101 protein-coding genes and 16 pseudogenes (1 of these 117 only partly in view) are annotated in these 113,312 nt (G+C 68.5%); 57 read left to right on the forward strand and 60 right to left on the reverse strand.

All coding sequences use genetic code 11. The features are described 5' to 3' along the window. Positions 1-12 precede the first annotated feature (12 nt). The 5 genes from ACFYPA_RS28730 to ACFYPA_RS28750 form a co-directional block, all read right to left on the reverse strand. Positions 13-1,458 carry a hypothetical protein gene (locus tag ACFYPA_RS28730; RefSeq protein ID WP_389135036.1) on the reverse strand — a complete coding sequence of 482 codons (1,446 nt, stop codon included), beginning with the start codon at positions 1,456-1,458 and terminating at the stop codon, positions 13-15. 62 nt (positions 1,459-1,520) lie between these two features. Beyond that, complete coding sequence (locus tag ACFYPA_RS28735; protein WP_389135038.1) at positions 1,521-2,522, reverse strand: aldo/keto reductase; 1,002 nt, start codon at positions 2,520-2,522, stop codon at positions 1,521-1,523. Between the two features lie 5 nt (positions 2,523-2,527). Further along, positions 2,528-3,550 carry a hydroxyacid dehydrogenase gene (locus ACFYPA_RS28740; protein ID WP_359318122.1) on the reverse strand — a complete coding sequence of 341 codons (1,023 nt, stop codon included), beginning with the start codon at positions 3,548-3,550 and terminating at the stop codon, positions 2,528-2,530. After that, positions 3,547-4,749 carry a mandelate racemase/muconate lactonizing enzyme family protein gene (locus ACFYPA_RS28745; RefSeq protein ID WP_359318125.1) on the reverse strand — a complete coding sequence of 401 codons (1,203 nt, stop codon included), beginning with the start codon at positions 4,747-4,749 and terminating at the stop codon, positions 3,547-3,549. Before ACFYPA_RS28745 ends, ACFYPA_RS28740 begins: the two co-directional genes overlap by 4 nt. A gap of 465 nt (positions 4,750-5,214) precedes the next feature. After that, complete coding sequence (locus ACFYPA_RS28750; protein ID WP_359083061.1) at positions 5,215-6,372, reverse strand: GntR family transcriptional regulator; 1,158 nt, start codon at positions 6,370-6,372, stop codon at positions 5,215-5,217. Between the two features lie 590 nt (positions 6,373-6,962). Here ACFYPA_RS28750 and ACFYPA_RS28755 point away from each other — a divergent pair. Together ACFYPA_RS28755 and ACFYPA_RS28760 are read left to right on the forward strand one after the other, a co-directional pair. Next, positions 6,963-8,843 (forward strand): right-handed parallel beta-helix repeat-containing protein, encoded by a 1,881-nt coding sequence (locus ACFYPA_RS28755; protein ID WP_359083062.1) that lies wholly within the window; start codon positions 6,963-6,965, stop codon positions 8,841-8,843. A 194-nt stretch (positions 8,844-9,037) separates the two neighbouring features. Next, positions 9,038-11,470, forward strand: a complete 2,433-nt coding sequence (locus ACFYPA_RS28760; RefSeq protein ID WP_389135041.1) for a glycoside hydrolase N-terminal domain-containing protein — start codon at positions 9,038-9,040, stop codon at positions 11,468-11,470. Between the two features lie 49 nt (positions 11,471-11,519). On the opposite strand, the gene ACFYPA_RS28765 is transcribed toward ACFYPA_RS28760, so the two are convergent. Together ACFYPA_RS28765 and ACFYPA_RS28770 are read right to left on the reverse strand one after the other, a co-directional pair. After that, on the reverse strand, positions 11,520-11,780 hold the full coding sequence (locus ACFYPA_RS28765; protein WP_389135297.1) for a sugar-binding domain-containing protein: 261 nt from the start codon (positions 11,778-11,780) through the stop codon (positions 11,520-11,522). Positions 11,781-11,786: 6 nt separating this feature from the next. After that, entirely contained in the window at positions 11,787-11,921 is a 135-nt protein-coding gene (locus ACFYPA_RS28770; RefSeq protein WP_389135043.1) for a hypothetical protein, read from the reverse strand. 292 nt (positions 11,922-12,213) lie between these two features. On the opposite strand from ACFYPA_RS28770, the gene ACFYPA_RS28775 reads away from it, so the two are divergent. The 3 genes and pseudogenes from ACFYPA_RS28775 to ACFYPA_RS28785 all read left to right on the forward strand — a co-directional run. Further along, positions 12,214-13,257, forward strand: coding sequence for an ornithine cyclodeaminase family protein (locus ACFYPA_RS28775; RefSeq protein ID WP_389135045.1), 1,044 nt, complete (start codon positions 12,214-12,216; stop codon positions 13,255-13,257). A 69-nt stretch (positions 13,258-13,326) separates the two neighbouring features. Then, positions 13,327-13,564, forward strand: a pseudogene (locus tag ACFYPA_RS28780) (RacP protein); the annotation flags it as partial. Positions 13,565-13,634: 70 nt separating this feature from the next. Next, positions 13,635-13,769 (forward strand): annotated as a pseudogene (locus ACFYPA_RS28785) (IS5/IS1182 family transposase); the annotation flags it as partial. Between the two features lie 137 nt (positions 13,770-13,906). Here ACFYPA_RS28785 and ACFYPA_RS28790 read toward each other — a convergent pair. Beyond that, the gene (locus tag ACFYPA_RS28790; RefSeq protein ID WP_389135047.1) at positions 13,907-14,383 is read right to left on the reverse strand and encodes an ATP-binding protein; all 477 of its coding nucleotides are present in this window, start codon (positions 14,381-14,383) and stop codon (positions 13,907-13,909) included. A gap of 163 nt (positions 14,384-14,546) precedes the next feature. After that, entirely contained in the window at positions 14,547-14,795 is a 249-nt protein-coding gene (locus ACFYPA_RS28795; protein WP_389135049.1) for a hypothetical protein, read from the reverse strand. A gap of 112 nt (positions 14,796-14,907) precedes the next feature. Here ACFYPA_RS28795 and ACFYPA_RS28800 point away from each other — a divergent pair. Then, positions 14,908-15,456 (forward strand): annotated as a pseudogene (locus ACFYPA_RS28800) (Scr1 family TA system antitoxin-like transcriptional regulator); the annotation flags it as partial. Between the two features lie 224 nt (positions 15,457-15,680). Beyond that, positions 15,681-15,956: pseudogene (locus ACFYPA_RS28805) on the forward strand (restriction endonuclease); the annotation flags it as partial. A gap of 840 nt (positions 15,957-16,796) precedes the next feature. On the opposite strand, the pseudogene ACFYPA_RS28810 reads toward ACFYPA_RS28805, so the two are convergent. Continuing rightward, a pseudogene (locus ACFYPA_RS28810) lies at positions 16,797-17,468 on the reverse strand (APC family permease); the annotation flags it as partial. Between the two features lie 241 nt (positions 17,469-17,709). Between ACFYPA_RS28810 and ACFYPA_RS28815 the strand changes: the two are divergent. Together ACFYPA_RS28815 and ACFYPA_RS28820 are read left to right on the forward strand one after the other, a co-directional pair. Then, positions 17,710-18,207, forward strand: a complete 498-nt coding sequence (locus ACFYPA_RS28815) for a hypothetical protein (RefSeq protein ID WP_359318143.1) — start codon at positions 17,710-17,712, stop codon at positions 18,205-18,207. A 16-nt stretch (positions 18,208-18,223) separates the two neighbouring features. After that, positions 18,224-18,832 (forward strand): DUF6529 family protein, encoded by a 609-nt coding sequence (locus ACFYPA_RS28820; protein ID WP_389135052.1) that lies wholly within the window; start codon positions 18,224-18,226, stop codon positions 18,830-18,832. A 417-nt stretch (positions 18,833-19,249) separates the two neighbouring features. On the opposite strand, the gene ACFYPA_RS28825 is transcribed toward ACFYPA_RS28820, so the two are convergent. Continuing rightward, positions 19,250-20,551, reverse strand: coding sequence for an alpha/beta hydrolase (locus ACFYPA_RS28825; protein ID WP_389135055.1), 1,302 nt, complete (start codon positions 20,549-20,551; stop codon positions 19,250-19,252). 102 nt (positions 20,552-20,653) lie between these two features. Between ACFYPA_RS28825 and ACFYPA_RS28830 the strand changes: the two genes are divergently transcribed. Then, positions 20,654-21,271 (forward strand): TetR/AcrR family transcriptional regulator, encoded by a 618-nt coding sequence (locus ACFYPA_RS28830; protein WP_389135057.1) that lies wholly within the window; start codon positions 20,654-20,656, stop codon positions 21,269-21,271. 289 nt (positions 21,272-21,560) lie between these two features. On the opposite strand, the gene ACFYPA_RS28835 is transcribed toward ACFYPA_RS28830, so the two are convergent. Beyond that, complete coding sequence (locus ACFYPA_RS28835; protein ID WP_389135299.1) at positions 21,561-23,000, reverse strand: MFS transporter; 1,440 nt, start codon at positions 22,998-23,000, stop codon at positions 21,561-21,563. Between the two features lie 224 nt (positions 23,001-23,224). Between ACFYPA_RS28835 and ACFYPA_RS28840 the strand changes: the two genes are divergently transcribed. Then, entirely contained in the window at positions 23,225-23,791 is a 567-nt protein-coding gene (locus tag ACFYPA_RS28840) for a TetR/AcrR family transcriptional regulator (protein WP_359318152.1), read from the forward strand. Between the two features lie 358 nt (positions 23,792-24,149). On the opposite strand, the gene ACFYPA_RS28845 is transcribed toward ACFYPA_RS28840, so the two are convergent. Continuing rightward, positions 24,150-24,353, reverse strand: coding sequence for a VOC family protein (locus tag ACFYPA_RS28845; protein WP_359083074.1), 204 nt, complete (start codon positions 24,351-24,353; stop codon positions 24,150-24,152). 628 nt (positions 24,354-24,981) lie between these two features. Here ACFYPA_RS28845 and ACFYPA_RS28850 point away from each other — a divergent pair. The 4 genes from ACFYPA_RS28850 to ACFYPA_RS28865 all read left to right on the forward strand — a co-directional run bounded on the left by ACFYPA_RS28850 (position 24,982) and on the right by ACFYPA_RS28865 (position 27,941). Next, on the forward strand, positions 24,982-25,779 hold the full coding sequence (locus ACFYPA_RS28850; protein ID WP_359083075.1) for a hypothetical protein: 798 nt from the start codon (positions 24,982-24,984) through the stop codon (positions 25,777-25,779). Between the two features lie 2 nt (positions 25,780-25,781). Further along, a complete protein-coding gene (locus ACFYPA_RS28855; RefSeq protein ID WP_359318161.1) occupies positions 25,782-26,933 on the forward strand; it encodes a S8 family serine peptidase in 1,152 nt (383 codons plus the stop codon). A 233-nt stretch (positions 26,934-27,166) separates the two neighbouring features. Further along, positions 27,167-27,517 (forward strand): hypothetical protein, encoded by a 351-nt coding sequence (locus tag ACFYPA_RS28860; RefSeq protein ID WP_359083077.1) that lies wholly within the window; start codon positions 27,167-27,169, stop codon positions 27,515-27,517. 136 nt (positions 27,518-27,653) lie between these two features. Continuing rightward, positions 27,654-27,941, forward strand: a complete 288-nt coding sequence (locus ACFYPA_RS28865) for a hypothetical protein (protein WP_359318163.1) — start codon at positions 27,654-27,656, stop codon at positions 27,939-27,941. Between the two features lie 261 nt (positions 27,942-28,202). Here ACFYPA_RS28865 and ACFYPA_RS28870 read toward each other — a convergent pair whose 3' ends face one another. Together ACFYPA_RS28870 and ACFYPA_RS28875 are read right to left on the reverse strand one after the other, a co-directional pair. Beyond that, the gene (locus ACFYPA_RS28870; RefSeq protein ID WP_359318165.1) at positions 28,203-28,598 is read right to left on the reverse strand and encodes a hypothetical protein; all 396 of its coding nucleotides are present in this window, start codon (positions 28,596-28,598) and stop codon (positions 28,203-28,205) included. A 37-nt stretch (positions 28,599-28,635) separates the two neighbouring features. Then, positions 28,636-28,938, reverse strand: a pseudogene (locus tag ACFYPA_RS28875) (hypothetical protein). A 100-nt stretch (positions 28,939-29,038) separates the two neighbouring features. On the opposite strand from ACFYPA_RS28875, the gene ACFYPA_RS28880 reads away from it, so the two are divergent. Continuing rightward, on the forward strand, positions 29,039-29,416 hold the full coding sequence (locus tag ACFYPA_RS28880; protein ID WP_359318168.1) for a hypothetical protein: 378 nt from the start codon (positions 29,039-29,041) through the stop codon (positions 29,414-29,416). Between the two features lie 31 nt (positions 29,417-29,447). On the opposite strand, the gene ACFYPA_RS28885 is transcribed toward ACFYPA_RS28880, so the two are convergent. After that, positions 29,448-30,026, reverse strand: a complete 579-nt coding sequence (locus ACFYPA_RS28885; RefSeq protein WP_359318171.1) for a helix-turn-helix domain-containing protein — start codon at positions 30,024-30,026, stop codon at positions 29,448-29,450. A gap of 84 nt (positions 30,027-30,110) precedes the next feature. On the opposite strand from ACFYPA_RS28885, the gene ACFYPA_RS28890 reads away from it, so the two are divergent. From ACFYPA_RS28890 to ACFYPA_RS28905, 4 genes and pseudogenes are all read left to right on the forward strand, one after another. Continuing rightward, entirely contained in the window at positions 30,111-31,070 is a 960-nt protein-coding gene (locus ACFYPA_RS28890) for an alpha/beta fold hydrolase (RefSeq protein WP_359318174.1), read from the forward strand. A gap of 234 nt (positions 31,071-31,304) precedes the next feature. Further along, positions 31,305-34,244, forward strand: a pseudogene (locus ACFYPA_RS28895) (RHS repeat-associated core domain-containing protein). A 1,946-nt stretch (positions 34,245-36,190) separates the two neighbouring features. Further along, positions 36,191-36,289 (forward strand): hypothetical protein, encoded by a 99-nt coding sequence (locus ACFYPA_RS28900; RefSeq protein ID WP_389135302.1) that lies wholly within the window; start codon positions 36,191-36,193, stop codon positions 36,287-36,289. A 17-nt stretch (positions 36,290-36,306) separates the two neighbouring features. Continuing rightward, a pseudogene (locus ACFYPA_RS28905) lies at positions 36,307-36,507 on the forward strand (response regulator transcription factor); the annotation flags it as partial. A gap of 43 nt (positions 36,508-36,550) precedes the next feature. On the opposite strand, the gene ACFYPA_RS28910 reads toward ACFYPA_RS28905, so the two are convergent. From ACFYPA_RS28910 to ACFYPA_RS28940, 7 genes and pseudogenes are all read right to left on the reverse strand, one after another. Then, a complete protein-coding gene (locus ACFYPA_RS28910; RefSeq protein ID WP_389135063.1) occupies positions 36,551-37,684 on the reverse strand; it encodes an epoxide hydrolase family protein in 1,134 nt (377 codons plus the stop codon). Between the two features lie 87 nt (positions 37,685-37,771). Beyond that, the gene (locus ACFYPA_RS28915) at positions 37,772-38,431 is read right to left on the reverse strand and encodes an NADPH-dependent F420 reductase (protein WP_389135304.1); all 660 of its coding nucleotides are present in this window, start codon (positions 38,429-38,431) and stop codon (positions 37,772-37,774) included. A 98-nt stretch (positions 38,432-38,529) separates the two neighbouring features. Next, a complete protein-coding gene (locus tag ACFYPA_RS28920; RefSeq protein ID WP_389135066.1) occupies positions 38,530-39,471 on the reverse strand; it encodes an SDR family oxidoreductase in 942 nt (313 codons plus the stop codon). A gap of 65 nt (positions 39,472-39,536) precedes the next feature. Next, a complete protein-coding gene (locus tag ACFYPA_RS28925; protein WP_389135068.1) occupies positions 39,537-40,160 on the reverse strand; it encodes an NADPH-dependent F420 reductase in 624 nt (207 codons plus the stop codon). Between the two features lie 92 nt (positions 40,161-40,252). Further along, complete coding sequence (locus ACFYPA_RS28930) at positions 40,253-41,155, reverse strand: TIGR03619 family F420-dependent LLM class oxidoreductase (protein WP_389135070.1); 903 nt, start codon at positions 41,153-41,155, stop codon at positions 40,253-40,255. Positions 41,156-41,290: 135 nt separating this feature from the next. Then, entirely contained in the window at positions 41,291-41,914 is a 624-nt protein-coding gene (locus ACFYPA_RS28935) for an NADPH-dependent F420 reductase (RefSeq protein ID WP_389135071.1), read from the reverse strand. A gap of 92 nt (positions 41,915-42,006) precedes the next feature. After that, positions 42,007-42,725: pseudogene (locus ACFYPA_RS28940) on the reverse strand (SDR family NAD(P)-dependent oxidoreductase). 159 nt (positions 42,726-42,884) lie between these two features. Between ACFYPA_RS28940 and ACFYPA_RS28945 the strand changes: the two are divergent. Both ACFYPA_RS28945 and ACFYPA_RS28950 read left to right on the forward strand, forming a co-directional pair. Then, on the forward strand, positions 42,885-43,796 hold the full coding sequence (locus ACFYPA_RS28945) for a LysR substrate-binding domain-containing protein (protein ID WP_389135073.1): 912 nt from the start codon (positions 42,885-42,887) through the stop codon (positions 43,794-43,796). 399 nt (positions 43,797-44,195) lie between these two features. Next, entirely contained in the window at positions 44,196-44,525 is a 330-nt protein-coding gene (locus ACFYPA_RS28950) for a hypothetical protein (RefSeq protein ID WP_389135076.1), read from the forward strand. A 17-nt stretch (positions 44,526-44,542) separates the two neighbouring features. Here the strand turns inward: ACFYPA_RS28950 and ACFYPA_RS28955 are convergent, their stop codons facing one another. The 4 genes and pseudogenes from ACFYPA_RS28955 to ACFYPA_RS28970 all read right to left on the reverse strand — a co-directional run bounded on the left by ACFYPA_RS28955 (position 44,543) and on the right by ACFYPA_RS28970 (position 46,785). Beyond that, positions 44,543-45,115 carry a transposase gene (locus tag ACFYPA_RS28955; protein WP_389135079.1) on the reverse strand — a complete coding sequence of 191 codons (573 nt, stop codon included), beginning with the start codon at positions 45,113-45,115 and terminating at the stop codon, positions 44,543-44,545. Positions 45,116-45,281: 166 nt separating this feature from the next. Next, a pseudogene (locus ACFYPA_RS28960) lies at positions 45,282-45,350 on the reverse strand (hypothetical protein); the annotation flags it as partial. A gap of 42 nt (positions 45,351-45,392) precedes the next feature. After that, complete coding sequence (locus tag ACFYPA_RS28965; RefSeq protein WP_389135082.1) at positions 45,393-46,016, reverse strand: LysE family translocator; 624 nt, start codon at positions 46,014-46,016, stop codon at positions 45,393-45,395. A 28-nt stretch (positions 46,017-46,044) separates the two neighbouring features. Further along, positions 46,045-46,785: a metallophosphoesterase gene (locus tag ACFYPA_RS28970; protein ID WP_389135084.1), complete on the reverse strand. Its 741-nt coding sequence runs from the start codon at positions 46,783-46,785 to the stop codon at positions 46,045-46,047. Positions 46,786-46,959: 174 nt separating this feature from the next. On the opposite strand from ACFYPA_RS28970, the gene ACFYPA_RS28975 reads away from it, so the two are divergent. The 4 genes from ACFYPA_RS28975 to ACFYPA_RS28990 all read left to right on the forward strand — a co-directional run bounded on the left by ACFYPA_RS28975 (position 46,960) and on the right by ACFYPA_RS28990 (position 50,164). Continuing rightward, positions 46,960-47,577: an ABATE domain-containing protein gene (locus tag ACFYPA_RS28975; RefSeq protein ID WP_389135087.1), complete on the forward strand. Its 618-nt coding sequence runs from the start codon at positions 46,960-46,962 to the stop codon at positions 47,575-47,577. A 468-nt stretch (positions 47,578-48,045) separates the two neighbouring features. After that, entirely contained in the window at positions 48,046-48,297 is a 252-nt protein-coding gene (locus tag ACFYPA_RS28980) for a DUF6896 domain-containing protein (protein WP_389135090.1), read from the forward strand. 128 nt (positions 48,298-48,425) lie between these two features. Next, positions 48,426-48,899: a hypothetical protein gene (locus ACFYPA_RS28985; protein ID WP_389135092.1), complete on the forward strand. Its 474-nt coding sequence runs from the start codon at positions 48,426-48,428 to the stop codon at positions 48,897-48,899. A 200-nt stretch (positions 48,900-49,099) separates the two neighbouring features. Further along, positions 49,100-50,164, forward strand: coding sequence for a DUF3592 domain-containing protein (locus tag ACFYPA_RS28990; RefSeq protein ID WP_389135095.1), 1,065 nt, complete (start codon positions 49,100-49,102; stop codon positions 50,162-50,164). Between the two features lie 58 nt (positions 50,165-50,222). Here the strand turns inward: ACFYPA_RS28990 and ACFYPA_RS28995 are convergent. Together ACFYPA_RS28995 and ACFYPA_RS29000 are read right to left on the reverse strand one after the other, a co-directional pair. After that, positions 50,223-51,001 (reverse strand): annotated as a pseudogene (locus tag ACFYPA_RS28995) (IS5 family transposase); the annotation flags it as partial. A gap of 416 nt (positions 51,002-51,417) precedes the next feature. Beyond that, complete coding sequence (locus ACFYPA_RS29000; protein WP_389135098.1) at positions 51,418-52,053, reverse strand: PxKF domain-containing protein; 636 nt, start codon at positions 52,051-52,053, stop codon at positions 51,418-51,420. 1,072 nt (positions 52,054-53,125) lie between these two features. Between ACFYPA_RS29000 and ACFYPA_RS29005 the strand changes: the two genes are divergently transcribed. The 3 genes from ACFYPA_RS29005 (at position 53,126) to ACFYPA_RS29015 (ending at position 55,593) form a co-directional block, all read left to right on the forward strand. Continuing rightward, positions 53,126-54,064 carry an SDR family oxidoreductase gene (locus ACFYPA_RS29005; RefSeq protein WP_389135101.1) on the forward strand — a complete coding sequence of 313 codons (939 nt, stop codon included), beginning with the start codon at positions 53,126-53,128 and terminating at the stop codon, positions 54,062-54,064. Between the two features lie 37 nt (positions 54,065-54,101). Further along, complete coding sequence (locus tag ACFYPA_RS29010) at positions 54,102-54,944, forward strand: helix-turn-helix transcriptional regulator (protein WP_389135103.1); 843 nt, start codon at positions 54,102-54,104, stop codon at positions 54,942-54,944. A gap of 154 nt (positions 54,945-55,098) precedes the next feature. Further along, positions 55,099-55,593, forward strand: coding sequence for a DinB family protein (locus ACFYPA_RS29015; protein WP_389135105.1), 495 nt, complete (start codon positions 55,099-55,101; stop codon positions 55,591-55,593). 172 nt (positions 55,594-55,765) lie between these two features. Here the strand turns inward: ACFYPA_RS29015 and ACFYPA_RS29020 are convergent. The 3 genes and pseudogenes from ACFYPA_RS29020 to ACFYPA_RS29030 all read right to left on the reverse strand — a co-directional run. Further along, a pseudogene (locus ACFYPA_RS29020) lies at positions 55,766-55,894 on the reverse strand (transposase); the annotation flags it as partial. A 62-nt stretch (positions 55,895-55,956) separates the two neighbouring features. Next, a complete protein-coding gene (locus ACFYPA_RS29025; RefSeq protein ID WP_389135107.1) occupies positions 55,957-56,403 on the reverse strand; it encodes a transposase family protein in 447 nt (148 codons plus the stop codon). 476 nt (positions 56,404-56,879) lie between these two features. Further along, positions 56,880-57,710 carry a hypothetical protein gene (locus ACFYPA_RS29030; RefSeq protein ID WP_389135109.1) on the reverse strand — a complete coding sequence of 277 codons (831 nt, stop codon included), beginning with the start codon at positions 57,708-57,710 and terminating at the stop codon, positions 56,880-56,882. 589 nt (positions 57,711-58,299) lie between these two features. Here ACFYPA_RS29030 and ACFYPA_RS29035 point away from each other — a divergent pair. The 4 genes and pseudogenes from ACFYPA_RS29035 (at position 58,300) to ACFYPA_RS29050 (ending at position 62,490) form a co-directional block, all read left to right on the forward strand. Then, positions 58,300-59,694: a PP2C family protein-serine/threonine phosphatase gene (locus ACFYPA_RS29035; protein WP_389135111.1), complete on the forward strand. Its 1,395-nt coding sequence runs from the start codon at positions 58,300-58,302 to the stop codon at positions 59,692-59,694. Then, positions 59,691-60,059 (forward strand): STAS domain-containing protein, encoded by a 369-nt coding sequence (locus ACFYPA_RS29040; RefSeq protein ID WP_389135113.1) that lies wholly within the window; start codon positions 59,691-59,693, stop codon positions 60,057-60,059. The genes ACFYPA_RS29035 and ACFYPA_RS29040 overlap by 4 nt, the downstream gene beginning before the upstream one ends. Positions 60,060-60,096: 37 nt before the next feature. Beyond that, a pseudogene (locus ACFYPA_RS29045) lies at positions 60,097-60,715 on the forward strand (IS5 family transposase); the annotation flags it as partial. 923 nt (positions 60,716-61,638) lie between these two features. Next, on the forward strand, positions 61,639-62,490 hold the full coding sequence (locus ACFYPA_RS29050) for a hypothetical protein (RefSeq protein ID WP_389135116.1): 852 nt from the start codon (positions 61,639-61,641) through the stop codon (positions 62,488-62,490). 147 nt (positions 62,491-62,637) lie between these two features. Here the strand turns inward: ACFYPA_RS29050 and ACFYPA_RS29055 are convergent, their stop codons facing one another. Then, positions 62,638-62,949, reverse strand: a complete 312-nt coding sequence (locus tag ACFYPA_RS29055) for a hypothetical protein (protein ID WP_389135118.1) — start codon at positions 62,947-62,949, stop codon at positions 62,638-62,640. 218 nt (positions 62,950-63,167) lie between these two features. Here ACFYPA_RS29055 and ACFYPA_RS29060 point away from each other — a divergent pair, with 218 nt between their 5' ends. Genes ACFYPA_RS29060 through ACFYPA_RS29070 form a run of 3 tightly spaced genes read left to right on the forward strand, consistent with a single transcriptional unit; the run spans position 63,168 to position 64,383 of the window. After that, on the forward strand, positions 63,168-63,986 hold the full coding sequence (locus tag ACFYPA_RS29060; protein WP_389135120.1) for an IS5 family transposase: 819 nt from the start codon (positions 63,168-63,170) through the stop codon (positions 63,984-63,986). Beyond that, positions 63,983-64,177: a hypothetical protein gene (locus ACFYPA_RS29065; protein WP_359083100.1), complete on the forward strand. Its 195-nt coding sequence runs from the start codon at positions 63,983-63,985 to the stop codon at positions 64,175-64,177. Before ACFYPA_RS29060 ends, ACFYPA_RS29065 begins: the two co-directional genes overlap by 4 nt. Further along, positions 64,177-64,383 (forward strand): hypothetical protein, encoded by a 207-nt coding sequence (locus ACFYPA_RS29070; protein WP_389135123.1) that lies wholly within the window; start codon positions 64,177-64,179, stop codon positions 64,381-64,383. The genes ACFYPA_RS29065 and ACFYPA_RS29070 overlap by 1 nt, the downstream gene beginning before the upstream one ends. Here the strand turns inward: ACFYPA_RS29070 and ACFYPA_RS29075 are convergent. The 3 genes from ACFYPA_RS29075 to ACFYPA_RS29085 form a co-directional block, all read right to left on the reverse strand. Next, complete coding sequence (locus tag ACFYPA_RS29075; RefSeq protein WP_389135125.1) at positions 64,364-65,098, reverse strand: DUF6193 family natural product biosynthesis protein; 735 nt, start codon at positions 65,096-65,098, stop codon at positions 64,364-64,366. The genes ACFYPA_RS29070 and ACFYPA_RS29075 overlap by 20 nt on opposite strands. A 254-nt stretch (positions 65,099-65,352) precedes the next feature. Continuing rightward, positions 65,353-66,159, reverse strand: coding sequence for a GPP34 family phosphoprotein (locus ACFYPA_RS29080; protein ID WP_389135127.1), 807 nt, complete (start codon positions 66,157-66,159; stop codon positions 65,353-65,355). A 149-nt stretch (positions 66,160-66,308) separates the two neighbouring features. Beyond that, positions 66,309-66,575, reverse strand: coding sequence for a hypothetical protein (locus tag ACFYPA_RS29085; RefSeq protein WP_389135130.1), 267 nt, complete (start codon positions 66,573-66,575; stop codon positions 66,309-66,311). A gap of 409 nt (positions 66,576-66,984) precedes the next feature. On the opposite strand from ACFYPA_RS29085, the gene ACFYPA_RS29090 reads away from it, so the two are divergent. After that, positions 66,985-68,103 carry an NADAR family protein gene (locus ACFYPA_RS29090; protein WP_389135133.1) on the forward strand — a complete coding sequence of 373 codons (1,119 nt, stop codon included), beginning with the start codon at positions 66,985-66,987 and terminating at the stop codon, positions 68,101-68,103. Positions 68,104-68,284: 181 nt separating this feature from the next. Further along, positions 68,285-68,659, forward strand: coding sequence for a transposase (locus ACFYPA_RS29095; RefSeq protein ID WP_389135136.1), 375 nt, complete (start codon positions 68,285-68,287; stop codon positions 68,657-68,659). A gap of 57 nt (positions 68,660-68,716) precedes the next feature. Here ACFYPA_RS29095 and ACFYPA_RS29100 read toward each other — a convergent pair whose 3' ends face one another. The 4 genes from ACFYPA_RS29100 to ACFYPA_RS29115 form a co-directional block, all read right to left on the reverse strand. Further along, entirely contained in the window at positions 68,717-69,223 is a 507-nt protein-coding gene (locus ACFYPA_RS29100) for a hypothetical protein (protein ID WP_389135139.1), read from the reverse strand. Positions 69,224-69,815: 592 nt separating this feature from the next. After that, positions 69,816-71,519 carry an FG-GAP repeat domain-containing protein gene (locus ACFYPA_RS29105; protein ID WP_389135142.1) on the reverse strand — a complete coding sequence of 568 codons (1,704 nt, stop codon included), beginning with the start codon at positions 71,517-71,519 and terminating at the stop codon, positions 69,816-69,818. Between the two features lie 101 nt (positions 71,520-71,620). Continuing rightward, complete coding sequence (locus tag ACFYPA_RS29110) at positions 71,621-73,174, reverse strand: hypothetical protein (RefSeq protein WP_389135144.1); 1,554 nt, start codon at positions 73,172-73,174, stop codon at positions 71,621-71,623. Between the two features lie 409 nt (positions 73,175-73,583). After that, a complete protein-coding gene (locus ACFYPA_RS29115; RefSeq protein ID WP_389135306.1) occupies positions 73,584-74,504 on the reverse strand; it encodes an SGNH/GDSL hydrolase family protein in 921 nt (306 codons plus the stop codon). A 316-nt stretch (positions 74,505-74,820) separates the two neighbouring features. Between ACFYPA_RS29115 and ACFYPA_RS29120 the strand changes: the two genes are divergently transcribed. Both ACFYPA_RS29120 and ACFYPA_RS29125 read left to right on the forward strand, forming a co-directional pair. Further along, the gene (locus ACFYPA_RS29120) at positions 74,821-75,006 is read left to right on the forward strand and encodes a hypothetical protein (RefSeq protein ID WP_389135147.1); all 186 of its coding nucleotides are present in this window, start codon (positions 74,821-74,823) and stop codon (positions 75,004-75,006) included. A gap of 222 nt (positions 75,007-75,228) precedes the next feature. Next, positions 75,229-75,465: a hypothetical protein gene (locus ACFYPA_RS29125; RefSeq protein ID WP_389135150.1), complete on the forward strand. Its 237-nt coding sequence runs from the start codon at positions 75,229-75,231 to the stop codon at positions 75,463-75,465. A gap of 284 nt (positions 75,466-75,749) precedes the next feature. On the opposite strand, the gene ACFYPA_RS29130 is transcribed toward ACFYPA_RS29125, so the two are convergent. The 5 genes from ACFYPA_RS29130 to ACFYPA_RS29150 all read right to left on the reverse strand — a co-directional run bounded on the left by ACFYPA_RS29130 (position 75,750) and on the right by ACFYPA_RS29150 (position 79,563). Continuing rightward, positions 75,750-76,328, reverse strand: a complete 579-nt coding sequence (locus tag ACFYPA_RS29130) for a dienelactone hydrolase family protein (RefSeq protein ID WP_389135153.1) — start codon at positions 76,326-76,328, stop codon at positions 75,750-75,752. 170 nt (positions 76,329-76,498) lie between these two features. Beyond that, on the reverse strand, positions 76,499-77,110 hold the full coding sequence (locus ACFYPA_RS29135; RefSeq protein WP_389135156.1) for a sugar O-acetyltransferase: 612 nt from the start codon (positions 77,108-77,110) through the stop codon (positions 76,499-76,501). Between the two features lie 276 nt (positions 77,111-77,386). After that, complete coding sequence (locus tag ACFYPA_RS29140) at positions 77,387-78,616, reverse strand: RNA polymerase sigma factor (RefSeq protein ID WP_389135158.1); 1,230 nt, start codon at positions 78,614-78,616, stop codon at positions 77,387-77,389. Continuing rightward, entirely contained in the window at positions 78,613-79,314 is a 702-nt protein-coding gene (locus ACFYPA_RS29145; RefSeq protein WP_389135161.1) for a YciI family protein, read from the reverse strand. Before ACFYPA_RS29145 ends, ACFYPA_RS29140 begins: the two co-directional genes overlap by 4 nt. Before the next feature lie 105 nt (positions 79,315-79,419). Next, the gene (locus tag ACFYPA_RS29150) at positions 79,420-79,563 is read right to left on the reverse strand and encodes a hypothetical protein (RefSeq protein WP_389135164.1); all 144 of its coding nucleotides are present in this window, start codon (positions 79,561-79,563) and stop codon (positions 79,420-79,422) included. Between the two features lie 125 nt (positions 79,564-79,688). Here ACFYPA_RS29150 and ACFYPA_RS29155 point away from each other — a divergent pair, with 125 nt between their 5' ends. Further along, on the forward strand, positions 79,689-80,147 hold the full coding sequence (locus ACFYPA_RS29155; protein ID WP_389135167.1) for an SMI1/KNR4 family protein: 459 nt from the start codon (positions 79,689-79,691) through the stop codon (positions 80,145-80,147). A gap of 763 nt (positions 80,148-80,910) precedes the next feature. Here ACFYPA_RS29155 and ACFYPA_RS29160 read toward each other — a convergent pair. The 6 genes from ACFYPA_RS29160 to ACFYPA_RS29185 all read right to left on the reverse strand — a co-directional run bounded on the left by ACFYPA_RS29160 (position 80,911) and on the right by ACFYPA_RS29185 (position 90,640). Then, entirely contained in the window at positions 80,911-81,309 is a 399-nt protein-coding gene (locus ACFYPA_RS29160; protein WP_389135171.1) for a hypothetical protein, read from the reverse strand. 414 nt (positions 81,310-81,723) lie between these two features. Further along, entirely contained in the window at positions 81,724-82,407 is a 684-nt protein-coding gene (locus ACFYPA_RS29165) for a hypothetical protein (RefSeq protein ID WP_389135174.1), read from the reverse strand. Positions 82,408-83,770: 1,363 nt separating this feature from the next. Then, the gene (locus ACFYPA_RS29170; protein WP_389135177.1) at positions 83,771-86,860 is read right to left on the reverse strand and encodes an alpha-mannosidase; all 3,090 of its coding nucleotides are present in this window, start codon (positions 86,858-86,860) and stop codon (positions 83,771-83,773) included. Positions 86,861-86,932: 72 nt separating this feature from the next. Then, entirely contained in the window at positions 86,933-87,949 is a 1,017-nt protein-coding gene (locus ACFYPA_RS29175; RefSeq protein ID WP_389135179.1) for a LacI family DNA-binding transcriptional regulator, read from the reverse strand. A gap of 55 nt (positions 87,950-88,004) precedes the next feature. Continuing rightward, on the reverse strand, positions 88,005-88,931 hold the full coding sequence (locus tag ACFYPA_RS29180; protein WP_389135181.1) for an ROK family protein: 927 nt from the start codon (positions 88,929-88,931) through the stop codon (positions 88,005-88,007). Beyond that, positions 88,928-90,640, reverse strand: a complete 1,713-nt coding sequence (locus tag ACFYPA_RS29185) for a class I mannose-6-phosphate isomerase (protein ID WP_389135183.1) — start codon at positions 90,638-90,640, stop codon at positions 88,928-88,930. Before ACFYPA_RS29185 ends, ACFYPA_RS29180 begins: the two co-directional genes overlap by 4 nt. A gap of 270 nt (positions 90,641-90,910) precedes the next feature. On the opposite strand from ACFYPA_RS29185, the gene ACFYPA_RS29190 reads away from it, so the two are divergent. From ACFYPA_RS29190 to ACFYPA_RS29220, 7 genes are all read left to right on the forward strand, one after another. Then, positions 90,911-92,227: an ABC transporter substrate-binding protein gene (locus ACFYPA_RS29190; RefSeq protein WP_389135186.1), complete on the forward strand. Its 1,317-nt coding sequence runs from the start codon at positions 90,911-90,913 to the stop codon at positions 92,225-92,227. Next, positions 92,224-93,165 carry a sugar ABC transporter permease gene (locus tag ACFYPA_RS29195; protein WP_359083162.1) on the forward strand — a complete coding sequence of 314 codons (942 nt, stop codon included), beginning with the start codon at positions 92,224-92,226 and terminating at the stop codon, positions 93,163-93,165. Before ACFYPA_RS29190 ends, ACFYPA_RS29195 begins: the two co-directional genes overlap by 4 nt. Positions 93,166-93,167: 2 nt before the next feature. Continuing rightward, positions 93,168-93,998, forward strand: a complete 831-nt coding sequence (locus tag ACFYPA_RS29200) for a carbohydrate ABC transporter permease (protein WP_359083164.1) — start codon at positions 93,168-93,170, stop codon at positions 93,996-93,998. 77 nt (positions 93,999-94,075) lie between these two features. Continuing rightward, positions 94,076-95,251: a glycoside hydrolase family 76 protein gene (locus tag ACFYPA_RS29205; protein ID WP_389135190.1), complete on the forward strand. Its 1,176-nt coding sequence runs from the start codon at positions 94,076-94,078 to the stop codon at positions 95,249-95,251. 88 nt (positions 95,252-95,339) lie between these two features. Next, positions 95,340-98,429 (forward strand): alpha-mannosidase, encoded by a 3,090-nt coding sequence (locus tag ACFYPA_RS29210; RefSeq protein WP_389135193.1) that lies wholly within the window; start codon positions 95,340-95,342, stop codon positions 98,427-98,429. A gap of 703 nt (positions 98,430-99,132) precedes the next feature. Next, positions 99,133-99,468: a MerR family transcriptional regulator gene (locus ACFYPA_RS29215; RefSeq protein WP_389135195.1), complete on the forward strand. Its 336-nt coding sequence runs from the start codon at positions 99,133-99,135 to the stop codon at positions 99,466-99,468. Positions 99,469-99,794: 326 nt separating this feature from the next. Further along, entirely contained in the window at positions 99,795-100,226 is a 432-nt protein-coding gene (locus ACFYPA_RS29220; protein ID WP_389135197.1) for a hypothetical protein, read from the forward strand. A gap of 1,542 nt (positions 100,227-101,768) precedes the next feature. Here ACFYPA_RS29220 and ACFYPA_RS29225 read toward each other — a convergent pair. Both ACFYPA_RS29225 and ACFYPA_RS29230 read right to left on the reverse strand, forming a co-directional pair. Beyond that, positions 101,769-102,179 carry a DUF6233 domain-containing protein gene (locus ACFYPA_RS29225; RefSeq protein ID WP_389135199.1) on the reverse strand — a complete coding sequence of 137 codons (411 nt, stop codon included), beginning with the start codon at positions 102,177-102,179 and terminating at the stop codon, positions 101,769-101,771. Next, entirely contained in the window at positions 102,109-102,456 is a 348-nt protein-coding gene (locus ACFYPA_RS29230; protein ID WP_389135202.1) for a hypothetical protein, read from the reverse strand. The genes ACFYPA_RS29225 and ACFYPA_RS29230 overlap by 71 nt, the downstream gene beginning before the upstream one ends. Positions 102,457-102,679: 223 nt before the next feature. Here ACFYPA_RS29230 and ACFYPA_RS29235 point away from each other — a divergent pair, with 223 nt between their 5' ends. Further along, entirely contained in the window at positions 102,680-103,255 is a 576-nt protein-coding gene (locus ACFYPA_RS29235) for a hypothetical protein (protein WP_389135205.1), read from the forward strand. Here the strand turns inward: ACFYPA_RS29235 and ACFYPA_RS29240 are convergent. Next, positions 103,203-104,093 carry a hypothetical protein gene (locus tag ACFYPA_RS29240; protein WP_389135207.1) on the reverse strand — a complete coding sequence of 297 codons (891 nt, stop codon included), beginning with the start codon at positions 104,091-104,093 and terminating at the stop codon, positions 103,203-103,205. The two genes, ACFYPA_RS29235 and ACFYPA_RS29240, sit on opposite strands and share 53 nt — an antisense overlap. Before the next feature lie 182 nt (positions 104,094-104,275). Beyond that, entirely contained in the window at positions 104,276-104,428 is a 153-nt protein-coding gene (locus ACFYPA_RS29245) for a hypothetical protein (RefSeq protein ID WP_389135210.1), read from the reverse strand. A 113-nt stretch (positions 104,429-104,541) separates the two neighbouring features. Between ACFYPA_RS29245 and ACFYPA_RS29250 the strand changes: the two genes are divergently transcribed. The 6 genes and pseudogenes from ACFYPA_RS29250 to ACFYPA_RS29275 all read left to right on the forward strand — a co-directional run bounded on the left by ACFYPA_RS29250 (position 104,542) and on the right by ACFYPA_RS29275 (position 108,221). Continuing rightward, entirely contained in the window at positions 104,542-104,769 is a 228-nt protein-coding gene (locus ACFYPA_RS29250) for a hypothetical protein (RefSeq protein ID WP_389135212.1), read from the forward strand. A gap of 60 nt (positions 104,770-104,829) precedes the next feature. Further along, positions 104,830-106,002: a hypothetical protein gene (locus ACFYPA_RS29255; RefSeq protein WP_389135213.1), complete on the forward strand. Its 1,173-nt coding sequence runs from the start codon at positions 104,830-104,832 to the stop codon at positions 106,000-106,002. Then, positions 105,891-106,151 (forward strand): annotated as a pseudogene (locus ACFYPA_RS29260) (hypothetical protein); the annotation flags it as partial. The gene ACFYPA_RS29255 and the pseudogene ACFYPA_RS29260, both read left to right, overlap by 112 nt. A gap of 227 nt (positions 106,152-106,378) precedes the next feature. Next, entirely contained in the window at positions 106,379-106,765 is a 387-nt protein-coding gene (locus tag ACFYPA_RS29265; RefSeq protein ID WP_389135216.1) for a restriction endonuclease, read from the forward strand. Between the two features lie 275 nt (positions 106,766-107,040). Further along, entirely contained in the window at positions 107,041-107,700 is a 660-nt protein-coding gene (locus ACFYPA_RS29270) for an adenylate/guanylate cyclase domain-containing protein (RefSeq protein ID WP_389135217.1), read from the forward strand. After that, entirely contained in the window at positions 107,697-108,221 is a 525-nt protein-coding gene (locus ACFYPA_RS29275; RefSeq protein ID WP_389135219.1) for a Pycsar system effector family protein, read from the forward strand. The genes ACFYPA_RS29270 and ACFYPA_RS29275 overlap by 4 nt, the downstream gene beginning before the upstream one ends. A gap of 301 nt (positions 108,222-108,522) precedes the next feature. Here the strand turns inward: ACFYPA_RS29275 and ACFYPA_RS29280 are convergent, their stop codons facing one another. The 4 genes from ACFYPA_RS29280 to ACFYPA_RS29295 all read right to left on the reverse strand — a co-directional run bounded on the left by ACFYPA_RS29280 (position 108,523) and on the right by ACFYPA_RS29295 (position 111,491). After that, complete coding sequence (locus tag ACFYPA_RS29280; protein WP_389135221.1) at positions 108,523-109,236, reverse strand: adenylate/guanylate cyclase domain-containing protein; 714 nt, start codon at positions 109,234-109,236, stop codon at positions 108,523-108,525. 419 nt (positions 109,237-109,655) lie between these two features. Continuing rightward, the gene (locus tag ACFYPA_RS29285) at positions 109,656-110,054 is read right to left on the reverse strand and encodes a hypothetical protein (protein WP_389135223.1); all 399 of its coding nucleotides are present in this window, start codon (positions 110,052-110,054) and stop codon (positions 109,656-109,658) included. After that, positions 110,054-110,305 (reverse strand): hypothetical protein, encoded by a 252-nt coding sequence (locus tag ACFYPA_RS29290; protein ID WP_389135225.1) that lies wholly within the window; start codon positions 110,303-110,305, stop codon positions 110,054-110,056. Before ACFYPA_RS29290 ends, ACFYPA_RS29285 begins: the two co-directional genes overlap by 1 nt. Before the next feature lie 10 nt (positions 110,306-110,315). Further along, entirely contained in the window at positions 110,316-111,491 is a 1,176-nt protein-coding gene (locus tag ACFYPA_RS29295) for a DUF6236 family protein (protein WP_389135227.1), read from the reverse strand. A 282-nt stretch (positions 111,492-111,773) separates the two neighbouring features. Between ACFYPA_RS29295 and ACFYPA_RS29300 the strand changes: the two are divergent. Together ACFYPA_RS29300 and ACFYPA_RS29305 are read left to right on the forward strand one after the other, a co-directional pair. Further along, a pseudogene (locus ACFYPA_RS29300) lies at positions 111,774-112,166 on the forward strand (transposase); the annotation flags it as partial. A gap of 103 nt (positions 112,167-112,269) precedes the next feature. Further along, positions 112,270-113,080, forward strand: a pseudogene (locus tag ACFYPA_RS29305) (IS5 family transposase). Between the two features lie 110 nt (positions 113,081-113,190). Here ACFYPA_RS29305 and ACFYPA_RS29310 read toward each other — a convergent pair. After that, on the reverse strand, positions 113,191-113,312 hold the 3' portion of the coding sequence (locus ACFYPA_RS29310) for a DUF1963 domain-containing protein (RefSeq protein ID WP_389135228.1). It continues 718 nt past the right edge of the window; only the last 122 of its 840 coding nucleotides appear in the window; the start codon falls outside the window, past its right edge — the gene reads right to left on this strand; the stop codon is at positions 113,191-113,193.

Consider the following 113,312-nt stretch of genomic DNA (forward strand, 5'->3'; position numbering starts at 1 on the left):
GGGGCTCCGGTGTCACAGCCGCCCCCGGTAGGGCAGGGCGCCGACGGCCGTGATGTCGGTGGGTGCCGCGTCGCCGTCGACGCGGTAGATGCCGTCGTTGGCGACGAAGAACTCGAGCGGGTCCGGATACCGCAGGTCCTCGGGCAGCGGCTCGCGGTCGGTCCAGGCGAAGAACTCCCGGGTGAAGGTGTCCTTGTCCTTGCGGCCGTAGATGTGCAGGTCCCCCGCGGTCAGCGGCGAGCGCACGCACCAGTGCACGCCGGACTCGGCCCAGAAGGCGCGGTCGCTGATCAGTACCGACTGCCGGTCCCTGGGGGCAAGCACCTTGTCCCAGAAGCCGTCGCCCGGTCCCAGCCGCGCCATCAGGAACATCAGGTCGTGGGCGTGCCAGGCCGTGCTGGGCGCGATGTCGGCCTCGTTGTGCCAGCCGCTGGCGGAGGCGAAGTAGCCACCGGGCGTCTGGTAGCCCGCATAGGTGGCCAGGCACGCCTCGGTGAAGGCTTCCAGCTCGGCGTCGGGCCCCTCGGCCAGCACCTCGTGGATGCCGTAGAGCGTCAGGCCCATGCCCGCGATCAGCATGGGCGTGTCCGTCTTCAGGGCGCGGTCGCCCTGGACGTACCAGTAGCGGTGGTAGCGGACGGCGCCGGTCTCGTCGGTCCACGCCGAGCGGGCAACGTGCCGGCACAGCCGCCTCGCTTCGGCCAGCAGCTCCGGATCGCCCTGGGCGCGGTAGCCGAGCACCAGGGGGACGATCATGAGGCCGTAGTACTCGGCCGGTTCCAGGATGCCGCCCTCGGCACGGTCCCGCACGGTGCGGAACGTGCCGGAGCTGTCCGCGTCGGGTACGCCGCGGTGGTGGAACAGGCGTACCAGGGTGGCGAGGTCCTCGGGTATCTGCTCCGCGTAGGTCTTGTCGTCGGCCAGCTCCGTGTAGAGCTGCTTGACCCACACCCGGGCGTACTCCTGGTTGCAGGTACCGTCCTCACCGGCCCGGCCGCCCCCGTACATCTCGCACGCGTCGAGATTGCGGCGTACGGCCTCGAGCGCGGCGTCCACCTCGTCGGCGGGCAGCAGATGACGTGCGTGCTGCAGCGCGAGCAGCACACCGAGGCTGCCGACCGCGTTGTGGATGAGACCGATGGTCGCCGACTCACCGACCTGGAAGCCGATGTGCCGGTACTGGCCGTCGTCCTGGAACTCCGTGGCCTGGTAGCGCACCAGCCGCCGCAGCAGCTCGACGCCCCGCTCGTCGGGCTGTTCGGCCAGGGCCTGAGCGAGGGCGCCGACGGCCGGGCCGGCGAACGTGGTGTGCCCGCTGGTGAAGTCGAGGAAGGTGAAGGGGTTGGTACCCCACACGCTGTGGTTGTGGAAGCCGTTGACCGCGCCCTCCTCCGTGATCCAGCTGTGCAGCCAGCCGGCGAGTGCGGCCGTGTCCGGCTCGGTCGTGCGGGGTTCCATGGCGTTCCTTCCGTAGTGGTTACACGGCCGTGCGGCATCCGGCCGCGCGGAGTCGGTGACGTTCAGGTACGTCCCCCGGCGGACCGCGTCGCACGGCTCGCGGGAAGCAGGGACAGTGCGGTCAGTTCGTCCCACAGCGCGTCGGGGACAAAGGCCGCCAGCCGGTCGGCGTTGGTACGGGACTGGTGGGCGTTCCGTGCGCCGAGGACCACCGAGGTGACCGCCGGGTGCCGCAGCGGGTGGGCGATGGCGGCCTCCGGAAGTCCGCTGCCGTGCCGCTCGCAGACATCGGCGATCGCGGCGGCCCGGCCGAGCAGTTCACGGGAGGCCGGCCGGTAGTCGTAGGTGGCGTGCACCGGTGGGCGGGGGGCCGCGAGCAGCCCGGAGTTGTACACCGCGGCGGCGACGACGCCCACGCCCCTCTCCAGGGCGAGCGGGAGCAGCTCGTCCTCGGCGGAGTGGTCGAGCAGGGTGTGGCGGCCGGCCACCATGACGATGTCCACGTCGCAGCGGCGGACGAACTCGGTGAGCATCCCGGTCCGGTTCATTCCGGCGCCCACCGCCTTCACCACCCCCTGATCGCGCAGTTCGACGAGGGTGTCGATGCCCGTCGTGGACGCCTCCTGCCAGTGGTCGTCGGGGTCGTGGAGATAGACGATGTCGACGTGGTCCAGGCCGAGGCGTTCCAGACTGCCCTCCAGGGATCGCAGGATCCCGTCCCGGCTGAAGTCCCAGCTGCGGTGGGACGCCGCGGGCACCTCGAATCCGCCGTCGTCCCCGAGGTGGGCCGTTTGTGGACTCGGCACCAGCAGCCGGCCCACTTTGGTGGAGACGGTGTACTGGGACCGGGGACGCCCCGAGAGGGCCGCGCCGAGCCGGCGTTCGGACAGCCCGAGCCCGTAGTGCGGGGCCGTGTCGTAGTAGCGGACGCCGCTCCGCCAGGCCGCGTCGACGGCGCCCGAGGCGTCCTCGTCGCTCGTGACCCGCCCGAGGTTGCCCAACTGGGCCGCGCCGAAGCCGAGTTCTGTCAGGGCAGGGGTGCGGGGGCCGGTTCGGGTACGCATGCGCCTCACCGGACCCTGGCGCGCGCGGAGGCCGCGAGGTCCTCCGGGTGGGCGAACGGACGGCCCGACGCGAACCGCTCCACCTCGTTGACGACGGCGTCTCCGATGCGGCGGAGCTCACCGCCCATGGAGCCGGCCAGGTGCGGGGTGAGCACGACGTTGTCCAGCGACCACAGGCCGCTGTCCGCCGGAAGGGGTTCCGGGTCGGTGACGTCGAGCACGGCGTCGATCCGGCCGCTGCGGAGCTCCGCGGTCAGGGCGGCCTGGTCGACGACGGCGCCGCGGGCGGTGTTCACGAGCGTTGCCCCGTCACGCATGAGGGCGAGCAGGCCCGCGTCGATCTGCCCCCGTGTTCGCGGGGTCAGCGGCTGGTGCAGGGACACCACGTGACTGCTTCTCATGAGTTCGGCGAGCGGCACCGGCCGCGCACCGAGGGCGATGGCTTCCTCCGGGGCGAGGGTGGGGTCGTACACGAGCACGTCGACGTCGAAGGAGCGGAGCAGGGCGAGGACCGCCCGGCCCACGGTGGAGGCACCGACGATGCCCACGGTCTTTCGGTAGTTGCCGGGTACGGAGTGCGTGGCCGGATGGTCCGGAACGCTCCTGGAGCGCCGGAACGCCCGCGCGGCGGGCAGCGCCCGCTTGCCGGCCAGAAGGATCATGGCGAGCGTGTACTCGGCCACCGGGACGGAGTTGGCGGCCCGGGCGTTGGCGGCGACCACCCCGCGGGCGGCGAAGGACTCGGGGTCCTCCAGACAGGTCGCGGCGACACCGCCCGCGTAGACGACGGCCCGCAGCCTCGAGACGTACGGGAGGTGGGCGGCGCGGACGACGGGCGCGTTCCAGCCCGCGACGAGGATGTCCGCCCCGGCAAGGATCTCCCGTGAGCGGGCGGATTCCAGTTCGGTGAGAACGAGGCCGGTGTCGATGTCGGTGGCCCGGCGAAGGCGGGCGAACGCGTCCTCGTCGAAGAGGGAGCCGGGCAGACCGGGAGGGTTCATCGCGAGGACGGCACGTGGTCGTGTCACGGGGCGATCCCCTTGCGGGCGCGCCCGGCGGCAACGTTGTCGGTGGGCCGGCCGTCGTGCCCGGACTCGGCCACGAGGCGCAGGCCGGCATCGGGCGGCCGGACGTGGGGTCCGGCCGGCTGGGCCCAGCCGGCCGTCTCCTCCAGCCGCGCGATCGCCGCCTCGTCGACGGTGATGCCGAGACCCACGGAGTCGCCGAGGACGATGCCGCCGTCGGCGATCTCCTGGTCCACGGTGAGTCCCACCGGGGCCGAGGTGTCCTGTACTTCGGTGACCAGGTGGTTGGGGGTCGCGGCGGCGGCGTGGGCGAGGGGGTTGGTCTCGTATCCGACCGGGCTGACGGGCAGGTCCTGGCCGTGGGCGAGGGTGGCGACCCGGAGGAAGTGGGTGATGCCCCAGACGCTGCCGGTCTGCACCACCTGCACGGCGTCCCCGGCCAGGAGAGGACGGAACTGCTCCAGTCCGGTCAGGTTCTCGCCGGTGGCGACGGCAGCGCGTGCGGTTCGCCCCACGGCCCGGTTTCCTGACACGTCCCACCGGCGGACCGGTTCCTCGATCCAGGTGAGGTCGACGTGGCTCTCGATGCGGGCCAGCAGCCGCACCGCCTGGTGTCTGCCCCAGGTCTCGTTGACGTCGAGCATCAGGGCGGGGGAGCGGGTGGTGGCTCGTAGCACGTCCGCCACCGCGTTGAGCCGCCTGATGTCGCGGTCGGTGTCGAGTCCGCCCTTGATCTTGGCTCCGGTGAAGCCGCGTTCGGCCCAGCCGGTGTACAGCGCGACGAGTTGCTCGTCGTCCAGGGCGATGTCCAGGCCGGAGGCGTAACCGGGAACGAAGCGGTCGGCTGCGCCGAGTGTGCGCCACAGTGGCTCGCCGGCCATCTTGGCCTTGAGGTCCCACAGCGCCATGTCGAAGGCGCCGATGGTGCCGAACACGGCGCCGCCGTGGCCGGTCTTGAACGTGTGGGCCAGCATCCGGTCGTAGAGGGCGGTGACGGCCCGCGGGTCCTGCCCCTCGATGGCGGGGAAGATCCGATGGGCCTCGGTGTGGGCCCCCAGGCCCACACCGGTGAGACCGTCGTCGGTTTCGACCAGGACGACCGGGACTTCGGTGACCCCGCTTGCGACGACGCCGTTCGCGTCCCCGACGGGTCGGCCCCAGTTGTGCGCGGTCCGCAGGGACCGGTATCCGGTGATCTTCATCTGCTCCCCCTCTGAGTGCTCGTTAGCAGCCCCTGGACGGAGGCGCGGGAGGCCTCCGGGGTGGCTGGTGCGTTCCTGGACCGATGACCTGTGGTCCGGGGAGGCCGGGCGCGGGCCGCGGGGGATGGTGCCGGGGCACGCGGTTCGCGCTCGACGACCGCGCCGTTCGCTGATGGTTCGGGGGCGTTTTCTCTTGGCGCGGGTCATGGCGTCGCGCCGTCGAGGGGGAGGCCCCGTGCCACCCCTTCAACGGTCGTAACGTATCATACAAGTGACGACCTGAAGGCTCTGCGGTAACGCCGAACTCGCCCGTGCTGCACGGTTCGTGGACGCAAAACGCCATGTCGGAGCACGTGCCGTACCCGATGAGCCCGGATCCGGCCCCGGCGGGTCCGTAGCCCGCAGCGGGGGCGGCCCTGAACGCGCGGGCCGTCGAGCCGGAGCGTTCCCGAGGCCGCCCGGCTGTCAGTCCGAGGTGCCCGGGCCCGTCGGACCGGCGAGGTAACCGTCCACCTCGCCCGCGGCGTGGGCGGCGAACATCGGCCCGGCGATCTCGGGATCGCCGGAGCGCAGGACCTCCAGGAGTTCCGCGTGGTGTTCGGCCAGCGCGCCCCAGCCACCGGCGTAGCGGGGGTCGCCCAGTACGTGGAGATCCCAGAGGCTGGACTCGATCACGCGCCACAGCCGCGTCAGCGCGCCGTTGCCGGCGGCCGCGCATACATGCCGGTGAAACGACATGTCGGCGCTGCGGAAGGCCGCGATGTCGCCCCTGTCCACGGCGAGGCGCAGCCGTGCCACATCGTCCGTCAGCAGCCGTGTGTGCTCGGCGTCCAGGCGGCCGGCCGTGCGACGGGCCACGTACTCCTCGAACATGATCCGGATGTCCCTCACGTCCTGGGCCTGTTGCTCGGGGATCCGGGACACACGCGTGCCGCGGTGCGGCTGGGAGGTGACCAGGCCCTCGTGTGCCAGACGCTTGATCGCCTCGCGCGGCGGTGCGTGACCCGTGCCCACCCGGCGGGCGATGTCCGCCTCCACGAGGCTTTGACCCGGCGCGAGTTCACCGCTGACGATCCAGTCACGCAGCAGCGCGTAGACGTGGTCCGATGGCGGCCGGTGCGGGGGGCGTGCCGGGGCCGGAGCCGCGCCCGCCGCGCTTCGTCCGTCCCCTCGCCGGCGCCCGCCCTTCGGCGGTCGCGCATCCTCGGGCAACTCGGCGGCCTGCTCGCGCCGGATGCGCGCCACGGTGGACTGCGACAGGCCCAGGGCGTCCGACAGGGTGCGGGTGGACGGCACCGGAGCGCCTTCGCCGGCCTGCGCGAGCGCCTCCGCGATACGTGCTTCCGCCTCCCGTCTGGTGACGCTGCGCGGTCGGCCCGAGCGCGGAGCGTCCCTCAGCCCGGCCACGCCCCGCCGCACGTAGCGGTCCCGCCACTTGGCCACGGTGGCGGGACTGACCTGGAACCGCTGAGCCACCTCGGCGTTGGTCAGCCCTTCGGCCAGGGCCAGGACGATGCTGCTGCGCAGACGCACGGCCCCGGGCAGTTGACGCGAGTAGTCGGACAGAGCAGCCCGGTCCTCCTCGCTGAGCTGGGGAAACGCCTGCGGATCGGAAGATGTCATGGCTTTGCCACTCCACGGTTGGGTGAATTTATGACTCGGAGGGCCACGAGAATGACGTCCCGCACACATCAACTTATTGTTCGCTCCGGCGTATTGACGGCGACCGGGCGCGAACATCTTACTTATCGTGCTCAGCCAGTGACCCACGAGATCGTGCTCCGCGAAGCACCCCGAGGAGGAAACGCTGCGTGAACGAAGGACCGAAGAGGCGGGGGCCGGAAGAACCGGCGCCGTGTCTCCCGTCCGCACCTGATCACCGTCCCCGGCCCGGCCCGGGACACCAGGACCCCACGCGGGGGCAACCGCCCCCGATCATGACGGCCCGCGCGACGGTACCCCGTGCCCGCGCCTACCCGCGCCGAATCCCTCCTGCGCCCTTTTACGCGCAGGTACCGCCCGGGCGGAGCGTTCCTGCTCCCCGGTGACCGGCGGGCGATGACAGACCGAACGTGAAGCCGCGATGACGTGCTCGGGCGTCGTCATCGCGTGCAGGAGCACGCCCCGGTGCGGCACGACCCGTGCCGCACCCGGCGGCCGCACGTCCACGGCCGAACGACAGAGCCACACAACGCACGTGGCAAGGAGACCTCATGCCCCTCACCACCCTCGTACGAAACAGGTCAAGACTTCCCCTGCTGCTGGCAGCCGGCGCCCTGCTGGTCAGCGGAGCGACACTGAACGTCCCCGACGCGCAGGCGCAGGCGAGCGGCTGCAAGGCCACCGATCTCTTCGTCGCGCCCGACGGGAGCGACCGGGCCAAGGGCACCGAGGCCAGCCCCTTCAAGACCATCGAAGGCGCCCGCGACCACATCCGCGACAAGGGCCTCAACCGCCCCGGACGCATGCGGTGCGACATCAACGTCAATCTGCGCGCGGGCGACTACCCGGTCTCCACCACGATCGACTTCGACGACCGGGACTCGGGTGCCGACGGGCACCGGGTCGTCTACCGCTCCTACGACGGCGCGGGCAAGGCCCGTGTGATGGGCGCGGCCCCGGTCACCGGCTGGGAGGAGTACAAGGACGGCATCTACCGTGCGGACGTCGGCACGGACAAGCCCTTCTACACCCTCTTCGAGGACGGCAAGCGCGCCACCACGGCCCGCTACCCCAACCGCAAGTCCGACGACGAGTGGGCCCCCTACATGACCTCGGTGCTCTCCGAGCCGGAGAAGGAGGCCGTCCGTCAGTGGCTGTACTCCAGCCCCGGCGACTGGGACGCGAGCTGGAATCTCGACCAGGCCTCGGCCGTCGTCTGGTCGGGCGGGAGCTGGAGCTGGTTCACCGACACCGTCCCGATCCGGGACTGGAACCCGGCGAAGAACCAGATGACCCTGAAGTACTGGACCCGCTACGCCCTGATGAACTCGCGCGGGGGATCCCGCTACTTCCTGCAGAACTCGCTGGACTTCCTGGACCAGGCGGGCGAGTACTACATGGACTTCAAGAAGGGCCAGGTGTACTACAAGCCGCGCGGCGACATCAACGACGTCACCGTCCTGCGGCCCACCGTGAAGACCCTGTTCAACCTGGCCGGGCCCAGCCCGGACCGGCGCGTGCAGAACATCTCCCTCGACGGGCTCTCGCTCCAGTACACCGACTTCGTCGACTGGTACCGCAACGGCTGGATCAGTGACGGCGACTCCGGCGAACCGCACAAGTACCCCGAGTACGACCGGCAGATCGAGATGCCCCGCAACCGCTTCGGCGCCGTCACCGTGACCAACAGCAAGGACATCACCCTGTCCCGGCTGCACATCTCCGACACCGGTTTCCACGCGGTGTACGCCCTCTTCGCCAACGACGGACTGACGGTCAGGGACAGCCTGCTGGAGAACATCGGCGGCGACGGCATCAAGGTGGAGGGCCCGTACCCCGGCGAGGGCAACACCTCCAACGGTCACCTGCTGACCAACAACTACATCACCCACTACGGCGAACTGGTGCCCGGCGACGCCTCCGGCATCGAACTCATGAACACCGGTCACAACACGATCAGCCACAGCCACATCAAGCACAGCGCGCGCTACGGCATCAGCCTCGAAGCGCGGCCCGAGGTCGCGCCTGCGGACGACTACGCCCGCGACAACACCTTCGAGTACCTGCGCATCGACCAGGCGGGCCTGGACAGCGGTGACATGGGCGCCTTCTACACCTACGGCGTCAGCAACGTCGAACCGCACACGATCGACAACCACGTCCGCCAGATGGTCATCGGCGATGTGATCCCCGACGGTTCCATGCCGGACAGCGGAACCCGCGGCATCCACATGGACGCCGGCGGCTGCGGGTTCAGCTTCGAGAACATCGAGGTCGGCAAGACCACCGACCAGAGCTACCAGAGCTACCAGTGCAACGACGTGAAGAACGCCAACTGGGAAGACGGCTACGACGCCTCGAAGATGGAGTACGACAAGATCGGCGTCTCCGCCGACTTCCCGTACCCCCTGCCCGAGGGCGACACCCAGTGACCGGTCACTGACCGGACACTCCGAGAGGTACGGGCCCGTCCGCGGGACCGGGGGCGACCCCCCACCCGGACGGGCCCGTACCTCCGCCTCTCCCGGGGTGGGGGCGCGGCCACGGCTCCCTGGGCCCGGCACCCCCCACCCCCGCGACCGGCACGTCACCTGTCCGCACCGCACCACACATCTGGAGGCACCCCATGTCCGAGTTGTCCCGGCGGAACGTCCTGGCCGCTGCCGGAGCATCCGCGGCGTCGTTGGCCCTGAGCGCCGGAAACGCACAGGCGGCCGGAGCGGCCGGTGCCGCCGCCCCGGCGGCCGGCGGTTCTGCGCACGGCCCCAACCCCATGCGCCTGTGGTACCGGTCCCCAGCCGCGGAATGGCTGGAGGCACTGCCTGTCGGCAACGGGCGGATCGGCGCCATGGTCTTCGGCGGTACCGACACCGAACGGCTCCAGCTCAACGAGGACAGCCTGTGGGCCGGGGGTCCGCACGACTACGTCCGTCCCGGTGCCGGAACACACCTGGACGAGATCCGCCGCCTGGTGGTGGAGGAGAAGTGGAACCAGGCGCAGCGGCTCATCGACACCGACTTCATCGGCAGTCCCTCCGAGCAGGTCGCCTACCAGGTGCTCGGTGACCTCGAACTCGTCTTCGACAGCGTGGGCGAGGTGACCGACTACGAACGCGAACTGGACCTGGAGACGGCGGTCGTGCGCACCGGCTACACGCGCGCCGGAGTCCGCCATGTGCGGGAGGTCTTCGCCAGCACCCCCGACCAGGTCATCGTCGTACGGATGACCGCCGACACACCGGGCGCCATCGGTTTCACCGCCCGCTTCACCACTCCCCAGCGGGCGACCGGCTCCGCCGTGGACGCGCACACCGTCGCGCTCGACGGCGTCAGCGGCGACTGGTACGGCCTGCCCGGGTCCGTGCACTTCCGCGCGCTCGCCCACGCGCGGACCGAGGGCGGCCGCGTGTCCACCGCTGACGGCCTGCTGACCGTCGAGGACGCCGACAGCGTGACCCTGCTGATCTCCATGGCGACGAGTTACCGCAACTACCTGGATGCCGGGGCCGATCCCAAGGAACGAGCCCGCCGACACCTCGCCCCGGCGGCCGGACGGCCGTACCAGCACCTGCGCACCCGGCACGTGGCCGACTACCGGCGGCTGTTCTCCCGGGTCGCAATCGACCTGGGCCCCTCGGAGCGGACCGCTCTGCCCACCGATCAGCGCATCCCGCTCTTCTCGGACGGCAAGGACCCGCAGTTCGCCGCCCTGTACTTCCAGTACGGGCGCTACCTGCTGGCCTCCTGCTCCCGGACACCGGGCCAGCCCGCCAACCTCCAAGGCCTGTGGAACGACAGCCTCAACCCGGCCTGGGAGTCCAAGTACACCGTCAACATCAACTTCGAGATGAACTACTGGCCGGCCGGGCCCGCCAACCTGGCAGAGTGCTGGGATCCGGCCGTGCAGATGGTCCACGAACTGGCCGAGTCCGGAACCCGGACCGCCAAGGCGATGTACGACGCACCCGGCTGGGTGCTGCACCACAACACGGACGGCTGGCGGGGGACCGCGCCCGTGGACGCCGCACAGTACGGCATGTGGCCGACCGGCGGCGCATGGCTCTGCCTCATGCTCTGGGACCACTACCGCTTCACGGGTGACAGGGGCGAGCTGAGCCGCAACTACCCGGTGATGAAGGGCGCGGTCGAGTTCTTCGTCAACACGCTCGTCGTGGATTCGAAGACCGGCTGGCTCGTCACCAACCCCTCGCAGTCCCCCGAGGTCACCCATCACCAGGACGAGGGCGAGAGCGTCAGCATCTGTGCCGGTCCCACCATCGACATGCAGCTCCTGCGGGACCTGTTCGACGCCTACCGGAAGGCCGCCGGGGAACTCGGCCGGGATGCCGGACTCGTCGAGCGGGTCAGTGAGATCCGCGACCGTCTCGCGCCCACGCGGGTCGGGTACCTCGGCCAGATCCAGGAATGGCTGGAGGACTGGGAGGAGGCCGCGCTGGTCCGCAGCCGTCATGTGTCCCACCTGTACGGCGTATTCCCGAGTGCGCAGATCAATCCTCGCACGACTCCCGAACTCGCTGCCGCCGCGGTGAAGAGCCTGGAACTGCGCGGAACGGCCGGTCAGGGATGGTCCCTCGCCTGGAAGATCAACATGTGGGCCAGGCTCCTGGACCCGGCACGGGCCTACAAGCACCTGGCGGACCTGCTCACCCCGGCGCGCACCGCCCCCAATCTCTTCGACCTGCACCCGCCGTTCCAGATCGACGGCAATTTCGGTGGGATCTCCGGCATTGCGGAGATGCTGCTGCAGAGCCACGCCGACGAGATCGCCCTGTTGCCGGCGCTTCCCGAGTCCTGGCCCGCCGGCTCCCTCCGCGGGCTGCGGGCCAGGGGCGGATTCGAGGTCGACCTCGCATGGACGGCGGACGGGATCACGCACGCGGAGGTGCGCTCGCTGCTCGGCAACCCGGTGCGTGTCCGGACCCCGCACCCGGTGGACGTCGAGGGTGCAGGTGCCGACCGGCCCGAGGAGTGCGTGGTGGCCTTCGATACCCGCCGCGGCGGACGGTACCTGCTGACCGCCCGGCCCACGGGGCACTGACGCGGGGGAGTGGCCCACCGGGCCACTCCAGGAGTTCCTCGCCATTTCGTCATCCGTGATCAGGATGTCGGCACACCTGCCGAGCACTGCGGATCGCGGCAGCCTTGTCCGTGCCTCCGGCAACCGCGATCCGCCGTTCCACCGCCCGCAGCCGGTAGGGCTCGATCCCGATGAGGCGGTCGTTGAAGCGAGCGTCGACGGCACGCCCCTCGGCGTCGAAGTACCGGGCCCACACGTCACCGACCGCCCCCAGTTCTCCGAGGTGCTGCTGGTCCTCATGGGTGATCGCGTTACCGGAGCGGCGCAGCAGAGGAGGCTACGGGCCGGGGCTGCCGACCCCGAGCAGGGCCGGCGTGATCCGGGACCACGCCTGCATGGTCTCGGCCATCGCGCTCGGCTGGTACGAGCACGACGAGGAGAAGATGCGCGCCGAACCGGTTGCCCGGTTCATCGACCACGCTGCGGTGCGCTTAACGAGTCGGGCGCACCGGTGAATCTGTGGCACCGGACGGCAGATCGTGGCCGTCGACGCCACCACCTCCATTCCTTTCTGCCCTCACCCGGATCCGTTTCGTCGTGGTACTGACCGACGACTGTCGGCGTACACGCTGATGTGCTCAGGCGCGTACGGATGAACATGCGCACGAAGGACGGCGTGTCACAGTCGGGCACTGGGGGCCGCGATTGACGCTAGCGCTGTGCGGCTGCTGGCCGGATGAGCGGTGTCAGGAGGTCGAGGCGTCGTGCTTGTTCTGGGGCGCTTGCAAGTCGAGGCCCTGCTCGATACTGACGCGCTGATTGATGCCCTGGCCCCGGCCATGGCAGACCTCAGCGCGGGCCGTGCCTCGGTACCCGACCGCGTCGCCGCACTGGTGCCCGAACGTGAGGGATTCCTGGCGGCCATGCCGGGCTTCCTGCCGTCGGCCAGGGTGCTCATGACCAAGCTGGTGGCACTCTTCCCGCACAACGACGAGGCACGGCTGCCTACACATCAGGCGCTGATTGTGGCGTTCGATCCGGACACCGGCGAGCCCACTGCGCTGCTGGACGGTACGGCCATCACCGCAGCGCGGACCGGCGCCTGCTCCGCGCTGTCGGCGCGACTGCTGGCCCGCGAGGACGCGACAGTGCTGGCAGTGCTGGGCACCGGCGTGCAGGCCCGGTCCCACGCCCGCGCGATCTGCCGTGTCCGCCCGATCCGGCAGATCCGCATCGCCGGCCGGGATCCGGCGAAAGCCGCTGCCCTGGCCGAGGAACTCTCAGCCGTACTGGAGGGCGAAGTCCAGGCCGTGTCCAGCTACGCCGAGGCGCTCGACGGCGCGGACATCGCCGCCGCGGCGACACACACCGTCGAACCCGTGATCCGCCGCTCCTGGCTGGCACCCGGGGTGCACATCATGTCCGTGGGGTACAACCCGGCCGGCCGCGAGATCGACGACGCCACGGTCACCGAGGCGCTGGTGTGCGTCGAATCACGCCAGGCCGTGCTGGCCCCGCTCCCTGCAGGCAGCAATGACCTGCTCATGCCGATCCGCGACGGTCTCATCACGGCCGATCACGTACACGCCGAACTGGGCGAACTCATCGCCGGCAGCAGACCGGGGCGCACCACACCGAACCACCCTCTACAAGTCGGTCGGCGTGGCACCGCAGGATGCCGCCGCCACGGCCCTGGTCCTCGCCGCCGCCCGCGAACAGGCAATCGGCGAGGAGATGACGCTGCGGTGATGCCGCTACCAGCGCGCGATCACGGCGGCTGGATCGGCAATGCACGATCCACCCGTTGAGCACATACGCCTGGACGCGGTTAAGCACATTCGCGTGTACGCCGACACTCTGCGGGGCTAGGCGGCATCCAAGGCCGGCCGCCACTGATCTGGCTCCGCGCGGACGGTTACCGGCTCGGCGCCGAGCGGGCGGCGCTGGAGGCATACGAACGGGCGGTGGTCAGTGAGAAGCTGATCGTGTTCCGCCGGTTCATCACCGCACCGTCGCCCCGCATGCCGCAGCCCCCCCGAACGACAGGTGGGACAGGCACATCGTCGCCCAGGGCACTCCATCGAATCAACCCTCGGCCCCGTCGCCGGCGCCTGACCGATTTCTCGCCGGGGCCGACCGGTTTCGCCGGTCGGCCCCGGGCACAGGTTACGGACGGGAGGAACGGATGCGTCGGCCCCGCTGTCCCTCGGACACCTCCAACGCCGAATGGGCCTTGATCGAGCCGCTGCTGCCGGTCCCGGCCTGCGAGACCCCGCGCGGGGGGCGGACCGGAGAGCACCCGCGCCGGGAGGTCGTGGATGAGATGGTGAACGCCCGCCGTCACGCGAGGGACTACGAACGGCTCGGCCGGCACTCCGAAACTCTCATCACCTGGGCAGCCATCACCCTCATGACCCGCCGCATCCGCTGAGTGAACTGTCCAGGGCCGCCGGAGGGTCACATCACCTGGCGGCCTGCCACGTCTCCGCCCGGGTCATCGGCCAGTACCACGGCGGCCCTGATGCGCTTGCCGACCGGCTCCCGGTGCACTTCGAAGCTGCGGCACGTCGCCATCACGATCTCCAGCCCGTGCTGGCCGACCCTGGTGGGGTCCGGCGGCAGAATGAGCGGAAGCGTCGTACTGCTGTCCCACACCGTCACCTCCACCGCGCCGTCCTTGACATCCAGCGACACGAGGCAGGGGCCGGGCGCGTATTTGCGGGCGTTTGTCACCAGCTCGCTCACTACCAGCTGGATCATTCCCATCGCGCGCTTCGACACCGGCAGCCCATGTACCGCCTGCAACGACGTCAGGAATTCCCGGGCCATGGCCCGGGCAGAAGCGATCTCCTCACTGCCCTCGAACACCGCGGAAACCGACAACCCACGGCCCACCAGCAGCTGCGGACCCCCGTCCTGCCCTTCCACGACCATCCCCCACCCCTTACGCCAGATGCGCTAACCAACGCCCCACCCGCCTACCCCTGAAACATCGCTGCATGCCTGCCCAGGCGCAGAAATCTGCCGGTCGTCGACGCAGCGGTGCCACCGCGGCATTCGGATCGAAAACAACTTCTCGGCTTGTCGTTCAACCCTGTCAGGGGGTGACGTAGTCACCCCAGCCGAAGGTGGCGGCGTAGGCCCTTCGAATCGCTTCTCCGCCGCGGCCACCCCTGATACAGATGATGGTCAGCGCGAGGATGAACCAGGCGGTGAAGCACCCCGCGACCACCAGAGTCCAGCGAGGGCCGGAGAAACTGGCAATGACGACCAGCGCCATGACCGTGACGACCAATCCGATATGGCCCCCGCCGATGTCCGTGCTGGACCTGCTGCCACCTGTCATCGGGGCCTCCCGCCAAAGATCATGCCGTTCTGTGTCAGAGCAGACTACGGAGCGCTGCCAGCGGTGTCAGTGCCGCTTCCACGACGGGGTCTGGTGCCGACCTTGTGGTGAGCGGGGCGGCATGCGCAAGGTCCAGCAGGGCTGGGAGGACCTCCACGACCAGCCCCGCGTCTGCCGCGTCTACCTCTCCAACGTCCCGCCCGGATTTCCTCCAGACCCCGGCGTTCGCGACCGCTCTCATGACCCAGATCACCGCGTTCCAGGGCACCCCCGACGATGTCGCCGAAGCAGTCGCCGCCCGCTTCCGGTTCCTCTACCAGGGCGGCCACCGCTAGGTCGTCCTCATGGAGGAGTCGGTCCTGTACTTCCGTACCGCCGATCCCGACGCGATGCGCGGAAAGCTGCGCCACCTCCTGGCCGTGATGCCGCTCGCCTCCGTCTCGCTGGGGATCATCCCGTTCACGGCGCAGCGCACGGTGTGGCCGCTGGAGGCGTTCTACGTCCACGACGACACCATGGCCGTGGTGGAGACGCTGACGGCGGAGATCAAGGTGAGCCAGCCGCGCGAGCTCGCCGACTACGCGAAGGCGTTCGCCGCCTCGCGGAGATGGCCGTCTACGGCGACGCCGCCCGCGCGCTCATCCGGGCCGCGATCGACGCCTGGAGTGAACCTCCCGCAATTATCCGCAATCCGATTGAGGACCAATCCACTTCCTCCGTAGCGTCGAACGACACCGACACCCCAGCAACGGAGGCGGTGCCCCATGAGCGCACCCCACCCGCCGACCCTCAACCGGAAGGCCGCGGCCTCCAGCCGCCCGGCTTCGGCCGGCCTTCCCCGACGCTGCTGGAACGAGCCGACCGCGGCTACGCCCGGCTTCCCGCGACCCGGCCCTTGCCCCCAGCGACTACGAGCAAATTGCCCTCCAACTCACCGGGCACGCCCGCGCGGTGGCCGCCGACGTCGCCCGCCACGCCGCCGCCCTGCCGCAGAGCGACGGCCGCGGCGCCCTCGCCGAAGTCGTACTCCGCGAAGCCGACGGCCGCCTCTCCGCCCCGCTCGAAGGAACGGCCCGCTGCGCCCGGAACCATGCCCGCCTCGTACGGGCCCTCTACACGCGGCTGGACCACCTCACCGAGGCCGTCCCAGCCGCCACGTAGCCCGCAGGCGGCCCACCCACCCAGGGCCTATACGCACTCCAGTGCGATGCCACGGCCTCCAGGGCCACGGCATCAAACCGGCGTGCGTGTACGTCCTGGAGTGCGATGCCGCTGACCCGGGGGCGAAGCCGACGCTGGCGGGTGACACCTGGGCCCTGCCGTTCGTTGATCCCACATGCCTGTACTGCCATCCCCTGAAGAGATCGAAGGAGCCAAGACGTCCAAGGGGGCGTGGACGCATAGCCAGCTGGCCGAGTGGGGCGTGCCGTGGCCTTCGGAGAAGGGCTGGAAGGATGAGCCGATCGAGCGCTGGGAGGCCGCACGCCAAGACCGCGCACCGCCGCCGTCTCTGCCCAGCCCGGCCCCAACCGACTTCGCACTCGGCTGACCACACAACAGGGGGGCCGGACAGGATCACCCTGCCCGGCCCCGCCGCACGTTCCCCGCCGCTCACCGGCTGAGGCGGATACGCGGCCCCCGCATGAGCTCGAGGTTGTCCAGGAATTTGGCGACTGCCGACGGCGAGTCCCTGACTCGGACGCAGTTCGGCCGCATCACGTAGGTCTCTAGCTAACGGTTTGCTCTGTTTTGTCATGTAAGTGACGAAGCGGGAGGAAATCCTGTTGCGAAGCACGTTGGTGCTGGACGAGCTGCGGATCTAGAAGATCAGACGAGCCGACGGCAGCTGGGCGTTTACGATCCTCTGGCCCGACTCCTCGGTGGACGAAGAGGCGGTGAAGCGGGCGTTGGCCGTCGGCCGGTCGTCGGTGGCTCCCGGCGGGCCGGGGGCTCGGTGGGCGATGCTGCCGAGCCGCGGATCAGGGAGCTGGGCCGCACGAACTCGCTGAACGCGCGGAGTACCAGCATGACCAGTGCGATTCCGGCCAGGTCCACGTCGTTCTTCTGTGGGGTGATTCCGTATGCGGAACTCTCCGCGACGGGGGCATCGCCCAGGAGGTAGCGCAGCAGACCGGTGCCGATCATGATCAGAACACCGCCCACGAAGAGGTAGGTGGGAGCGGCGAACAGCCGGCCGGACTCGCGCATGCCGCGGAGGTTCAGCGCGGTCAGCAGGCCGACGAATCCCAGCGCCATCAGCACGCGGTAGTCGGCCAGAGAGGGCAGCGCCGAGACGATGTTGTCCACCCCGGAGGCCACCGACACCGCCACGGTCATGACGTAGTCGACCAGCAGCGACGCCCCGACCACCAGTCCGGCGGAAGGGCCCAGATTCGTAGAGACAACCGCGTACGAACCGCCGCCGCTCGGATACGCGCGGACGACCTGCCGGTAGGAGAGCACCACCACCGTCATCAGGGCGACGACAGCACCCGCGATCCACGGGGTGAAGTGGAGATAGGCGAGCCCGCCCAGGGTGAGGACCAGCAGGATCTCCTGCGTGGCGTACGCCACGGAGGAAAGCGGGTCGGACGCGAAGATCGGCAGCGCGATGCGCTTCGGCAGCAGCGTCTCACCCAGCTCCTCACTCCGCCGGGCACGCCCGATGACCATACGCTTGAGAACCCCGATCGCCCTCGGCACGGCGCGATCGTAAACCGGCGGCCCGCAACGACCCGGCCCGGCACGCGACCGACACGGGTGAACCCCCAAATCAGAGTCCCGTTCGTCAACGGTGCGCAGAGCAAGCCGCCAATGAGCCGGGGGAGTGGTCTTGACGACGGCTCCGTCAACGGGAGGTCACGGGCGGGGAGAGACATGGAACCCCAACGCAACCTCACCCACGGAGCCCCCGATGACGCGCACCGCCACGGTCGCCATGTGTGCCGCCCCCCTGCTGGCCGTCGTTCTGACCGGGTGCTCCGACAGCAGCAATGACACCTCGGGCGATGGATACGGCTCCACGTCCTCCAGCGCCTCCCCTTCTAAACCGGCCACCCTCGACACGAAGTCCGCGGGCAAACTCGGCACGATCGTCGTTGACGAAAAGGGCCGCACCCTCTACCTCTTCCTCGCCGACAAGAAGAACAAGTCGAACTGCGCGGGCGACTGCGCCAAAGCCTGGCCTCCGCTGCTCAGCAAGGGGAACGCCAAGGCCGGAAAGGGCGTGGACAAGAAGCTGCTCGATCTCACCAAGCGATCCGACGGTGAAGAGCAGGTCACCTACAACGGTCACCCCCTCTACTACTACGCCGGCGACACCAAGCCCGGCCAGACCAACGGGCAGGGCCTCGACCAGTTCGGCGCCGAGTGGTACGCCCTGAACGCCAAGGGCAAGCAAGCCGGAAACTGAGACAGGGGACGACGGCATGAGTGCGCGGCGCGACGGCACAGGCGGCGAAACCCGCACCACCGGTGCGGTACTCGCGCCCATCGCCATCCTGGTCCCTGTCGCGGTCGGCGTCGGGATCTACCTCTTCGGAACCCACCACACACCGAACTACGGGTACGGGCTCTTCGGCAGGCACGGCAACGCCGCCGTCGACCTCAAAGCCCAACTCGGCACCGCACTGCTCGGCCTGGCCCTCATCCAGCTCGGCCTCGCCCTGTGGATGTACGGCCTCATCCCCGGCACCCGCTCCGCCCCCCAACGGGCGCGCTTGGGACACCGCGCACTGGGATTCCTCACCCTCCTCTTCTCGCTCCCGATCGCCTACCACTGCCTTGAGAAGTACGGGATCGAGACGACATCACCACGCACCACGATCCACTCCATCGCAGGGTGCGCCCTCTACGGCGCCTTCGCAGCCAAGGTGATGGTGGTGCGCAGCAGACGCCTGCCCGGCTGGCTGCTCCCCGCCATGGGTGCCCTGCTCGTGCTCGGAATTGCCCTCCTCTGGTACACCGCCGCTCTGTGGACGTTGAACGCCGACTCGGCACCGGGCTTCTCCGTGAGCAGTGAGCCTCTGCCACCTTGAAAATCCCGGGTCAGCAGGGCTGGTGTGACCGTGTTCCGGGGTGCTCGTGCTGGTCCTGGGCGACAGTCTGCGCCGTGGATCGTCCGTCAGGACCCGCCTTGCACCACAGGAAGTCTCGAATCGGTTCCCCCCTCCGCCTCCGTGCGATGGGAGCCCCATCGCCATCGGCGATACGGCATGGGCTTGTGGCGAAGACGGGCGAGGCCGGTCAGCAGTTGATCGACGAGGACCAGCCGGTGTCTCATGCCGACGCCCACGACTCGCATCCGCGGTCGGACTGAAGATCTTCTCGCTGAAGATCTTGTCCCTTGGCATGCCGTGCTTGCTGAGCGCGTCGAGGCGGGGGCGGCCACGCCGCAGCGCGCGCGGCCCGGCGAGTCGGCTTGTGCGTGTCACTTCGGGCAGGCCCCTGCCTCCCTACTTGTGATTGCGGAGGAAGGCCGGGATGTCATCTCGGGTCGGGTAGTCGGGCAGCGGGGCGGGCTTGTCTTGGAGGAATGCGGCGATGACGTCGGCTGCTCGTTGGTCATTGTCACCCAGGCCATTCCACATGTGGTGGCCTACACCGGGCATGTACTGGGTGCGTTGGATGGCGGGGTTGTCCGCAAGGATGGTTGTCGCCCACTGGCGGACCTGGGAGGAGCACTCGGCGATCATCAGCATCGCGGGTGTCCGAGAGCGCCTCAGCTGAGGAGCGACGGAAGCGGAGTCTTTGATCGTTTGCTGGATACGAAGGCTGGCGGCGGGGCTGAAGGAGAAGTTGCTCGCGGTGTCCTCGACCGGGATGCGCTGCGCGTCCCGGGCGCAGTAGGCGGACGCGGTGTCGCTGCCGAGATCGGCGGCGGTGAAGGCGTTGTCGCCCTCCGCCTGTCCTACCAGCCCGTTGTCCGGGCTGAGCAGTCCGAGCCGCATGAGGCCGAACGCGACCGCGTACCGCGGCACACGTGTGGAGCGCGGTCCGGTCATGGCCGGTGCGATGCCGCGGGCCGACGGGTGGCCCTTCTGCCCCGCTATCCGGGCGGTGGGGCCGTCCATCGGGCCCGGCTCGGCGATGACCGCCCGGCGCAGGTGGCCGGCGATGGCCGGGTCGGCCAGCGCGCGGGTGAGCACGACCGCGCCCGAGGAGAAACCCAGCACGTCGGCGCGGCCCTTGCCGAGCTTGTCGACGAAGGCGCCGAGGTCATGGACGGACCGGGTGATCGAGTAGTGGTCCATGGGCAGCAGGTCGCTGCGTCCACCGCCGGCCTGCTCGTAGGCGTACACGTCGTAGCCCTGTCCCGCGAGCCGCTGCAGGAAGTGGTGGTCGAGCACTGAGATGCCGCGCACCGGCCCGCCGTTGAGGTAGACGAGCGGGGCGCGTTGCCGGGGGCTGTTGCCGGTGGGCGGGTAGTGGTAGACCGCGACCTGGCTGCCGGTGGACAGCCGCCAGTGCTCGGTCGTCACGAACGAGAGGGCGGCCGGGTAGCGGCGCGTCGTGGGGACGGTGGGGACGCATACCGACAGCGTCAGGGCCGCCGCGACGAGCACCGGCAGGAATGGCACCAGCCGTCCCCGCCAGGGGCGTCGGCGGCCCCGCCACATCGCCGCGACAACCGCGACCCCGACAGCCACGAACCACGCGGCTAACCCCGATCCCGCGCCGTCGGTGGCGACGATCAGCGCCAGGAACAAGGCGACCAGCCCCACCGCTGCGGCGGTGGCTGCCAGAAGGCGTGCCATGAAGCGCAAGGGACGTATGACGGACGGTGGCATGGTGATCTCTCCCAAGTTTTTGAAACACTGTTTTGAAACGATGTTATCAGCATGGGTAAACTGCTTCCCATGGGAAGGCCGAGAACGAACGACGACGCCGTCAGAGAACGGCTCGTGGCATGCGCGACGGAGATGTTCGCCACCCGCCCCCAGGAGTCGGTCACAGTCCGCGCGCTGGCCGCCGCCGCCGGAACGTCGACGGCGGCGGTGTACACCTTGTTCCAGGGCAAGGACGGCTTGATCCGCGAGGTGCGCGACCAGGCGGTCGCCGGCCTGTTCCAGGACTTGACGGCCGTTCCCGGCTCAGAGGCCGCCCTGGAGGATCTGTACGCGTTGGCCGTGGCGTATCGCCATTGGGGACTCGAACACCGCCACCTGTACACAGTGCTGTTCGGTGGTGCGCAGTCCTTTGTCCCGTCGCACCGGATCGGCGACCGAGACCCGGTGCGACCGCTCGTCGCGGCGATCGACCGCGCCGTGGTGGGCCACATCCTCGCGGGCGACACCACACTGATCGCCGTCTCGTTGTGGGTCGCCCTGCACGGGCTCGTGACCCTCGAACTCGCCGGGAGCCTGGACGGCACCGCAGCAGAGACCGCGTTCCGGTCCACGATTGATGCAGTACTGCGCGGCTGGGCAACCCCCTCCGTCTTCCCTGGCCTTCGACGCACAGACCCGGCGCTGTGAAGCCCTTAATCTGCAGCCACGCGGAGACGGCTGGCGGAGGGCCGAGTCGAAGCGCGCTCCCCAGCCCGCAGAGATCGGTTCGTGGCTATCGGTATCGGCCCTGACCAACCACCACCACCGACGCACCAAGTGAAATGACGTCTATAAGGCGGATTTTCGGCCCGGTGCCGAAGCGCCGGGTGAAGGAGTAACGGCCGAGGGTCTATCTGGCCGTACGGGAGCCGGGCGGCCGGGCTGGGGAGACGTCAGGCCGAGCCGGGCTGCCACGCGTCGGCTGGGCTGTGGGCACTCACGGCGCGGTACGGCGGCCATCCGAGGTGGCTGTTGTTGTCAACGGTTTCTCGGCTGCCTCATGCGGGAGGGTGACCGCACCTGGACCGGTGGAACGCCGCGGCGTCGCCGTCGCGGAGCCTTCCGCTGCCGGCTCGGACCTGCTCAGCCACAGGCCCGTGAACACGGCGGTGACCAAAGTGACGGCACCGGCAGCGAGGAAGGCGCTGTTGAGGCCGGCCTCGAAGGAGGCACCGCCGGATTGCCGGGTTCGGACGACGACTCCGAGGACCGCCACGCCGAGCACCGCGCCGATCTGCCGCGTGGTGCTGCTGATGCCTGAAGCGAGGCCGCCCTCCTGCGGGCTGACCGCTTGGATGGCGGCTCCCGTCAGCGGGGACAGGGTCAGGGCGAAGCCGATGCCGACGACTCCGAGCCGCCACCACACGTTCCCGTAGCCGGTGTCGGCGTGCACCATGCCGAGCGCCAGCAGCCCCAGGCCGGCCAGGGCGAGGCCGGCGGTCACCACGATGCGGAAGCCGTAGCGGGCGGCGAGCCGGCCGGCGTACGGGCTGACGATCACCATGCCGAGGGACATCGGCAAGGTCTGCAGGCCCGCGCGCAGGATCGAGCTGCCCTGGACGTACACGAAGAACTGGGAGAAGAAGAACGACGAACCCATGAGCGCGAACCCCACCACGACCATGGCGGTGTTGGACACGGTGAACAGGCGCTGCCGGAACAGCGGCAGCGGCAGCATCGGAGCGGAACGTCGCGCTTCGACGGCGACGAAGGCGCCGAGGAGGATCACTCCGGCGGTGAAGCTGCCCAGGATCACGGGCGCCGTCCAGCCGCGGGCACCACCCTCGATCAGCCCGTAGGTCAGCGCCCCCACCCCCAGCACGGACAGCACCGTCCCCGGGACGTCGATCGCCGGGGCGCCCGGATTGCGGGTCTCCTCAAGGCTGCGCAGACCGACCAGGAGAAGAACCACGCCGATGGGTACATTGACCAGGAAGATGGCGGGCCAGCCGAAGACATCCGTCAGCACGCCGCCGGCCACGGGACCGACGGCCAGACCGAGTCCACTGAGCCCGGCCCACAGCCCGATCGCCTTGATCCGTTCCTGCGGCACGGGACAGGCGGCGACGAGCAGGGCCAGCGAGGCGGGGCTCAGCGCCGCGGCCCCGACCCCCTGGAGCACCCTGCCGGCGACCAGCCATCCGACCGAGGGCGCGAGGCTGCACATCACCGACGCGACGGTGAACACCGCCACACCGGTCAGGTACACCCGCTTGCGGCCGAACCGGTCGGCGAAGACGCCGCCGGACAGCAGCAGCATGGCGACCAGCAGCACGTACGCGTCGACGATCCACTGCAGACCGGTCAGCTGCGTGTGCAGCCGCTGCTGCATATCGGGCAGCGCCGCTCCCACGATCGTGTTGTCGAGCAGGACCATGAACTGACCCAGGCAGGTCACCGTGAGCAGCGCGCTCCGGCTCTGCCGACTGCCTACGGACGCAGGCGATGCGGTCAAGGGAGTTCCTCTCCATCGTCGATTGCGCCCCTCCATGGCCGACGCGGCCAAACAGCGAGCGCACTAACGCAGTCGTCGACTGCGTTAGTCGACTGTAGGGAGGGTCGCCCCATAAACGCAAGTCCTAACTGCGTTAAGGTGAGGAGATGAGCGACCAACAACGAGCCCGGCGGCCCGGCGGGCGCAGCGCGCGCGTCGCCGCGGAGGTACACCGGGCCGTCACCGACCTGATCAACGAGCGCGGCTACGGCAACTTCACCATCGGCGAGGTCGCGGCCCGCGCGGGCGTGGCCGACAGCAGCATCTACCGACGGTGGGGCAACCTGGAAACCCTGCTCACCGACGTGGCACTCGCCCGCCTCGACACGCAGTCACCGATGCCCGATACGGGAACCCTGGCCGGCGACCTGCGCACGTACGCGCACCAAGTGGCCCGCGAGATCACCGGACCCGACGGCCTGGCGGTGGTGACCCTGGCCGTCGCCCTGTCCAGGAGTGGTCAACAGGGCCGGCAGGCGCGCGACGACCTTCTCGCCGCACGCACCGCGCAACTGCAGTCCATGCTCGATCGCGCGACCGAACGCGGCGAGCACGCCCCTGCCGCACTCGACGTGCTGGACCACATCATGGCCCCGATGTACGTACGCCTCCTGCTCGGCGTCGGCCCGCCCACCCCGGACTACATTGACGGGCTGGTCGACAGACTGCTGTGACCCCGACCAGGTCCTCGGGGGTCAGCCCCCGGCCGCGATGTCAGGGCCCGTAAGGTGCCGGCGCCACCCCGGAGCCGTAGACGTTCCCCCTGTACGTCTACGGCGGCCAGCACCTGCGGGCCCGTCCCCGCTGTTCTGGGCGCACGTGTACCTCTACGGCCGCCTCGAGCTGAACAGGAACAGTCTCAGGAGGCGGACCTGTCGCCCAGGCGGCGACAGTGCCTGGCCCCGCACGGCGCCAGGCTCAAAGGCTCCGCGGCTGACGCCGCACGGTACGGCCGGATCAGCGTCCTGAGCAGCGTATGAGACCCGTCCCGGTGTCAAGGAATCACTGCTCGGCTGCTGGCCGGGGCCGTACTTACGCCACGCAGAACTCGTTGCCTTCCGGGTTGTGCATGATCCACCAGCGTCCGGCTTGCCCTTTGTTCACCTCTCGGACGAGGGACACCCCCAGGTCTTCCAGCCTGGCCAACAGCTCGTCGAGGCCGCCGGGTTCGCTGTGGATGTCCAGGTGCAGGCGGTGTCCCTCTTGCGCTCGGGCACGTCGCAGCCCCGAAGGCATCGCTCTCCGGCTTGGCCCCGGCGCGGTCCTCACACCGGAACGTGGCAACTCCTGGCGGACGGCCGAAGGAGTGGCGGGCGAGGTGCGCGCCTACCGCACAAGATCGTTCTCACCGATAACCGCTGTACCGATGGTCCTGCCCACGCCAGTTGCATCGGATGCGAATACGCGACACCGGTCCTGGAGGCGTGTCCGGGACTGCTCGGAAACGGCCCCATCAGGGACGTTGGCCTTGAAAGCACGGTAGCGGTTGCGGCGCTGCCCCAAGCCCACTACCGGACGTACCATGCCAACCGCTGACAGGGCGACACCTCCTGACGTAGGCGCAAGGCAACCCGGCATCGGCCCCCGAACGGCCTGTCGTAAGCTCACCCGGACGCCGAAGGGCGGACCACGTGGAGGCGGGGACAGCCTCCACAGATGCCGGGGCTCCAGGGCTCTGTGTCAGAAACGGGGGAACATGTCCTACCACACGCCGCCCGGAGATCCAGGCGCAGCAAATCCGTACAACCAGCAACCCCAGCCGACTGGTTGGCAGCAGCCACCGACGCAGGGCATACCCGGACAGGGATACCAGGGGTATCAGGGGTATCAGCCCCCGCAGCCTCCACCCGTCTCTCAGCAGCAGATGCCGTTCGGCGCCCCGCCCCCTCCCGGGGTCTCCGGCCGCGGCGGCAGCACCGCCCTGCGCGCAGTCCTCGGCATCTTCGGTGTCCTGCTCCTGATCGGTGGCGGGGGGCTGGCCGCACACGCCTACAGCAACAGCCGGCAGGAGATCGACAACACCGCCTACGGCGAGGACCTCTGGCGCAACGAGGCGGCCGACACCGTGCTGCCGGGCACCATCGGGGCCCGCTCGGGCGACTACGACGGCGCGCTCACCACCCCCCGGAATGCCCAGTGGCGGCGGCTCGGCCTCTCCCCGGACACCTCCTGCACTGCAGGCCTGTCCGGCAAGACCCGCACCACGGCGGCCAAGTTGGGCTGCGAGGCGGTCCTGCGCGCAACCTACGTGGACCCGACAGGCAACCAGCTGGCGACAGTCGTCATCGTGGTCCTCCCCATCGCCGGCGGAGACGCGAGCACGTCCGCCAAGAACCAGCTCGGCGCGTTCTTCACGGGCCGGGACGGGGTCGAGGGCGCGGTGAACGTGCTGCCCGTGAAGGGCACCCTGGCGGCTCACTGGACCAATGACGCACGCAACGCCGCCGCGCTCGAGCCGGTCAGCGGCGACAGCATGCACTACGCCATCGGCGTGACCCTCGGTGCGGTGGACGGCCTGTGGGCCGGGCATCTGCCCGGCACCTTCGGCGAGGCCGACAGCGATGGACGCGCAGACCGCAATGCGTGGCAGGGCGACGCGGAGGGCCTCGTCAGCACCTTCAACACCCACCTCTCGGATCTGCAGCTGAGTGGAGTGAAGTGACTATGAGGCGTACGCATACGACGAAGGCGCGGGTCGCGGTCCTCGGCACGGCGCTCTCCGCCCTCCTGTGCACACTGGCCACAACACCCGCATCCGCCGCACAGAGCACCCCGGCGGGCTGGGAGTCGATTGCCCTCAGGGTGGACTCGGCGCAGCGGCTCAGCCAGGGCAAGGCGATCACCGTCGCCGTCCTGGACACGGGTGTCCAAGCGGACCACCCCGCGCTCAAGGGCCACGTGACCACCGGGCCCGACTTCCTCGACGACGGCGCGAGCGAGGACAGCGGCAACTGGGGCCTTCATGGCACTGCCATGGCCTCGGCCGTCCTCAAGGTCGCGCCGGAGGCCGGCATTCTCTCCGTGCGCGTTCTCGACGAGTCGAAGAACAAGAAGAGAACCGTGTCGGGGGGCACGAGTCCGATCGCCAAGGGCATCGATTACGCGGTCGGCCACGGCGCCGACGTCATCTCACTCTCCTTGGGAGACGCCGGGAATTTCGTGCAGGACTACAACGCCGACGAGGCTTACGCCATCGGGCGGGCGGTCAGCCGTGGCGTCACTGTGATCGCCAGCGCGGGCAACAGCGGCGACGAGGACAACTCCGGCTCGTATCCGGCGGGTTATCCCAGTGTGATCTCGGTGGCGGCCACGGGACAGGACGGTGCGCGGGCCCCCTTCTCCACGGTGCGCTCGCACAACGCGGTGGCCGCGCCGGGAGTGGGTATCACCATGGCCAAGAAGTCCGGCGGTTTCACAACGGAGGACGGGACGTCCCCGGCCTGCGCCCTCACCGCCGGTGTCGTCGCGCTCATGCTCTCCCACAACCCGAAGCTGACCCCCGCCCAGGTCCGCTCGGCACTCACGACAACAGCCCACCACCCCGAGGGGGGCCGAGATGCCCTCGTCGGCTACGGCCTGATCAACGCTCCGGCCGCCGTCCTGGCCGCCGCTTCCCCGGCCAAGGACCGCACGACCCCGGTGAAGTACACGGGGAAGGAGCACTTCGGAACCCCGACGGGCACATCGAAGGTGACCCATCCGGCCATGGAGCAGGGCATCTGGCTTTCGGGCCTCGGCGCCGCAGGATGCGGCCTGCTGCTCGTCCTGGTCGCGATCCTCATGGGCCGTCGACGAAGGACGGGCCCGCGGAGCTGACCCTTGGGCCGGGTGCCGGGTGCCGGGGGCGTTCGTATCGGCGGTCGAGGCGGCGTTCGCCGGTCAGTCGGCCCGTGGTTGGTTCGATGGCCCATCTAGCCCCGGCCCCGCAGATGGAACCGGACGGCCGCCCCTGGTCATCCAGGGCAGTACAGCACTGATGCGAGGGGGCGGCCATGCAGGGTTCCGGACCGATTCCGAAGGCACCCTCCGGAGCGGGTTCCGCTCGGCCCATGCGGGCCGGTTCCCAACTATGGGTCGCCGCCGCCGCCAACCTCGGCATCGGGCTGTGCGCCATCATCCCCGAACTGGGCATCCGATGGATCGTCACGCAGTACCTGCCGATGGACTGCACGTCCACCGACCCGCCCCTCCACAGCACGGGATGCGACAGGGGAACATTGGAAGACGGCCCCATCTACATGTTCTACACCGCGCTCAGCGGCCTCTTGGTCCTCGGGATAGCCGTCGTGGTCGACGTCCTCATGCCGCTCCAGGAGCGCTGGCGGATCGACATCTGGCTCCCGATGGCCCTGCTCGTGCCCGTACCGTTCTTCGCCGGGCTGGCGCTCGATCGGTTCTGACCGGGCTCAGGAACCCGCCTTCTCACGCAGTGAGGGCCGTCGAGGGCGGCTTCAGCCGGCCATCGCCACCGAGCACGACGAGGCGGAGCATGCCGACGCCACCAATTGGCCGCAAGTCCTCGCCCCGTGGGGCCTGTTGGAGCACCTCGCGCCGAACCCGGTGGTCACCCTCAACCGCCAGGCTGTCGCGACGGTGCACGGCCCCACCGCCGGTCCCGACCTGCTGGCGACCCTGGACTCCGACTGGCGTACCGCACCGCACACCACCGTCGCCTGCTCGCAGTCCGCGCCCATCTCCTGGAACAACTCGGCGACCACGAGGCGGCGGCCCACGCCTACCGTGAGGCGGCTCGACGCACCAGCAGCACATCGGAGCGACGCCACCTCGCCTCCCGCATGGCCCGCCTCACCCTGGCTGGACTGATCCGAAGAGCCGGCGAGCTCGGACAGCCGACCTGTGCGGTCCACCCGACAGATCAGGGACGGCCCGCACAGGTCGGGCGGCTATTCCTTCTTCTCGCTGACGCCGTCGACCTGTTGGAAGGTTCATACTTTCGGTGTCGTGTGCCGACGCTATGACCTGGAAGTTTCCCCTCCAGGCTCATGACGTGTCGGCAGGCGGCTGTCTCAGATCGGTGTCATTTCCTCAGACTGACCAGCAGGCTGCACCGCTGCCCAGGGGGCGTCACGAACCTGCTTTGGCACCCATCCGTTCCATCCACTCGCGCACGGTTACTGCTCGCTCGATGCGGCTGGCGATGTCCTTTTTGGAGGCCGTTTCCAGGGTCTCTGGGATCTTGTCGAAGGTGTCGGGAAGGACGTCGAGCTGACCCCGGATCTGTTCGCCGGTGATGACGGTCAGCAGTTGCCGGCACCTCCACTGCAGCGGCGTCTCGGGACGGTGCGTGAGTCGCTGCACGAGTGTGGGGAACAGGTAATGCGTCGCCTCTGCGGCGAGGTGTTGTCGGAGCCAGTGGACCGGGAGCCGCTGGCTGAAGCTGTGCATGTCGGCTTCCCGGGCCAGGTCCAGGAGCTGAGCGGTGTCGACGGCTCGGACAGTGCGGGGAAAGGTCGGAGCCATGCCGCGATGATGCCAAGAAGCCTACGCGGGGCCGCAGTCAGCCGGGCCGGGCTGCGATCTGGCGACGGGCAGACCCCCAGACTTCCTCGAACTCCTCGGAGGTGAGTTGTTCGGGGTCGTGGCCTTCCCTTTCCGAGAGGGGCAGCTCGGCTGTGACTCCGAACCTGCTGTCGTACTCATCGAGGCGTCCTGCGTCGTAGGCCCGCTGCCACTCGGTGAGTGAGGCAGCTGCGATCGGGGTCAGCTCAGGCCCTTCGAGTTCGACCTGCCGGATCACCCAGCCTTCGGCGTCGGCCTCAAAGTAGAACCAGACATCTTCCTCGTCCCACTAGCAGCGCATCCATGTCTTCACGAGCCCATGATGGCGGCGGTCTGCCCGCCAGCCTCTGCGGTGTCCAATTCCTGTGAGTGGTCACTTGGACTACTGGGATGCTCCTGCTGTGACCACCACGACGAGCAGACTGCAGACCGACGCCGGATGGGACGGCCCCTATTACCGCGTCCTCGCCGAAGGATTCGAGGCACTGTTCCTCCCAGGCCCCGACGAGGTGCTCGATGAGGTCTGCAATGTGGATGTCGAGGTTCACCTCCCCGACAGCTCTCGCTGGAGTGCGACGATCTTCACCCTCGCCGAGGTGGACCGGCTGATGAGGAGGTGGGAGGGGACCGGAGAAGCGGCAGGGGGCCGATGCTTCTGGTGCTCGGACGGGCTGATCGTTCGAGACCCTGGCATCCAAGGCATGGTGGGCGTGATCGCCAAGCTGCTCGCGTCGGGAGAGTTCGGCAGAGCCTTTCATCGCCTTTCCGACCCGGAATGAACTCCGGATGGTGGGCAGTGGTGGACCTGGCTCAGATGCCGGATCCCGGGCTCTGGCTGCTATCGGCGCCGGTCTCGACAGGCGGCGCTTCGACGGGGAAGAGGATCGGGCTGATCAGATATTGCGTGCGGTCGGGTGACGGCTCGTTGGCCAGGTGGGGGGCGATCGCCTCTCGCATCCCGTCGATCATCCCGTGCAGTTCCCCAGGGCTGAGCCAGACGGCGTGCTGCCGGTAGCCGACCTGGTCGGCTACCGGGTTGGCCGTGTCGTGGTCGAGATACGCGGTGAATTCGGCAGTCAGGACCGCCAAAGCGGCGGCGAATGCGCGGCGATGGTCGTCGAGCGAGAGTGAACTGGCCGTATCTGCATTGATCCCCGCGCGGTCGCGGCGCAGCCTGTAGCGGCGCTCGACCGCGCCGCGCACGCGCCGCTCCAGGGCGACTTCCAGAACCCCGCCGGCTGCGAGCAGGTCGACGTGCCGGTAGACCGTGGCCTTCGAAACGTCCCGGATGCGGTTGCACAGGTCGGCGGTGGTCATTTCCCTGCCGCCACGCATCGCGTGAATCACTCGCAACCGCACCGGGTGGGCCAAGAGTTCGAAAGCATCCATCCCTCAATGATCTCATGTCATGCTACCGTTCGCATTCCCTGAGAAAGGTTGTGAGGGATGCCTGACGGCGCTGCGACAGAGTCCATGACCGGCTCAGAACTCGCCTGGATGCCACCGCCTTATGCCGAGCCCGGCCGTTTCAGCGAGCACGAGGTCACCATCGGCACCGGCCCCTTCCCGGTGTCAGGCACGGTGAGCGTCCCTCGAGGGCAGGCTCCCGGCCCTGGCGTTGTGCTGCTCGCAGGTGGTGGACCGTTCGACCGCGACGAAACCAGCGGGCCGAACAAGCCGCTCAAGGACCTGGCCTGGGGGCTCGCCAGCCGGGGGGTGACCGTGCTGCGCTTCGACAAGGCGTCCTACGCCCACCGCGATGTGGCCGCGACATCGGACCTGACGATGACACAGGAATACGTACCGCATGCCGTCGATGCAGTCGGCCTGCTCCGTAGCCACCGATCGGTGGACCCCGAGCAGGTCTTCGTCCTCGGCCACAGCATGGGCGGCAAGGTCGCCCCCGCCGTCGCCGTCGCCGCACCGACGGTGGCGGGCCTGGTGATCATGGCCGGTGACACGCAGCCGATGCACCATGCCGCTGTCCGCGTCGTCAGCTACCTCGCCACCGTGCTCCCCGACCAGGTCCCGCCCGCGGTCATCGAAACCTTCCAGCGACAGGCGGCCCTGGTCGACAGCGCGGAACTCACGCCCTCGACCCCCGCCGCGGATCTGCCGTTCGGACTGCCCGCGCCGTACTGGCTCGAATTGCGTGACTACGACCCGGTCGCGATCGCGGCCGGACTCAGCAAGCCGATGCTTATCCTCCAAGGAGGACGCGACTACCAGGTCACCGTCGCCGACGACCTGGTGCGATGGCGGACGGGCCTGGCCGGCCGGCCGGAAGCCGATATCCGTGTCTACGAAGCCGACAACCACCTCTTCTTCCCCGGCGCGGGACCATCGACCCCCGTCGAATACGGCACTCCGCAGCATGTCAACCCCGCCGTCATCGCCGACATCACCCGTTGGCTCAGCCACGGCCAGGGCTGAGCATTCACGCCGCCTGTGAGCCAGTGGTCGGCGGCCTCCCGCACCAGCACACTGCCGGCCCCGCACACCGAGGAATGTGCCGGCTCGCTCTCGCGACGCCGCCGACAGGCCGCCGAATTCAACGCCTGCCGTCTCTCGGCTCTCGGTGCTTCCGCACTGCCCGCTCTTGCCGGTCCGGTGGCCGCTGACCCGACGCCTGTCTCGGCGTGGGGGCCGGGTGGCCCCAAGGCGCAGATGCCGGAGGTGCAGGTCGGCTCCAACGTCCCGGCCCCCGCCGAGGCCGAGGCGCCGGTGTCCGCCGAGGCCTCGGCCTGGCGTGCCGCCCAGAAGGAACGGGCCTCGAGCCGTACCCGCGCCGGCGCTGCGGCTCGTTCGTCGGCTGCGGTGCTGACGTACGTCCCCGAGGGGCAGGGGGCGGTGCCGTGGCATCAGATATCCGACTTCCGGATCACTGACTCGCTGGTGGCCAGGGTCAACTGCTCCAACGGCAACTTGATGCTCGCCGCCACCGACTTCGATGTCGCGGGCGTGGGCCAGTCGCTGCGCCTGGCTCGGACGTACAACTCCCTGGACGCCCCGTGGGGCAAGGTGTCCCAGCGGTGGTGGCAGGAGTACGAACGCTACGCGCAGATCTTCACCTCCGAGGTGGTCCTCTATGACGCGAGCGGGGATTCCGTCCGCTTCACCAAGGAGTCCAACGGCACCTACACCACGCCCAAGGGCTCCTCGAAGGACCTGAAGAAGAACAGCGACGGCACCTACACGCTGACCGACCGTAAGTCGGGCTCGAAGGACACCTACGACGCCAACGGCACGCTGACGAAGGTCACGGACAAGAACAACGGCGTCATCACGATCACGCAGCACGATGAGGGCGGTGAGCAGAAGGGATTCAAGGTCACCGAGACCCGCTCCGGCCGGTGGGTCGATCTGCTGAAGACGGACGCCTCGCAGTGGCAGGCCAAGGACCGCACCGGCCGCACCGCCGTCTACGACCTCAACGCGGCCGGCGACGTGGCGAAGACGACGGACACGGAGGGCAAGGCCACCCAGTTCGGCTATGACTCCTCACGCCGCCTGACGAAGATCACCACGCCCGAGGGGCGGGTCACGGTCTTCACCTACGACGACCAGAACCGCGTCACCTCCATGCTCCGGGCCACTGATCTCAACGGCTCCGGTCACACGGGCCCGACCTGGACCTACACCTACGACTCGTCCTCGCCGTCCGCCGCGGGCACAACGAAGGTCACCGACCCGGAGCAGCACTCCACCTCGTACAAACACGACGGGGACGGCCAGGTCACCGACGTCACGGATGCCCTGACCCACAACCGCACCATGTCGTTCGACGCGAACCACAACGTGACGACCGCCTCCGACGCCATGGGAGTCGGAGGGACGGGTGCGAACGTCACGACGTACGGGTGGGACAGCCGCAACAACCCCACCTCGGCGAAGCTCCCGACCGGGGCCACCTCCACCGTGACCGGTTACCAGACCATCGCGGGTTCCGACCTCCCCGGCTCGATCACGACTCCGGACGACGAGAAGACCGACTACACCTACGACACCGCGGGCAACACCAAATCCGTAGCGGTGGAAGGAACGGGCGGCGGGAACCAGACCTTCGACTACAACCCGGCCACCCCCACCTGCCAGGGCTTCCAGGGCCAGCGGTGCAAGGCCACCACGAAGATGACGTCGACGAAGTCGGTGTCCACCACCTTCACCTACGACGCCCAGGGCAACCTGAAGACGGTCAAGGCCCCGGCCCCCCCTGGGTACCACCACTTACTACTACGACGGCCTCGGACGCACCACCATGGTCAAGGACGCCCGCGGGGTGACCACCCTCTACGAGTACGACAACCGCGACCGCGTCACCAAGGTCGACGGCTCCAACTACGCGACGGTCACCTACTCCTACGACGGTGACGGCAACCTCAAGCAGCGCTCGGACAACAGCGGCGTGATCACGTACGACTTCGATCCGCTCTCCCGGGAGACGGTCCGTACTCTGCAGGACGGCTCGCAGACCGTCCTGACCTACACCCCGGCCGGCAACGTCGACACCTACCAGGACCCCGCCGGGCTGACGGACTACACCTGGAACGAGGTGAACAAGCTCAAGTCGCTCAACGACCCCAAGAGCAAGATCACCTCATACGACTACGACAAGAACGACGTCCGCACGAAGACCACCTACCCGGGCAACACCGTCCAGACCATCACCCCGGACAAATCCGGCCGCCCGGAGAAGATCAAGGCCACCTCACCCAAGGGCACCCTGGTCGACCTCGCCTACTCCTACGCCAACGGGACCAAGGACGGCGGCAAAATCCGCACCAGCACGGACGCGGTCTCCGGATACAAATCCTCCTACACCTACGAGAGAAGTGGTCGGACTACTCCCAGATGACCTCGGTAACCGTCGCCGGGAAGACGTACGCCGGGCAGTGCGGGTCGACGGACCAGTCGGAGCGGATCAAGCTCGGTGACACGTTCTTCCACAACGGCCCGATCGGCCTGGCCGGCACCTCGACCGCCGGAGTCGACACAGGGTTCAACCGGGAACCCGAGGGAACGCTGAATTCCATGACCCGCGAGGGGAAGAACTACTACTACCTGACCGACGCCCTCGGGAGCGTGGTGGCCACGGCCGACGAGACCGGCACGAAGGTCAACAGCTACGGCTACAGCCCTCGCGGCGTCTCCCGCAGCACCACCAGCGAAATGGTGCCCCAGCGCTACCGGTTCGCCGGCGGCTACCAGGACCCCACCGGTCTTTATCACTTCGCCGCCCGCTACTACGACCCCAATATTGGCCGCTTCACGAGCCCCGATCCCTCCGGCCAGGAACAGAACCCCTACCTCTACGCCGAAGGCGACCCCGTCAACCGCATCGACCCCAACGGTTTGCTGAGCTTCGGGGATGTCACTGGTATCGGGGATTGGGCGAGCCTCACCTACGACACGCTGACGGGTAACACGGAAGGCGCGAACGCCACCAAAATGGGCATCATCGCGGGAATCGGCGTGGAAGCGCTTTGCGGGGCGGCGGCCGGCGCCGGGGCGGCTGCGACTTTGGGGGTCTCAGTAGGAGCCGGGTTGACCGGGTGTTCGGTCGTAGCCGGTGCCGCTGCCGGGGCGACTACAGCCGCATACAGCTGATCGATCTCTAAGGGCTGTCCCGTAATCCCTGGCGGGCGCACGACGACAGCTACGGCACCTCGCCGCGTTGTCGGAACGCCCGAATACATCCAGTATGCGGACGCCCCTCCGCCTTGCGATGCACCGCATCTGACGTCGCGCGCTGATCCACCAGGGATTACGGGACAGCCCTTAGGGGGGCGGGATTCACCTCCCGCCCCCGAAGAAGAGGAGTCGTGAATGAGTCGGGCCGTGAGAATCGGATCAGCGTTCATAGCCTTCCTTTGCGGTGCCGCCCTGCTGCTGGTAGGCACGCATGATGCGGTCACCGGTGCTTCTCGCGCCGTACTCCCCGTAATGATAGGAACCGCTCTCGTTGTCGGCGGGATTTTCTTCATGTTCAAGAAATTCAAGTCATGATTCTTTCATCGATCATGCCTCCTTCTGCTGCGGGGCTGCCGTCCTGGGGGATCACCCTCGTCATTCTGGTATTTGTCCTCGCTGTCGTCTTCGTCCTGACGCGTCGTCGATGACATGAGGTCAGTTGGCCTCTGTAATCGAGCGGACCACTACCAGGTGTTCGGGCTTCTACGACAACAGCGCCGCCCCGGTGGACATCGGCGGCCCGATGACGTGCACCATCTCCAGCGCGCCGGACGCCGATGACCGCTACACACTCGTGGTGGCGCAGAGCCCGAACCAAGCACGTACAAGGTCACTCTCGACATCGCCGACCATGCACATGTCTACTCGTCCACGGGTCAGAAGATCTACGGGATCAACTGCTTCTGACGGTACGGAAGAGCAGCGCGTCGGCGAACCGGAGCGGATCGTGGGATCCGGGGGTCGTCACCCCCGGGTGACCCGGTTGAAGCGCCCATTTGATCGGGGAGGAATCCGTGATCAACAAAAGGTTTGTGGCCTTCCTTGTGCTGTGCGGTTGTGTATCGATCTTCGGATTGATTACTGGCTTCACAAGTGGTCGCCCCATTATTCTGGTCGCCGGGGTGCTGGGTGTTATAGTCGCCTGCTTCCTGACGTATCGCGTGATGCGTAGTCGGCCAGGCAGGGCACGTTGACCGCAGCCTTTCGCGGACGTCAGCTTCGATTGGGCGGCCGATTCGCGGCCATTGCACTCATCTGAAGTCCCGTCCAGGCTGAGTCTGGACGCCCCCCGTCCGCCAGGGGCTGGCTCCGTGTCATCTCTCTTGCTGAACCGTGTCTGTACCCAAGGGGACTGGCGGCAGCGGTGTTCACGAGAGCTTTTGGGGAAGGTGCCTCTTGACCAAGGAGGCGCACATGGCGCAACGTTCTGAGTCCACCTCGCCGGAATGGACCAGACCGGGTAATAGGTGGGGGCCGTGGTTTTACTGGCCGATGCTCTGCATAGGCGTCGGATTGCTGGTGTGGCGGGTGAGTGTCGGCGCGAGCACCAGACAGGTCGTGCTGGCTGCCGCATATGTCCTTGTGTGGGTGTGCCTCTTGGTGGCTAATCGATCCGCACGCCGGCGACAAGGCACACCTTGACCTCCGCCCAGCCCGGGCCGGGACGATAAACGTGCGGCTCTGTCCCGTAATCGGTGGTACCGCTGTGTGTGGCGATCAGTGGAGAGGATTCGCTCTCCTCGCCCTCGCGGGCCTCGCCGAAGCAGCGAAGAAGGTAGCCCTCCGCTCCGAGCCGCCAGGCGAGTAAGCAGCTCCGCACCCGTTCATAAGCGACCGGGCGAGCGGGCGCGAAAGCCCATGGGCTGTAGTTCCACTCAGGTGCGCCCGGGCCACAATTGCATCACCCGCCCCTCCGCATGCCTCGTCGGTGAGGGTGATGCGGTTGCAGCTGATGCTGCGGACCAAAGCTGGCCACCGGCACCGAGTCGGCTGCCAGGAGTGAGCTGCTGCGCCGTGAGGTCGCTCAGTCGCGGCAGGCTATGCAGACCCGGCCGGTGACAGACGAAGCTCGCAGCATGGTTATGACGATGGGTGCGTGTACTGCGCAGGAAGCGCGGGGCGTCCAGGGGAAGCTGTCACAGCACACGAACGTCAAGCTGCGGGTGGTGGCGGGGCGGTGACTGCTGTCGCGAGCGCGGCTGCCGACATCGGGCTGACGCCGCGCGAGCTCGAGGTGCTGCGCCTGATCGCCAACGGCCTGTCGAGCGGTGAGATCGCCGCAACGCTGGTGATCAGCCCGGAGACCGTCAAGACGTACGTGTCGCGCCTCCTGACCGGGCTCGGCCTGCGGGACCTTGTGCAGGCGGTGGTCCACGCCTACCGCAGCGGTCTGGTGACCGGAGGGGTGGCCGGCCCGCTTATGGACTGCTGCCGGGTCGGTCTCAGCGCAGTTGGCGGAAGAACTCGGTGATGTCGTCGGCGAGCAGTCTGGGCTCTTCGTGGGCGGCGAAGTGTCCGCCGCGCGGCATCGACGTGTACCGGGTGATGTTGTAGGTGCGTTCGGCCCAGGAGCGCGGGGGCCGGGTGAGGTCGGCGGGGAAGACGGCGACGGCGGTGGGTACTTCGACCTTCTCGACACGCCGGGTCAGGCCGCGGGCGTACTCGTAGTAGGGCCGGAACGACGTCGAGATTGTGCCGGTGAACCAGAACAGGGACGCCTGGGTGAGGACGAAGTCGTCGGTGAACCGGGACGACAGGTCGCCGCCCGAGTCGCTCCAGGCGCGGTATTTCTCTACGATCCAGGCCAGCAGGCCGGTCGGAGAGTCGGACAGCGCATGGGCCAGGGTGAGGGGCCGGGTGTTCTGCTGGTGCTGGTAACCGCCCTCCTTCGCGCTCCAGTTGGCGACCTGGTCGAGGTAGGCCTGTTCGTCCAGGGTGAGGTCGGCGGCGTCGTACCCCTGGGACGCGGCGACGGCCAGCAGGTGGATGCCGGCCAGCGACTCCGGGTAGGCCTCACCCAGACGCGAGGTGATCCCCGCGCCCAGGTCTCCGCCGTGGGCGGCGTACCGGTCGAAGCCGAGCTCGTCCCGCATGAGCCGGTGCCAGATCTGGTGGGTCTGGAGCGTCGGCGGGAGGTCCGGGCGTTGCGGCGAGAACGCGTAGCCGGGCAGCGAGGGGACGACGACCGTGAACGCGTCGGACGCGTCGCCGCCGTGCTTCGAGGGCTCCGCGAGACGCCGGGCGAGGTCGGTGAGCTCCAGGAAGGTGCTGGGCCAGCCGTGGGTCAGCACGATCGGCAGGGCGTCTGGACGCTCGCCGTCGAACCGGAGGTAATGGACGGGCGTGCCGCCGATGACGGCCGTGTGGTGCGGGAGGGCGTTGATCCGCGCCTCGTGGGTGCGCCAGTCATAGCCTGTGGCCCAGTACTCCGCCAGGCGGCGCACCTCAGTGGTGTCGGCGCCCGCTTCCCAGCCATCGACGGGCCACCGGGTGGGCCACCGGGTGGCCCGCAGCCGCGCGCGCAGGTCTTCGAGGTCCGTATCGGTTACAGCGATCAGCGGCGGGTGGTCGGTCATGTGCCTCTCCTGGTCGTGCTCACGTGCCGGCCGTGCGACAGCGCCTGGACATGGTCGACGCCGTCGCCGGCCCGCGCACACCTGCGGTCACCGCGTGGCGGTGGCCAGTGCCGCGCGGATGACGTCGTCGCCGGCGGGCCGGCCCTTCTCGTTCGAGTACGGCCCATAAGGGCTGCCCCACACCGGTGTGCCCGTCGCCTGCCGCCAGCTGTCGGCCAACGGTCCCGCGTCCACCACGCCGTACCCGATGGAGTCGATGAAGTCGGTGACCGCCGCCTTCGCCGGCGCCGAGTCCGCGGCGATCGGCAGGTACGACCGGTCGGCCGCCCCCGCCGGGCGGGCGAGTGACAGCACGTGCTTGAAGTAGATGGTGTTGAACGCCTTCACGAGTCCGGCGTCCGGAACGTAGCGCAGCAGCAGTTCGCTCGAGGTGAGCGACCCACTGTCGAGCTCGGGGATGTGCCCGTCACGCTCGGGGCCGTAGTTGCACGTGTCGATGACCGTCTTTCCCACCAGTGGTGCGGCGGGCAGGTCGGGGAAGGCCGTGACCGGCACCGTGACCACGATGATGTCACCGGCCGCCGCGGCTTCCTCGCTCGTCGCCGCGGAGGCCCCCGGACCCAGTCTCGCGACCGTGTCCGCGAGCGTCCCGGGACCGCGCGAGTTGCTGAGCACGACCTGATGTCCGGCCTCGACGGCGAGCCGCGCGATGGTGCTGCCGATGGATCCGCTTCCGATGAATCCCACAGTCGTCATGTTCTCGGCGTCCTTCCAGAAGAGCCTTGTCCTTGTACGAGCCTCGTTCTTGCCACGCGCCGGACTCGTCGCGACCCGGGCCCCAGCTGTCAGCCGGCGTGGAAGTAGTGGCCGTTGTCCAGATCGGCGAGGAGGCGGGGCTGAGCCGGCTCCCAGCCGAGGGTCCGGCGGGTGATGAGGTTGGACGTCGGGTAGCTCTGCGTGACGACGTTAGTGAGGAACCCGAAATGTGCCGGCAGGATCAGCTCGTCCATGGGAACGCTCACGGCGGGCAGGCCCAGGCGGCTGCCGATGGCCTCGGCGATCTCGCGGAAAGGGATGCCCCCGTCCTCGACCGCGTGCCAGTAGCTGCCGGCCGGGCCCTTCTCCAGCGCCAGACGGAACAGGGAGGCGGCATCGCGGGCGTGCACGGCGTTCCACCGGTTCGCGCCGTCTCCGGGGTAGCCGGCGAAGCCCTTCTCCTTCGCGAGCGCGATCAGCATGGGGAGAAAGCCCCGATCGGTCGTGCTGTGCATGATGTTGGCGATCCGCACGACCGAGGACCGTACCTTCTGCTCGGCGAGTCCGATGACGGCGGACTCCACGACATTACGGGCCCGCAGGGTGCCCTTGTGCTCGTCGCCGACGGGCAGGGCCGGGTCTTCCTCGGTACCCGGCCGGCCCAGGTACGTCCCGGTCCCGGGCGAGCCGATGCTCCCTGCCGCGACCAGCGGCTTACCGGTCCCCGCGAGGGCCTCGCCGTACGCGAGCATGACCGGGAGCTCCGCGGCGGCCACGGCGGCCATCCCGCCGGACGGAAGCAGGTCCTGCCGGTGCGCGACGTGGATGACGCCGTCGGAGCCCGCGGCCGCCTCCTTGAGCCCGTCGAGGTCCTGGAGGTCGCCGCGGCGTATCTTCGCGCCGAGCGCGGACAGTGCCGCGGCGGCCGTGTCCGACCGGACGAGGCCGGTGACCTCGTGTCCTGCGGCGATGAGTTCGGGGATGATGTACGAACCGGAATGGCCGGTCCCGCCAGTGACGAAGACACGCAAGGTACTGCTCCTTGTCAGTGATGTGGTGCGCGAAGTGGTGGTGCGGGGTGGTGGTGCGGGTGTGCTCAGCCGCGGAGGTCGACGCCGAGGGCGACGTCGAAGGTCCCCGCGCCGTTCCGGGCCAGGCCCATCAGCAGCGGCCCGATCCCTTCCAGCCAGCGGGCCATCTCCAGGCCGCCGACGTCGAGGGGACGCAGTCCCAGGCTCGCGATGAACGCCGACACGTCGGCCTTGGCCCGTGCGTCATCTCCGGCGAAGAGCACGTCCAACGGACGTTCCTGGACCAGGACATGGCCGAACACTGTGTTGAAAGCCTTCACGACGTGAGCGCTCGCCGGGGCCGCCTTGGCGATCTCCTGCGCACCGGACGTGCCCTCGGGGGTGACCACTCCGGTGGCGTCGGCATCGAACGTGTTGGAGATGTCGATGATGACCTTGCCGGCCAAGGCATCCCCGTACTGGGCGACGACCGGCACGGCGCTGGTGTAGGGCACGGCGAGGACAACGATGTCGCCCACAGGGACGGCGCCGAAGGCCCCCACCGTGGCGCCGGCGCCGAGCTCGGCGGCCAGGCCCTTGGTCTTGGCGGCGTCGCGGCCGATCAGCTCGACGGAGTTACCGCCCGCTACCGCACGTGAGGCGATGGCGTGGGTCATGCCCCCCAGACCGATGAAACTGATGCTGCTCATGGTGAGACTCTCTTCCTCTGGTCCGAATCGAACGGCTTGCCCGCCCGTCGCTTCTTCGCCCGTCGTTGCTTCGGCGGTCGTTTCTTCGGTGGTCACAGCCGGCCGGTACGCTCGATCACCTGGCCGGCGAAGTCGAGCAGCTGGTCAAGGCCGGCGAACATCGTGAAGGCATCGAAGTACGCCTCATCGACACCGGATTCGGCGTACCGCGTCAGTTGGTCCGCGACCGAGCCGACGGACGTGCCCGGCTCGAGGTTGATCCGCATGGCCGTCTTGAGTGCGTCGGGATCGCGGCCGGCCTCCTCCGCCGCTCGACGCGCGATCGACCACAGGCGGCCTGCGCCCTCGTCCTGACTACTGACCGACGCGGCGGGCGCCGGCCCTTCGACCCCGAGCCAGCCGACCCCGCTGCGGCCGACCCGGCGCATCGCGGCCTCACTGGCACCACCGATCCAGATGGGCGGCCCGCCCGCCTGGACCGGACGGAGGTCGGCGTGGACCGGTGGCATGGTGAAGAACTCGCTGTCCCAGGACACGGGACTGGTAGTCCACCACGCCCGCAGGAACGCCAACATGTCATCGAGCATCTTGCCGCGCCGGCTCCAGTCCGCGCTGCGGGCGACGTCGTACTCCTGCTTCATCCACCCCACCCCCACACCAACGCCGAGGCGGCCGCCGCTGAGCACGTCGAGCGTGGTCAACTGCCGGGCCAGGTGCGGCGGCTCGTAGTAGAACGTGCTGAGCGTGCTGGTGTTCAGGCGTACCCGGTCGGTCGCCGCCGCAGCGACGGTCAACAGCAGCATCGGATCGAAGGAGCGGGCCATCTGTGGCCCCAGGTCCAGATAGCCGTTGCCCAGATCAACCGGCGTGACCAGGCGATCGCCGACCCACAGGGTGTCGTAGCCGAGGTCCTCGAGTCCGCGGACGAAAGTGCTCAGGGCGGGGGCGTCGCTGACCGCGGGCCCGACAAGGGGAATCACGAAACCGAGCTGCATTGCGTTGGCCTCCTCGGGCGAACTCTTTCGCCACTATTGACATCTGGCATCTGGCATCGACGAGTCGGTGGTTCCGTCGATTGGCCAGAGCGCACGGCGCCCTATTTGCCGACTGTTTGGTCAGCCCCGGAGGGGTCAGCCCGTAAACTCGCTGACGCCCAGGGCGAAGTTCCCGTGGCCGATTCCGTTGCCGGCGAGGCCTACCGTGAGCACGCCCGCTCCTTCGAGCCAGTGCGCCATCTTCAGGCCGCCGACGTCCAGCGGGCGCAGTCCGAGGCTCTCGATGAATGCCGCGACGTCCGCCTTGGCCTGCGGGTCGTCACCGGCGAAGAAGACGTCGGGCCGGCCGTTCTCCAGAACGCCACGGAAGATGGTGTTGAAGGCCTTGAACACGTTGGCGTCGGCCGGGGCCACCTTGGCGACTTCCTGCGCGATCGAGGTCTCCTCGCTGTGGGCCAGGCCATCGCCCGTGGTGTTGAAGGGGTTGCTGATATCGACGATGGTCTTGCCCGCGAGGGCGTCCCCGTACTGGGCGACGGTCGGAACGACCCCGTCGTACAACAGGGCCGTGATGACGATGTCCCCGGCCGGGACGGCGCCCCACTCACCCGCCGTCGTGCCGCCGCCCAGAGTCTTGGCCAGGCCCTCGGCCTTGGACTGATCGCGCGCCATGATCTCGACGGTGTTGCCGCCCGCTACCGCGAGCGCGCCGATCGTGTGGGCCATGTTCCCCGCACCGATGAAGGTGATGCTGCTCATGAGCTGTGCTCTCTTCCTGTTCTCGGGGGCGCCTGTTCTCTAGGCGCCGCTCTGTCGCGTTCGTGCGTGGTCCGGTCTCGTTCGTGCGTGGTTCAGATAGCGGTGGTGCCGCCGTCGGCGAACCAGCTCCAGACCATTGACGTAGCTGGAGTCGTCGGAGGCCAGGAACAGGGCGATCGTGGCGATCTCCTCGGGGCGGCCCATCTTTCCGCGGGGGATCAGGGACTCGAAAGCAGTCCTGGTCGCCTCGTCGAATAGCTCTTCCTGCTTGGCCGTGCCGTCCTGGCCGGGGCCAGGACGTTCACCCGGATCTTGCGGTCGCGCAGCTCGTTGAGCCAGACACGGGCAAAGGCCTGCTGGACCGCCTTGCTTCCCGCGTAGAGGCTCCAGCCGGGGAAGGCGCCGGGGAAGGCATTGGATCCGGTCATCAAGATCGACCCGTGGTCGTTGAGCAGGGGTAGTGCCTTCTGCACGGTGAACAGGGTGCCGCGGGCGTTGAGCGAGAAGGAGCGGTGGAACTGTTCCTCGGTGATCTCGCCGAGCATGGCGGGCTCGCCCATGCCGGCACTGGCCCACAGCTCGTCGATCGAGCCCTTCTCCCGCTTGACGGTGTCGTACAAGCGGTACAGGTCGTCCAGGTCGGACGCGTCACCCTGGACGGCGGTGACGTTGCGGCCGATCAGTTCGACGGCCTCGTCCAGTGCTTCCTGCCGCCGGGCCTGGATGGAGACATGCGCGCCTTCCTCGACGAAAAGCTTGGCCCCGGCCATCCACCGGCAATTACCGCTACCTTGCCATCGAGCTTTCCCACGATCACTCCATTGAATTGATGAGTAGCAATTACCGATCCAGAATTCTTGTACCGAATTCTCTCGGCCCCATGAACGATGCCATTGGCCTGAGCGGGTGTCCAAGACCCGTTTCAACCGTGGTGATAACCTCAAGGCATTGCCGGACCGGGAGGGGCCCCATGGATCTGGATCTCCGCAAGTTGCGCTACTTCGTCGCCGTCGCCGACAGACTGCACTTCGGCCGCGCCGCCGAGGACCTGCACATCGCGCAGCCGGCGCTCAGTCGGCAGATCCGCGCGCTGGAACAGGACCTCGGCGCCCCCCTGTTCACCAGGGACAGCCACGGCGTCACGCTGACGGACGCGGGCCGACAACTCCTGGACGACGCCGGTCCGTTGCTCGCCTCCGCGCAAGCGGTCAGGCGCCGGGTGACCGCGGCTGCCCGTGGCGGCCAGCGGCTGGTGGTCGGTTTTCGGGCTGGGATCCCGGTCATCCCCGCGGCGCGAGAGTTCGGTGGCCGCCATCCGGACGTGGTCGTGGACGTGCAGCGCATGGAATGGGACGACCAGGTCGCTATGCTGCTTGACGGCCGTGTCGACGTCGGCTACGTGCGGCTGCCCATCGACGAGGCAGGCCTGCGCCTCATGCCGCTCTACACCGAGCCGCTCATGGTGGCGCTGCCCGCTGGCCACCGGCTGGCCGGCAAGGAGGAGGTCACCGAGGCGGACCTGACCGGTGAGCCGCTGATCTGGCATGCCGACCCGAGCACGCAGCCCACCAAGCGTCCGCACCCCGACTCCGGGCTCCGGGTGCGCGGGGTGGAGGAGAAGCTCGAGCACGTCGCGGCCGGCCGTGGCATCTCGTTCGTGGGGCGCTCGGAGACCGTGTTCTACTCACGACCGGACATCAGGTACGTGCCCGTCCTGGACCTGGCGCCCGACCAGGTTTTCGTCGCGATGGCAGCGTCGCGCACCTCGCCGCTGGCCGACGACTTCTTCGCCGCGGCTCAAGCGACGGCTGGGATCACGGCAGAATGCGGGAACTATGAGATGTGGCAGCTGGTGACCGACGCCGCTGCACAGCGCGGTTGAGCAGTCCGGCTGACAACAGCAGACCCCGGCCTCCAGTACGCGTACCTGTGGCGCGCTGCTCGACGGAGTGGTTCGTTCCCGATCGTGGCGGTGTTCACCGCCGCCGACCATCCGCTGCGGGCCCGGTCAGGAGGCCTCATTCAGGGCGGGATCCGCGCGCCAGATCAGGGCGAGTTAGTGGCTGTTGTCTTTCCGGTGGTGGCTGCCTAAGGGCTGTCCCGTAATCCCTGGCGGGCGCACGACGACAGCTACGGCACCTCGCCGCGTTGTCGGAACGCCCGAATACATCCAGTATGCGGACGCCCCTCCGCCTTGCGATGCACCGCATCTGACGTCGCGCGCTGATCCACCAGGGATTACGCGACAGCCCTTAGTTTCCGCTGGTCAGGAGTAGGAGCGGTGATTCAGCGGGAGTTGTGGCCCGTCGGGTTGCTGTTCTCCGGGAGGTCGCGGATGCCGTCTGTTTCTGGGTTGCTGGAAGAGCGGGAGCTCGCTGCTCGTCGTCGTGTGGAGAAGTTGCGGGAGGAGGCCGATCGCGTTCAGGCCGTGGCCGAGCAGGACTGGAGCGAGTGGACCATTGCCCGCTCGCGGGTCGGCGAGGTCCTGGCCCCGGGCGGCGCTGGCGATGCCGCCCCGGATTCCACCGGGGGCCTGCGGGAGACTGGTCCGCAGACCGAGCCGGCGAAGCCGAAGTCGGTGGTGCCGGCGTGGCGCGCGGGCCTGGCCTGATCGGTACTGTCGGTGGACTACCAGTGCATCCTTCGGGTCCTGTCCGACCAGCAAGGTCTCGGCCAGGGACCGTTGACCTGCCAGGAGATGGCCGTCGCGTTCGCCATTGATCCGGTGCCAGGGCGGTTCACGCTGCTGCAGAGCGAGTCCGGGTCAGGCGGCGGGTCATGAGCAGGGTCATCGACCAGTAGACCACCGCCTCGGCGCTGGCGGTGCGGCGTTCGGAGTCCGCGCCCGAGGCGGCGGGATCGCATCAGGTGGGCGAAGAACCGCTCGACGATCCACCTCTTGGGCAGCACGACGAAGCCGCGCATGTCGTCGCTGCGTTTCACGATTGCCGGGACCAGCGCGAGCGTGGCGAGGCAGTGCTCGCTGAGACTGCCGGTGTATCCGCCGTCGGCCCAGACCAGCTCCAGCCGGTGATGCGCGTGGGTGACCTGCTCGAGAAGTACCTGGGCGGCAGTGCGGTCGCCGGTGTCCGCGGCGGTGACCATCACGCCCAGCAGCAGGCCGAGCGTGTCCACTACCGCGTGCCGTTTGCGCCCGTTGATCAGCCTTGCCGCCGTCGAATCCGCGGCAAGGCTGATCAACGGGCGCGGCGTCCGCCTTCACCGACTGGGAGTCGATCACTCCCGCGGTCCGCTCCGGGACCCGGCCCGCCTTCTCGCGGACCTTCCCCCGCAGCCGGTCGTGGAACTCGAAGATCAGACCGTGTTCGCGCCAGCGTCGGAAAAAGGCGTAGACCTGGCCCAATGGCGGGAAGTTGGCCGGCATAGCCCGCCATTTGGTTCCACTGTCGACCAGATAGTGGACCGCATCCAACATTGCCCGGTGGCAGTACGCCTCCGGCTGGAGGCGCCTCTCGGCCTACGTCACGGCGCCCCGAATGCCGAGGGTGATGAGGACCGCTGACGTGACCTTGGCGGCAGTCTGCTTGAAGCGGGGCGTGTGCAGGGCGTGTGAGGCACGCAAGATGAGGAAGGTCCAGGCGGCGAGCCAGAGCGCGATCAGTAGCGCGTGGGCGGTGGCCAGAGTGAGGATCTGGCCGCCGAAGGGCTGGTGGCGTGCGATGAACTGGGGGACCAGGGTCAAGTAGATAGCTGCCGCTTTCGGGTTGAGGACGTTGGCGAGCAACGCTTGGGCGTAGACAGAGTCCGCCCCTTTCGGTCGGCGTTGGCGGTAGGGGACGGGCGCCGTGTTCGGTGCGGCGGAACGCCACGTCCATATGCCCAGGCCGATGAGGTAGCCGGCACCGATGAGCTTGATGGCGGTGTAGGCCTGGCTGGAGTGCATGACCAGGGCTGACAGGCCGGCTATGGCGAGAGTGGCGTGGATGTACAGGCCGGTGACTGTACCGAGGATGACGGGAAGAGCCTGACGGCGGCCGCTTTCGGTGACGTGTTGGATCAGCAGGGCCAGACTGGCTCCGGGGGTGGCGATCAGGGGAAGGACCGCCACCAGGAACCCGGCGACGGCGTAGGGATGGACCACGATGCCTCCGGATCGTGCGAGCGGGGGATCAGAGCACTACCCGGTAGTGGGTGGTCAGGCGCCGGTCGTCGGACAGGATGTGGAACGCAAGGCCGGGCGGCTGGTCGCGGTCTGCGGCCTTGTCGCCCTCCCAGGGCATGCGCAGGGTCCAGGTGATGGCCGGTCCGACGATCAGCGGCCGCGCGGCGAAGGTCGAGGCGGCCGCGGTGTGGGCGTGGCCGGTGAGGACGGCGGCGACCTGCGGGTGCGCGTCGATCAAGTCGGCCAGTTGTCCGGGCTCTTCGAGCATGCAGGAGTCGGGCAGGGGGTGATGGAGTTCGACCGGCGGCTGGTGGAAGGCGATCAGTGCCGCGGCGTCCTGCGGCAGCGCGGTGAGGGTGGTGTCGATCCAGGCGAGTGTTTGGGCGTCGAGGCGTCCCTCGTCGCGGCCCGGGACGGTGGAGTCGCACATCAGGATGGTGGTGCCGGCGATGTGGTGGGACTGATTGATGGGGCCGTGGTCGGGTGCCTCTCCGAGCAGGACCTTGCGGTAGGCCGGTCGCGCGTCGTGATTTCCGGGGCAGGTGAGCACTGGGAAGGGGGCGGTCAGGATCTGAGCTGCTTCCTCGTACTCGGCCTCCTCGCCATGATCGGCGATGTCCCCGGTGACGAGGAGTGCGTCAACCGGGTGGGGCAGGGCTCGCAAGTAGTCCATGACGCGGGTGGCGCGTCGGGTTGCCCTCTCGCTGCCGTCCAGGTGCAGGTCGCTGATTTGTGCAAGCAGCGTCATTCCGCAGTCGCCTCCAATGGCGGGCTCAGCCGCCGTCCCATGCCAGGGCAGGTGTCTCCACCCACTTCAGTATCTAACGGAAGTTTCTTCATTTTCCGTTAGAGACCTTAGGGTGTGCGTAGGGATGTGATCAAGTGGCTGACGACCGGGCACCGAGATGGAAGGGGATGCCTTGTGAAGCGTTGGCTGGCGTTGGAACTGGCAAGTACGATTCGCCACGACGCAGATGGCGGCGTCGCCGATGACCTCGCCACGGTCCAGGGAACAACGCACTGGATCCAAGAGCAGGGGGATCTGCTGGCCGGCCACATTCCGGCTGGAGAACTCGCAGCGGATGAAAACCTCAGGCTCGGGATCATCGAGCTTCGGCAGGCAGTGCGGGCCCTGTTCGCCCGAGTGGTCAGTCCCGCTCCTCCCAGCCCGGCGGACGCCCATCGCCTGATGACTGCCGACCAGGCAATGGCCCACCTCAATGCGGCTGCCGCGCGGGAACTGGTCGCCCCGCAGATCGACTGGCCCGTCGAAGGAGTCCCTACCGCCCGACTGCTGTCGGCGGAGAACGATCCCTACATTCGGCTTGTCGCGGCCCTGGCCCGAGCCGCCATCGACTTTCTCAGTGGCCCGCAGTGCACGCAGTTGCGATCCTGCGCCGCTCCCCGCTGCGTCCGCTACTTCGTCAAGAGCCACGGGCGGCAGGAGTGGTGCAAGCCGTCGTGCGGAAACCGCGCCCGGGCAGCTCGCCACTACAGGCGTCAGCGCACGGCAGTTGATGGCGGTTCTGCCCCGTCCTGATCTCTCAGGGAAACCCCAGGGCCGTGCCGACGCGGGCGCGCCATGGATCCCTCCCGCCTGGGGGACAAGCCGTTCCACACGGCCGTCGATCGCATCCACGCCGAGTTCGCCGCTGTCCTGTCCGTCGGCCACTCAGTCAACGACATCTCACGGCCCGGCCCTCATCCACTGACTTGGCGACGCCATGACCGGGGAACAATACTCCGCGTACTGACACATTCAGTTTCGAGGTGCTGTGAAGGACCCGGCAGAACGGGGGCGAGGGACTGCGGTCGTCAGCCCAAGTTCGAGGCGCTTGTCCATCTCCAGACGGAACGTTCCGTACGGGTTGATGTTCGACCAGAACCGCGATTGATGAGGCCATGAGGCTGGCGTTCCCCTCGCTTGAGCGACTGACGGACATCGTCGGCGTGGCCCCGTTCGCGTCGGATCAGCCGCAGTGATCACATCGGCACCTACGCCTGCCAGGTGCATGGGGCAGGGTGTCGCTTCGTCAGTGGCAACGGCACCGAGGTCGACGTGGACTTCGCTGCCGACGGGAGTGAAGTCTTCGACTTCTGGCGGCTGCGCTGGTACGAGCTGAGTCTGTCGGAGCCTGTTGACGTCACGGATGAGGATCTGCAGGCCGCAGTGTTAATGACGGGCTTCCGCCGGATCGCCACACCTCGGCGAACTGCACGTCTCCATGATCCCCTGGACTTTGAATCAGCCCTGGGTTGAAGGGCACCCCGCCTCGGCTCGCGAGCAGCGACCAGGTCGTAGCTGTGGTCAAGGTGTGACGGGCCCTTCACCTTCGCTATTTGTGCGGATCTCCAATTCGGCGTCCGCTAATGTCGTTCCGTTTTACGTTGCTCACTTCTCAGGACGATTGCTACGTTTTTTGGCTGGCGCACGTCGCCAGAATCGGTTTCGGCAAATCAGCATTCCTGCTGTGGAGGGTTCAGATGACTGGTAAGCTACAAAAACTCGTAATGGTCGCAGTGGCCACCGTCGGGATGATGGCCTGGACGACCAGCGGCTCGGCATCGGCGGCCAGTCAAGTTCCGTGCAACAACAGCGAGTTCGTAAAACTGTCCTACCACTACGGCAGTGATCCTACTCGGCACAAGTGCATCGCTTGTTTCGCGCACGCTGGCGACGTCTTTCTTTTTGACCAGTATGCGCGGCCCTTATGGGCTGACCAGATCTGGACCGGAAACAATCGTGTCCAGTGGTTCGGAGACGGGCGGTGGCAGCCTGCTCAGCCGATCGGGAAGAACACCGCCATGGGCTGGTCACCTCACCCTGGTGGGGTGCGGATAGAGAAGCTCCGAATCGTCTGAGTCACCTGCGGTATGCGGCCTCATTGTGTTTGACATCGAGTCACTGTCAGCCACGATGAGGCCTTCTGTGTGACCATCGGTGACTGTAGTGCTAGTACTCCAGCCGGACTTCTTCATTAGCGCTGGTCAAAGGCTTGGGCGCGGAGAGTGTGATGTGCCGGTACCAACTTGCGTAGAGCTCATAACACGATCTTGTTCAAGTGTTCTGGTTGGTGGGGCAGAGGCGGCGCGGGGAGAGCACGCGCGGGCTGAGGGCGGAAATCGAATTCGGCCAGGACGGCTCCGGTGCCGGGTGCACGACTTCGCCTCTGGATCATCGCCTTGGCTGGGTGGAGCCAGGGGCCAAGATTGGCCTGGCGTTGAGTGGTGCCGCCTTCTGCCCTGAGGCTGCGGCGTGCGCCTGCCACGGCGGTGGGCAACCGTTTGGCGATCTCAGCCGTCGTATGCACATGACGACGACGCCTGCCCTCCCATCCCTCGTGCTGCGCGGCAGCAGTGCCACCGCCCGCTTCGGGGACGGATTCGACTACGTGCAGTGGGAAGAGGACGGGCGCGTGACACGCATTCCGCTGGAGGCCATTGAAGCGGTCGGCAGCCTCAACCGCCGGCTCGAGGTCGTTCTGACGACTGCAGAGGCCGACCGCCGTCCTACCGTGTACGCGGTTCACGATGCCAGCGCCGCCGCCGTGACCGCGTTCTGTGCCGCCCTGCAGGCCCGACTGCCCGAGAGCGCCGCCGAGGGATTGCGCGTCGACGGCGAAGATCTGATCACCGAAGTTCCTGCGGGGCACCCCCGGACCCCCTCGAAGCGGGTTCTCCTTGTCGCCGTGATCGCGGTCTTCGCGGTGATCGATGTGACGGTGGCGGTGCTCCGTGAGCCGGCGTGGGCCATCGCGCTGCCGTTCTTTCAGCTCTTCGCGGGCGCGGGGGTATCCATGGCTCTGACACTGGGACGAGGCCTGTACGAAGCGCTGCATCTCCCCAGGCACGGCATCACGGTGATGGCACAACTCGACCACCACACCCACAGAACCAAGGTGTACCGGTACGAGGACCAGGACGGCGGGCTGCACTTCTACCGGGAGTCGACCGGCGGGCAGCAGCTGGAGCTCAGCTACGACCCGAGCAACCCCAGCCGCGCCTCCGCCCGCCAGTCGCTCTACGGCCAGGTCATGATGGCGCTGATGTCAGCCGTGGGCCTCGGTATGGCCTGCGGCGGACTTGGGATCACCGGGTACCAGCTCTTCATCGCGTTGCGTGGCTGACTCCGTATGCGTCCGTGTCGAGCACTTCTTGAACTCGTACCACCGCTTGCGATCGGCACTGCCTGAGGCGTCGGTAGCAGATGAGGCTGCAGGCGAGGTGGACGAAGGCGTCGTGAGGTTCGGTGCGCGGTTCCCAGCGAACTGCGAGGCGTTCGAAGTGGTGGAGCAGGGCGAAGGTCTGCTCCACCACGTAGCGAAGTTTGCCCAGTCCCTTGATGTTCGGACAGTCCTTGCGTGAGATGACGGGCAGGATCCCGCGCTTGCGTAGTTCGTCTCGGTTGGGGTTGGAGTCGTAGCCCTTGTCGCCGAGCAGGGCTTCGGGTCGTCTGCGGGGCCAGCCCGGGCGGCCGGCGATGGGTGGGATGCCGTCGACCAGAGCGAGGGTCTGGGTGACGTCGTTGACGTTGGCTGCAGTCGTGATGACTCTGAGCGGGGTGCCACGTCCGTCGCAGATCAGGTGGTGCCTGCTTCCCGTTTTCCGCCGGTCAACCGGCGACGGACCGGTACCGGATCCCCCTTTTTCGCTCGGACGTGGGAACCGTCCACGCACGCCCGTGACCAGTCGAGTGCGCCGGCCGCGTTCGGTTCCGCGAGCAGGATGCGGTGCAGCTGGTCGAAGACGCCTGCCTTCTGCCACCGGTCCAGGCGACGCCAGCACGTCTGGCCCGAGCCGAACACCAGCTCCAGCGGCAAGAGTTGCCAGGCTATGTCGGTGTAGAGGACGAACAGGATGCCCTGCAGACAAAGACGATCCGACACCGGCCGCGGCCCCGGCGACCGCTCCGGCCACAGCGGCAGCAACGGCTCGATCAGCGCCCACAACTCATCGTCCACGATCCACGGTCGAGTACCCACACCATCACGAACGGCCGAATCGTCACACCGGTTCCGCCTCACCAGCCAACATCAACAAGATCGCGCTACGAGCTCGTAGCGGCGGACTTCGCACTGGTCCAGGCCGCATTCATTATTCGCGCTCTGGAAGCACTCCTCGCCATCCAGCGGCATCCGGCGATGCGTACGAGGTCGGCGACGGTGGCGTCCAAGGGTGCGCTGGCGAGGATCGGGTGGCGGTCGAGCAGTTCGTGTCGGCAGGTCTGGACACAGCGTTCGACGACCGAGTTCTTCCTGGGTATCCACCATGTCAAATTGGAGATCCACGCAAGCTGCGGTGTTGGAGGGCCCACCAGATCTCGAACGTGGTCTCCCCGCGGTTCCGGGGCGGGCGGTTCTACTGCGTGGCGGTGCGGTGGTTACTTGAACTGGAAGTAGGCGACGTGGTCGGTGCCGTCGACCAAGGCCAGGTGGAACGTGCGGCAGGTGCCCGCCCACGCCTTCTCGGTCCTCCACGCGTAGGTGTAGGTGCCGCTGGCCGCGTCGTAGGTGAGTCCCGAAGTGCTGGTGGTGGCCTCGGCCGGGTCGGCCGTGCCGGTGCCGCAGGCGGTCGCCCGGGAAGTCGGGAAACCGGCCGCGAGGACGTTGAGGCTCTTGTCGCCGTCGAGGGAGAACTTGATCGGGATGCTGCGGCCGGCGTTGACGGAGTTGACGGCGGGCGTGTCGTGCACGGGCGAGAAGAACCCGGTGAAGGGGAGCGCGGGGGCCGGGTTCTCGACCTGGGTGGTGAGGCTGTCGGTGCCGGCCGGGAAGATGACGTAGTTCTGGGCGTCGGCCCGGAGGATGACGGCGCCCGCCTCGGTGGGCGTGATGGTGAGGGTGATCGACACGGGGGTGCCCATGGCGGCGAGCTGCCAGCACTGGGCACTCGACGCGGTTTGGTTGGCGCACTCCCACAGCGGGTCAGACGGCGTCGCGGTGGTGATGGTTACCGCGGCACCGGACAGGGCGAGGTCGACCACGTAGGGGTCGAACCGGTCGTCGGGACCGGTCATGGGGAGGCCGACGGTGACGGTGTAGGGGGCGTTCACCGGCACGGGCCCGGCCGGCGACCTGCACGACGCTGTCGGCATAAGCAGGGGTCGCCAGGGCGAGCACGCCGAAGGCGGCGGCCGCTGCGGTGAAAAGCGCCGTGGCCCGGCGGGCTGACTTCGCGGTGACGGTGGCAGCAGACATGGACGCCCTCCAGGGGGTGGGGCCGTGCCGCGGAGGGCGCCGGGCACGGGGACGAAGCGGGCGGCACTCGGCAGCCCGCTAAACGAAAGCGCTGTTGGGAACGCTGCGCCCGGCTGTCCCTGGTCACAATGGGGGAGTCCTGCGTGCGGTGCGCTACCGGGGACAATCCTGGCATGCGGTTCACCAGCGGAGTGATGGTTCTTCTAATCCCGTCCGGAGCCGTCGGGTTCGGCCGCCCACCTTGATCGGGACCACGCCCCCATCCCCGGCGGTATGCGCCGCCAAGGTGACCAGCCCGAGGGACGGCGCCCCTTCGATCAGAGTCAAGCTCCCGGCCACCCGCCGCCTCGCCGGGGCTGCTGGCGGTGCGGGCTGCGAGGCGGGCAGCCCCGGGGCGGACTCGATGGCCAGCACCGCGCCCGCCCATTCCATGCCCAGCGCGGCGAGGGCGGCACGCTGCTCCGCGGTGAGCTTGTCCCGCCGGCTCCCGGTGTTCGAGCGCCACACACCCCGTTTCGCCGGAACCGGCTCCGCCTCGCCGTCGACCGTCATCTAGTGCTTCACCGCAAAAGTTCGTGGAGGGGTGTTGGCCAAGTCGGCTGGTCGCCGAGGTAGAGGTAGCAGGCGCAGACGACGCAGTCCTCGGGGCTGCCGGAGGGCAGGCCTGTGGGGAGGAAGTTGACCTCGTAGCCGTCTCGGCTGGCCAGATAGAGGGCGAAGCCCCTTCACCGTGCGGGTCGTTCAACCCTGAGCAGTGAAAGGGGGACTGGCTGTCCCTGGACGGGCTGTGCCTTCATCCGGGGTGCGAACAGCCGCATCGTTGTCGGTGGACGGGTTGTTCGCGCGTGCCGCCGGCATGGGGCCCGCCATGTGAAGCATGGAGGAGTCGTCATGGCCAAGCCTGATGTGAGTGTGCCCGATCTGAGCGGGAAGCTGGCCGTGGTCACCGGCGCGAGCGACGGGATCGGCCTCGGGCTGGCCGGCCGTCTGGCCGCCGCCGGGGCCGACGTGGTCCTGCCGGTACGCAACACCGCCAAGGGGGCTGCCGCCGTAGCCCGAATCCGCGCCGCCGGTCCGGGGGCGCGGGTCTCCCTCCGCGCGCTGGACCTGTCCTCGCTGGAGTCCGTCGCCGCGCTCGGTGAGCAACTCCTGGGCGAGGGGCGTCCCATCGACTTCCTGGTCAACAATGCCGGAATCATGGAACCCCCGATCCGACGGGAGACCAAGGAGGGCTTCGAGCTGCAGTTCGGCACCAACCACCTCGGACACTTCGCTCTGGTGACAGCCCTACTGCCGCTGCTGCGCGCCGCGGGCGGCCGGGTGACCTCGCAGAGCAGCATCGCCGCGAACCTGGGCGGCATCCACTGGGACGATCCGCAGTGGCAGGCCGGGTACAAGCCCTCCGCCGCCTACAGCCAGTCCAAGATCGCGCAGATGCTCTTCGCGCTGGAGCTGGACCGCCGCAGCCACCGGTGGGGCTGGAGCATCAGCAGCAATGTCGCCCACCCCGGTATCACCCCGACCAACCTGCTGGCGGCCCAGCCGCACCTGGGCCGGAGCAAGGACACCGTCGCGGTGCGGGTGATCCGCAGACTCGGCCGGGCCGGGATCCTGGTCCAGTCCCCCGAGGCCGGACCGCTGCCCGCGCTCTACGCCGCCGCCCATCCCGACGCCCGAGGCGGGGCGTTCTACGGGCCGCGCGGCTTTCTGCACCTCAGCGGCGCCCCCGCGGAGCAGCGGATCTACAAGAACGCCCGCGACCTGACCGCCGCCCAGCGGATCTGGGACCTGTCCGAGCAACTGACCGGCCTGCGCTTCCCCACCTCCTGACCCGCTGCCGCCTCCTGACACGAGGGAGAATGCCGCCATGGACCGAGCACAGCTGTCCGACTTCCTGCGCACCCGCCGCGAGGCGCTGCAGCCCGAGGACGTAGGCCTGCCCCGCGGGCCGCGCCGACGCACCCAGGGCCTGCGCCGCGAGGAGGTGGCCACCCTCTGCGGCATGTCCACCGACTACTACGCCCGTATCGAGCAGCAGCGCGGCCCGCTGCCCTCCGAGTCGATGCTGGCCGCCGTCGCCCGCGGGCTGCACCTGTCCCTGGACGAACGCGACCACCTGTTCCGCATCGCCGGGCACAACACCCCCGGCCGCGCGCTGCGCGGCGACCACGTCAATCCCGGCATCATGCGGATCCTGGACCGCCTGGCCGACACGCCCGCCCAGGTGGTCAACAGAACCGGCGAGACCCTGGTGCAGACCCGGCCCGCGGTCGCGCTGGTCGGCAACGAGACCAAGTTCACCGGACTGGACCGCAGCCTCGTCTACCGCTGGTTCGCCGCCCCGCTGGCCCGCCGGATCTATCCGAAGGCCGATCACCCGATGCAGGGCCGCACCTTCACGTCCGAACTACGCGCCGCCTACTCCCGGCAGGGCGCGGACTCCCGGGCTGGCGAGATCGTCGCCGCCCTCCTGCAGCGGAGCGAGGAGTTCGCCGAGATCTGGGCCGGCCATGAGATCAGCGTGCGCCGCCCGGAGGACCTCAAGCGTATGGTGCACCCCGACCTCGGCCTCCTCGAACTGCACTGCCAGGTGCTCTTCGACGCCGACCAGGAGCAGGCCCTCCTGGTTTACACGGCGACCCCCGGCACCGAGAGCCACGACAAGCTGCAGTTGCTGTCCCTCCTCGGCGACCGCCAACCACACCACTAGTGTGCTGCACCGCGTTAGTCCGAGGAGGGTCTATAACCACGGCCGGTAGCCGCTACCGGGACGTCTACTCGCCTCTGCGGGGTGCTTCCGGACGCTCCCGCAATGACCGAGTTCCCCTCCACGGACTTACGGTGCAGCACTAGGGTCTGCTGTCATGGACTCCCGAGCGACCACCGACCCCGCTACCTTTCCTGCCCCGCTGCGCGAGCAGTTCGAGACGTTCCTCGATGAGCACCGGGCCGCCCTCCACGCCAGTTTGGGCGGGCTGACCGAGGAGCAGGCCCGGCGGTCGCTGGTGGCGTCGAAGACCACGCTGCTGGGGCTCGTCAAGCACGTCACGTTCGTGGAGAAGGTCTGGTTCGACGAGGCGATCGCCTGCCGGCCGCGTGCCGAGATCGGTATTCCGGACACGCCCGACGAGTCCTTCGACCTGGACTCCGGCGATACCGTGGCCTCGGTCCAGCTCGCCTACAGGAAAGCCTGCGAGGCGTCGCGGAAGGCCGCCGCGGAGCTGTCGCTGGACGATGTCGTACGGGGAAACCGGCGCGGCCCGCTGCCGATGCGCTGGATCTACCTCCACGTGCTGCGCGAACTGGCCCAGCACTGCGGCCACGCGGACATCCTGCGCGAGCAGATCCAAGCCGCCTAACGAGCTCGTGCACGGTTAGCGGTGGGACGTCGAAGAGGTCGGTGGGGCCTCGGTGCTCACGGCCGAGCCGGGAACAGGTCTGCGGTCTGCTGCTGGCACAGTAGGCCGGCGATGCTTGGACGGTGTCGTCCAAGTGCTCGCGGCGGCCGAGGCGACGAGCCAGCGCCCGCCAGTTCCTCAGGTGCGCGATGCCGTGCTCGACCCCGATGCGGCGTGAGGAGTGGGCCTTGCGCCGGCGCTCGTGAATCTCCTCGTACCAGGCCGGGGCATTCTTCTTGAATTTGCGGTGCGGGGGTGTCACGACGCGTCCGCCGGTCTGGGCGCCGAGGCCTTGATAGCCGGCGTCGGCAAGGATCTCGCCTGCTAGTCCGTCAGCCAGGAGCTGACCAGCCCCAACTCCCGGGCATGGGTGATGTCCGCGCAGCTGCCGGGCTTGGTGGGGCTGCAGAACAGCAGCCGTCCGTCCCCGTCGGTGAAGACCATGGCCTTCACAGCGTTCTGCTTGTTCTTGCCGGAGCTGAACTTGTCCCGGTCCTTGTGGCCGACGGCCGGGCGGCGGACCCGGATCTCGGTACCGTCGATGATGCCGGTCCTCCCGGTCTCGCCGAGGTGGCCGACGACCTCGGCCAGGGTTCGCAGCCGTACGTCGGGGCTGATGGTGCATACCCGCTCGGCGAGCAGGGGCCTCACCTCGCCGATGGCCCGGGTGACAGTCGAGCGGGCCACACCGAACCAGCAGGCCAGCACGTCATGCGTGACCCCGTGGCGAAGGTGCACGAGCGTGGCCAGGAGCCGGTCGATGAAGACCATGCGGTGCTTCGCACCGGCGCCTACCGCACGCTTCCGCGGCTGGGACGCAAGCCCGGCCTGGTGTCGCTCATGCCACAACGGTCCCACCTCGGCAACGAGTTCAGCGATCACCGCGGCCGACAGACCCGTGATCCTCCGGTCGCTGAGATCGCTGTGCGCGTCACGTTCCCCACCACACGACCATGATCGACGATCCAGAGGCCGACGTCCCACCGCTAACCGTGCACGAGTTCGTCAGGGGCGGTCGCAACCTACGGGACGGCCAGAGCACGGACCGGCCTGCCGTGCGCGGCCATCTCCTGGCTGGGAGCCGGGGGTGTCGCGGGCATCCTCAGCTGGGGTCTGGGCACGGGCCACCCGTTCGGCTAAGCGCTGGCGGCCTTCCAGCTTCTCGTCGGTGCCGTGCTGCTGCCCGGGCACCTGCGGCGCTCGGCCCGCTGGGTTGCCGCGAGTGCCCGGGCGGGCCGCAGCGGACGCTAGACCTGCGCCGGGACCTTCTCGGCCGCCGTTTCACGAGCCTGCTCGTCCTCGCCGTCCGCGGTGTCGTCCGCGGCGGTCACGGCAGCCCTCTCGGCGGGCGCGGTGTACATCGCGTTCCCTTGCTGGCGCGACTTCTCTGCGAGGTTCATCTTGACAAGGCTCTCCAGGTTGTTGCGCACCGACTGGACGGTGGTTGCCCGGCTGGGATGATCCTTGGCGAGCTGATCGCTGACCTCACGGGCCACGCACGGCTCGCCCGGGGTCTTGAGGAGGATGTCCAGGATCAGCTGCCGCAGCGGCGGCCCCGACTTCTTCTCCGCGGCCTTCTCCGCCGGCGCCTCCGAGGTGGTGGCGGCCTCCGGTGCCGGAGTCTGAGCAGCCACCGGCCTTTTGGCAGCGGCCTTCTTCACTGCCGGCTTCTTGGTGGCATTCTTCACGGAGCCCGCCTTCTTCACCGTGGTCTTCTTGGCCGGAGCCGCCTTCTTGGCGGGTCGCTTGGGCTCTTCCACCTTCACCGACTGGTCCTGCCGCGGCTGGGGAACAGTCGTGGGTGCATCAGTGGCAGCCGGTGCGGAGCTCTCCTCGCCTCCCTGCAGCCCGTCTTCCACCGCGGCCGCCTCGGGCTCGTTCGGGGCGGCCGTCCCGGGCAGACTGCCCTGCGCCTGGCCCAACCAGCGCTCCTCCACCTTGAGTTGGCCAAGGCGCTCCTGAAGGCCCATGATCTGCGTGGTGATCTCGTCCTGCTCCGTGCGGTTGGCCGCGAGGTCGGCAGCGTACTGCTGGGCGTACTTATTCTGGATGGGGGTCTTCTCGGGCTCGTTGGCCACGACAGCACGCTCCTTGTACCTGGTAGTTGCTGCCGGATGCTACTCACCCAACGGGCCGACTCGCTGCTCTCACCGATCACACCACCCTTGCGGCACCGTGGAGACCCTTCAAAGCGCGGCCCCCAGGAGGGCGGGCTCCCATCACGTCAGCGGCAGTCGTCCACAGCTCCCGTCAGCCAGTTGACGTGCGGCATCCCTGCAGCGGACCCACGACGGCTCGGCGCAGCGGTCCGCCCCTGCCCAGGGAAACTCTGTGCCCCGCGCCTGCGGTCGCCGGCAATGGCATCGCGTTGAGGGTCCGGGCGGGTGATCCCGATGTCGCGCCACCCCTGCGTCTCGGGTGTGCATTGTGTGTATCCCTGGTGTGCTGGGTGGGGAGGTCTGGGCGGGGGAGGCCAAGAGGGAGGGGAGGAGACGATCGAGGCCCGGAAGACTCAGAACGGGTGAGTAGTCTGCTTAAGGCGTCGGCTGTGTGGCTGTCGCTTTTACGGGGGAAAAAAATGAGACGAGGCTTATGTCCGATCAAGTCAGTGCGCCTGTTATAGCGCCGAGCGGACCCTCGCTTACAGCGTCGGCGGAAGCGGCGCGGATGGCCGCGGTGCGCCGCTATGACATCCTCGATACCCCTCCGGACGGTGCCTATGACCGGGTCGCGGCGCTGGCCGCGCGTCTGTTCGACATGCCGGTGGCGACCGTGACGATCGTGGACGAGGACCGGATCTGGTTCAAGGCCGCGCATGGTCTGGACGGCGTCACCCAGATCGGCCGGGACCCCGGGCTGTGCGGGTCGGCGGTACTGCGGGATGACACCACGGTCATCCCTGACACCCTGGCCGATCCGGTCGCCTGCTCCAACCCCCTGGTCGCCGGTCCGATGGGGGTGCGGTTCTATGCCGCCGCCCCGATCATCACCGCGGACGGGTACCGCCTGGGCACGGTCAACGTCCTGGACACCCGCCCCCGCGAGCTGAACGAGGCGGATGCCAACACCCTGGCGGACCTGGCGGCGATGGTGCGCGACCAGCTGGAGCTGCGACTGTCCGCACTGAACGCGGTGCGCGCCGAGCAGGAACGCCGCAAGGCCGAGCAGGAGCGGCGCCAGGTAGAGGCGGAGGCGCGCCGGCGCGCTGAGAGGGACAAGGCGGCGATCGCCAAGTTCGCTTCCACCCTGCAGCGGACCCTGGTGCCTCCCGCGCTGCCGGCGGTGCCCGGGCTGGAGCTGGCGTGTCACTACAAGACCGCTTCCCCCCAAGAAGTGGGTGGGGACTTCTACGATGTCTTTCCCGTCGGCGGAGGCCGGTGGGCGTTCTTCCTGGGTGACGTGTGCGGCAAGGGCGCCGAAGCCGCCTCGATCACCTCGCTGACCCGCTACACGCTGCGGGCCGCGGCCCTGGTCGACGCCGACCCGACGGCTTCTTTGCAGGCGCTGAACACGGCACTGCTGCTGGATGCCGCAGTCGGCACCCGCTTCTGCACCGCCGTCGTCGGCATGATCGAACCGTCCGCAGACGGCAGCTTCACTGTCAAGGTCGCCACCGGCGGCCACCCTCCCGCCTACCACCTCAGCCCCATCGAGGGTGCCGGTGTACGGGTCGAGGAGGTCCGTGCCAAGGGAGGAATGCTGGTCGGCGCGTTCGCCGAAGCCACCTTCGCCTCACGCACCCTCCACCTTGAGCCCGGACAGGGACTGCTGGTGTACACCGACGGGCTGACCGAGGCCCGCACCGCAGACGGAGACATGCTCAACCAAGACGGGCTGGCAGCCTTCCTGGCCAACCGCCCCCGACCCGTCAGCGCCGCCGCCCTCATCGAGGACACCGTGGCGCTGCTGGATACCCTGCCCGACACCGAACGCGACGACGTTGCCGTGCTGGCCCTGTCCGTTCCCACCGCCGACGCCGCACCCGTGGGCATCACCGCCACGGCCCACAGCGCCGCCGCCCCCGCCGACAACTTCGGCGGACAGGAGAACCGACGTCCATGACCGACGCATTCCACCTCGACGTCACGCACACGCACGGCACCCGAGCAGTGATCGCCCTGACCGGTGAATTCGACATCGCCACCGCCCCCCTCGTACGAGCCCGTGCGCTGGAGCTGATCGCGGGCGGACACCCCGATCTGATCGCCGACCTGACAGGCGTCACCTTCTGCGACTCTTCCGGCCTCGGAGCTCTGGTCGGTATCTGGCGCTGCACCAAGGAAGCCGACGGCTCGCTAGCCCTGGCCACCGTCCCTGATCGCCTGGGGCGCCTGCTGAGCACCACCGGAATGGACACTCTGCTGCCCGCCTACCCCAACGCCGAAGCTGCTCTGCGCGCGACCCAGGAGACCCGCACTACCACTTAGACCGAGTCCTATGTGGGGCTGGCTCGTTGGGCTCGTCATGGGGCGGGGTACGTGGAGTTGGATTGTTCCGGACGGGTTGTGGGAGATCGCGGAGCCGCTGATACCGCCGCCGAAGGTGCGGCCGCAGGGCGGCGGGACACAGGACACGCCTGATGAGACGCTGTTCGTGGCGATCATCTGCGTCCTGGTCAGCGGATGCGCCTGGCGGGCCTTGCCACCCTGCTTCGGATATCGAAGTCAACAGCGCACCGCAGGTTTCTGATCTGGTCGAGAGCCGGTGTGTGGGGCCGGCTGCACGAGGAGATCTTGCACCGCCTGGACGACGCAGGCCTCCTCGACCTCCCGCGAGCCGTCCTCGACTCCGCCCACATGAGGGCTAAAAAAGGGGCGAACTCACAGGTCCGAGCCCTGTCGACAGGGGCAAGCCGGATTCCAAGATGCACGTCCTGTCGGACGCAAACGGGCTGCCCCTCGTCGTCGGCGTCTCCGCGGCGAACACCCATGACAGCCTCGCGCTGAAGCCCATGATCGAGGGCAACCAAACGAGACGCGACCCCCACCGCGGCCACTACGTCAGGCCCCAGCGCCTGCATGCGGACAAAGCCTACGACGTGCCTCACCTGCGAAAATGGCTGTGGGGCAAGCACATCGGCGTGAACGATGTCACCAGCTGATCCCACTTCTCCAGGCTGTGCCGTCCGTGTGGGGCAAGCGTGGCCAGCCCCGGCGCCGCCCGGATGTGGTGCTGGGCGACCGCGGCGCCGACGCGCCGGGTATCGGCGTACACGCGGGCCCTGACCCCCAGCACACCGGCAAATCCGCCGGATCGCTCCAAACCGTCCGGGGCGGAAGGACCGTCCGGAGCAGAGGACGGTAGAGGAGATGACGTACTGAACGAAGTTTCGAAGGTGGGCGTGAACACCGCGTCGCCGGGCACAAGGACTATCGCACCGAGGTCCTGGCATTTGGAGCCGGTCGGGATCTACCCACCAAGGGCCGAACTCGGGCCCTTGTGAAACTCATACGCACACGCGCCTGAGTCGGAATTGACGATAGGGTTTAAAATGATAATTCTTGGGCTTATTCTGCTGATCATCGGCTTGCTTGTCGGTATGGGTCTGCTGACGACGATCGGTGGCATCCTCATTCTGGTTGGCGCCATCCTGTGGATCCTGGGTGCGACCGGTCGTGCGGTCGGTGGACGCAAACACTTCTTCTAAAGTCAGGTCGTCTCACCAACTCTCTGTGACGAGTGACGTGTCCATGAGCCTTTTTCAACCTCACGCTTCGGCGTGAGGTTGAAAAAGGCTCATGGTCTCGTGGTGGGACTGACCTCCCCGGGGTGACCTGTGATCGATCGCTGACCTGGCTCATGGTCGGGGCGAGTCAATTTGCAAGGAGTAACGTTGAGCGACGACCCAGACCCCGACCAACCGGTCCGAGACCTCAGCACCGGGAAAATCGATCGCCTCGAAGCGTTCGCGACCGCCGCCTCGCCTACCGGTGGGAGCCCGCAGGATCTCGACTGATTGTCCTGGGAGAGGACGAGACCGCCGCGGCGCGGCTGGCCCGCGAGGTGGTGCGCGGGCAGCTGTTGGCCGATCGGCTCACGATCGCCCCCGAAGACACCGGACTCCTCCTCGACACCCTCGACAACCACATGGCCACCCTGCGCACCGCCTACGGCCCTGACGTCTGGGCAAACGACAACGCCCTCATCCGCGAGGCCTATCAAGAGGCGGTCATGACCCTGGCCGACCACCGGGACCCCCGCGCCCTCCCCGACGTGATCCGCTCCCTCGAAACGCGTATGGACGACTGGCGGGCCCTCTACGGCGTCGGCGGCTACCCACAGGCCGCCGACCGGCTCGTCCCCCTCCTCGCCAACGGCCTGCGATTCATCGATCCCGACCGCCCGCACACGCCCATCCCCGCCGGCCTCTACCTGTCCTGCCTGGCCGAGCTGAAGGACCCCATCGCAATACCCGTGATCACCGACACCCTCACGTGGGCCAGCCAGCACCAAAGCTGGACCGTAGCGACCGACGCCCTCGACGCCCTCGCCACCTTCGGACTCGACGCACAACCCGTCCGCACCCCCATCCGCCCCTTGCCCAACGCCCCTAACGACGCAGTACGCGCCGCGGCCCGAGCCACGCTCGACGCGCTCACCGACCGCCAAGCACCCCACCTCGCCCGGTCGAAACCCGGCAACGGCTACGCGCAGGAACCCGCCCTACTGAACCCCCTCGCGGTGCTTGGGTGGGTGCTGGCGCGACGCTATCGCGCTCGACTATCGCAATGTTGGACTGCGCGTGTACGACGTGATGGTTCAGCGCTCGCCTCGTGGCGGGGTCGATCCAAGGTTCTCGCCGGACGTCATGCGAGACATCTTCGGGGTCCTCAGCGTCGTTTTCCTCGCAGTAACTAGGGTGCAGGCGGCCGGGATGTTCGGGTCTGATGCAGGGTCGGACGCCAGAAGATCCGCCGGCCACCAGGCTCACCACATCAAGAACGGTGCACTTTCATCGGTGCTGTCGCAGATCTTGTGACGTTTGCTCGGGTGAGGCCAGTCCGGTCAATTCTCTTCCCGACCTGGTGGCGTGGTTGGTTCGCGGCGAAGGAGCTCTTTAAAGGAGCAGTCGGAGTCGGGGTCCTCTACCAGGCAAAGGTTTAGCCCTTGCTCATCACGCCGGATCAGGGCTGAAAGCAAGCAGGAGGTCTTCGGTTCGTCGATGTCCAGTGCGATGATGTCGCCGCTGGTGATTTTGTCGTCGGCGAACGATGAGCCCGTGTCGTCGGGCGTGCTGAAGAAGAGCCAGCGCCCGGCTGCTATGTCGGGGCACGGCGTGCCTCCCAGCATGGCACTATTGAGGCTTTCGCCCGTCATGCTGCGGTCGGCTCCCAGGTGAAGGCGAGCACCGGCCGGGTTGCTCCACTCGCCCGCAAGAGCCGACCGATCAATGCGGATTGCTTCACCCCCTGCGCTCGCGCAGCCTCCGCAGGTACAGGCCAACACGGCAGCCAGAGCCGACAACCATCTCGCTGAAGTCATTCGCATCCCCGCCCCACGATCGACTGAACGCGTTCAGAATAGATGCTGAACGGGTGAGTGAGCGCAAGCGGTATCCGAGCGACCTGACGGACGAGCGATGGGCGTTGATCGAGCCGGTGATCACCGCCTGGAAGGCCGTGCACCCGTCGGTCAGCGGTCACCAGGGCCGTTATGAGTTGCGGGAGATCGTCAACGCGATCCTCTATCAGTCCTGGACCGGCTGCCAGTGGGAGTACCTGCCGCCGCGTGCGGCGACGTACTACTACATCGCCAAGTGGCGCGAGGACGGCGTCGACCAGACGATCCATGACCTGCTGCGCTGGCAGGTCCGCGAGAAGGCCGGACGGTCGGAGGATCCGAGCCTGGTGGTGCTGGACACCCAGAGCGTCCATACCGCGGGGAACGTCCCGGCCGCCACGACCGGGAAGGACGCGGCGAAGAGGGTTCCCGGGCGCAAGCGCGGGCTCGCGGTCGACCTGCTCGGCCTGGTCATCGCGGTCGCCGCGTTCGCGGCCTCGGTGCACGAGAACCGGGCCGGGACCGTGCTACTTGACCGCGTCGTCAGGCAGACGGCGACCGTGTCAAAGGTGCTGGTTGATCAGGGGTTAAAGAGCACGGTCGTCGCGCACGGTGCGATGCCGAGCATCGACGTCGAGATCGTCAAGCGCAATCCGGCCGACAGGGGCTTCGTCCCGCAGGCAAAGCGGTGGGTCGTCGAACGCACCTACAGGCTCTTGATGCTGCATCGCCGCCTCGTCCGCGACTACGAGGGCCGTCCGGCCAGCTCCGAGTCGCGGGTCTACTGGGCGATGACCGACGTGATAGCCCGACGGCTCACCGGGACCAGCACCCCGAGCTGGCGCGACGCATGACCGGAACGGGGGCGCTGGGACAACTGCTGGACAAGATCGCGGCACGCGAGCAGGCCGTCGAGGCCGAGGCCGAGCAGGTCCGCACGCACATCGACGAACTGGCCGGCCGACTCGGCGGACTGGACCGGATCACGCGGAAGACGGTGCTCGCATTCTCGGATGATGACCTCAATGAGCCCCCGACCCCGTAGTGCCGGAGCATCCGGCCGACCAGCAGATCCTGGCCGCATTCGCCGAGATGCGACAGCCGATGCGGGCCCGCGACCTATGCCATGCCCTCGAGCTGGACAGCATCCCGAAGAACATCGAGAGCACGCGGCACAAGCTCAAGCGACTCGTCGACCGCGACATCCTGTCCGAGGCCGAGCCTGGTCTGTTCAGTCCACCCCGGGCGTGACGGCGACAAGGTCGGAGGGCAGATGACGCAGGGCCATCGACACGGCCTCCTTTGCTGTCGTGGCCTCGGCGAGGACCTCTCCCATGTAGTGGGTGCTGAGGGTGTAGGGCTTCTGCCGATGCGCATCCAGGCACAGCGGGACGACAGTGAGGCGTGGGCGAGTGCTGGTGGAGAAGCGCAGCGTCCAGTGGCTGGTGAACGGGTAGAGCCCCCGCAGCGCCGGTTCGGAGTATGCGGCCTCGATGAGCGCGCGGTATTCGGGCCAGTCCATCTCGTCGGCCTCTGTGTGCAGATGCTGCCACTCGGACTCGGCCAGTCGCTCCGGATCGTGGTCGGGTACCTCGAAGCGCCCGGTGAGGTGCACGAACGGCGCGGCGCGGCGGATCGTGGCCAGCTCCACCCCGTCGTGCCAGGCCTGCGCAACCCGAGCAACCTGGGCGAGTTCCTGCGTGTCGCCTTCTACGAGCGCCATGTCCTGAAACGGCTCGCAGCCGCGGATCGACCAACGACGTTCGGCCTCCCAGGCACTGATCGCCAGCGCCGTCCGATGCGGAACCAAACTCGTGACCGAAGCATGGAGCAGCGGATTGGATTCGGAGGCCTCGAACGAGACGGCGAGGCAGTCCCTGCCCGCTGTGGCTTGGAGTGCGGCAGCCAGGCTGCCTTCAGTTGCGATGTCGGCATACAGGACGGCTGGATCACGGGAGGCGGCCATGAAGGAAGATTGTGCCGCAGTCTCGACCCGTGACGCAGTTCGGTTCCGAGTGCCGCTGTGGCACCAGTACGCGCCACGGTGACTCCTCAGCCCTTGGCGAGGTGAGCCCGCTTGTTGTCAACGGCCGTCCGTAGCCTTGCATCCTCGCTTTCGACCAGGCTGCCATACCCAATCCCAGCTTCGAAACGGACAATGACTCGCGAACAGCCCTCTCAGTGTCGGCAGCTGTTCCGTGCGCCTCCCGGCTGTCGGAGTCACCAGTCGGCGTGCCCGTCGCCGTGGTGGCCGGTGCCGCCTGCGCCGCCCTCGGACCAACCGCCGGAGTCCAAGCCGTGGCCAAGATCGTGGCCGCCGGTGGTGAAGTCAGCGTAGAGGTCGCCGAGCTCGCCGAGGAGTTGGCGGGTGAGGACGTCGGCGCCGGTGGTCAGTGCCGCAGCGAGCTCCACGTCGGCGACCGGTACCGCTCCAGCGGCTGCGGGGGTGAGACGGTGCGTTGTGGCGAGGGCGGTCATACGGCGGCGGTCGATGATGCCGCGCAGTCCAGGGTAGGCGGCTGGGGCGAGGCCCGCGGCCTGGGCAAGTACGGCGAGGGTGAGGTCGCGGTCAGCGGTGGACCTTGCGGAGCCGGAGCGGACCACGCTGTCGAGGCGGGTCAGTAGCGCCTGGCGGCGCGGCATGTCCAGAGAAAGAATGTCGGTGCGGGTACGGCCGCTGGAATCGCGCCACCGACGGACACGGACCGCCTTCTGGTCCTCCAGTCGGGAGAGGCACTCCACGGTCAGGGAGCGGGGTGTCCGGCGCAGCCAGTCCTTGAGGCGGGGCGGGGGAGTAGCTGCGCCGAGACCTTGGAGGACATTGTTCAGGCGACGGTCTTCGACAGGCCGGGTGTCCAACACCTCGATCCGTCGGCGCCCGACGGCGGTCCGTCCGGCCTGGCACAGATCCGACAACTCCGAGATTCGCAGGGCGTACCGAAGCCGATTGTCGCTTCGTATGCGTATGCGTATGCGCTGCCTGCCCGGGACCATCGCGAGTAGGAGTAGTTCATCCCCCGTAGTCATGCCTGCCAGGGTAGGCGCGGCGATCCGCGGAAGGGAGAGCTCGGCAGGATGCTTAGCGTGCTGCCTGTATCGGAGTGTCTGCCACGCGCCGGCTTCGATCTCCTGCGCAAACGGGTCCTGCTCCACTCGTGCAGCACAAGTCGGACCGCTCAACCGAGGAGCCCGAAGCCTTCCGGAAACCCTTCCAGAAACACCCGCCGCGCGGGGTCGGACTTGGCTGTGGCCATCGTTCTGAGCAGGCCGATCAGTTCGCTTTGTTGGTCGCTCGACAACTTGATGACCAGGTGGCCGGCACCCTCCAGAACCTTGACGGCATCGTCCGGATCCATCTGCTCGTCTTCACTGCCCTCGATGAACCACAAAACATCGACCAAGGCCGCGGCCAGGGCGTGAGTCAGAGACGAGTACACGGGCATGAAAGCGGTCTCCCAGCAGGTCAGGGCAGCAGAGTGCGGCCATCCCATCAGGATCACCGCACCCGTAGGCGCGGGACTGGGCGATGACTCTGATGCGTTCCAGCTCGTGGCCGTCCTGAGCAGTCGCAAGGGCTTCTTCGAGGCGATCGACTGCCCAGGGGCTGAGATCCCGGAGCGGCTGGTCGTCGTAAGTGTCGTTCATACGTCCTCGTTCCGGACGGCAGGAAGCCCGAGGCTGACGGTATCCGGAGAAGAACCTTCGGTCGGCGCGGATCACGGCAGACGGCCGAGCGTTCCACCCCGGTCGCCGGCCGGGCAGGAAGCGCGGCCACGGAACTCCGCGCCACTCCCATGATCGTCGCGCAGGCGATAGCGTGCGCCCATGACATGGCGGGGACCGACATATCGCATGGTGGACGGGGAAAGAATTGACGGGGCCTGGTGCCACATCTGGCGGCGTGGCCAACTGGGCGGTGACTACTACCTCGACGACTTGGTCGTCTTCGCGGACGGCGCGATCACCTGCGGAGAACATACGGATCTGACCGGCCTCGCGAGGAAGCTGGGATCGGGCCGATGGGTGGTGACCAACCCGGAGACACCACCGCTTCCCGACGCACCATCGAAGTGGGAGTCCCGCTGCGGCGAACCGCTGACACCGCAGGGATTCCTGCTGGAAGTCGCTGACCGTATCGAAGCACTCAACCAGCGACCAACTGCCGCGCAGCGCTGCTGGGATGCGATCCGATCTTTCCATCAGGAGCCGACCGAGCCCCACCGAGAGCTTTTGCGAGCGGCGTACCTGGAGGTTCCGCCGCATCTCCGGATCTACGTCCTCGGCGACATGGACCGTCAGGATCGCCCCTTGCGGATCTTGCTCACGGACATTGGCGAGGCCGTCGACGGCGATGGCCCGGTAGTGACAGCCAAGATGCATCAAGAGGCCCAGGACTACTTCGCCCGAGCGGTCAGGGGAATCCAGGACGAGCAGGAGCGGCAAGCCGTCCAGTATGCCGACGATCCCGCGGAACCCAACCGGCCAGCTCTGGTCTCCCGCGAAACCGTCTACCCGCAGGGATGGCCCGAGCAGCCGGGTCTGTTCATGCTCCGCAACGACTACCCCACACCGATCATGATCGCCGGCGACTCCTACGCCTCCGTACTGCACGGGTACTGGGCACTGCCGGCGGCCGACGCATCCGACAGAAGCAGAATCCGGGACGCGGCTTCCGGCAGAGAGGCGCATGACCTGGGCGGCCGGGCAACGCACCGCAGCGACTGGCCCGACGTCCGGCTCGCGGTCATGGCAGCACTGCTGCGCGCGAAGTTCACCCAGCACCCCGAACTCGCCCAGGTCCTCCTTTCCACAGGAGACGCCAGGATCAGCTACACCGGCCTCTCGGACTCACCCTTCTGGCGAGACATCCCCGACGACCGGGGCCGGAACTGGATGGGCCGCTTGCTCGAACTGACCCGCTCCGAACTGGCCGCCCAGCAACTACTCCGCCCCCGCAACCCGACTTGCTGACTGGCGAGTTCGTGCAGATCACGCGCTGGTTCATGGAAGCGGTCGTGGACCAGGCGGAACACTGCCGGGGCCCGGAAGCGGGGTAACCTGCAGAAGGAAAAGGAAGGAACCGCCGGGCGGTGTATTCACCGAGCCCGCTGATCACGGGCTCGGACGTTCGCGCGGCGGGTACACCACCAAGTTGCACCTGGCCGTCGAGCAGCGCCAAAAGCCCTTGCCGATCGTGGTCACGGCGGGACAGTGCAGGGACTCGCCGCAGTTCGAACCCGTGTTGGACAGGTCCGCGTGCCCGCATTGGGCCGGTCGGCTACGCGTCCGTCCCGCTCGAGTGCGGGCTGACAAGGCGTACGCCTCCTGCAAGAACCGCGCCTGCCTGCGTCGCCAGGGGTTCCGCTGCACCATCCTGGACGGGGCCGATCAGGCGCCCAGCCGTCAGAAGCTTGGCTCTCGCGGCGGCCGGCCGCCGCGCTTTGATCCAGCCGACTACCGCGAGCATCATGCGGTCGAGTGCGGGATCAACCGCCTCAAGAGGAACCGCGCTGTCGCCACGCGCTAGGACAGGCTGGCGGTCCGCTTTGAGGCGACTGTGCTGGTCGCAGCGATCAACGAATGGCTATGACCCTGTTTCGCGCGTCATCACGTAGGTGTTCCCGATGTCGGGATCGCCGTAGAAGAAGAACAGCTGCAACTCGTCGTTCTGATCGCGGTCCACGTAGAAGGACCATGCGTATGTCGACGGGGGTTCAGGAGTTGAGGTCGCGGTGACCGTCGAAGTGGAACGGCTCTCGACTTGGGTCCGGGCTGTCAGCGCGAGTCGGACGACCTGTCCGCCGTCGTCGTCGGTCAGTTGCCAGGTGCCCTTACCGGAGAGGCGCCAGCCGTCATCGAAGTCGAAGTCCTGCCCGTCGAGCCTTTCGAAGAGAGCTGTCCCGTCTTTGCGAAGCACCACGCGGGTCTCCTCGACGTTTTTCCATCCCCCAGCGACTTCGGCCGCCGTGGTGTCGTGGATGCCTGTTCCCTCGTAGTACTGATAGGGGTTGCACGCCGTCAGAGTAGCCAGAACCACCATCAAGCCGCTGAGGGTCGCCCCCCACGCACGCAGCCTGCTTCCGCCCGTCACCAGGTCCTCCCACCCTCAGCCCGCATCGGCCAACTGAGAGGAGCGGCCGTGGAGAGATACCCTGCCAGACCTGTTAAACGCGTTCAACTCTCCGACTGGAGAGTGACGCATACCGCCCGGGCTCGTCTGTCCAGCGCTGCCTGCAGCCACGAACGACCATCGGGACGAGGCGATGTCGCTGCCGAGTGCCACCGGGAGTTTGATCCCGGGGCCGCCGACCAGCCGGTCGCCTACCAACCCCCAAACGTCGCGCTGGCCTCCTCCAGCCACCGGTGATGCGGATCTGCACCGGCTTGCCGCCTCAGTTCGTTCACGATTCACGAAGTGAACCAACTGAAGTTGTGGGGAGCGAGGCTAAGCACGACTGGGGATACTGTTCGGGTGGTCTCAGACCCGATGACCGGGCCATGCTGCAAGCGAGAGACGAACATGGGCGCGGGCTCGGCGACGAGGGACACATTGCCCACCCGGTCCCGGAGGCCCGCGCGCTCAGCAGTGTGCCGGGTGGTGTAGCTGCCTGCGGTGTTGCGTTGGGCTGCCTGCGGTGAAGAGATCGCCGAGGCAGCCCATGAGCGTGGGGTCGGTCGCCTGTTCAGTTCAGGGTGTTGTAGGTGTTCCAGCCGCCGCCGATCCTGGTGCGGGCAGCGAATGGGGCGGCGGCCTTGCCGGTGCCGCGGTAGAGCCACAGCGTTCCCGCTGTGTCGCGGGCGACGGCATCGGGCTTGCCGTCAGCGGTCAGGTCACCAGTGGCGGTGAGCTGGTTGTAGGCGTTCCATCCACTGCCGATCTTGCTGCGGGTCGCGAAGGGGGCGGCGGCCTTGCCGGTGCCGCGGTAGAGCCACAGCGTCCCGGCCTTGTCACGGGCGATGAGGTCGGCCTTGCCGTCGCCTGTCAGGTCGGCGGTGCCCGCGAGCTGGCTGTAGGTGTTCCACCCGTTGCCGATCTTGGTGCGTGCGGCGAAGGGGGTGCTGGTGTTGCCGGTGCCGCGGTAGAGCCACAGCGTCCCGGCCTTGTCCCGGGCGATCAGGTCGTGGTTGCCGTCGGCGGTGAGGTCACCGGCCCCGGTGAGCTGGTTGTAGATGTTCCAGCCGCCGCCGATGCGGACCTTCGCCGCGAACGGGCCGCCGCTCTTGGCCCGGTAGTACCACAGGGCTCCCGAGGCGTCGCGGCCGACGAGGCCGCCGACGAGTTTGTCGGACGACCACGGTGCCAGTTTCGTGAGGGCGTTGTAGCCCTGCCATCCGCTGCTGACAAGGCTGCGGGAGCGGAACGGCGTAGCGCCGTTGCCGGTGCCCTGGTACAGCCACAGTTTGCCGACGGCATCACGGGCCATGACCGAGTACCGCTCCCGCACCGGAAGACCGTCGACGGCGAAGGAAGCGTCTGCCGTTATGTCGTCCTGGCCCCAGGAATACACCTGATAGGCGGCGTGGGCCTCGATACGCCAGCTCTCCGTGCCCGGCGCGGACGTAAGCGTGTAAGTGATGTCGGCGTCACCAGGCGTCAGCTCACACGCGACCAGAAGGACGCCCTGCGTCAGCGACTCACTTCGGTGGGTACAACTGGCGGACTCTCCTGACGTCACCGACGTGACGCGGATATCGACCCCGTGGCTGCTCCATCCGTACTGCTGGGGTCCGGGGCTGAACCACAGTTCGAGGTGTCCGCCGTCGACCGCGTGGACACGCAGTGTCTGGGGAGACGTCTTACCGGCCTCGATGTGGGGTGTGTTGAACGCGAGAGTGTTCTGGGCGACGTGCTCGGGCCTCTTCACGGTGAACGTCCCGGCGCCGTGTGTGCGGTCGGAGGGCGTGGCGCCGGCGGTCTGGGCGGCCTGCACGGCGGCGGTGAGGTCGGAACCGGCTGGTGCGTAGACAGCGCCGTAGTAGCCCGTTGTGTCGTGCGGTGTGTCCGCGGGGATGGTGACGACCGGAGCGGAATGGTCACGGTCGCCGCCGACACGGCAGAGGTACACGGCAGTGACCTGCGGCGCGGGCTTGCATATTTCCTGCGTCCCGAAGGTGAGCCCGGCAGGCAGGCCCGCGCCGTCACCTGCGGGGCCGGTCAGCGGCTTGGTGGCGAACGCGTAGACCATGGTGCCGTCCAGGACGGGCCCGGGCATGGCCGCGCCGGCCCCCCAGGTGCCATTCGGCCGCAGCACGACATTGTTCACGTGGACGATGGGCAACTCCTGGGCGGCTGCCGGGCCCGGAGTGATACCGGTGGCAGCTGCCACGATCGCACTGATGGATCCGCCGACGGCCGCTACGCGGCCGATGTGTTTGCGTCTGGGCATGCGCGTCCTCAATCAAGGAAAATGGGCGGCTGCGGAACTTGATGTCGCCGGGGGTTGTTCAGGGCTACGGCAAGGGAGGGAAGGTTGGGAGGACGCGGCGGTCACTGGGCCAGGTGCAGGACCCTCTCGCGCAGGGCACGTGCGGAGGAGGCTGCGGCTTCACGGTCCAGTCCGGGTTCGTTTAGTACGACGGTGGCGATGCTGCCCTTGTCTGCCCAGGAACAGGCTGTACTTGTGCCGCCGAGCGGACCCGCGTAGGTGACGCACCTCAGCCGGCCACCGAGCTGTCCCGGATCGGCGTTCCAGGCGTCTTTCGGGGTGTTGCCGACGTAGCGGAGTCCCTCTTCGAAGAACGTGCCGGCCTCGGCCGATGTCTCGTGGAAGTCGCCGGTGACACCGAAGACGACTGCGACAGGCATAAGCGCCTGGTCCGATTTCCCATACGCGTACGAGAACGTCTGGCCGTCGGCCGTGTTCCACACGCTGGCCATGGTGGATTCAAGACTTGCTTGAACAGGATGGCTCGTGAGCAGCGGGGCACCATGGAAGGCGGCTGGAGCCGATGTCGTGTAGCGCGGGTAGGACCGGTACTGGGCTTCGGACCAGTACAGGGACACGGCCACGGACGTCACGATCACGGCCGCAGTAGTGACAGTGACCAACCGCTCACGGCGAGAGGGCGCCGGACCAGACAGCAGTGGGGACAGCGGGGACGGTGGCAGGTGCCCGCTCGGTCCGTGCTCGGGGCCACCGCCCGGCTCGGGGGCACTCTCCGCCGCGATGTCTGTTCCCGGTTGTGGTTCTGCGACGCGTTCGGCGCCTGGCGGCGTGGCCAGCACTCGGCTCTCCGCCCGCCTGCGAGCGCCACGCAGCACAAACGAGAGCAGGCAGTGCGGAAGGCAGAGGGCCAGAGCGAGGAAGGGAACCCATGCCGGCAGGTGGAACGCTGGGCGGGCAAGAGCGATCGCGCTCACGAGCAACGCACACACGGACAGCGCGGCCAGTGGCGTCCGCAGGATCCGGACCAGCAGTCCCCTGCCGCGCCGGGCGAGCGCGGCAAGAGTCTCGGCACGAACCGCGAGTCGCAACTCGTGCGGAAGCAGCCGCGACTGCTCCTGCGTCAGCAGTACAGCGGCACTGAGACCCAGAACTTCCGCCAGCGCCTGGCGAGCATCGTGACGCTGCATCCGGGACGCAGACAGCATTCTCGCCCCCGCACCGAGGGAGAGCCGCCCCTGACCGGCTGCGGTCTGCTCGGCACGCAGCACCTGAGGCGAACCAGGAGCCACCGCGCGAAGCCGCTCCATCAGGCCAGGGCCACGGCCGTGACGGGCGGGGCGGTCGAAGGGATCACTGCGCAGGCACAGTTCGGCGTACCCGGCGAGCAGATCAAGATCGTCAGGAAACGCCGTCAGCCCCCGACGGTAGACCGCATCAGCCCGGTCGTCATGATCGTCTGCGTCCTCGGCCGAATGGGCGCGGCCCAGCACCGCGTACAGGGCAGAACTCGGCCCGAACCGCTCCAGCGCCTCTTGCGCCCCGGCTCTGGCAGCAGCGAACCGCCCGTCCACCAGAGCCGCTCGCGCCCGCAACGTCGCTGATTCCCGCTCGTCCTCTTCGGCGCGCACCGAAACGCACTCTGTGCCGTCCTGCATGTATGTCCCCACCCCTGGTGAACAGGCCGCTACGAAATCAGCCGCGCGTCACTATCACCCACACTCCTGAAGCGGGTCAACATATGACTCAGGGCAATGCGCCAGATCAGGAGAGGGGCGATGCCCTATTGGTCGTGCTGGAACGAGTCGGCTCCTCCGCCTAGCCCAGCCGCGCCACTGCCGGCACTGCGGTCTCCGGCTTCATTGGGTTGGCCCAACCTCACCGCCTGCACAGCAGACTTGTCCCGCCGGGTACGAGACCGCACGTACAAGTTGAGCAGCAAAGACGGCGGCGCGGCTGGCGTCAGGCCGCCAAGGGCTGGGCGATAACCGCATGGTGGTCGGAAGTGGTGCGTCCAACCCCGCCCTGCACCTCAGGGCCCGTGCTCCCGCCCGTCCGCGGAATGGGTCAGTGGTGCCCGGCACCCTTGCTGAGGGTCTTCAGGAGCGCCTGTGCCATGACTTCCTCGCCCTTCGCGTTGGGATGGGCCGGAGCGGCTGGCGCCGCGGGGCGCAGCGGCTCGATCCACCGGTCGGCGGGTGCCTTGCACATGTCGTGGCCCGCCGTCGGTCCGTACGTGTCCACGTAGTCGGCCCGGTTCAACAGCGCCACCGCGCGCAGCATCAGGTTGAGGCGCTTCTCCGTGTCCCGCAGGTACGGGAAGTCCTTCGCGGCGAAAGGGACGGTGGGGTAGCAGCCGGTGCCGTCATCGGGAAGGAGGTCCGGGTAGCCGACGACGACTACGCGCGCGTGAGGGGCCTTGTGGTGTACCTCCCGCAGTATGCGGGTGACCTTGGGCGCTGTCTGGATGATCTTCAGGGTCAACTGGTCGTAGCCTGCGGCGCTGTAATGCTGCTGACAGGGGTTGCCGGCGAGGTCCGTGGCGCTGAGGCCGGCGCAGGTGCCGATGATGGAGCCGAAGCCGACGTCGTTGCCGCCGATCTGCAGGGTCACGAGATCCGTGTCGCTCTTCACCGCGTCCAGCTGAGGTCCGTTGGTGCCCTGGGCCTGCCACATCTCGGCGGTCGTCGCACCGCCGCAGCTCACGTCGGTGAACGAGGTGGTGTGGAGCTCGCGCGCGGTGATCGAGGGGTAGTTATGGTCGGAACGGGCACAGTTGGCATCGACCTGTGTGGGTATCAGAGGGCCGGAAGTGTAGGAGTCGCCCAGCGCCACGTAGGTGGAGCGGGGTGCCCCGTGCGCATCCCGCAGCGCGGCCGAGGCCGTGCCGGTGAAGCCGACGGTGAGCGCGCAGCTGCTCAGCGCGGCCAGCGTGATGGCGGCGTGTCGCTTGAATACGGCCTCGCCCGGACGCGTCCAATGCATCATCATGCTCTCCCTGGAAATTCCGACGATCCGCGGCCCGGCAGCAGTGACCAGGGCGCACGCACGAGACGTCAGAAGGCACCCGGCGGCTCGTGCCCGGCGGAACCAACCTCGTCTGTATACCGGCCAGTAGGCTGAGAGACCAGTGATCGGACGAACTCCGCTCGGAGTGGTGCTCTCATCTCCCGCTCGTGTATCAGGCGGCCGACGCGAGCCCAGCTCGCGCGGCTGGGCTCACCGCAGCGCCCATGACCCGGCCCCCGCTCAGCATCTGATGCCAGTTACGTGCAGCTTCGTCGGCACGAGTGCCCTTTGGGCCTTGACCCCGAATCCTGGACGCGGGTGCCCCCTCGACTGGCAGGAAGCCGCCACCGAAGGCCCCGACTGGTATCACACCAGCGGGTCGGAGGCCGACTGGCACCAGCTCACGGACATCGAACACCACGCCGTCCCGGTCTCCGAAGATGTCACCGCCCTCCTCGCCCGGCTCCGCAGCCGGCTATAAAGACTGGCCACCGACACACCTCTTGCCGCACTCCGGGCCGTCGCCGCCCTCGAGTACCCCGTCGCCGAAGCCGCCCGTATCGCCGCCCGCAACATCCGCGCCGATGACCAGCCGTGGGACACCATCGCCACCCCTCGGCCTCACCGAATACGACGCCCGCATCCGCTTGCGCCGCTACGCCCGGCGCCCCTGAGCCGGCGCCCGGCTGGTGGTCGTTCGTTGGTGGCGTCTAGAGCGACGGCCGCGGCGCCCTCGCTGAAGTCGTCCTCCGCGAAGCCGCCGGCCGCCTCTCCGCCCCGCTGGAGGGAACGGCCCGCTGCGCCCAGAACCTGCCCGCCTCGTACGGGCCCCTTACACGCGGCCGGACAGCTCCGCCGCTACGAACGCAACGCCGACCACTTCCTCGCCTTCACCGGCATCGCCTGCACCCTCATCTACTACCGCAGGCTCGCCAAATGAGATGACTTCCTAACTCAGATCGCGCGGCTTGAGCGGGAGTTGAAGCGTGGTCCGCTCGCTCACGGCTGGGCGGATCAGCGCTGGACGCTGGCGCGGGTGAAGACGTTGATCGGGCGGTTGTTCCACGTCGGTTACACGGTGGAGGGCACATGGCGACTGTTGAAGCGGCACGACTGGTCGCGATGGCGCTCCCCGGCCGGATGGCGCTCAGGCCGAGCCCTGTGGAGGAGGCCACCGCCGAGCAGTAGCCCTCCCCGTTTCGCTCGCCCGCAGATGACGATCGGTCAGCGGAGGAAGTCCAGCACGCGGTGCCAGGTCAGCTCGGCGGCAGCGGGGTCGTGGTCGGGAAGCTCAAGGTCGGTGTAGAAGTGGCCGGCGCCCGGGTAGCGGAAGATCTCCCGTTGGATGCGCTTTGCCGCTGCCGCTGCTGCTGCCGCTGCCGCTCGACGGAGTGCGGCCACCTGCTCGGGCGGTGCGAAGTCGTCCGGTTCGGCCGCGTGCATCTGCATCCTGAGACCTGGGCGCGCGGATGCGGGGAGGGTGGCGGTGGCGTGCAGCAGAAGGACGCCGGCGGTGTCCGGGCGCTCGGGCCACAGGTCGGCGACGACGCCTGCGCCCATGGAGACGCCGATGAGCACGGTCCGGTCCGGCATGCCTGTGAGAGCCTGTCGGGCGCGATCGATGACTGTTTTCCAGCTCATCCGTTCGATCAGCTGGAATCCCTTGTCGACGGTGGCTGCGGTCCGGCGGTCGAAGAGGTCGGGCGTGACGACTTCGTGCCCGGCGCGTCGGAGTCGCTCGGCGGCGAGAAGCTCGACCTGGCGCAGGCCGAGAACCGAGTGGAACAACGCGATATGCGCCATGACTCCCTCATCGCATCCGAGTCGTCGGGCAGACGGTCGGCCGTGTCCGAAGCCGTCCGGGGCCGAGGCGGCGGTGAACCGTTCGCGTCCCAGCACACCTTGCCCGACCGGTGGCCGTGGGAGTGCGCGACGACAGTAGAGCTCGGCGTGCTTCTGCTCCGACCACCGGGTCAAACGACACCTGTCCCGGCAGTACGCGTGGTGTGGTCCTCGTCCGTGATGGCGCGGACCACCCGGCAAGGCATTCCGAGCGCGACGCTCATCGGGGGGATGCTGCGGCTGACGACGCTGCCGGCGCCGATGACCGACCCGTAGCCGATCCGGACCCCGGGCAGGACCACCACGTTGCTGCCGATCCACACCTTGTCCTCGATCACGATCGGTTCGGAGAACCGCCCGAAGTCAGCTCGGCGCGAGGGGTGCACCGGGTGTCCCGTCGTGGTCAGCGTCACGCTCGGGGCGATCAGGACCCCGTTGCCTATGTGGATGTCCACGTCGTCGACGAAGGTCAGATTCACGTTCCCGAAAAAGTCGTCGCCGATGTGGACGTGGGAGCCGAACCCGGCATGGAACGGCGGCAACAGCACGGTGCTCTCACCGACGGAGCCGAAAATCGCGACGAGCAACGACCGACGCCGCTCGATTTCGCTCGGAGGCGTTCGGTTGTACTCGAAAATCTGCTCCGTACGGCGGAGAGGGGCCTGGAAGGCCGCTTCGGACTCCGTGTAGACGAGCCCCTCGGCGATCCGGGCGAGGACTTCTTCGTGGTGAGCATCGGTCACAGCGGGATGTTCCCCTCATCTGATTCTGCGTGTCGGCCCCAGACGTGCGTCTGTCGCGTGCGTGTCCTGAGGCTCGTGCTGGACAAGATCATCGTCACGGCCGAGGAAGCGGTTTTCCAGGCGGTGACCACGGATGACGGCTGGTGATGTGCCCGCGTCGTCTCACTCGGACGGTTCCGGACCTGGCCCGGATCGCCGCCCAACCGGAGCGGAGGCGGGAGGACGAGGGCCGGGCACGCGTCGTCCGCGGGGCGTGGACGTCCTGCTGAGGGCACGTCAACGACGCAGTCCGCACTCGACGGCCCGCAGCGTGTACTCCCGGGCGATCGCCCCGTTCGGGGCGAGGGCCGTCGCGGTCCGGTAGGTCTCCGCGGCCTCGCAGGTACGGCCGAGGCGGCGCAGCGCGTCCGCGCGGACGGCAGGCAGGACGTGGTTGCCGGTCAGCTCCTTGAACGCGCCCAGGGCGTCGACGGCGTCCAACTGCGCTTGCGGACCGTCGCGCATCCCGAGAGCGACGGCGCGGTTCAGGGCGACGACCGGGTTCGTACGCAGCGCGAGGAGCCGGTCGTACAAGGCTACGATCGCCGCCCAGTCGGTCGAGGCGGCTGCCGGGGCGAGGGCGTGCTGCGCGGCGATCGCCGCCTGGAGCGCGTAGGGGCCGCCGGCCGTGGCCGCCTCACGGGAGAGCGCCGCGCCCTCCGTGATGAGTGCGCGGTCCCAGCGCGTCCGGTCCTGGTGCTGCAGCGTGACCAGCCCGCCGTCCTCGTCGAGCCGGGCGGCGCGCCTGGAGTGCTGGAGCAGCAGGAGCGCGAGCAGCCCTCGCGCCTCCGGCTCCTTGGGCGCATCGGCGGCGACGAGCCGGGCGAGCCGGACGGCCTCCTCGGCGAGGGAGTCCCGGACCGTGGCGCCGTCGCTGGGCGCGTACCCCTCGGTGAACACGAGGTAGATGACGGCGAGGACCCCGTCCAGCCGTTCGGCCCGCGCCCCGGGCGGCGGCACCCGGTAGGGGATGCCGGCCGCCGCTATCTTGCGCTTCGCGCGCAGGATTCGCTGCGACACGGTGTTCTCGCCGACCAGGAAGGCGCGGGCGATCTCGCGCGTGGTGAGGCCGCCGACCGCCCGGAGGGTCAACGCCACCCGGGATTCGAGGGGGAGCGCCGGGTGGCAGCAGGCGAACACCAGCCGGAGCCTCTCGTCTCCGGGCAGCGGCGGTTCGCGGCCCGCCTCGGCCGCGGCGACCTCGGCGAGCTTGCCGCGTTCGGTCGTCTGGCGGCGCAGCACGTCCAGGGCGCGGCGCCGGGCGGCGGTCACCAGCCATGCCCCCGGTTTGCGCGGCACCCCGTCGCGCTCCCAGGCCGGCAGGGCGCGGGCGAACGCCTCCTGTGCGCAGTCCTCGGCCAGCTCCCAGTCGCCGGTCAGGCGCACGATCGTGCCGAAGACGACGCCCCACTCGCCGCGATGCGCCTCGGCGAGGGCTGCCCGCACCTCTGCCGGCCCGGTTCTCACGAGAAGTCCGTCCAGAACTCGCGCAGTTCGGCGACCCCGGACCGCGCCATGGGACAGCGGGAGAGGTAGTCGACCGCTTCGTCCCACTCGCCGTCGATGAACACGAGGCCGGACACCCATTCGGGCAGGTCCGCGTACGCGCCGTCGGTGATCAGCAGTTCGCCTCCGCGGCGCCGCACGAGTGTGGCGTCCTGGACGGAACACAGGTGCTCGCCGCCGAGGTAGTGGCCGGAGGCGAGACCGTCGCGGACCCACTCGGCCACCGCGGCGGGATCGGGGGCGAAGGGCGGCGCGCCCGGGTCCGTCCGCAGGATCCCGAGGAAGCGCGAGGCGGGCGCGTCGCCCTCGTGCGGGGGGTTCCCTGTGCCCGGTCCGAGATCGAGCGGTGCGACCGGCCGTATCTCGATGCGACCCCCGGTCGCCATCGGGTGCGAGGCAGCGACCTCGATCGCCTCATCCAGGTCGGCGGCTTCCACGAGGTCGTACCCGGCGATCCACTCGGTGGTCTCGGCGAACGGGCCGTCGGTGACCAGCACACGGTCCCCGCGGACGCGGACCGTCCTGGTCTCGGCGACCGGCTTGAGGGGCATCCCCTCGACACGGACGCCGCGATCGTTCCACTTCTCGACCCACGCCTCCGGGCTCTCCTCGGTCGGCTCTCCAGCGGGATCGGTTGCGACGAACAACACGTACTTCATGTCTGTTCTCCTTACGAAGGTTTCACGAGGACGACGAAGGGCGTCGGCCGAATCCGACAGCGCGGCGAGGATACTGAACTTGGATGTGGGTCGGCTTGATCGTGGTCAGCTGCCTATCGTCAGGCCGGTGCCCATGAGGCAGCCCTCGATGAGGTGCGGTTGATACTGGGTCTTTTTGAGGCTGCGCTTCACGGCGGCGGCGAGCTGGTCAAGGTTCGCGGCGGCGAGGATACCGATCGGCCGTTTCACCGGAGACCAGATGCCTTGCTGCGGATTGAGGTCAGGCGCGTAGGACGGGAAGTGGAAGACGGTCAGCCAGTCCTCGTTCGCTGCGGTCGCGATGGCGTGAGGAGATCACGGATGCGGTGAGCCCGATGGTTTCGACCTTCGAGGAGACGCACGGCTTCGCGCCCGGCTGCAATGAAGTTCGCGTTGCCGATCAGGACGATCGTTGTGCCGCCCGTGACTACGCCCGGGAGTCTCCGGGAATCGATGATCTGCTGACGTTCTACGAGTCCATCGGGGAGGTCGTCCTGTCAGATGTGGGCAATGGCTACTTCATCCACTCGGCACGCGATGTTCTGCACCGGCTCGCAGAGGAAGGCTATGTCTTCATCCCAGAGGCTGATGATTTTCACGGCATGGTGATCGGCTCGGACGGAGGGGGCATCCTGTTCGTCGCCGACTGGGGCGGCGCGATCCACCGGTCCCGGACGGCTTCCCTGGACGAGGCGGAGTTCGACAGGGTCGCCGATGACCTGCCGGAGTTCCTTGATCTCCTCCGCAGGTCCGTAGCCCGATTCGTGGAAACGGGTGAGCCCGGCTACCTGTAGGCACTATCGGCTGTGGTCACCGGGGGCGTATCGGCTCCAGGTTCCGCCAGCTTCAGTGACCAGGCGGGTGGCGGTCTTGTCGTGGTAGCCGAGGGCGTTTGCGATGACGGGTGCCGGGGCCTGGAGGACAAGGTGCCGGATCGCAGAGGTCCTTCCGCGCTGCGGTGGGACGCCCACTTTGCGGAGGGGGGTTGCAGGCTGGCAGGGTTCATAAGTTGCCCTGGTTGACGGCCGGGGAAGAGCCACCGGGAGCTCCTGCTGCTGGCGTAGGTCGGGTGTTGGTGAGAAGCGAGGTAGGAGCGCATCAAGTCGGCGACGGGCTCCGGGAGTGGGGCGGGCGGGTCTCCGAGGCGGACGGTGACGGTGGTCCCGTCGTCGGTGACGTCGTCGAGGGTGAGGCCGACGATGCGGGTGACGGATTGTGCATGGAGGAGAACGAGAGCTGCGGCGACGCGAGTCCGCCAGGGCAGGGAGTCGTCGTTGAGGGCTGGCCGGAGCATGACCAGTCGGCGGTACTAGGGCGTGTTTCGAAAGTCCCGCCTGTCCGGCGACGCCTGGCACGCACGCTCGCCGCGTTGTCGGGATCACCCCGATACACCCAGTATCGGGGCGACCCTCCGCCTTGCGATCGCACGCACCGGACGCCGCCGGACCCGCCCTCCGGGCGGACGGCGCTACTTTCGAAACACGCCCCAGTGCAGGGGTGCCTGATCCTGATTGGTGTCCTGGGGCAGCAGCGTGAGGTGGGGCATCCGGCCGGTCTTCATGCACCAGCGCAGGAATGTCTGAGCAGGGCGAAGGGTGGCCAGCTTTTCGGTGTGCCAGGCGTCGAGGTCGGCCTGTCCGCAGTGCGCAATGGGGCCGCTTCGATCGGCGAGCCAGGCGAGGAAAGCGCCAGCCTGGGCGCTTCCAGGAAGAGGACGAGGGCGTAGGGGTAGTCGTCGGTGTGGCCGCCGTGGGCGTCACCCTCCTGATGGAGGATGTTGAGGACGTGGCGTTCCACCGGGTCCGGCACCGGGGCTACCGCCTGGCCGGTCAAACAGCTCAGCAGCGAGGTGAGTTCGTCGTCGGCGTGCAGGCGGGGGACCAGCTGGGACTTCTCGGCGATCACGTGACCGCCGAGGGTGGTCATATTGCGCGGTGAGCCGTCCATGCAGGTCATGGACCGCTCGCGCGGAGAGCACGTCGGCTTGGTCGTCCCGCTTCTCATCGGTGCAGGCTCACCTCCGCGCGAGCGGAGGTGAACCGCACCTCGAGATCGAGGCCAACGAGGGCCGGCTCCCGCGTCGCCCCGGAGTGTGGCGGAGCACGGCCTGAGGATGCTGGTGAAGCCCAGCGTGTTGCCGCCCATGCCGCCCACGACCAGGTGGGTGTCGTCCTTGAGCGCATCCTGCTGTGCCGGCACCGTCCCGCCGCCGAGCATCGGCTGCTCATTCCAGAAGTGCTCGACTAGTGCGCCTCCGCAGGAGACGTCCGACTGGACGTTGAGCGGGATGCCCTTGTCCGCCAGGCTCCGGGTGGCGACGGCGGGATAGTTCTCCGTGGCCTGGAAGCACCAGCGCCTTCGCGCCCGCGGTCAGCGGCGGGCCGGACGGGCGCAGCGTACGTTCCCGGAGGTGACTGCGTTCCGGGGGAGGGCGAGGCCGAAGGCCCGTTCCAGTCCTTCGAGGAACAGCGCGATGTTGTCCGTCCAGTTGCCTGCCTTCTCCGCGATGCGGAGGTGCAGGTTGAGGAAGGACAGTGGCGCTTCCGGGGCGAACGGCGTCTCCCCCGGGGTGTACCAGATGAGCTCGTACATGTCCCGCCGGTCTTCGGCGCCGTCCTCGATCGGGAAGGGGTTCTGGTACACCCCGTCCTCGGAGTAGCTGAAGGCGTAAATGGCCTTGGCCATGGTCGCGCCGAGCGTGATCTGCTGCTCGGGAGACGGGTCGAGGGAGCGCGAGAAGGCATGGTCGAAGTCGTGGTAGCCCAGCCACGTCCAGCCGTTCTCCTCCCCGAAGGCCAGCACGCGGGTGAGGTCGTCGGTGCCTTCCCGTGCGTCACGCTCCTCCACCTGGTGGAGCAGCAGCCCGTCGGCGATGTCCTGCGCGTCTGCCCCGTAAGCGAGGGCGGCGTCCTCGGCGGTCAGCCCCTTGATGAACACGAGTTCCGTGAAGGGCTCTTGGCGCCGCCAACTGCCGGCGATCCACGCCACACCGTCGCCCATCGGGCCCTGGCGGGCGAGGAACTCCTCGAACGCGGCCGCCTGCTTCGGGGGCATGTAGCCCTGGCGGGCCGTGCGCGCCCTGTCCTCCAGCCAGTCGAGCTCCGCCGGACCTCAGCTCGGCCACGACCACCCGGTCCCGCACGAAGGTCATCCGCCCGCCGTCAGCGTGCACGTACCGGATGTACGGGCCCTGCGGGTCCGGGCCGAACGGGTGCCCCTGCCCCGATCCGGATCTGGGCCGGTGTCGCGCTCCGTCGTGGGCCCGTTGGGCAAAGTGTTCCAGCTCGGCGATTTCCGCCGCGGGGAGGAGCATACTCGTCGGCTCGCCGCCGCCGAAGACACACACCCGCTCGCCGGTCGCCTCGACGCGACCGATGAGACCCGCGAAGTCTGCTACGGCGTCGCTCAGTTCAACGTTGTCCATACGAGGGGACATTACTGGCGGCGATGCGGCGGCCGGGCCGGGGGCGGGTTCTGAACCGCCTCTGCACCACAGAGCGTCACTGCTGCGCGTCCTGACTCGCCAACAAGCGGTCAGCAGACGAAATCCACGAAACACGGTCACCTGGGGCTTCGAAACCTCGCCGCACCAACGGGAGGACGTACCCGTTCCGGCAGCGCCACCGCAGTACCCGCTCCAAGCGCTTCCCGCTGCTGTATGTCGGGCAGGCGGGCAAGGAGGAGCACCTGCTCGCCAGCCGCCGCCAGGCGCTCGCCGCCGACGCCCGGGGCATCGCCGTCGCGGTGTGGGTGAACACCATGCCCCGGCTGCAGCGCGGGTACGAGATCGGTGTCGACGACGCGGACCGGCGCCGTCAGCGCCATCCCGAGCCCGCCGGACGCCGACACCGTGCGGCGCCGGGCACCCGTCCATTACGGATGGACTGTCCGGCCCCCGGTCCGGCGGGCGGAACGGGCACCGCGTAGAACGGAGGTGCCCGTCCGACGGCCATGGCCCAAGGAGGGCCGTACACATGCCGCTGGTCGATCCGGTCGCCGTCACAGTCTTGCGCGGCAGCCGCAGTCGATCTGGGCCTCCGAGCCCGGGCTCGACCTCGGCCCGCAGGCCCGTGACCTGCGACTTCTTCATCTCGTCGGGAGCGTGTCGCGGATCCACCGGCGGAGCGAGGACTGGGATACCGCAAGCTTGTGCTCGTCCCGCAGCCGCTGGTGGACTGTTGCGACGGTCACCTTCCCCAGCAGGGACTCGAAGAAGGTGCAGTGCAGATCTCCGGCCAGGTCGGCTGCCGCGCCGGTTTGCCAGTTCCGGAGACCAGCCCTTGATCAGTTCTTTCCCCGCCATCGCCTCGTGCGCCCGGGCGTCCGCCTCGCTCATCGGCGGCCCGCCCGGTGCGATCCCCGACGCCTCCGCCGGCGCCGGACACTTCCTGACCGTCTCGCGGTCCACCCCCACCGCTCACAAGGCCGTGTCGGCAGGTGAGTCCTCGTTTCCGGCGGGTACCAGGCGCAGGGTCAGGATCTGGAACGGGCGAAGGGACAGCGTCACCTCGGAACCGCGGAAGGCCGGTGCCACCGCACCTTCCAGATCCCGTTCCAACAGGTCCGTGATCCGGGCCGAGGCCACAGGGAAGCCGACCCTGAGCGTGGTCCGCACACGGCCGCCCCCGGACTCGTAGAGGCGGACGACCACGTCGCCCGAACGGTCGTCCGCGAGCTTGACCGCCTCGATGACGACGCCGTCCTCATCGGTCAGCACCAGCGGCTCGACGGCCGCACCGCCGGGGACGGCACGCTCGGGCAGGTTGAAGTGGTATCCCTCGCGGATCGCGTCATGGATGTCCGCGCCGAGGACCAGCCCGTATCGCAGACGGTGTTCACCCCGGTCACAGTCGGGGTCCGGGAAAAGCGGGGCCCGCAGCAGCGAGACCCGCGCCGTCGTGGTGGTTCCGCCGTCGGATCGAACGTCCCGCGTCACGTCGTGGCCGTAGCTGGAGTCGTTGACCAGGGCCGCGCCCCAGCCGGGCTCGGAGAGGTGCAGGTAGCGGTGGGCACAGATCTCGAACCGGGCGTTGTCCCATGAGGTGTTGGTGTGCGTGGGGCGCCGGACATGACCGAAGGGGATCTCGGCGCTCGACTCCGCCGCCCGTATGTCGAGCGGGAAGGCGGCCTTGAGGATCTTCTCGCACTCCTGCCAGTCGATGTCCGTCTCGATGTCGAGACGGCGGCTTCCCTCGTCGAGCCGCAGCACCTGGGTGATGCGGGAGGCGTTGAAGCTTCGCACCACCCGTACGCCGCCCGGGGCGGCGCTGACCTCGTCGGCCTCGGTCAGGTCACGCACGGTGTTGCGGTAGAACGTGTCGACGTCCCAGGCGTCCCACTGGTTCGGGAAGTCCTGGTGCAGCTGGAGAAGGTTGCCGACTGTGCCCGGCGCGAGCGCCTCGCGTCCGGCCGTCAGGTCGAGTGCGGAAGTCACCAGGCCCCGGTCGTCCACCGTGATGCGTACGAGGCCGTTGTCCAGGACGAACCCACCGTCCTCGGCGGGCCGGGCGGCGACGGGGCCGGCAGCCCGCGCACGCGGTGAGGCGCCGAGCGCGGGAACGCCGTCCCGGGCATGCGGAGCCGCGTTGAACACGGTCTCACCGCCCGTCCCGCTGCCGCTCCCGCCCGCCGCGAGACTGCGCTGGGCGGTGTCGATGACCTCCCCGAGCTCGCGGGCCACCTCCGCGTACGTCTCCTCGGCCTCGCGGTGCACCCAGGCGATCGACGTACCCGGCAGGATGTCGTGGAACTGGTGGAGCAGCACGGTCTTCCACACCCGGTCGAGCAGTTCGTACGGGTAGGGCCGGCCGGTGCGCAGGGTCGCGGTCGCGGCCCACAGCTCGGCCTCCCTGAGCAGGTGTTCGCTGCGCCGGTTGCCCTGTTTGGTGGCGAGCTGGCTGGTGAGCGTGCCGCGGTGCAGCTCGAGGTAGAGCTCGCCGACCCAGACGGGGGCGTCCGCGTACTCCTCCCTGGCCTTGGTGAAGAACTCCGCCGGGCCCTCCATCTCCAGCCGGGCCGAGCCTTCGAGGTCCGCCAGCCTTTCGGCACGAGCCAGCATCTCGCGGGTGGGACCGCCGCCGCCGTCGCCGTAGCCGAAGGGGACGAGCGAACGGTTGGCCGCGCCCTTGTCCCGGAAGTTGCGCTCGGTATGTCCGATGTCGGCGCCGGAGAGGTCGCCGTTGTAGGAATCGACGGGGGGGAAGTGGCTGAAGATGCGGGTTCCGTCGATGCCCTCCCACCAGAAGGTGTGGTGGGGGAAGGCGTTGGTGGTGTTCCAGGAAATCTTCTGGGTGAGGAACCATTCGATGCCGGCCAGCTGCATGAGCTGGGGCAGGGCAGCGTTGTAGCCGAACGTGTCGGGCAGCCACATGTCCTTCGTCTCGACGCCGAACTCCTCCAGGTAGAAGCGCTTCCCGTGCACGAACTGCCGGACCAGCGACTCCCCGCCGGAGAGATTGGTGTCGGGCTCCACCCAGAGGCTGCCGGTGGGCAGGAACTGCCCGGTGCGCACCTTCTCGACCACCCGGGCGAACACCTCGGGCCGCTGCTCCTTGAGCCAGGCCAACTGCTGCGCCTGCGACATGACGAAGCGGAAGCCAGGGTGGTCGTCCATCAGCGCGGTGACGTTCGAGACGGTCCGGGCCGCTTTGCGGACCGTCTCGCGTACGGGCCAGAGCCAGGCGGTGTCGATGTGCGCGTGGCCCACGGCGGAGACGCGGTGTGCGCCCGCGTGTGCGGGGGAGGCCAGCGCGGGGGCGAGGATCTCGCGAGCGTGCGCTGCGCTTCCGCCGATCTCCTGGAGGTCGATCACGTCCAGGGCACGGTCCAGGGCGTGGGCCAGTTGCAGGCGCCGGGTGGAGTCCTCGGGCAGTTGGTGCATGAGCCCGCCGAGTACGTCCAGATCCTGTACGAGTTCCCACACGACGGAGTCGAAGACGGCGAAGTCCATCCGGGTGAGCCGGTAGAGCGGCTCGTCCGGAGCCCCGTCGCCGTGCAGCCATGGCGCGACTCCGCCGGCCCGGGTCGGGACGAACGGGTCGCCGCCGGCACCCGAGTCGAAGATGACCGGATTGGCGGCTGCCTCGACGTAGTAGACGAACTCCTCGCCCCCGCAGGCAGGTTCGGCGATCGGTAGCCACGCGTTGCGGGGATTGAGAGCCTTGACCGGCGTTCCGTCGGCGCGGTACACGAGGCCCTCCGCGGAGAAGCCCGGCTGGGTGGTGCCGAAGCCGAGGTCCAGAACCGCCTCGACCCGCTCCCCGGCCCAGGCGGTGGGCACCGTGCCGCTGATCCGGAACCAGCTGGTGGACCAGGCCGGTCCCCACGTCGCGCCGGTGCGGACCGGTTCGTACGGCGCTGCGATTCCGTCGGACACGGGCACGGGCTCGCCACTGACGTTCCAGATCGCGACGTCCAGCGGCAGGCTCTCGCGGTACACCGCGGGCCGCAGGCGCTGGTCCAGTACGCGGGCGAGCCGGCGTTCGGTGACCGTTCGGTCGTGGTGCATGGGAACTCCGTGAGGGATGACGGGAGGCGAAAAGGGCAAGCCGGTGCCGTGCGAGGGGCGGCAGGGGCTGCGTCAGCGCGTCCCGTAGCGGATGACGTGGGTGGGGACGACGGTTCTGCGGGCCGGAATCGGCTCGGTGGGCGAGCCGTTGATCCGGTCGATGAGCATCTGGCCCGCCCGCCGGCCGATCTCGTCGGCGTCGTACGAGACGATGGTCAGCGGCAGACCGAGGACGTCGGCGAGGTCGAAGTCGTCGAAGCCGGCGAGCGCGACCGGTCTGCCGAGTGCCCGTACGGCGCGGATGGCTCCCTGCGTCAGGCGGTTGTTGGTGCAGAAGAGAGCCGTCGGCGCGTCGGGCGTGTCAAGGAGCGCGCGTGCGGCGGCCTCGGCGGTGGGTACATCGGTGAGCCCGCGACGCACCTGGCTCTCGGCGGGCTCGATCCCGGCGCTCTCGTGGGCGGCCCAGTATCCGCGGAACCGTTCCGCGCCGGTGTAGAGAGCGGGCGGGTTGCCCAAGAAGCCGATCCGGCGGTGACCGTCCGCGATGAGCTGTCCGGTGGCCTGCTCGGCGCCGCCGAAGTCGTCGACCAGGACGCAGTCGGCGTCCATCCCGGCGGGCGGCCGGGATGCCAGGACGATCGGCATGCCGCGCAGCGCTGCGGGCGCCAGGTGACGGTGGCTGCTGCCGGCCGGGACGACGATCATGCCGTCGACCTGACGGGACGCCAGGTCCTCGACGAGCCCGCGCTCCTTGTCGACCTGCTCCGCGGTGTTGCTGAGCAGCACCCGCAGGCCGTGCTCGGACGCCACCTCCTGCACACCGAGGGCCAGGCGCGAGTAGAACGGGTTGGCGAGATTGGTGACGACCAGTCCGATCATCCCGCTACCGCCCAGACGCAGGCTGCGCGCCGTCTCGTTGCGCCGGTAGCCGAGCTCTTCGACGGCGGCGAGCACGCGCTCCCGCGCAGTCTCGCTGACCCGGGTGTCGTCCTTGAGCACCCGGGAGACCGTCATGGCACTGACGCCGGCGCTGGCGGCCACGTCGCGCATCGTCGGGGCTCCGCCGTCGCCCGATCGGGGCTGTGCCATGGGCGGTTCTCCTGCGGGGTCGTCGGGTGGCCGGTGGGTCGCGGACGCCGTCATTCTAGGTCCGTACCGGGGGAGCGCCGACGGACCTGTGCAGAGCCCAGTGGGCGGCGCCGATCAGGGGTGCGTCGGCGGGGCGCCGGGCCGTGACGGTCAGGGGCGCGGTCCCGGGTGCCCAGGACTCGAAGCCTGCCCGGACGGCGGGCCCCACGAGGTCCCAGGACCCGGCCATCGACCCTCCGACGACCAGGAGGTCCGGCCGGAACCGCTCGCACCAAGGCGCGAGCGCCCGGCCGAGCGCACCGAAGCAGTGCCGGACCGTACGCAGGGCGTGTGCGTCACCGGCGCGGGCCGAGCCGGTGATGTCGTGCACGTCCGGGAGGCGGTGGCCGTCGGACACCGCGGCGGCCCGGGCGTAGAAGCTGCGGATCGCACGCCGGGAGACCACCTCCTCCAGCGGGAGCCCGTCGACGGCGAGCCGGTGCGCCCTGCCGCCGGGCGGCACGTCGGGGCCCTCCACGACCGGGTGCCCCCCGTCCAGGAAGGAGGAGCCGACACCGGTGCCGAGCGTGATGCACACGGCGCGGCGCCGGCCGGCGGCCGCGCCCGCCCGGTACTCGCCGATGGCGAAGGCGTCGGCGTCGTTGACGAAACTGATGCCGCTCGGGGCCCCCGGGAGCCGGTCGAGCAGTTCCGCGCCCACGTCCACACCGTGCAGCGACTCGAACTTGCCGATTCCCCGGAACCGCCCGACACCGGCGGCGTAGTCGAAGGGCCCCGGTATCGCCACGCCCCAGTGCGCGGCCGCAGGGACCTCCACGCGGTCGGCGACGGCGGCGATTGCGTCGAGGAGCTCACGGGCCGGGGCGTCGGCGGGGACCGGCTGCCGGACGGCCGAGAACGGGACGGGCAGTCCGGCCTCGGTGTCGATGACGGCGGCCGTTACATGCGTGCCGCCGATCTCCAGCACGGGAACGTGGCTCATGCCTGCGTCACCAGGGACTTCACCACGTGCACCGGCCGACTGCCGACGGGGTGCAGCCGGTAGGGGCCGACGGACGCGGGCACGGTGAGGGTCTCGGCGAAGGCGAGGTCGTGACGGAGACCGCCGGCGGTCTCCACGACGACGCCGTCACCGGCCGAGACGTTGAGGATGTGGAAGCGGCCCGCGGTGTCGTCCTCCGCGGCCTCCGGCCCCTCGATCACGAAACGGTGCACCGCGTAGAACATGTCGGGCAGCGCACCGACGATCTCCTCGCGCCAGCCCCGGCCCTCGCGCAGGGTCCGCGGCTGCTGGACGAGGTCCTTCAGGACGTCGTCGCCGCGCCGCGAGGTGTCGAGGTTGGCGAAGCCGTGCGCGTAAGAGAGGGGCCGGGGAGCACCGGAGGTGCCCTTGCGCAGCCAGTCGTAGAAGCGCAGGGAGTAGAGGTAGGGCGTGGCGCTGATCTCCAGGACCAGGTTGCCCTCGCCGGATGAGTGCGGGGTGCCGGCCGGGATCATGAAGAGCTGCCCGGCGTCCGCCGGGTGCCTCATGACGTGGTCCTCGACGCGCAGCGGGAGCCCGTCCGCTGCGGCTGCCTCGACCTCCTTGCGCATGACGTCCACGTCCGTACTGTCCCGCAGGCCGAGATAGACCTGTGCACCGGGTTCGCTCGCGGTCACGTAGTACGTCTCGTGCTGGGTGTACGGCCAGCCGAACGTTTCCCGCATGTACTGCTCCTGCGGATGCAAATGCAGCGACAGGTTGCCGCCGCCGACGGTGTCGAGGTAGTCGAACCGGATGGGGAACGACGTGCCGTAGCGGCGGTGGACGTCCGGGCCGAGGAACTCCTCGGGGTGCAGTTCGCACAGCAACTGGAAGGGGATTTCCACCTGGGCGGCCTCGTCCTGGCCGACGAGGATTCCGGCTTCCGGAGCGATGAGTTCGTAGCCGAGGGCCGTGTTGCCGCCCCGTGGTTCGAAGCCGAGCTCCCGCGCGCCCCACTGGCCGCCCCACGGTGTGGAGTTGAAGAAGGGGCGGGTGCGGACGGGGCCGGTCGCGAGTGCGGCGAGTGTGGCCCGCACGGCGGCGCCGTCCAGCGAGGCGGGGCCCTGCTCGCCCTGGAGGTCGACCCATCGGTCGACCCGGTGGGCGAAGGCGTCGCGGTGGCGGTCGCCGACAGGCCAGTCGGTGTAGAAGAGGCTGCGCAGCTCACCGGGGGTGCCGGGGCGGCCGAGGTTGGCACCGAGCGGCAGCTCTCCCCGGGTGACTGCCTCCTCGGCGTACCGCTTGGGGAGGTCGGCCCACCAGAGCAGGTCGGGCTCGGCGAGGGCGGCCCCCGGACCGAAGACGAGAAGGACGCCGACGCGCGGGCGCTCCTGGACGGGGGGCGTCTCGAAGAGGTCGCTCATGGAGAACTCGGCGAGGGGCAGGAAGAACGGGTCCGCGTCCGCGGCCGGGACGCAGAGCCGTTCGACGGCAGCCGCGGACCAGAGACCTCGTACGTCGCACATAGTGACCTCGGCACCCCGGGCGCGCAGAGCGGCGGCGAGGGAGCCGGCGGCCTCCTCCCAGTCCAGCGCGGCGGGTCCGTCGAGGGCGAGGACGGTGGGGGTGGTCGGCAGGTCCGCCGCGGCGGCCGCCCAGCCGGTGACGACGGCGCCGCCGGTGGCGGCGTACCGGGGGTTGCGTTCGTAGGGACGGGGCTGGTGCACAGATGCTCCTGAGGACGAGGGTCGGCAAGCACGTGAATGGTATCGATAACATTCGGGGTGAACAAGATGTGCTCGACAATGACCCTTGATTCCATGCGCTGAAGTGCAGATCTGTTGATTCTGAAGAGAAACCCTTGTTTCGATCTCATGGTGTCGTTAACATCCTGGCAACCCGGAGCGCGGAGACGAACCAGGTACGCGCATCCGGTGGATCTCCACACCGCACCCCAGAGCCACGGATCCCGCCGGGATCCAGAGGGAAGTGAACCCATGAGATCAACCGGCGAGACGACAGAGCAGTCGTCTCACCCGCTCCGCCGGCGCACCGTGCTGGCGGGCCTCGGAGCCGGCGCGGCCGCCGCGCTGACCGGAGGCTGCGCACGGGGCGACAGCACGGCCTCGATGCCGGGGACGACGTCACTGGCCAACGACAACGCGACCTGGGACGCGGGATACGTCGAAGCCGGACGCGAGCTCAAGAAGCTCACCGGCTACGCGCTGCGCCCGCTGTCCAACCCGAACCCCACCGCCTACACCCAGGTCACGCAGATCTCCCTGCAGACGACCAAGGCGACGGACCTGATCAAGTGGCAGTCGGGCTACAACCTCAAGCAGCTCGCGCGTACGGGCAGCCTCAGCGACCTGACCGGGATCTGGGACGCGTACGAGCGCAAGGGCTGGGTGACCCCATCCCTGCGCGACGCGATGTCCTACCGGGGGTCCGTGTACGGGGTGCCGCTCTACCAGTCGTACTACGTGCTGTTCTACAACACGCAGGTGTTCGACCGGCACGGACTGCGGGCGCCCGGGACATGGGAAGAGCTGCTTCACAACGCGGAGGTGCTCAAGAAGTCCGGCGTCACCCCGTTCGTCGCCACACAGAGCGGCAACTGGCCCGCGTACGAGTGGTTCGAGGAGCTCATCAGCAAGGTCGATCCGGTCTTCTACGCCGACCTGATCGCGGGCCGGGCCCGGTACACCGATCCGCAGGCGCACAAGGCCATGCAGATCTGGCAGGACTTCATGAAGAAGGGCTGGATGACCCCGGCCGACTTCGACCAGAACAACGGTCCCGCCGCGCTGAAGACCGGCAAGGTCGGCATGTTCCTGCACGGTTCCTGGCAGTCGCAGGGGCTGGCAGCGGCCGGGATGAAGCCGGGAGAGGGCTTCGACGCCTTCGTCCTGCCTCCGGTCGACTCCTCGACGAAGCGATCCGTCATCACCGAGGCGGGCGTTCTCGCCGTGCCCGAGAGGGCCGTGTCGCACGACGCCGCCCTGGCCAACGCCGGCAACTGGCTGCACCCCTCGGTCCAGCGCGTGTGGACCGACTTTCTCCAGGACGGCTCGGCCAACCCGAAAGCAGTCACGTCCAATCCGGTACTCGCCCGCCTCAGGAAGAGGGCGCTGCGCGAGCACTGGACCGAGCTGCCCCGCTACGGACAGTCCGGGCCGCCCAATCTCATGCAGGGAAACACCGACGACCTGGGCGCCTTCATGACACAAGCCATGTCAGCGGAGGCGACGCTGCGCAGCATGGCGAGCCGGGCCTCCAAGGAGTGGGCCGCCTGGAACAAGGACGAATCATGACATCGGCAGTCGACAGGCGCCCCACGGCAGCCCCTTCACCCGTGCCGCCCCCCGTATCCCCCGTCCGTACGCCCCCGCGCAGGCTGAAGGACCGGCTGGCGGGCGCCGGCTTCCTGGCGCCCGCCGTCCTCCTTGTCGCAGCCCTGCTCCTCACTCCGTTCGCCGTGACGCTGTACCGCAGCTTCTTCGGCGACGGCCGGGTCTCCTCGTTCTCCTGGCTCACCAACTACGGGCTGTTCCTCAGCGATCCGGTTCTCGCGAAGTCCATAGAGAACACCCTGATGTGGGTGGTCGGCACGGTCGCCCTGCCGCTGGTCCTGGGCCTGGGCATCGCGGTCATGACCAACCAGTCCGGATGGTCCAGGGTGGCGCGCCTGCTCGTGGTCCTGCCGTACGCGATCTCCGGATCCGCCGTGGCCGTCGTGTGGAACTTCATCCTCACCACGGACGGCGCGGCGAACCAGGCCCTCCAGGCGCTCGGCCTCGGCTCGTTCGCCCAGGGCTGGCTGCTCGAATGGCCGGGCAACACCCTCGTCATGATCGTCGCGAACACCTGGCAGTCCACCGGTGTGGCCGTGATCCTCTTCCTGGTCGGCCTGCAGACCATCCCTCCGGAAACCCTTGAGGCGGCCTCACTCGACGGCGCCGACGGCCTGCGGAAGTTCTGGTACGTCGTCATGCCCCAGCTGCGGACCGTGTCCGTGATCGTCGTCGGAAGCAGCCTGGTCAACGGCCTGAAGTCGTTCGACCTCATCTGGGTGCTGACCCAGGGCGGCCCCGGCCGCAGCTCCGAGACCCTCGCCGTCTCGATGTATCAGGAGACGTTCCTCGCGCTGCGTCCCGGCGCCGGGGCGGCGGTCGCTGTCGTCCTGACCGTCATCGTGCTGCTGGCCTCCTGGCTGTATCTGCGGCGCCAGCTGACCCCGAAAGGCGCATGAGCATGTCCACCCGCCGCATCTCCGCCGGAACCGCCGTCCGTAACACGGTCCTGGTCCTCGTCTCACTCCTCTGGGCCGTGCCCACCTGGCTGCTGGTGGTCAACGCCCTGGTTCCGGCCGCCGAGTACGGTGGCAGCCCGCACTGGCTGCCGCACGGGGGCTTCGGTCTGTTCGACAACATGTCGCAGGCGTGGACCCGGGCCAGGCTCGGCCCCGCGATGGGCAACAGCCTGCTGTACGCGGTGACCAGCTCGGCCGCGGCCATCGTGGTCGCCACGACCGCGGCGTTCGCCACCGTGATCATGCCCGTGAAGCACAAGACCCTGTGGTTCTGGCTGATCTACTCGGGCACGCTGTTGCCTCTCCAGGTCTTCCTGCGACCCCTGTTCCTCGCCTACGCGCGCACCGGCCTCTACGACGCGCAGATCGGACTGTTCCTGGTCTATGTCGCGGTGGCGATCCCGTTCGCGTACTTCATCATGCGCAACTTCGCCCAGACGCTGCCCGGTGAGGTGATCGAGGCGGCCAGGCTGGACGGGGCATCCTGGTGGCGAGTGTTCTGGCAGATCCATGTGCCGCTCTCCAGGTCCGCGATGGTCGCCGCGTTCGTCTTCCAGTTCGTCGCCGTCTGGAACGACCTGCTCTTCGGGATCACCTTGTCCACCAGTCGCAACATCCGCCCGGTGATGGCCGCGCTCGCAGAGCTTCAGGGCAACTACTCCAACGTCGGGCCGCCGGTCGTGCTGGGCGGAGCGCTGCTTGTCTCGCTGCCGACCGTTGTCCTGTTCTTCTCCGCGCAGCGCTTCTTCGTCAGCAGTCTCAAGCTCGGCTGATCCCGGCCGAGGCCGTACGCACGGTCCGCACCAGTCCCCGCACCCACGCCCCGAGCCGACCCCCGAAAGGCACCCCGGTGAAGATTCCCGCCCGCACCGCCCTCGCGCTGGCCGCCGCCCCGCTGCTGTGCACCGCCCTGTCTCCCATGCCCGCTGCCGCCGCACAGCCGGCCGCGGGACCGTGGAAGGACCGCGCGGTCCACACGTACGACGCACTCCAGAAGCACCTGTACCAGGGGGCGGACAACCACGGCCTGTACCAGGAGAAGACCCCGCGCCAGAGCGCCGACAACGCTCACTCCTATCTCTGGCCGATGCGCGAGGCGGCGGCCGCGACGGTCGACATGGCCGGCCTCCCCGGTAAGGGCGACAGCTACACGCAGGACGCGGCCGAGCGATTTGCCACCCTGGAGCTCTACTTCAAACCCCGCGACGGCCGCCCCGGGTACGACTCGTACCTGCCTGCACCGCTCGGCCAGGGCGGTGACGTCTTCTACGACGACAACTCCGTGGTGGGCCTGTCGCTGCTGGACCAGTACCGCTCCACCGGGAACACCACCTATCTCCACCGGGCGGAACTGACCTTCGACATCGTCAGCCGCGGCTGGGACGACGATCCGGCCAAGGAGTGCCCCGGCGGGATGGACTGGGTGGACTCCCCGGCCAACACGATGCGCGCCGCCAACGTGACGGGGCTCGCCGCCGAACTCGCCGCCCGACTCCACCAGGAGACGCACAAGAGCCGCTACCTGACCAGCGCCCAGAAATGGTACGAGTGGAACTGGTCCTGCCTGCGCGAGTCCCCGGGCCTCTACCGCAACAGCCGCGGCGACGACGGAACCGTCGACCCCACCCTGTGGACCTACAACTCCGGCGCCATGATCGGGACCGCGACGACGCTCTACCAGGTGACCGGGGACCGCTCCTACCTCAAGCGCGCCGTGCAGGATGCGGACGGCTCGCTCGCCTACTGGAAGCAGGGCGAGCGCCTGCACGACCAGCCGGCGATCTTCAACGCGATCTACTTCGACAACCTCCGGATCCTGTCCGGGGCGCACCCCGGACAGGCCTACCTGCAGGTGGAGAAGACGTACGCGGAGCGCACCTGGAAGGAGAACCGGGACCCGTCGAACGGTCTCTTCCGTTTCCAGCCGTCGGGCGGCGGCGACTACGACGCGGCCGCCCCCGCAGAGACCCTCGAACAGTCGGCGATGGTGCAGATCTTCGCAGGCCTCGCCGACGACGACTCCTGACCTCGCATCCTGCGGTCCGCCCCACGCCCCAGCACTGCCCACGCACGCACCGAACCGGCACACCACGCCAGAGCGGAGAACCCTCTCCATGCCCCGCCCCGACCTGTCCCGCCCTTCCTGGTGGGACTCCGACATCGCCCGCGACATCCTGCGCGACCGTGGCGTCAGCGCCACCGGCGCGCTCGGCGGACACGACGTCCGGCTCTCCTGCGAGCCACTGCTGCGTCATGACGGCGACGGCGGTCTCCTGCAGTCCGTACGGGTACGGGCCGGTCGTCCCCTCACACGGGCTCGTGTGACCACCCTGTCCGGGACGTCCCTGCGCTGCGAGCTGATACCCGGCCCCGAGGGCGACACCCGGCTGCTGGTCCCCGAGGTCGACGCGGCCCTCCCGGTCCTGGTGGAGCTGCCCGAGCTGGCGCAGGGTGAGCACATCGAGGTGCTGCTGACCCCACAGCGGCACTGGACGCTGCACCTCGTGCAGCACGCCCACCTCGACATCGGCTACACGGACCCGCAGGGAACGGTGCTCGCCGAAGGCCGCAAGTACCTCGACTCCCTCCTCGAACTGTGCCGTGCCACGGACGGCCGGCCCGACGCATCGAAGTTCCGGTGGGCGGTCGAGGGCTTCTTCAGCTTCGAGAACTGGTCGGCGAACCGCCCGCCGGAACAGGTCGCCCGGTTCCTGGAACGCGTGCGCGAGGGCCGCATCGAGCTGACCGCGATGCCGTTCAACCTGCACACGGAGACCTGCTCCACCGACGAGCTGCACGAACTGCTGCGCCCTGTACGGGAGCTGCGCGAACGCCACGGCATCGACATCACCACGGCGATGCAGACGGACGTCCCCGGGCAGGTCGTCGGCCTGCCCGACGTCCTCGCGGACAGCGGCATCCGTTATCTCTCGGTCGCCCACAACTGGGCCGGCCGAGCAGTGCCGCACCACAACGGCGGCGGGGAACTGCCCCGGCTGTTCAGGTGGCAGGCGCCGAGCGGTCGCAGCGTGCTGGTGTGGCGCACGGACACCCCGCACGGGCTGGCGTACATGGAGGGCTCGATCCTGGGCTTCGACGAGTCCTTCGAACGGGTCGACGACCTCCTGCCCCACTACCTTTCGGCGCTGGCCACTCATCAGTACCCGCACGAGGGGCGTGGCATCCCGGGGTTCCCGGTCCTGGACGAGGAGTTCAAGGGCGATCCGTACCCCTGGGACATCCTGCACCTGCGGGTCCTGGGAAAGTTCGCGGACAACGGGCCGCCGCGCCGGGTCATCGCGGACACCGTGCGCCGGTGGAACGAGGAGTGGGCCTTCCCCGCCCTGCGCACCTCGCGCAACGAGGATTTCTTCGCCGACGCGGAAGCCCGTTACGGGGACCGGCTGGAGACCTTCGAGGGTGACTGGAGCGACTGGTGGGTGGACGGTGTCGGCGCCGGTGCCGTCCCGCTCGCGGCCACCCGGGACGGTCAGGCGGCGCTGGCCGACGCTCAGACGGTGGCCGGGCACGCGGAGATCCTCGGTGCGGCGGGCGCCGGAATCACCGCGTCGGCTCCCGAGGTCTACCGGGCCGCCTCCCTGTTCAACGAGCACACCTGGGGCGGCGGTGACCCCTGGACGCACGGCGACCACGGCCACGCCTCCGGCGAACGGCAGTGGCACTGGAAGTACGCGCAGGCGCTGCGTGCGCACGACGACGCGAAGACACTCCTGGACGGCGCCGGCGCGGCACTTGGCGAGCGCCTCGCGCCGCGCGCGGGCACCCTGGCCGGCTACTACGTCAGCAATACGTGCAGCTGGCCCCGTTCGGAGACGGTCCGGCTGTTTCTTCCGGAGAGCACGGTTCCGCTGGAGGATCCGGTCCGTGTGCTCGACGCGCGCGACGGCGTACCGGTTCAGCACGTGGAGGAGGCCCAGACGAACGAGCTGCATCGGGCCGCCGGACGCTTCCTTCTGTTCCGCCTGGCGGGCGTGCCTGCGCATGGGGCGGTCCGGGTGGACATCGTCGCGGGGGAGGAGACGTCGACGCCGGCCACGACCGAGGACCGGGAGCCCACCGTCCTGGAGAACGATTTCCTGCGCGTGCGCGTTGATCTGCGGTCCGCGTGGATCAGCTCCGTCACCGACAAGCGGACCGGCCGGGAACTGGTGCGGCAGGACGCGACGCTCGGCCTCAACGGTTACGTGTACGACCAGTACGCCACGGCCGGCGGCTTCAACCATCAGTCCAGCAAGACCACGGCGAACGAGTCGATGCACCTCCTCGCCTCCCGTACGGCAGCCCCGCCGGCGGCGCTGGTGGACCGCTTCCGGGACGCCACCGGCGAGACGCTGGTCTACGAGTGCGCACCGGCTGGTACGGAGCTGTTGCGGGTACGCGTACACCTCCCGCACGGACAGGCCCGGATCGATCTCGAGAACCGGATCGTGAAGCGCGCGACCCTGACCAAGGAAAGCGCCTTCTTCGCCTTTCCCTTCGCCATGTCACAGCCGGTCGTCCGCATGGAGGCCACGGGCGGCATGACGGGCACCGGTCTTGCGACGGTGCCGGGATCGGCGCGGCACATGCGTGCGGTGCGGCGCTGGGTGAGCTTCGAGGAAGAGACCACAGTCGCCGCCGTGGCCACCCAGGACGCCCCGCTGGTGCAGGTGGGCGGGATCGCGATTCCGTACGCGCCCTATCCGCAGTCGCTGGCCCAGGACGAGCCCGGCACCCTGTTCTCCTGGGTGCACAACAACATCTGGGACACGAACTTCCCCTCCGAGCAGGCCTTCGACCACGTGTTCCGCTACAGCGTGGCCGTAGGGGAGGCCCCGCACACCACCGGCCCCGAGCTGGGGATGCACACGGCCGCCGCCGGCAGCCGGCCGCTGATCGCCGTCCGGGCGCTGGGCGAGGAGAGCGAGAAGCCGGATGCCTCCTACGGACTGCTGACGATCGGCGATGCCCGGGTGCGGGTTGTGGGTCTCACCGTTCCGGCCCCCGGACAGGTGCTGGTCAGGCTTCAGTCCTACGCGCAGGAGCCGGTCGCCTGCCGGATCACCCCCGGCTTCCCCGTCACAAAGGCCGTGGCGGCCGACTACCTCGGCGCAGCCGGTGAGCTCCTGGCACCGGATGGCAGGGGCGCGACGACCATCGACGTACCGGCGCTGGGAACGCGGGCAGTGCTGCTGCGCCTCTGAGCGTCCGGCGAGAACGTCGTCCCGCATGATCCACGAGGACCGACGCGGAGGGCGGCAGCCGGGATGGACCGCGCGGACGTTCACAGGCGCATCGCGGAGCTGGCTGCGCGGGCTGAGTGGTCGAGGGGGATTACCTCACGAGCGACCACACGGAAATCTATGTCAGCGACAGTAGACATTGGGTGATGGCGTGGATATGGTTTCTCGCGTAGCCGGAAAGGCCGCCGGGCCTGGCAGAGATGAACTGCCAGGCAGGAGCACGAGCGGAACGGGTGGCTGCAGTTCGCAGGACGGTTCGGTGGCGGAGTTCCGAAGCCAGGGTTGTTGCAGGACGGCGACGGGGCTGGCGACCGGACCGGGTGGCCCGCAGTGATCAGGGGCGGCCCTGCAGCGCTACCCGTAGGTGCGTGCGCAGAACCCAGCGGTCAAGTAAGTGATCGATCTCAGAGGGAAGAACGGAGGGGCCAGACGCCATCAGGATCGTCCGGGCGGAATGACAGAGCCCGGGTACCGCAGGACATCGATAGTGAGGTGGTCTCCGGTCGAGCAACCGCGATCCCCGCAACCCCGGCAGCATCGCGCCGGCACATGCGGAAACAGAAGGCCGGCACAGCATTAGGCCGGCAGATGGTGTAGCAGTTCCTGCGGGGCCCTGGTGCCATGTGGCACCAGGGCCCCTCCACGCGTTCCACAGAGAGGTGCGATGACAGCGGGCGACTCGTTCGGACGTCTCGATGACGACGACTACCCCGCTTACACCATGGGCCGGGCCGCCGAAATGCTCGGGACCACGCAGGGTTTCCTTCGTGCCATCGGCGAAGCCCGCCTGATCACCCCGCTCCGTTCCGCGGGCGGCCACCGCCGCTACTCCCGCTACCAGCTGCGCATAGCCGCGCGCGCCCGGGAACTCGTCGACCAGGGCACCCCCATCGAGGCCGCCTGCCGCATCGTCATCCTCGAGGACCAGCTCGAAGAGGCTCAGCGCATCAACGCCGAATACCGCGCGGGTGTCAGCCCGTCGGGCGTGGCGGATGGCTGATCTGTGACCGGCCGACACGTACGCGCTTCTTGAGGGCAGGGGAAGAGGTACGCCGATGGCGTGACCGGGGCGGCGAGTCGACTCGTTCGTCCTCGGTGACGTGAACCCGACTGGAAACGGCCGCGAGACGTGCTGTGATCAGGCGGCGTCGACAAACGCCGTTACGTCTACCTCGGCACAGCAACCGCCGCAGCCCTCACCATCTTGCTCCGAACGTGATCGCCCGGGCAAGTCCTTGGCGGCGAACTCCGCGTACGGAAGGAGCCCTGACGGCTCCGGGTCCCAAACCGATTGCCCCCGGTACCCGGCACGGTGTGACATGTGGCATGAGCAGAATGGCACAGGTCATCGTGTTGGCGCGGTACGAGGACGAGGTGATGGAGCCGCTTACGCGGCCGGACGAGGCGCGCACCTGGCACGGCTGCTTCGTGCAGATCCCCTGGTTCGTAGGGGGCTGGCACATCGAGTTCGAGCGGTGGAACCGGCGCCGCGGCGTTCTCAAGGATCTGGAGTCCCTGCCGTGGAATGAGCCCGCCTGCGTGCAGGTCATGCTGCACGACGAGGACGACGACCTGTTCGGTCTGCGGATGTTCCGTGGCGAGGTCCTCGTTGAGGTGGGCATTCCCGGCACCCAGCGGGTGCATGCCGCATCCTCGCCGTGGGACGTGGACCCCGGCTTCCTGGTCCGGACCGGCCTGGGCAGGGGAGAGGAACGGCACTCGCCAGAGCATGTACAAGACCCGCGGTCGTGCTGGTGACCCGGTCCGAACTTGGGCCGGACAGGTACTGAAGTCGCCCGTTGCCGGCCCTGCCCGAGGCCGGACCGGTTTCGTTTGGCTCCGAACATGATCGGCAGGACAAGTCCTAGGTGGGTTCCCCTTGAGAGACGGCTGTCCGGGCCGGGCCTTGCCCGGGAGCTGTGCGTGAATCACGGACGGCGGCAGGGTGATGAACGCCATCTGCCGGACCCCGGGCGCGGTCGGGGATGGGAGGCGGTGTGGAAGGTCCGGCCGCCCGCGCGGATCAGCTGCGTGGAGTGCCGGCACCCCATGCGCGAAGACCTCCGAGTGGAGCCTTCGCTTCTTTGCCCACGCTCCGCACGCGCCGGGCCGCGAGATCGCCCGCCAGGGCGAGTCTGAGGCCCGCCACCTTCTCAAGCTGGAGCTCGCCACCGCCGCCAGGCAGGCCGGAGCCCACGCCGAACTGGAGGCCCGTGCCCCGGACGGTTCCTGGCGGGCGGATGTGCTGGCCGCTGCCCCGGCTGGAACCTGGCGGATGGCGCTGGAGGCCCAGCCCCCCGATCACCGCAGCGGACATCACCGAGCGTACGCAGCGGATGGACGCCCATGACGTGACCTGCTGCTGGTTTAGTGACCGGGCGCGCCTGCTCTGGCTGCGCCCGCCCGTTCCTCGTACTCAACTGCCCTGCGGGTGCTGGAGGATTCTTCGCCCACCTGTTCACTCGGCAGACGCCTCCGGCCCCGAATGCGACGGTCGCCGACCTCCGTACGATCTCCATCGTGGACGTTGGGGGAACGGCTGGCAGCAGGGACCAACTATCGCGCCTTCAGGGGCTTACCGATGACGAACTACTCAAGTCAGGGAAGAAAATGGAGAAGGGAAACCATCGGGCAGGCCTCCTCATCGAGGCTGCGATGAGGAGTGCCCTTACCGGAGAAGGCAAAATCACCTGGAACACGCCCATCCACATCAGGGGGTGGGAGCGTTGGCTCGACTGAGCTGGCGGCTGTTCAGGCGTTCCCGCGGTGCTGCTTCCGTCCGGGCGGCCGACGCGGTGACCGCCCTGCTGGTGGTAGGGCTGCTGGAAATCCGGACTCTAGCGAGGCAAGCGCCGGCTGAGAGCGGGCTGCCCGACAAGGAAGCTGTGTTGGCGCGTGTCCTGATGATCTCAGAGATCTGTCACAGCTTTCCGGCAACTGCTGACGGATCCCGGACTATGCGGGAACGCCGAGCCGCGCACGCTCTGGCCTGGAGGTATTCGTGCTCGGGTGCCAATGCCCAGCAGTGGATCCGAGAGAGCCTGCGTGACAGAGGCCAAGAGTATGAGCGGGCCCTGGAGGCGGCGTTGAAGGCCGGGGACTAGAAAAATTGTTCGTCGGTACGGGTGGTAGCCGATGATCGAGATGTGAGGCAGTCAGACAGCAGGCCTCGTCAGCGGACTGGTCACGCGCAATTCGCCGCTGTCGGCACCCCTGGCCGCAGGACCTTGGCGGGTTCTCAACGTTGTGCGCGGGCGGCCCCGGGCTGGCTGCGACGTGGGGCGGCGTCAGCCGACCAGGTCATGCTGGCGGGAGTCCGTTCTCGGGCATGCAGATCGGGCAGGGCTCGACTTCCGGTTCGTCCAGGGCGATGACCGCATCTCCGTAGCTGATGGAGCCGAAGGAGCCCTTGTAGAGGGAGCAGGTCCCCGCGGTGCAGGGGCGAGGCTTCGTGTGAGCGTTGTGGCTGGATCTTCCATGACTCCCGGGCCTGTGCCCTGGCGCGCTTGTCCCTCTGCGGCCTTGAGCTCGCGCACTCTTTGGTCCGCGCACCGCAGCTGCCACGCGAGGTACTTCCAGGTGGCACGCCACTTGTCGAGGCTGGATATCGCACCAGAGCCGCTGGAGCCGGACGTCGCTCTTAGCCTGCCTCGCCTGCCGGCTGTTCATGGGCGTGCTGCAGCGCCATGCGGGCCGCGACCACGTTTTCATTCAGCCCTTTCCAGTAGGGGTGCGTCATCACCGTGGTGCTCAGCTCCAGTAGCTCGGCCCGGTATGCGGCGAGCTGTTGGCGTTGCTCGTCGGTGTAGCCGGGGCTGTCGGGCTTGGCGGAGCGGTAACCGGAGTGCAGCTGCTTGTCCGCCTCCCACCCGGGCATTGGCTCGGCTGACCACGGCAGCTTCTTGGCGTACTGCTCCATGGTGGCGCGGGTTTGGTGGAGTGCGAGCTGGGCGTCGCGCAGGTCCTGGGGAATGTCGTACGTGGGCACACCCGAATAGTACGAATGTTCGAATACCGGATGCGAGGGCATGCCGGTTACCGCGCCCGGTCTCACTCGGACGGCGCCGTACCGCGCCGCGCCGGGGCCGGCGTTCAATGGTTCGGATTGCGCCCTTCCCGGCGCCCGAGGTCGGGAAGGGTTGGGGCAGTGGCGGGCGATCGGGCCGCGGCGCGTCAGCAATGTCGTGCGCGGGGGAGTGTGGGGTGGGGTCATGTGGGAGACCGAGGAGTTCGGTGCGTCGCATCAGGGGCGCCCGGGTCCGGTGCTGGCCGACGGCACCGAGCCGAAGCCGCTGATCTTCGACATGGGCAGTGGTGCGGAGACGCATCAGACCAGTGACTGGTGGGCCTACGACGGCACGCTGCGTGCCCCGCTCGCGACAGCGCTGCGAGGTGCGTGTTCGTGCGGCTGGCGCGCCACTACCCTCCACCCCCTTAACTGGCAGGAGGTCACTGCCGAGGGCCCGGAGTGGTACGACACCAGCGGGCCGGAGGTCAACTGGGACCAGCACATCACCGACGTCGAACACCGCGTCGTCCCCGTCCCCGAAGACGTCACCGCCCTCCTCGCACAGCTCCGCCCCCGCCTGGACACCCTGGCCACCGACGCACCCCTCGCCGCCCTCCGGGGCGTCGGCGCCCTCGAGCACCCCATCGCCGAGGCCGCCCGCACCGCCGCCTGCAACGCCCGCGCCGATGACCAGCCCTGGGACACCATCGCCACCGCCCTCGGCCTCACCGAACCCGACACCCGCACCCGCCTGCACCGCTACGCCCGGCACCCCTGAGCCGACTGCGCCGGCGCCCGGCTGCTGGTGGTCGTTCGTTGGCGGCGGGCCGCGTATGACGGGCTTGCTCGTCAGGAGAGTAGCGGTCCTTGCATTCGGCGCCCTTGGGGCAGTACCGGTCGAAGGGGACGTCGGGCCAGTACTTGGCGTTGTCCTTGTCGAAGGTGGTGCAGGTGCTCAGGCAGCGCTCGGTGTTGGTGAAGTCGACCTTGGCGGCTGCCTTGTCCGTATACACGGTGTGGGCGCGCAGGCCGTACTCAATGCGAGCGAGGGATCCGCCGCGGGTGTATTCGGTCGCGGTAGATGCCCCGGTGTTCGGGTTGACGTTGCGGCCGTAGTAGTTGACTTCCTTGTTCCAGAAGTAGGCCATGGCGTCGGCGTGCGGGTCTTCGACGTAGTCGAGGTTCCACCGCCATGCCTGCTGGCACATGGAGTCTGCGAACGCGGTCGCGTGGCACGGCTCGCCCGTCTGGTTACCGAAGACCGGCACGGTCCAGGTGGAGTTGGTTTCGGCCTTGCCCGTCGTCCAGCCGGGCAGCCGGTTGTACCCGAAGTGGTACTTGGTGCCGTCGGGGGTGGTGACCACCCAGTACTCGCCGTTGTCGTCCTTGTTATTGCGGGCGGTGTCGGTGAGCTTCTCCACCTTGGTGCCGTTGTCGCTCTCCATGTGCCACGTGCCGGAGGCGGTGTCCTTGACCAGGACATTGGACTGACCGCCGAGATTGATGACGGCGTTGTCCTTCTTCCAGCACAGATCGCCGACCTTGGCAGTCGTGTTGCTGTTCGTGGTGTCGTCAGCGCAGGAGACGTACTGGCGCTCGATATAGCCCGGTTCCATCGACCAGCCGTCGCCGATGCTGTTGGCCTGGTTGTTCGTCGCCGCAGTGCGGCCATCGATGGACTGCGAGGAGTAAGCCAGCTTCAGGTCGGGGGACGTTCCGCCGGGAACGTCGGGGACCGCGAGGGGGTTCCCGGCCCCTGCTCGGAACAGGGCCGACGGCCTCGCCCCGAGCAGGCTGACTAGACCAGCGGAGGGGTTACCAGCTTTGCCGCGCCCGGATCGATGTCCGCCGGGTGCGCGAGGGTGGGGAGCTCGTGGTCAAGGAGACCGTTGAGCGCGATGGCCGCCTTGCTGAGCAGGTGCGCCCTCTGGACCGACTGGCCGTCGGCCACCGCCGCGTAGAAGCGAGCGGCGTAGGTGATGGCGTCGGTGTCCAGGGTCGGGCCCGGAGTGAGTATGTTCGTCCGATGGTGCGTTCGAAGCGCTTCGGGAGGGGAGAGTGCCAGTGGACCTCGTCGCGATTATGAAAGCACTGGCTGAACAGGGCGTAACGGTACTGTTCAAGGCTGACGCTGAGCGGATGGCAGAGAGGGACAAGCCTTGGACCTTCGTCGCCAGTGGAGCGCCGTTGCGCGAGGACGTTCTTGTGCGAACCGATGCCGCGTCTGTGGAGCAATGCCTCGCAGTGTGCTTGCCCCGCCTGCGTGAGCTGGGCTTTTCGTTCCCTGAGTGAGAAAGCGGGTGTGGCTGAACTGCCGCCCTGGATGTCAGTGCCAGCTGCTTACATGAGCCCATGGACACCGTGCACACGACCGCCGACCTCCTCCCGGGCCCCGCCGAGCTCCGCGCGCACCTGCGCGCGCTGGCCGTGCTGGACCAGGCGATCTGCCGCGACCCGCGGTTCTCCCGCTACTCCTTCTCCACCACCTGGGGGCCTGGGACGCAGGCGGCCCTGATGGACAACGGCTCGGGTGACGACTTCTCCGTCCTCTTCACCCCGGCCGGTGTGCTCGTCCGCGGCTTCGACCACGAGTCGGAGATGAGCCCGTACGGCACGGACGACGAACAGGTCTGGCCCGGTGTCATCGACGAGGTGCCCGCCGCGCTGCGCCCGCTCCTGGACGACCCGGCCTTCGTCGACGAGGGCCTCGGCGCCCCGCGGGTCACCGCCTGCCTGTGGTGGGAGACCGGCGGCAGCGCCTGGCGCACCGGCTCGGGCATCGAGTTCCCCTCGGGCAGCCCGGACCCGGACGGCTCCGGGCACCTCTTCCGCCTCCTCACCGACCGCTCGCCCGAGGCCGTCCAGGCGCACTTCGAGGAGGACTACGGACGGCCCGTCCCCCTCGGCACCGTCCGCCACGTCCTCGCGGGCCACCCCCTGACCCCCGAAGCCGCCCGCGGCCTCAACCCGGCCGCCCTTTCCGACGAGGCCCTGCTCCGCCGGATCGCCGCCGACCCCAAGGTCGAGGCGTACCTCGCCTGCGACGGCGAGTTCGACCTCACGCGGACCGACCCCATCGAGTCGATCGCCCTGCCGGCCGGTCTCCCGGTGGAGCCCGTGGCCGGCTGCAATGCGGGGGGCACCCACTACCTCTGCGGCCCGGCCGGCTCCGACCGCGTCCGCCCCGTCCTCTACACCGACTCCGAGGGCCAGGCCTCCCTTATCGCGGAGTCCCTCGCCGAGGCCCTGACCCTGGCCATCGTCCTCCCTTCCTGGCACGACGCCCTGGCCGGCTTCCGTCCCCCCGCGCTCAACGCCGACTACCTTGAGGACAACCCGGACCACCCCGAGGTCCGCGACCGCCTCCTCGCCGCCCTCCGTCTCCCCCCGGCCACCGAGCCCGAGGTCCTGGCCCGCCTCCTCCCCTCTCCCTCGGGATCATCCCCTTCGCCGCGCAGCGCGCGGCGTGGCCGCTGGAGGCGTTCTACGTCCACGACGCCACCATGGCCGTGGTGGAGACGCTGACGGCGGAGATCAAGGTGAGCCAGCCGCGCGAGCTTGCCGACTACATGAAGGCGTTCACCGGCCTCGCGGAGATGACCGTCTACGGCGACGCCGCCCGCGGCCTCATCCCGGCCACGACCCGATTGAGGACCAATCCACTTCCTCCGTAGCGTCGAACAACACCGACACCTCAGCAACGGAGGCGGGCCCCATGAGCGCACCCCCGCCCGCCGACCCTCAACCGGAAGGCCGCGGCCTTCAGCCGCCCGGCTTCGGCCGGCCCTCCCCGACGCTGCTGGAACGAGCCGACCGCGGCTACGCCCGGCTTCCCCGCCGTCCAGGCCCCCGACATCCACCCCGGCGACCACGGCCAGGACGACGACGCGGCGGGCGCCTAATGAGCGGCACCCACATCGTGCTCCAGGACCCCCACGGCCTCTTCGAGGCCGAACTGCCCCTGGACCGCGCCCCGCACAAAGCCCTCGTGACCGCAGTCCTCACGTGGAAGAACCCGGACCTCGCCCCCAGCGACTACGAACAGATCGCCCTCCACCTCACCGGGCACGCCCGCGCCGTGGCCTCCGACGTCCGATGCCACGCCGCCGCCCTGCCCAAGAGCGACGGCCGCGGCGCCCTCGCCGAAGTCGTCCTCCGCGAAGCCGACGGCCGCCTCTCCACCCCGATCGAAGGAACGGCCCGCTGCGCCCAGAACCGAGCCCGCCTCGTACGGGCCCTCTACACGCGGCTGGACCGCCTCACCGAGCCCGTCCCGGCCGCCACGTAGCACAGCTGGAGGACCGTTCCCACGGACTTGCAATGCTGATCGCGGACGGACATGTCGGGGCTCCGCCGAGCGTGCCGTAGCCGGCCGGTCGCTCAGACGGGGTGAAGTCCTTCTCGTCGGTGGTGAACCAGGGCTTCTCCGGTCCGGCGAAAAGGAGGACCGCTGTCAGTGCGGGCGAGTAGTTTCCTGCCAAAGCACACGGCAAGAGACAGAAGGTCATCCATGGCACTTGGCGACGACATCCGCTCCGATCTGGACAAGATGGTGGGCAACCCTTGGAGCATCCGGAACGGCAACGTCGTTCCAGGCACAGACGACGTACAGCTCTACAACAACGACGCCGCAAGCTGGACGCCGTCTACCTCTACGCCGACCTCCTGGGTTCCACCAAGCTGGCCCGCGACTTCACCCCCGAGGTCGCCGGCAAGGTAATCCGTTCTTCGTTGCGCACCGCGTCCACGATCATCAAGAAGTTCGACGGCGAGATCCGCAGCTACGACGGCGACCGCGTCATGGGTATCTTCATCGGCGACTCCAAGAACACCAACGCCGGAACGGTTGCACTGAAGATCAACGCCGCGATGCAGGAGATCGTCCAGCCTGTTCTCTACGCCAAGCTGCCGATTCTGCAGAGCAAGGGCTACCTGCCTCGAATGTGCGTCGGGATCGCATCCGGGGAGGCGTTCATCGCACGAGCCGGCGTACGGGGCAGCAGCGACCTGGTATCTATCGGCCGAGCCCCGAACGTTGCCGCCAAGCTCAGTGACATCCGCGAGCCGGGGAACTACCGGACGTACATCACTACGCAGGTCTACCACAGGCTCAGAGAAGACGTGAAGTTTGCCGAGGGAGCCAGCATGTGGGAGGAGCGCAGCGCCGAGGTCGGCGGGGAGCAGATGACGATCTTCCGATCCAACTACCGGTGGTCGGTGTGACCGCGCCAGACCCGGCCTCGGCCGAGGCTCACGCGAGAGCCGTCGAGACTGCCTGGCGGATCCACGCGGAACTGGGCAATTGGACAGCGAAGGTGGACGCCAAGGCGTCCTTCGCGCTCACCCTGGAATCTGCGGCAACCGCTGGCGTCATCGCCCTCTCAACCGACGACCACGTCCTCGCGAATCTTCACGGATGGGGTACCCGCTCCCTTCTCTGGATCGGGACCATTCTCGTACTTACCTCTGGCGTTTTCTCGATGCTGGTCGTCGTCCCCCGCCTCCGCGCCCGAAAGGTCAAAGCGGAAGCCCCCTCGAACTTCATCTACTTCGGCCACCTCATGCACCGAGAGTCCGCGGAACTCACCACTGCCCTGAAGCAGGCGGACATACTTCCGGTGCTGAGCCGCCAGCTCATCGCCATGAGCAAGATCGCGTGGGGCAAGCACCGCCATGTCCAGCTGTCCTTCAGCATCTTCGCAGTGGGCGCCGCTCTCGTTTTCCTCGCAGGGTTGCTTAACTGACCCGATCACCACAACAGGCCACGGCACGCCGCTCGTCCCGGTCTGGATGAGGGAGCGGCCCGAAGATCCCAGGTCCTACGCACGCCAGCGCGATGCCGCAGCTCAGAACCCCCGGCATCGCGTCCCAGTACGTGTAGGGCCTGTGATGGGTGCCGCCGCTGCCCCGCGGACAGCGAAGGGCCCGGAGCGCAGAGCGCTCCGGGCCCTTCGCCGGTCTCACAGCTACTCACCAGTCATCGCCAGTAGGGCCAGCAGGAGCGGCTGGCGAGGGGTACCAGGGTCTGCAGGCCATTGGCTTCGCTCACGGAGTCCTCGACCAGGTCGACCTGTACACGGTGATCGTCTGTCCGCCAACCTCACGGGTGTACGGACCTGCCCACATCAGCTTTTTCTCACTGGAGTATTTGGCACTGTCCAACATGCCGTTGAAGACGTCCTCGGTGATGTAGCTGTGGTTGTTCCCGTTGCGGATGTCGCTGAGTTTGGCTGCCACATTGGGCGCACGGCCGATAGAGACAAGGTCGTTGTTCCCACGCACACCACCTCGGACAATGAGTGCCGTACCGGTGTCGATACCGACGCAGTGCTTAACCTGAAACCCCCGAGTTACGATCGAGGGCAGATTGGCCTCGACTTTGGGGCGAACAATCTTCGTCACTACATGATTGATCTTGAGCGCGCAGTCAGCGGCGGCCGTGTTCTTGGCACCGCTCATGAAGATTGCCATGACCCGGTCCCCATCGAAACTGCGGATCTCGCCTCCGCACGCCCTGATGACCCTGCAAGTGGCATCGAGATAGGCCCGGATGACTTTGGCTGCGGTTGTGCGGCTGAAGTCCCTGGCCAATCCGGTGGAATCCGCCAAGTCTGCATAGAGGTAAACGGCATTGACCTCGACGGCACCGTTGCCCAAGGCCACGGTGTCGGTGGAGGGGACCGCCGTCCCCTTACGACTGTTCCAGTCGGAACAGACAACCTTCGTGACAGCCGCGCTGATGTCGTCAGCGAGCCCCATGGTGCCCCCCAAGCCTGGGACGAAACAAGAAGGTGAAATCTAACAGGACCTGCTGACAACACGGCAGTTGAGGCAAAATGCGACTGTTTCCACACCCATCACGCGCCCGATTGCGAAGACCGTTCAGTCTGCTGGAAGGGACCGCCTGCTGAGCTCCAGAACCGTGCCTACCTCGCCTGGGCCCTCCGCACACGGCTGGCCCACTCCACCGAACCGCCCCGACTGCCAGGTAGCTCCGCCGGGGGCCGGGCCAAAAATCTCAGGGCCTACACGCACACCAGTGCGATGCCGCAGCTCAGAATCCCCGGCATCGCACCCCAGTGCGTGTAGGGCCTGGGAGCGGTGCCACTGAGCCCCGGACAGCGAAGGACCCCGGGCCGCCCTGCGCCCCGGGGTCCTGCCGCTCTCACCGCCACCGCTCACCAGTCGTCGGGTGCGCTGCCTACCCACGCGATCGGCCGGCCTTCGCTGTTGCGGCCCCAGTGCGGTTCCTCCATCGAGGTCTCGTGCCCGTCGGGCAGAACGCAGATCCGCCCCCAGCGGCCGTGCTTGCCGCCACAGAGCCCGGTGAGCCCGTCCGCGTCGCCCGCCGTCACGGCCTGGTTGTAGCGGTCTTGGAACGGCTGGAGACGGGTGGACAGCTCCATGCCGAGCTCCGTCTCCGCCGCCTTCACCCGGGCCCGCGCCTCCCTCACCCCCGGGTCGGCCAGTACAGCAGTGATGACGTCCTCCGCCTCCGTGAAGGCCCTGGCGCGAGCGTGCCGCCGCACGGCGCCCCGCACCCGCTGCTCGCCGGTCTCCTGGTCGCCAGCGCTCATCACGCCGCTCCCTCCGTGGCCGCCCACTCCAGCCCGAGGCCGGCGAGCGCGGTGAGCTTGTCGACGGTGAGCTTGTCCCGGCGGCTCTTGCTGTTGCTGAGGAGGAAGCCGCGATCCTGCCCTGGATGAGTCCCGCGATGTGAGGGACGGGTGGCGGGAAACCCTGCGGCGATCGGCAAGGTGACCGGGCCGCCTCGAAGCCTGAGCCAGCCCGAGGGCCGTGAGGCAGCCACTTCTTCCTGACCAGTCACGGGACAGGTCTTAGACACCCACGCCTGCAGTGCGTGAGACAGCCCGGCCCACGCGCTTGAGTACTGTCGTCGGCTTCAGTTCCTTCTCCACGCGCAGCAGGTAGCCGGCGGGTGAGGAGGCCACCCGGGTGTCGCGCTCGCGAGCAGTGGCCTGGCGTGCAGCAAGGACGGTGAAGGCTATGCCAGTTCCAACTGCGGTGGCGGTACCTCCCAGCAGCCAGGCCAGTCCGGCCCCGGGCACGGACACCTCCGGTTTGATGGTGAGTGTGGTGAGGATGGTGTCCAGCTTCAGGCCGTTCATCGCCTTGCGCAGCGATTCGAGTGGCCGGGCGAGATGTAGGTCGAACGCTCCCTGGAGGTGCAGCTCGAAGGCGGCACGGTCTGTGACCTCCTGGGTGGCCTCGACCACCTCGGCCGTCGCAGCGTTGACCGCGGTCTCGAAGGCGACGAACTCGTCGGCGTACTGCGTCCTCAGCCGCACGATTTTTTCCACCGGGACATGGCGCAAGTCGGCTGGGAGGACGCACCGCACGGCCATCATGGCCAGCCTGGTCTGAGCCGTCTCGCGGCCGACTGCTGGCGCCGCGCGGCCCAGAAGTGTGTCGGCGATGTGCTCAGCCGACCAGTCGCCGGTGGCGGTGTAGGCGGCCAACTGGTCGGTGACCGGAGCGAAGGCGGTCCTGCGGGCTAGCTCCTGCGTTACTGCGCACTTATATGCCCACGCGAAGGATGGGTCCACTACCACCCACTCCTGGTGGTCCCAGACCCGCTGCCGACAGTCCCGGTAAGCGAGCCCGGCCTCCTCCAGCGCTGCCTCCAGAACTGGGGGCACCTCCTTGGGAAAAAGCCCAGTCAGGTTCCGGGTGCGCGGGTTAGGTACCGGCTCCGAGTGCCAGCGTGAGGTGAACCGGCGTTCCTGCACAGCGGAGCGGGCGCGCAACTCCTCGGCGTTGTCCCGGACCGCCGCGACGAACGCTGGCGCGACGACCTCGATCACCTGCCGCGGATCGGAATCGACGATGAATCCCGACGCTTGGTTGAGCTCTCTCACGACGCCGCGGTCTTGCACGGGGAAGCCGGCCGGCACCACGCGAGCAAGGTGTCGCCAGTACAGCGCCGCCGCCTTCGCCCAGGTCTCGTCTCGCAGATGGACGTACGGGTAGTAGAGCCCGGTCTGCAGCGCCATCGAAAGCCTTCCCCTCGAGCCCGACCAGACGTGATCAGGACCTCACGGAATGTTAAGCGAGGCCATCCTCGCTTCTCCTCCGTCTCCGGAATCTGGCACCGCCAGTGGGCAAGCTCATCGGTTCGGCCGCTTCCCCGGGGTATGTCTTAGCTTGTCATTTATGGTCCGGCGTCGAACGCGGATCGAACTTGGTCTGCGTTTTCGCAGTTCAGCGGACAGGAAGGCGGCCTCCGTCTGATCCAGTGCTCCGTCACAGAGTGGATCAGCGCGAAGGCCGTGACCGTGAGCTTGGTGCACCAGGGCGTCCTGCGGGATGCGTTCGCGGAAGTGTCACACTTCCGGTCGGAGCTTTACGCCTGTCTGACCGCACGGGGCGACGCGTTGCTGTGCACGGGCGGGCCGGTGCGGACGCTGGTCGATCTCGCGCTCGCGCCCGAACACCGCCGTGGGCACGGAGCTCTGTACGGCGGTCTCAACCAGGGCCGGATCGACGTTGCCCGGCTGCGTCGGGCCCTGGCCGGGGTGCCGCTGCCCAGGGCGGCGGACGGCCGGCTCGTGCTGGCGGTGGATGTCTCGCCGTGGCTCCGGCCGGACGCCAACACCAATGCAGACCGGGCCTTTTGCCACACGTTCGGCCGGGGTGAGGGCAAGCATCAGATGGTGCCCGGCTGGCCTTAGAGGCCCCGCTGATAGGCGAGGTTGAAGCACCCCGCGGTGTTGTAGGCGGAGGGCTTGATAATTATGAACGGGCAACGCTCCGTGATCACCGGGGAGACCTGTGCCCGTCCTTCCGTCATGGCTGACCGAGCCGCTGTGGGATCTATCACCCAGACCATCCGCTGGGCTGCCACCGCCCCCGCATCAGTGACCGGATCGTCTTCGACAAGCTGCTGCAGCTGTTGCGGTTCGGCTGTTCCTACCAGGCGATCGCCGACACCACCTGCTCTGCTACCACGATCCGCAACCGCCGCGACGAGTGGATCCGGCTCGGCGTCTTCGCCCGGCTCAAGCAGATCGCGGTGGACTCCTACGACCGGATCGTCGGCCTCGTTCTCGATCAGATCGCCGTCGACGGGTCGATCACCAAAGCCCCCGGCGGCGGCGAGGTGGCCGGGCGCTCCCCGGTCGACCGCGGCAAACAGGGCTTGAAACGCTCCGGTATGACGGACGGGTACGGCATTCCGCTGGGTCGTGTCCTGGCCGGAGCCAACCGCCACGACTTGCCGCTGCTCGCGCCGACCCTGGACCGCCTGGACGACCTCGGACCGTTACCCGAAGGCATCACCGTCCATTTGGATGCCGGCTATGACTCCGATACCACCCGCACTCTGCTCAGCCAACGCGGTCTGCACGGCCGGATCGCGCACAAGGGTGAGAAGGCGCCGATCCAGGCAAGTCAGAGGTGGCACGTGGAGCGCACTCATGCCTGGCAGAACGCCTTCCACCGGCTCGCCCGCTGCTACGAGCGCCGGGCCACCGTTATCGACGCCTTCTTCGACCTCGCCGACACCATCATCATTGTGCGCAGTCTGATCCGCCGAGCCTGGACGGCCCACCGGTGGGACACACGCCCCCGACGCCGACCATGAGCACACGCCTGCTTGCCGGCCTCTCAGTCAGCCACGATGGCAGCCCAGGTACAGGTCTCCCCGAATACAGGAGTCGGTGCGGACAAGCGGGCCACTGAGCCACCCGGTGGTCACCAGATGTCCGGGGTCGATATCGCCCGGCTGAAGTCGCCAGCCCGCAGCGCCTCGGTGGGGGTCGACCAGTGCATCCAGCCGCCGTCGCCACCGATGTGCCACTCGTTCCGTGAGGACA

It is taken from the genome of Streptomyces sp. NPDC005775 (assembly GCF_042871565.1).
Taxonomy (GTDB): Bacteria; Actinomycetota; Actinomycetes; order Streptomycetales; family Streptomycetaceae; genus Streptomyces.

Bases quoted from the DNA above. Each gene is read 5' to 3' on its own strand.
- ACFYPA_RS28795 (WP_389135049.1), bottom strand. From the start codon at position 14,795: ATGACAGGTGGCAGCAGGTCCAGCACGGACATCGGCGGGGGCCATATC.
- ACFYPA_RS29220 (WP_389135197.1), top strand. From the start codon at position 99,795: ATGAGCAGAATGGCACAGGTCATCGTGTTGGCGCGGTACGAGGACGAG.
- ACFYPA_RS28925 (WP_389135068.1), bottom strand. From the start codon at position 40,160: ATGAGCAGCATCAGTTTCATCGGTCTGGGGGGCATGACCCACGCCATC.
- ACFYPA_RS28870 (WP_359318165.1), bottom strand. From the start codon at position 28,598: ATGGCTCCGACCTTTCCCCGCACTGTCCGAGCCGTCGACACCGCTCAG.
- ACFYPA_RS29255 (WP_389135213.1), top strand. From the start codon at position 104,830: ATGGACACCGTGCACACGACCGCCGACCTCCTCCCGGGCCCCGCCGAG.
- ACFYPA_RS29025 (WP_389135107.1), bottom strand. From the start codon at position 56,403: ATGGTCTTCATCGACCGGCTCCTGGCCACGCTCGTGCACCTTCGCCAC.
- ACFYPA_RS28790 (WP_389135047.1), bottom strand. From the start codon at position 14,383: ATGGTCGTGGAAGGGCAGGACGGGGGTCCGCAGCTGCTGGTGGGCCGT.
- ACFYPA_RS29130 (WP_389135153.1), bottom strand. From the start codon at position 76,328: ATGGCGCATATCGCGTTGTTCCACTCGGTTCTCGGCCTGCGCCAGGTC.
- ACFYPA_RS29285 (WP_389135223.1), bottom strand. From the start codon at position 110,054: ATGAGCGCTGGCGACCAGGAGACCGGCGAGCAGCGGGTGCGGGGCGCC.
- ACFYPA_RS28930 (WP_389135070.1), bottom strand. From the start codon at position 41,155: ATGCAGCTCGGTTTCGTGATTCCCCTTGTCGGGCCCGCGGTCAGCGAC.
- ACFYPA_RS29280 (WP_389135221.1), bottom strand. From the start codon at position 109,236: ATGGGGCTCGCTGACGACATCAGCGCGGCTGTCACGAAGGTTGTCTGT.
- ACFYPA_RS28860 (WP_359083077.1), top strand. From the start codon at position 27,167: ATGCGGGCCGGTTCCCAACTATGGGTCGCCGCCGCCGCCAACCTCGGC.
- ACFYPA_RS29035 (WP_389135111.1), top strand. From the start codon at position 58,300: ATGGCCGCGGTGCGCCGCTATGACATCCTCGATACCCCTCCGGACGGT.
- ACFYPA_RS29065 (WP_359083100.1), top strand. From the start codon at position 63,983: ATGACCGGAACGGGGGCGCTGGGACAACTGCTGGACAAGATCGCGGCA.
- ACFYPA_RS28885 (WP_359318171.1), bottom strand. From the start codon at position 30,026: ATGGATGCTTTCGAACTCTTGGCCCACCCGGTGCGGTTGCGAGTGATT.
- ACFYPA_RS29265 (WP_389135216.1), top strand. From the start codon at position 106,379: ATGAGCGGCACCCACATCGTGCTCCAGGACCCCCACGGCCTCTTCGAG.
- ACFYPA_RS29155 (WP_389135167.1), top strand. From the start codon at position 79,689: ATGGTTTCGACCTTCGAGGAGACGCACGGCTTCGCGCCCGGCTGCAAT.
- ACFYPA_RS28755 (WP_359083062.1), top strand. From the start codon at position 6,963: ATGCCCCTCACCACCCTCGTACGAAACAGGTCAAGACTTCCCCTGCTG.
- ACFYPA_RS29195 (WP_359083162.1), top strand. From the start codon at position 92,224: ATGACATCGGCAGTCGACAGGCGCCCCACGGCAGCCCCTTCACCCGTG.
- ACFYPA_RS28730 (WP_389135036.1), bottom strand. From the start codon at position 1,458: ATGGAACCCCGCACGACCGAGCCGGACACGGCCGCACTCGCCGGCTGG.
- ACFYPA_RS29180 (WP_389135181.1), bottom strand. From the start codon at position 88,931: ATGAGCCACGTTCCCGTGCTGGAGATCGGCGGCACGCATGTAACGGCC.
- ACFYPA_RS29225 (WP_389135199.1), bottom strand. From the start codon at position 102,179: ATGAAAACGTGGTCGCGGCCCGCATGGCGCTGCAGCACGCCCATGAAC.
- ACFYPA_RS29110 (WP_389135144.1), bottom strand. From the start codon at position 73,174: ATGCAGGACGGCACAGAGTGCGTTTCGGTGCGCGCCGAAGAGGACGAG.
- ACFYPA_RS28735 (WP_389135038.1), bottom strand. From the start codon at position 2,522: ATGCGTACCCGAACCGGCCCCCGCACCCCTGCCCTGACAGAACTCGGC.
- ACFYPA_RS29210 (WP_389135193.1), top strand. From the start codon at position 95,340: ATGCCCCGCCCCGACCTGTCCCGCCCTTCCTGGTGGGACTCCGACATC.
- ACFYPA_RS28770 (WP_389135043.1), bottom strand. From the start codon at position 11,921: ATGAACCGGGCAACCGGTTCGGCGCGCATCTTCTCCTCGTCGTGCTCG.
- ACFYPA_RS28750 (WP_359083061.1), bottom strand. From the start codon at position 6,372: ATGACATCTTCCGATCCGCAGGCGTTTCCCCAGCTCAGCGAGGAGGAC.
- ACFYPA_RS29000 (WP_389135098.1), bottom strand. From the start codon at position 52,053: ATGACCGGTCCCGACGACCGGTTCGACCCCTACGTGGTCGACCTCGCC.
- ACFYPA_RS29200 (WP_359083164.1), top strand. From the start codon at position 93,168: ATGTCCACCCGCCGCATCTCCGCCGGAACCGCCGTCCGTAACACGGTC.
- ACFYPA_RS28890 (WP_359318174.1), top strand. From the start codon at position 30,111: ATGACCGGCTCAGAACTCGCCTGGATGCCACCGCCTTATGCCGAGCCC.
- ACFYPA_RS29040 (WP_389135113.1), top strand. From the start codon at position 59,691: ATGACCGACGCATTCCACCTCGACGTCACGCACACGCACGGCACCCGA.
- ACFYPA_RS28900 (WP_389135302.1), top strand. From the start codon at position 36,191: ATGACGATGGGTGCGTGTACTGCGCAGGAAGCGCGGGGCGTCCAGGGG.
- ACFYPA_RS29170 (WP_389135177.1), bottom strand. From the start codon at position 86,860: ATGCACCACGACCGAACGGTCACCGAACGCCGGCTCGCCCGCGTACTG.
- ACFYPA_RS29090 (WP_389135133.1), top strand. From the start codon at position 66,985: ATGGTGGACGGGGAAAGAATTGACGGGGCCTGGTGCCACATCTGGCGG.
- ACFYPA_RS28850 (WP_359083075.1), top strand. From the start codon at position 24,982: ATGCCGTTCGGCGCCCCGCCCCCTCCCGGGGTCTCCGGCCGCGGCGGC.
- ACFYPA_RS28760 (WP_389135041.1), top strand. From the start codon at position 9,038: ATGTCCGAGTTGTCCCGGCGGAACGTCCTGGCCGCTGCCGGAGCATCC.
- ACFYPA_RS28910 (WP_389135063.1), bottom strand. From the start codon at position 37,684: ATGACCGACCACCCGCCGCTGATCGCTGTAACCGATACGGACCTCGAA.
- ACFYPA_RS28840 (WP_359318152.1), top strand. From the start codon at position 23,225: ATGAGCGACCAACAACGAGCCCGGCGGCCCGGCGGGCGCAGCGCGCGC.
- ACFYPA_RS29240 (WP_389135207.1), bottom strand. From the start codon at position 104,093: ATGGAACCGGGCTATATCGAGCGCCAGTACGTCTCCTGCGCTGACGAC.
- ACFYPA_RS28835 (WP_389135299.1), bottom strand. From the start codon at position 23,000: ATGGTCCTGCTCGACAACACGATCGTGGGAGCGGCGCTGCCCGATATG.
- ACFYPA_RS29295 (WP_389135227.1), bottom strand. From the start codon at position 111,491: ATGGCGCTGCAGACCGGGCTCTACTACCCGTACGTCCATCTGCGAGAC.
- ACFYPA_RS29190 (WP_389135186.1), top strand. From the start codon at position 90,911: ATGAGATCAACCGGCGAGACGACAGAGCAGTCGTCTCACCCGCTCCGC.
- ACFYPA_RS28815 (WP_359318143.1), top strand. From the start codon at position 17,710: ATGACGCGCACCGCCACGGTCGCCATGTGTGCCGCCCCCCTGCTGGCC.
- ACFYPA_RS28935 (WP_389135071.1), bottom strand. From the start codon at position 41,914: ATGAGCAGCATCACCTTCATCGGTGCGGGGAACATGGCCCACACGATC.
- ACFYPA_RS29010 (WP_389135103.1), top strand. From the start codon at position 54,102: ATGGACCGAGCACAGCTGTCCGACTTCCTGCGCACCCGCCGCGAGGCG.
- ACFYPA_RS29235 (WP_389135205.1), top strand. From the start codon at position 102,680: ATGTGGGAGACCGAGGAGTTCGGTGCGTCGCATCAGGGGCGCCCGGGT.
- ACFYPA_RS29015 (WP_389135105.1), top strand. From the start codon at position 55,099: ATGGACTCCCGAGCGACCACCGACCCCGCTACCTTTCCTGCCCCGCTG.
- ACFYPA_RS28845 (WP_359083074.1), bottom strand. From the start codon at position 24,353: ATGCCTTCGGGGCTGCGACGTGCCCGAGCGCAAGAGGGACACCGCCTG.
- ACFYPA_RS28825 (WP_389135055.1), bottom strand. From the start codon at position 20,551: ATGGCACGCCTTCTGGCAGCCACCGCCGCAGCGGTGGGGCTGGTCGCC.
- ACFYPA_RS29055 (WP_389135118.1), bottom strand. From the start codon at position 62,949: ATGACGGGCGAAAGCCTCAATAGTGCCATGCTGGGAGGCACGCCGTGC.
- ACFYPA_RS29145 (WP_389135161.1), bottom strand. From the start codon at position 79,314: ATGAAGTACGTGTTGTTCGTCGCAACCGATCCCGCTGGAGAGCCGACC.
- ACFYPA_RS28855 (WP_359318161.1), top strand. From the start codon at position 25,782: ATGAGGCGTACGCATACGACGAAGGCGCGGGTCGCGGTCCTCGGCACG.
- ACFYPA_RS29085 (WP_389135130.1), bottom strand. From the start codon at position 66,575: ATGCCCGTGTACTCGTCTCTGACTCACGCCCTGGCCGCGGCCTTGGTC.
- ACFYPA_RS28820 (WP_389135052.1), top strand. From the start codon at position 18,224: ATGAGTGCGCGGCGCGACGGCACAGGCGGCGAAACCCGCACCACCGGT.
- ACFYPA_RS29215 (WP_389135195.1), top strand. From the start codon at position 99,133: ATGACAGCGGGCGACTCGTTCGGACGTCTCGATGACGACGACTACCCC.
- ACFYPA_RS29005 (WP_389135101.1), top strand. From the start codon at position 53,126: ATGGCCAAGCCTGATGTGAGTGTGCCCGATCTGAGCGGGAAGCTGGCC.
- ACFYPA_RS29175 (WP_389135179.1), bottom strand. From the start codon at position 87,949: ATGGCACAGCCCCGATCGGGCGACGGCGGAGCCCCGACGATGCGCGAC.
- ACFYPA_RS29105 (WP_389135142.1), bottom strand. From the start codon at position 71,519: ATGCCCAGACGCAAACACATCGGCCGCGTAGCGGCCGTCGGCGGATCC.
- ACFYPA_RS28830 (WP_389135057.1), top strand. From the start codon at position 20,654: ATGGGAAGGCCGAGAACGAACGACGACGCCGTCAGAGAACGGCTCGTG.
- ACFYPA_RS29075 (WP_389135125.1), bottom strand. From the start codon at position 65,098: ATGGCCGCCTCCCGTGATCCAGCCGTCCTGTATGCCGACATCGCAACT.
- ACFYPA_RS29115 (WP_389135306.1), bottom strand. From the start codon at position 74,504: ATGATGCATTGGACGCGTCCGGGCGAGGCCGTATTCAAGCGACACGCC.
- ACFYPA_RS29160 (WP_389135171.1), bottom strand. From the start codon at position 81,309: ATGACCTGCATGGACGGCTCACCGCGCAATATGACCACCCTCGGCGGT.
- ACFYPA_RS28945 (WP_389135073.1), top strand. From the start codon at position 42,885: ATGGATCTGGATCTCCGCAAGTTGCGCTACTTCGTCGCCGTCGCCGAC.
- ACFYPA_RS28970 (WP_389135084.1), bottom strand. From the start codon at position 46,785: ATGACGCTGCTTGCACAAATCAGCGACCTGCACCTGGACGGCAGCGAG.
- ACFYPA_RS29080 (WP_389135127.1), bottom strand. From the start codon at position 66,159: ATGACTACGGGGGATGAACTACTCCTACTCGCGATGGTCCCGGGCAGG.
- ACFYPA_RS29165 (WP_389135174.1), bottom strand. From the start codon at position 82,407: ATGCCCCCGAAGCAGGCGGCCGCGTTCGAGGAGTTCCTCGCCCGCCAG.
- ACFYPA_RS28745 (WP_359318125.1), bottom strand. From the start codon at position 4,749: ATGAAGATCACCGGATACCGGTCCCTGCGGACCGCGCACAACTGGGGC.